Raw genomic sequence first — 80888 nt, forward strand, 5'->3', positions numbered from 1 at the left:
GTGCCGTGGATATTACGTAGATACAGTTGGAAAAAATAAGGCAAAGATACAAGATTACATTAGGCACCAACTTGAGCATGATAAGCTTGGTGATCAATTATCTCTTCCATATTCTGGAAACCCGTTTACGGGTCGCAAGTAACAGAGATGCAGATGCCAGACGAACGTGCGCCTGCTAGGGCGCTGCTAGTAAGAAAGCCTTATAGGCGCATATGAAGAACCCCCAGCTATGCTGGGGGGTACCTTTTTTGCATGTAAGGTGTATCAGGAACCTTCTTCAATCAGGCGTGAATACAGGTACTCGTCATCGGGGTATTTTATCCCGTTACCGTTAACAATTAAGCTGGGGGAAAGCTGGTCAGAGGCCGCGTCTGAAATTTCGGCAATTTCCCAGCGTCCGTCATCTTTTCCTACCACAAATTCTTTTTTTTCTTTTCTGGCCAGTTTAATGGCAAGAATCACAGTTTCCTTGAAAGTAATAACGGGCCTCCTGTGTGCTACGTATTTGTTGCGCTTGAAATAGCCTAGGCTGCGGCTTCGGGCAAGCGTATGATAGCTTTGAATGTACGCACTCTATTATCGTATAAGCAACTTGCCTGTTATGTGTTGTAATACTATATTCTATTGTAAGGACATAGTTTTCATCGGGCTTGCCCGAATTGTTTGGTCTGCAACAAAGAGAGGTCGCAAATGAAAAGCCTGCATTGTGTAGTTACCGGCAACGTCGATTCAGGGAGCTTTCTGGCTTGGGTTCATGATCAGGCTGCCGCACTTTCTCTGACCGGTTGGGTCCGCAAGTTGGAAACAGGCAAAGTTGAAGTTCTTGCGCAAGGCGATGAAGAAGGTGCTAATAAATTACGCACCCTGTTAAAGCAAGGCTCAGCGCTGTCCGGCATTCTTGAGATGAAGGCAGACTGGATAGACTATGAAAAGTCGTACGACAGGTTTGAAATGCGATAGCGCGCTTCCGGTTCGTTTTATTGAAAAGGCACTTAAGACAGCTTTAAATAACAATGCCCCACGCTATCCGTGGGGCATTGTTATTTAAAGCTATTGGACATTGTTCCGCCATGGCTGCCGATCATGGAAGGTGCCGGTTTGCAAGTGTTGTCATTGCCGTGCTGAGGATGCTCCGTACGGGTCAGGCAGTCAGCACATTCCCAGTATGATCGTGATGTAAACCTGTCTCTGAGGGCATCGTAAAAACGATGATATGTCTTTTTTCCACATGTATCACAGATTTTCAGTTGTAGTATGCTCATCTGTATTCCGGTCCGGTCAGAATAGGGTGAAAAAGAATACGAGAAACGAAAACAGATTAATTGGAACCTGCTAGCCTGATGCCAAAGCGTTTGCACGCCCCAGCGGAGCACTTGCCGAGCCGGGCCAGATGCGGACGATGCCGAAATAAGCACGGATGCTTGTCCACAAGCCTGTAATTCCCCAAACCCAGCACAACAGGCTATCTGGTTGTACATATTGAACTGTTAAGAGACTTGCAACAGAAATTACTGATGCAGTTACCATGGCGTTTCGAATGAATTTGAAATCTCCGGTACCCCAGTGAATTCCGTCAGTTGCAAAAGAGAGTGCGTTCAAAGGTTGAATGAGCGCAGCGATTATCCAGGCAGAGGTAAAGGTTGCCATTGTTTGTTGAGGCACCAGCAGCCAGCCTATGATGTCTTGCCCAAGCAGCATAGCCGCGGTCATTGCAACTCCCGCCCATAAGCTCCAGCGACATACAAAAGCCGCTATTTTTCGCGACTGGGTTATGTTGCGCCGGCCATAAAAAAGCCCGATCAGGCTTTGCCCTGTTATTGCAAACGTATCAAGGAATAACGCAGAAAAAATGAAGAACTGCCTGATTGCCTGATGGGCGGCTCCTGCATCTGTTCCTGCTTCTGTGGCTGCACGGGTTCCTAGGAGCAAGAACACAATGACCATGCCGGAGCGTACAAAAAGATCGCTCCCAATGGAGAAAAGCCTTTTAATGTCGTGCAGGCGTATATTCCACGAAGGCTTCAGCGCTCGCCATACAACGAGAAGTGTCCAAAGAGCTCCTGCCCACTGGCTGAGCGATGTGGCAAGTGCTGCACCCGTCACACCCAGTTCGGGAAAAGGGCCGATACCAAAAATAAGCACCCAGTCTAGCAGAATGTTGAGCAAATTGACGATGCATGCGACCCAGAAGGGGGTACGCATATCCTGTAATCCTCGCAAGGCACCAATTCCGGCAAGGGTGATAAGCAGGGCTGGTGCCCCGATAAGCCGGATACGGATATATTCCGCAGCAATCGGCGCCAGTTCTTTATCTGCCCCCATAAACGTTACAGCTGCGGGCAAAAAGGGAAGCGCAATAGCCGCAGTGACGACGCCCAGAAATAAGGAAAGCAGAAGAGCTGTGCCACAGATGTTTGAGGCTTGTTTGCGATTGTTTGCTCCGACAGCCTGCGCAACTTCGGTCTGGGCTCCGATGCTAAGAAAATTGAACGCCCAGAAAATAGCAGATAAAGTCATGGTTCCGACGCCCAGCGCAGCCAGCGGGGCTTCGCCAAGTCTTGCCACAAAAGCCGTATCTGCAAGGCCTGTCAGGGGCTCGGCGACCAGTGAAAATAATACAGGCACCGCCATGCTTAAAAAAGTACGGGCCGGATTGGTGATGAAAGGGTGCGTGGAACTATTCGGTGGAGTCTCAGTGGATGGCATGCTTCTCTCCTGCGTGAGTGCTCAATCTGGCGATTGCGCACTACTATGACATAGCCTACTTCCGGCAGGAACAAAAGCATCATTAACAATGACATAATGGTGCTTTGTTGCCATAAAAGCACACGTTACCTGATGCAGTCTGCCAGACTGTTGACTTGTCGGAAAACTGTAATAGGTCTTAACGAATACAACCGGCTGAATGCGGGATGTTGAAACTCCGTTTATGATCGAGGTTCTTAATGATACCGAATGCTTTTCACTATAGAAATACGTTACAGGTGGCGGTTCTTGTCGGCGGAATGCTGGGGATTCTGGCTTTGACAGGATGGATTTTGTTTGGTGATGGCGGCGCGATGTGGGCGCTTATTCTTGTTGGCGGAGCATTGATTTGGCTTCCATCTGCAGCGCCTGCATTGCTACTTAAACTTTACAGAGCCCGTCCGCTGAGTTCGCGGCAGGTTCCGGCTGTGTATCATGCTCTTGCAGAATTGTGCCGCAGGGCGGGAGTTCCGCATGTGCCTGTTCTGTATCATCTGCCAACAAACGTATTGAATGCGTTTACCGTCGGTAGCGGACGAAACGCTGTTATCGCGGTTTCTGATGCAATGCTGCGAAATCTGGATATGCGCGAACTCATTAACGTGCTGGCGCATGAAGTGGGGCATATTGCCGGTTCTGATGTGCGGGTAATGACGTTTGCGGACGTTATAAGCAGGATTACCGCATTGCTTTCAACTGCTGGTAACATATTGCTGCTGTTTAATATTCCTTTGTTGCTGCTTGGAGAAGTTACAATCTCGTGGTTTCTGGTGCCTATTCTTATTCTGGCACCTAACGCCGTAATGTTGCTGCAGCTGGCACTTTCGCGTACCAGAGAGTTTGACGCAGATGAATTTGCAGCGCGAATTGCCGGTGACCCGGAAGGGCTTGCTGTGACATTGCATAGACTGGAACGTTCCGGCGGGTCGGTATGGGAGCGCTTGTTTGCGCCCGGTAAGCGTGAAGAGCAACCTTCTTTTCTGCGTACACATCCGCCAACACGGGAAAGAGCGAGAAGGTTGCTGGAGATGGCAGCTCAGATGCAGACTGGTAGGTCTGGACGCTTCTGGGAACCTTTATACTTACAGTACCGTCAGCCTGTGAGCGTGCCCGCGCGCACTGTCCGCATACCAAGGTGGAGGTTGGCGGGATTATGGTACTGACAGCAGAATCGTCAGTTTGATAGCAGGATTAGTTCACGCAGCTCTTCAATGCGTTTACGGTTTACGCCGAAGTCATAATATCCTGTACGCGATGCCGAACGGACGTGGAGAACCTGTACCTTCTGATCCGGCATAACATGCACATCATCCTTGAAGCCGAAAATAGCACTGGTAAAAACAGCATGAATGACATTTTCCTGTATGGTTACTTCTCCTCCCATCAGCTGAAGAGCGGAAGCTGCCTTGCGGATTGCTTCTTTCTGGGAGCCTTGAAAAGAGATGGGTGCTATGGCGTGTCTTTTTTCATGCTGTAACGAGTTTACACAGTTCGGCGAATCAGGACAGATTGGAAATTTTGCACTGCTAACACGTTCTGCACAATGAGCTGCCTGAACAGTGATTGTTAACAGTGTGATTAGGATGCCCGTGGCTGTAACTTTCACGCGTATCTCTTTTTTTACTGAATTTTTGCTCTGACTGGCTGCTACCTGTAGCTAGTCTTCATATGTATCTAATTCCGGCAGTGCAGGGTGGGGGGCCTTAGTTTCAAATTTTTTTCCTGTCATGGGCTGCGAGCCGTTTGTTGTTTTGAAAAAAGAAATATGCTGTTGCAACTCTTCCGCGCTTGCTGCCAACTGTCGCGAGGTGCTGGCTACTTGCTCTGAAGTGCTGGCATTCATTTGTACTACGGCGTCAAGTTGCTGGATGGCTTTGTTAATCTGCTCCGCGCCCACATTCTGTTCTGCACAGGCGGCTGCAATTTCCTGTACAAGAGATGAAGTCTTCTGAATGTCAGGCGTGATCTTTTGCAGCATGGAAAGGGCAGAATCGGCAACTTCAAGGCTGTTGGCAGAAAGAGTGTTAATATCCGCGGCGGAGCTGCCGGAGCGCTCAGCCAGTTTTCTTACCTCCAGCGCCACGACGGCAAAGCCTTTGCCATGATCACCCGCGCGTGCTGCTTCAATTGCCGCATTAAGGGCCAACAAGTTTGTTTGTCTGGCAATGTCTTCTATTACTTTTATTTTTTGTACAATTTCACGCATAGCCTCTGCCGTTTGTTTGACTGCCCTCGCTCCTTGCTCTGTCTGCTGGGCAGCCTGCAGGGATAAGTTTTCTGTTTCGCGTGCATTCAGTGCAGTCTGTTTTATGTTTGAAGCCATTTCTTCGACAGAAGCTGATATTTCTTCCATGGAAGCCGCTTGAGTTACTGCTCCTTCGGACATGGATTTGCTTGATTCGGAAAGATGCCTTGCGCCGCCGGAAACCTGATTTGCTGTATTTTTGGCCTCATCAATTGTTTCAGAAACTTTGTCGCGCATTTTCATCAGAGATGTAGAAAGGTTGCCAAATTCGTCTCTGGCTTTCATTGTCAGCGTACTTGCAAATCGGCCCTTGGCCATTTCTTCGGTAGCGTGTTGCAGCTTGCTTAAAGGAGAGATTACCCTGCTACGTAACGAAAGCCATGCAACCCAAAGGACAAGAGCAAGGACTCCACCGGACCAGCCTGCCACTTCCAGTCGGGCACTGGCTATCTGGGCGTTTGCACTTTTAAGTGACGTAATGACTACAAACGCACCGTGCACTTCTCCTACTTTCCAACCTTCTTTTATGCCGCCTGTAACGTCCTTTTCACCTTTTGGATCTCCGTGACAGTACATGCATTCTTCCGTAAGGCGAATCGGGCGAAAGTACAGTAAACGGTCAGGCTCGCGGACGATATATTCGTTTATTCCTTCGGTTTTAAATTTTGTGAGAATTTTTAATTCCAGCGGAGTGGGTTCGTTAGCAGGGTTTCTGGGACTGACCTTGGGGACGCGCATGGTGTAATCAGAATTTTTTGCACTGATTTGAGCTATGCGCATGGCGGTTACAACAGGAACAGCACTTAACACTTTATCAGGAGGAAGCTGGTCAAGGGGCATGATCACGCCTTGAGCCAGTTTTTCAGACATTTTATTACGTGTGTCTTCCGCCAGTTGTACAACAGTACGGCTGCGGCTGAGCAGGCTTTCATATGCACCGTTTTCTATATCATCAATGTGCTGACCTGCCAGCAGAAGTGTTAGCAGTATCGGGCCGGTTAGTACGGTAATCAGGATGATGGTTTTAATGCTCAGGCGGGTAAGCATGACAAAATCCTCGCTTTGCATAAACTTTCTTTGTTGTATCCAGATTACTTTTAGCAACGGCTTTAAAATTGTGTCCTTTATAAGTTTGCAAGGTGGGGTATATTTGTAAGGGTGTACTATGAGCCTTGGCGCAACGGATTGCGGGGTGTATTTAGCGTAACGTTTGCAAAGGCAATGCGAGGAACTTTTGAGACTGCTTGGTGTTATATTAATATGTAATGTGCGGATATCGTATAGCGATATTGCAGTGTGTTTTGTGGATATATAGAACTGTAGATTTGTTCTATTCTTTAGAGTTGTTTGTATGTGAAATTAATATTTTCAGTGTGATGAGATGGTGTAAACTTTAGTTTGTTTTGTTTTTATAAGTGATGTGATAATATTGCAGGATTGAAAATATTAATTTTTAATTTATAGAAAGTTATGCTGTTGGCAGTTGATTGTTCTACGATGTATATAATGTTGTTGTATTGTAAATAGCATGAGATAAAATTGTTGAAGTCGTATTTTCATGTATGTATCTTTTAGTACATACATTGGCGCATATGGTACACTGCTAGCTGAACGACTATCTTGGTAACTGTTCGGTATAATTGGCAAGACATGCCACGTGGCGGGCATGGATCTGGCAGGCGCGAAGGTAATTAACTATAAAGGAGAGGCTCAAAGAGCCTCTCCTTTTTCAGGGCTGTTAGTTAGGAATGACTGTGCCGGAAAGTGGCTTCCCTTCATGTTCTCCTGTGAGAGTGCGCAGGAAGCTGACAATTCTGTCACGATCTCCCTGATGAATTTCCATACCAGACAGATAGATACCCATGATGCGCACTGCATCATCAAGGGTGGTTACTGTGCCGTCATGCATGTACGGGCCGGTCAGCTCGATATTTCGTAGGTTCGGAACTTTGAATCGGTGGAGATCTTCATCCTTGCCAGTGAAGGCTTTGAGACCTTCATCCGATCCCAGTTTGCCGCCTCGGTCGGCAAAGTAATCCTTTTTAAGATCCATGTATTCAAAGGATTGTCCGCCGACAGATTTACCTACGTGACAGCTTGAGCAACGATAAGCCTTGAAACGTTGGTATCCTGCCACTTCCGTTTCAGTGAGCGCTGTTGCATCTCCCTTAAGCCACTTGTCAAAACGGCTGTCAGGCGTAATCAGGGTCTTTTCGTATTCTGCAATGGCATTGGTAATGTTGTCGCCGCTCCAACCGTCAGGATAAACGGTGGTGAAGGTTGTGGTAAGGCCTTCATCCTGAGCAAGCTTGGCGATGATTTCTTCCCAGTTCTTACTATCCATTTCGATGGGGTTCATGGGAGGTCCGCCAGCTTGTTCCTGAAGGTCGGCAGCTCTGCCGTTCCAGAATTGTTTAACGTTAAAAGCCGCATTGAAAACAGTGGGGGCGTTGATGTCGCCAAGTTGTTTGCGGACACCTTCTGAGAATCGAAGGTTGTCTGTGCCGCCTTTTTCAGAAGCATGGCAACTGGCACAGGCTACGGTGTTGTCGCCGGAAAGGCGTTTGTCATTGAAGAGAAGTTCACCGACCGCAGCTTTTAAGCTGTCAACGGGAAGTGAGGCAGGCAGGGGCTGGATTGGCTCGTTGGCATGTGCCGGAGCAGCCAATCCCGTTGCATAATGTGCAGCGCGGGATGTTTTTACCCAGTCAAGAATGGCGATTTTGTCTGCGGGGGGAAGCTTGCTGCCCCAGTGAATGGCTGTAAATTTTGCGGGGGGCATTGTGTCGTTTTGAATAACCCATTCCATTTTAGCCAAGGTTGCTTCGCCAATGGGTTTGTCCTTTGCCGCCTCAACAAGTTCCAAGTTCAGGTCCATGGCTCTCAGGCCATCTTTGTAGTCCTTTTCAATGATCCCTTTAATTCCAGGAATCATAGCGTAAAAGGGCAGGTCGTACCCGCGGGAATGGCAGGCCATGCATTTTTCGACGACGATGTCTGATACTTTTGAAAATTTTGCTAGCGGAGTGCTGTTAGGTAAAACTGCTTTCTGCGATCCCACCGCAGTGTCGACTGCAGCTACTCCTACTGTCGCTACTAGCATACAGCTGGCAGCAAGGGCCGTAAAACGAGGTCTCATCATTTTTCTCCTGTTTATATGTTCATGAATATTTCTTCCTTGCCTCCTGTATTTTTGTTTTTCTTTTCTTAATATTTTATAAAAGTCAATAGTAACGATTATGATTAGCATGTAGATGCTACCTGCACACCGGCTTTGTTAAATCCTGAAGACTGACGGAAATAACGAGTGTAAAGTTTTTCGACTATTATGCTGTGTGTATAATTTCAATGTATTGTGTGCCTGTTCGTATCTGTTGAAGCACTAAAACGCGGACGCTGTCGGGAAAACATTCATGCAAGTTTTTATATGTCGGTAAACTTAACAGTCGTTAGGGTTTTTATATTGGTAGGCGTTATTGGTAACTGTCTGTTTTTGCCCGATTGTCTCGGACTGGCACGAAGCATGCTGTATTTGGGAGAATTGCAAGACTATTTAATAAGTGGGGTATATTATGATGAGGTATGCTTATCGCACTGTGCTTGGTTTTCTTTTAGCTGTTGCTATTGCATTTCCTGCTTCAGCTGCAGTGGTTACTTCCTGGGATTATAGTTATAATGCTGGTTTTTCCAGCTGGACTATGGAAACAGGCAAGGACTCAATCTTTCATGATGGTCTGACCACTGCAGGCTATAATAATGTAAACGGTGTGAGTACGTATTCTCAGCTCTGGTGGGGATCCGGCAACGCTTTATTCCAGACCAACCCCAGAAGCGGCATTGTGCTCGGGACTCCTGTAAACGGTATTGTGGATACCAATGGTGCTTCGGCAGGCGCCATGACTATGACCCACTTTAACAACCCCGTTTATGGTAATACCCTTCTTTCGGGCACCGTAACTGCTGCGTTGGAACTGTCAGCCCGTGATCCTTATAATGGTGCTGCCAACGTTCTTTCTACCCAGCTCGAGTTTGCTTTTTATGAAACTCCTAACGTGGGCGGGAATATTGCCGACGTATTTATTCTGACAAACCCCGGTGTGACTACTGAAGGGTTCGAGTATGACGGAGAGTGGTACACACTCGACTTCACCGGCAGCTTCGGCCTTATTCCGGAGAGCTATATCGCTTTGTTAAAACTTGATACTTCTATCAGCTACTATGGATGGGTGACGGAAGAGGGTGTTACTACTTCTGTAGATACCAGTTTTACAATCAGTCATGTTCAGCAGCCTACCCCTACACCTGAGCCGGCTACGTTTGTTCTGCTTGCTCTTGGATTGGGAACGCTTGTAGGTGCATCACGACTGAGACGCCGTGACGTTGCGTAACTGAATTACAGGCTTCTCGTATCTTTTAAAGCGGGCTCAGAATTCTGAGCCCGCTTTTTTGCGTGGATTTTCTGTTGGGTGATTTGTTGTGTTCTGAATACTATTGCTAAGTTTGAAGCTCGCTCTGACTAACATGCAAGCTGGTGAGTCTCCAGATTGAATTTGTATTTTGATGTCTATCTGATACTGTGGCTGCTTATGGGGCCAGCGGACTTATTTTAGACATGATTTAAGCTTTTTGTACGTATCATGAAACAATATATTAAATACTTGTTGTTGATTGTGGTTACTGCGATTGCAACCATTGTACTTTTGTCTGTCGCTGTTTTTAAAATTGAGCCTGTAAGCTCTACATCGCACCAGATTTTTGGAAAAATGCTTTGGGTGACAGCTCCTGACGGAGGAATGGGCTTTAGAATTGTTGATTCGGCGCACCCGCATTACACGCTGAAGATTACCTGCTACACACCGGACCAAGTATGCTATGAAGGGGAATTTATCTACACAGGAGATAAGCTGGACAAGGTAACCCTTTCGGACATCGGGTCATATCTGGGGGAGGATGTCTTGCTGATGAACGGTGAATCATTACGAAAAGTGGAATAAGGTGATTGGGCAAATGTTGACTAGCTCGGACCGAAGTAAGGACGGCTTTTCGGGATAGACCTCGATATACCTTTAAGTTATCCGGCTAGCGGGATGCTATGGGGTAATTTTGGCATACTTGTCTGCCATAGTTCTATATTTTGCTTGTTAACGTCCCCTCAGATAGCGTCATTTTTTCATTGTGGGGTTGTTGAAGTATAATAACCTGAGCACCAAGGCCGCCAGACCTTATAAGCAGAAGCCCGGCACAACCGTCGTGCTCTTTATGCAGATTAGCAGAAAGAGGCTTACCGGTTGTGTCGGGCTCTATTTTATCCAGCTGGTTGGAACGGGAAGGGTATGCCGAGACTACTGGCGATCTCTCACCTTATGGCAGCTTGCTTAATTGTTCCGCCTTGCGTTCTTTCCGGTCTTTTGCACTGTGAAGCAGGTCAACAAGCTCATCCATGTGGGCTGGTTTGGGCAGAAAGTAAAAGGCCCCCAGCTCCTGCCCCTGAATGCCGTTTTCAGGTGTAGGATTTCCCGTGTGCAGGATTGTCTGAACCAGAGGGAAGTTGCTGCGGATTGCAGCAAGAGTTTCCAGTCCGTTCCTTCCGGGCATGGTGATGTCCAGTACAACTACGTCTGTGTCAGGATGGCTGGATAGTGTTTGAAGGCAGTCTTCGCCGGAAGTTACCATCAGTACATCAATACCGCGACGCTTAAGGCGTTTGGTCATAACCTCAGCAAGTTTTTCCTGATCGTCAACGACAATGGCTCGAATATTTCTTTGCGTCATCATGATGCCGCACCTCCTACTGTAATGGTGTAAACGGGAAGACCATCGGAATTACGATGGTGCTGAACACAATTACCAGCAGCGTCATAGGCAGACCTACGCGCATAAAGTCCGAAAACTTATAGCCACCGGGGGCGTATACCAGCAGGTTGGTCTGGTAGCCGATGGGCGTGAGGTAGCAGGCTGATGCACCGAATGCTATACCGATGAGGAATGCCCGCGGGTCGACTCCCAGTTTCATGCCGATGGACACAGCGACAGGAGTCAGCAGGGCCGCGGCGGAGTTGTTGGAAAGGAAGTTGGTGACAAGCGCAGTCAACGTCACTACGGCAAGTAACACTATCTGGGCTGACACTCCTTCGAACGGTGCCAGAAACGCTTGGGCGTACACGTCGGCTGCACCGGTTTCTGAAAGCGCCTTACCCAGCGAAATGGTGGAAATGATAAGAAGCAGTACCTCTCCGTCCAGAGAATGGAAGCTTTCTTTCAAGTTTACGCAGCGGGTCAGAATCATAAGGAACGCAGCAATGGTAGCCGCAGGCAGAATGCCCATAATGCCCGTGGCTGCGCAGAAGACCATGCCGAGGAACAGCCCCAATGCAAGCGGAGCTTTGTTGGAGTAATGAATCTTCTGGCTGGCTTCTTCCATAATAATGAAGTCGCCGTCTGACGCCAGTGAGTCCATGGCGGAGCGAGTACCTTGCACCAGCAGTGTATCCCCTGTGGCAAGACGCAGCTGGCTTGTTTTTTGCCATGCGTAGTGCCCTTCCTTATGACGTACACCGATAATAGTGATGTTTTCATCACGACCTGCTGCAGTATTCCACAGCCTGCGTCCGCGCACACGTGAAGCAGGAGGCACTATCAATTCTGCGATGGGGCGGGCATCGCTGGGGCCGGAAAGGAAGAGGTCGCCGCCATGGCGAAGCGTAACGACTTTCTTGCCAAGCAGAGAGGTAAGATCATCAAGAGGGCTGCTGATAACCAGCAGGTCACCTGCGTGGATTGTCAGGTCTTCTCTGCCGGGAACGTAGAGCATTTCGCCTTGCCTGCTCAGTTCCGCAACCTCGCCTGAAGGTCCGAGAACAGAAGAAGCTTCACTCACTTTTACGCCGGTTAAGGGGCTGCCTTCAGGTACTACCACTTCAGAAAGATACAGGTTTCCCTGCTGATCTCCGCTGGATATGAATGTCGACTTGCGCTCGGGGAGCAGCTTGGGGGCTACAAAGATAAGGAACAAACCACCGATGACGGCCAAAGGGACACCCACTATGGACAGTTCGAACATGCCAAGGGGTTTTTGACCGTTAAGCACCATCATGTCGGACAGGATGATGTTTGTGGAAGTACCGATGAGTGTACACGTTCCACCAAGGATAGACGCAAACGACAGCGGAATCATGAACTTTGAGGGAACAAAGCGGAACCGTTCACACAGCATCAGAATGATAGAGATGAACAGGATAACCACCGGAGTGTTGTTCAGGAAGGCGGACAGCGCGATGACTGTGACCACCATGAAGATCATGAGACGCAACGGTTGGCCTTTGGTAAGCCTGGCGGCCAGATTGACCACAAAGGACAACGCCCCGGATCGTATCAGACCTCTGCTGACAATGAACAGCATTGCTACTGCCAGAGGACCACGGCTACCGAACGAGCCGAAAATCTTGCTGAACGAAAGGACTCCACCCAATAGTGCTTCAGACAGGGAAAGACCGACGATGATTCCAAGTGCGGTAAGTGGCAGCGGCCATTTTTCAGTAACAAGCAAGTAGAGTGCGATTACCAATATGGCCGTCACGGAGAGTACTTGCGGGGACATGAACGTAGCTTCCATATGAAACTCCTCGTTGTGACACGTGTCTCGGTCAGTTGGACTGGATGCGGTTTATGATGGATACTATTTCGTCAGCATTGCACGGCTTGGGTAAATACTGGCTTGCCCCATGCGCGAGACAGAAGTTGACGGTTTCTTGATCGGCATGTCCTGAAATCATGATGACAGGAACGTCAGGAACCATGCGTTTGAGTACATTCAGCACTTCAAGACCGCTGATGCCTGCCATTTTCAGATCAAGCAGCACAACGTCAAAGGCATTGCTCAGCAGCATCCGCAGTGCGGTGTCTCCGTCCAGCGCATGGGTAACCCTGATATTGCGGCGGCGCAGCCTGCGGGCTAGAACGTCGCCGAAAGCCGGTTCGTCATCCACCAGAAGAACATGAGGCGGTTTAGCTTCTGCCATGACTTGCTCCGGCAATGTTTTTCGGTGTTTTTGTGCTGTCGACCGGGTGCCGACGGCACAGCACGGTATAACCTGAGTCGGAGGATTGCGTTAGAGGTGCGGGCATCAAGGTGTCTCCGTGCTGCGCCTGTCGGCGGTTTGGTGCGTATGACGGGATATACGCACAGGTCGGGCCTGAGTGTTTCGGGTTCGTAAGGGCGTAAAAATTAGTCTCCGCGGCGAAGGATAATGTCTCCGGCTTTTGCAGCAGCCAGTTCGGCACAATAGGAGTCACGTCTTTCTTTGGCTGCTTTAAGCTTTTCGATGAGATCTTCAGTAGAACATGGCTTGCTGAGAAAATCGAAAGCACCTTGCTTCATGCCTTTTACAGCCATGGCAGTGGTTGAGTTACCGCTCAGCATGATTACTTCCACCAACGGAAATTCTTTTCGGATAATATCCTGAACTTTCAGACCGTCAGGGCCGGGCATGACCACGTCCAGTACTACTGCATCCACACCGGGATTGTTGCGCAGATAGTCAAGAGCTTGAGGGCCATTGTGCACAGTATGGACATTGATGTTTTTACGGGTGAGGCGCCGTGCAAGAGCTTCGGCAAAGGCCACTTCATCATCAACGAGCAAAACGTTCATAGTGTTCTCCTGTCCTTGTTACCGGTTGCTATGCCGAGCAGGGGATTATTGGCAGCTCGACGGTAAAGGTGGTGCCCTTGTGCAGTTCGCTCTGCACTCGGATGTCTCCACCTGCACGGGTTATCAGGCCGTGGCAGATGGAAAGGCCCAGGCCGTTGCCCTTTCCAACAGACTTGGTAGTAAAGAAAGGGTCGAAAATTTTATTTATCAGTGTGTCCGGAATTCCTTGACCCGTATCACTGATACTGATCATGGCAGTGTTGCCTTGCAGACGGGTGGTAATCGTAAGGTTGCCGTCGCGGCGGTCTTCCATGGCATCCAGAGCGTTGTTGATGAGGTTTATGAATACCTGCTGCAGTTCTGACGGGCTGGCTGTTAGTGTGGGCAGGGCAGGGTCCAGCCGCATGCGGGTGGTCACGTTCATATAGCGTGCACGTTGTTCGGCAAAGCCTGCGATCTCCTGCAGCAACATATTGACGTCCACACAGGCTTCTTCGCCTGTACTGCGTCTTGCAAACGATAAAAGTTTGTGTGTGATGTCTCTGCAGCGCATTGTTTGCGTGTTAATCTGTGTGACACTGCGACGTATTTCTGCTTCTACGGCTTCCAAGTTGTCGAAACCGTCTTCCATCACGTCTTCAATCCAGCCGCTTTCTTCACGGATAATGGCCAGCGGGTTGTTGATCTCGTGTGCAACTCCGGCTGCAAGCTCACCTAATGCGCCTAAACGGTTCGCTTCGACTACCTGTGTATTGAGTGACTCTTTTTCTGCGGCCAGCCTTTTGGTCTGTTTGGTTACGTAATGCACAAATACTGCGGCACCACCCACAAGCAGCAAAGCGAGCAGCATCAACTTGTTGAGCAGTTGCTTTTTAGGTGCAGCAAAAGGCTGCTGTATAGCATCGTTGGGAGTACGGGAGACTAAAAGCCAGCGCCCCTCGTTCAGGTCTGTAAAAACGTACAGATCCCCGTTCTGAGCATAGGAGGTTACTGCTGTGCGGGATTCTGCATGCAAGGTAAATAGCTTTTCAGCCATCAACCCGATGGCATTGGCTTCCTGATCACTGCTGCTTACACCGCTTTGAGACACTCCGGCACGGTTGATAATTGTTACTGTACCTTCTGTGTGCTGCGCAGCTGAGCGGACAAGTTCAGCTACAAGTTGCATGCGAAGCGTTGCGCTGATCAACCAGGGCTCTTTCGGGGTGCCCAGACGCAGAGTGACTACCAGTCTCGGGTCGCTGCCTGGCTGCGCTACGACATCACCCACATATGACGGATTTGCTATAGCTCGCTGGAACCAGCGGGATTCATAGATGTTTGTACCTAGCAGCCCTTCATGTCCGGCATAAGCCTTTATGTCTCCGTGAGGAGAAATAAGGCTGAGGTTTTCGAAAGCGTTTTCATATTGCCCGTTAAGGCGCCACAAAAGCCATTCAAGGTGCCCTGTTGACTGGAGTTCTTCCACAGTGCGGGATTTACCCAGAAAGGCCAGATTAGCCCTGCGTTCACGCAGGAAGCTGTCTATCTGCGTAGAATGCTGGCGGACTATGCTGGAAAGATACTGACTTGAACGCCTTTCATAGGCGGCCTCCAACCCGTGGGAGACTATTGTATATGTAAGTGCGAGTGTAAGTGACACAAAAAGCAGTACAAATGCGGAAACGCAGATTGCCAGTCGATGTCCCATGGTGTTTGTTTGCTGCATGGCTGTCCCGTAATTCTGGAGTGTTACAGTCAAAAACTGTCCACTCTTCTGCACGGGGTATGCCTGTGGCCCGATGGCTAGATATAACTGCCTTTCATCGCTTGAAATAAAAAATATTGAGTGCTTGCTTTTGTGGTGATATGTCTATTGTGAATTTTATGACAAGCTGCTGGTGTCCTGATTTTCAGCGAGGTAACGATGTTTTTGTCCAGAAAGCCCATTTCTCAGATTCTGTTGCTTTTTACAGGCCCTTTGTTGCTTCTGCTCGTGGGCCTGCAAGGCGGCGTAGCACTGTTTTTGTCGCTTGACGCACTGCAGCAGGCTCTTGGCCGTTCTGTACAGACCAAGACCATGGCAATTTCTTATGAGTTGTCATCGTATTTGCGAAAAGTCAGGTACAATACCTTGCTATTGGCGGATTTTGTTGATTCCGAACAGACGCTGGGCACCTACCTGAACAGGGTGGGGGGATTAGTCGACAAAGAGGCTTTGGCTTTAGTGGTGACAGCAGAAAATGGCACGCGTAGCGCTTATGTGCGCGAGCATACTGATGTCCGGAAATGGGTTAAGGCGGATGGCTCGATGTCTGGTATGGATATGACATCACCTGTTTTTGTGAGTAAAATTAAAATATTGAAAGTTGGCGAGGTTGCTGCTTCGCAAGTTTTTTCTGTCCGGTTGCCAGCACAGGGGGCTTTTGCAGATGAAACTACCAGCGTTCCGGTAATTCAGTTTGTTACTCCGCTTAAACAGGCAGACGGTAAAAAGGGGCGGCTGTTATCATTATATGTAGCGGCAGATCATATCGGTGAAATGCTGACGTATCTTCAGTCCCCTGCATCGCCGTTGCATGCGTTTCATAGGCGTCCGGCAAAGCGATTCAGTTACTTTGCTGATCCGAGAGGCTGGATTTTATACGAGTCAGCTCAGGAGCATAACGCGGCATTTATGCCGGTTCAGTCGCGGCAGGATTTACGCGGAACGTTAGGGCTGGCAGGAATGCCGGGCGCTTTTCTTCCTTCAGACGAGCATTCTGCCTTTTGGGACAGTGTGTCCAATGCCAGAAATATGCAGCCGACTTTAAATCAGGACTGGGAAAGTGAGAACGGCCTGACTTTTCCGACGATTATGATGGAAGCCGGAGCTCCTGTACTATACCGCACAAGCGATGATGCCGAGCCGGAAGTCTGGGGAGTAGCCTTCAGCGTCGACCGTAGTCTGTTGCCGCATGTACTTGGCACCAGGCAAGCATGGATTTTGTGTGGGGTAGGAGTTGTTGTTCTGGCAGTCAGTATTCTCGTTCTTTACCTTGTTGGCCGTTTTTGTGCGGCTCCGATGCTTCTTCTTGCCCGCAAGGTGGAGGCTGCGGCGACGGAACCTGCTCCAACACCTGTAGAAGGAGAACTGCGGGGGTACGAAGCAAATGTGTTGCAGCAGGCGATAAATCGTATGATCCGGACTCTGAACCTGCAGCTGGCGGAAATTAACGATAAAACCCAGCGATTGGCTCACTATGCAAGCTTGCAGCAGGTAGAGTTTACTGATTTTCGTGATCCGACCGAAGAACTGGATAATTCTGCACTAAGTGTGCTCAGAGGCTCCAGCAGCGTCATGCGCCAGCTTAAAGCAGAGATCAGCAAAGCTGCGCAAGTTGATGCAGATATTTTGATTGAAGGAGAAACAGGAACCGGAAAACAACTGGTCGCAGAAGCTGTTCATAAGGCAAGCAGGCGCTGCAATGGCCCGCTGGTTCCGATTAACTGCGGCGCACTGGACGAAAGTCTACTTCTGGATGCTCTTTTCGGGCATAAGAAGGGGGCTTTTTCCGGTGCGGAGAATGATCGTGACGGCGCTTTTGTCCATGCTCATGGCGGCACCTTGTTTTTGGATGAAATCCAGTCGGCTTCTCCTAAGGTTCAGCAATCATTACTCAGGGTAATCGCCAGCAGGCGAGTGCGTCCATTAGGTACGGACGCCGAATATCCTGTGGATGTGCGCGTAATCTGTGCAACCAACGTTAATCTGCTGGAAGAAATCGAAGCCGGCAAATTTCGTCAGGATTTATACTATCGCATCAAAGTACTCTCGTTGCATACGCCGCCTTTGCGAACACATACCGATAGCATTCCCGCTCTTACAGCGTATTTCCTTGAACAGGCGCGCGAAACTCTGGGACGTTCAGAGTTGGCCTTAACTCGCGGCGCAATGGAGGCACTGTTGAAGTACTCGTGGCCCGGTAATGTGCGTGAATTGGAAAATTGTATAATTCAAGCCGCAGTAACAGCTCGCGACGGTTTGATACACGTAGCGGATTTGCCATTCAGCAAAACATTTCAGCCGTTGTCAGATAGTGGTGTTTCCACCCGCAGCAGCGATGCAGGGGGCTTCACCAGTTACCGCGAATCTGAATCTAAAAAGACGTCTCCATTCCAAGCTTCAAAAGGTGCTGATAGCGTCGCAAGTTATACTGTACATAATATATCAGAAGAAACATCCGTTTCGGCTATTAGTGCGGAGGCTGCTAACAATGCCTTGAATGAGCGTCAGCAGCGTATTGTTGAATACCTTCAGCAGCAGGGAAGCATTACCCGCAGGCAGTATCTGGAGCTTTTTGACTATGACATTTCTGACAGAACTGCAGGGCGTGACCTTCAGGATCTTGTACAAAAAGGGATCATTCGGAAGAGTGGAGCGGGCCCATCCACATCGTATGTTTTTGTTAAATGATCTTTGGGTCTGTGGCGTAGCTGGCAGATTATTTCAGGTAGGATGTTTATATTTCTAGTTTTCTTGCTTGATCTATTTTTTGCAGAACACCTTGTTTGTTCAGTACGCCGGGCTTGTATCATTCTGGATGAGGTTGGCTGTACGTTTTTTTGGGGATGAGAGCGTAGATTATGCACCATGTTGTGGTTGTCTGATTGGACGATTGTACAGGCAGCAGCGACTGAGCACATCGGGTGAGATGCTCCTTATACTGACGGTCCTTGCTCTTAATGCTCTCTTTCAGGCGAGCATTTGACGGCGTATGATAAAGAATATGAGGGAGAGGGACTCATTGAGTGGTAATTCGGTAAGATAAGCTACCTCTTGCTTGTAAGTTGAAGTATACATGTCACTAGATCTTTGGGCTCTCTCCGGACAGTTTTTTTAGCTACTGAAAGTGCTACTTACTGTTTCATCGGGGAGTTTTTAGTATTTTACATTGCTTCTGTTTTTTGAAGTGCTGCTTTTTGATGCCAAAGGACTGTTGCTGCTACGGCCTGTCAATTTAGTACGGGCTGATGGCAGCTTTTTTATTTGTGAGCATTGCTTAGAGGATATTTGTTACAACCTTGCTGTCACTTTTGCAGGTAAAGTGAATATTTTTCATCTCTCTCTCCGATATAAAGTTAACAAATAAATAGTTTATTCCATTTTATGGAATGTTCATTTGTTATCAACTCAGAAAATGAAAACTATAAGCTATTGATAGGGGGAGCGATGCCGCCAAAGCTGGATGACGCAACATGTGGTGTTAAATTATTGAAAATGTTTAATATACTTGCTGTTTCAGGGCAGAAGTGTTTTCAAGTTGATCTTGCAGAGCGTTTACAATGTTCCCCTCAGACTGTGAAACGTTTGGCTGACACTATAGAGTCTGTAATTGGTGTAAATCTGGAGCGTGGAACAGAGGATCGCAGGCGTTGGTATAGAGTTCGGGGTGCATGGAGACACTCAACTGCATTAAATGATGAAGAAAAATATAACAACTTGAATAAGTCAGGGATAACAATAAATGCTCTGACAAACGCTATACGAAAACTTATTGAGGAAGTTGCATAGACAAATTTAGAATTGTGGATAGTCATAAATAAATCATAACGTATAGCTATGTGTAATGCATATATAGTGAATAAGTATGACAAATGGTATGTTTTTATATGAAGCTGGGATATCTTTTATGAATACTTTTAGAGAAGAATTGCTTGCCTCGCGTGCTGTAAAATTAGTGCGTACCGTGCCTGAACATTCTAATTTGCTAGTCTGGCATGGTCGTGCGGAAGAACATGTGCTGGTGATATGTACGTGGAGCATTGATAGTGAAGGAAGAACTCTGGAAGGACGAGCAATTCAGATCATCCCTTCGAGTCAATGTACATGTAGAGATCCATTGATCGAGATGTGGCGTAGAGTCGAACATAAATTAGAGAGCATGGGTTTTAGAGTAGCTTATGGAGGGCAGTGGGAGTGAACAAGCTAAAAGTGTTGCTTTGTACTCAACATGTCCATTTGCAGAGCCGGAGAAAAGAAGGCGGGAGTATCGATCATTGGTGTGCAACGGCGTATCAAAATTATATAAAGCTTAAAACGTGGACGTCTTCAGTAGAAACAGCAGGCTCTGATGAAACTGGAAATACTGTTTTCAAGGTTGCATCAGCCTGTATTGATGGCGATCCAGTGCAAGAACTTTGGCATCAGGCTCTTGTTAAAACAAAGCAGTATGATGAGTTCGTTTGTGGGGAATAGTGTAGTTGTTCCTTGCGTTATTTTTTTATAAAAAAAATAGTGTGTTATCGAGGTTGTGGATGGCGAATTGCGCCAAGTAAAATGTGATCAAACTATCTGAAAATGATCTAAAAATACGCGAAGTTTAGCACGGCATTGGTTGAACATAATAAAAAATCCACGCATAGCGTGGGGTTCTAACAAAGGCGAAGCCTGTCAACATCCGCCAAAGTCGCTCACTATGTTAAGCAAAGTTTCCCGACAGTTGCCCCAACCATGGAGAGTGACAAGGATAGACATGCAAAGCCTGGAATATACGCGCTGGAACTGCAAATATCATGTGGTATGGGCTCCTAGGTTCAGGCGTAAATAATTTATGGCAAGTATAAGACAGAGATAGGCAGTATATTACACAAGCTTTGCGAATGTAAAAAGATACAGATACTCGAGGCGCATGCCTGCGCGAATCACATCCATAAGTGTATAAAGATCCCGCCTAAGTATAGTGTTGCTCGGATCATTGGTTTATTTGAAAGGGGAAAGCCCCTTGATGATTTTTGAGCGTTCCTCAGCTCTCAAATGCAAATATGGCAACCGCCAGTTTTGGTGTAAAGGATACTTTGTGAGTAGGGTGGGAGTGAATGCAGCAACAATTGTAAAGTATATCTGTGAGCAAGAAGAACGGGATAAAATTTCCGATCAATATAAGTTGATAGAGCGAAAGGACCCGTTTGTGGGTAGTTAGGAATCAAAGCAGACGTCGGGACATGTCTTTTTTAGAGGGGGCTAGTATTAGGCCCTTACTGGGGCAAATCAGGACCGCCCCTTCAAGGGGCGGTCCTGATTTGCGTATAAAAAAAGCTCTTCGGGGACGAAGCGCCTTGAGTTAATTGTAGGACTGATCCTGCTACAGGGTTGTGGACCCTAAGTTAAGCCACTATCCTGACCCACAACCAGGAGCAGTGGATGAGTAAGAATCGTAGGACATACGACGCAGAATTCAAACGGGATGCCGTGCGGCTAGTTGAGGAGTCGGGGCGATCAGTTTCCGAAGTCGCCGAGAGCCTTGGGATTGGTGTGGACCTCATTTATCGCTGGCGGCGTGAACTGCGAAGGCAAGAGCATGTTGCATTTCCCGGACAGGGCAAGCAGGCTCTTACAGATGGGCAGCGCAGGCTCAGGGAGCTTGAGAAAAAGCTCAGGGATGCCGAACTGGACCGGGATATATTAAAAAAAGCGTTGGCCATCTTCAGCAAGGCACCGAAATGAAATTTCGTCTCATCAAGGACCACCGCTCACAATTTTCGGTGAAGAGGATGTGCCGCACACTCAAAGTTTCCAAGAGCGGATACTATGCGTGGAATAGCCGCCAGCCATCGCGACGGGCAATTGAGACCGCCAGCCTGCGGCAGAGAATTGTCCAGCTTTACGCGGAGCACTCCGGGGCCGCTGGCAGCCCCATGATCACAGCTGACCTGCGATCAGAAGCCGAATTCCGGTCCGTGAGTCGGCAACGGGTCGCCAGACATATGCGATGCCTTGGCCTGCGTTGTCGAACATCCCGCAGGTTCGTCGTGACGACGGACTCAGCCCACACCGAGCCCATCGCCCCCAACCTGCTCAACCGCGAATTTGCCGTTCCCGCTCCCGACACGGTATGGGTCTGACATCACCTACCTTAAAATCGGGCGAAAATGGCACTATCTCACGGTCTTTATCGACCTGTTTTCACGTATTGTCGTGGGGTGGGACCTCAGTGATTCGCTTGAAAGGTTCTCCGCGATCAGGGCCTTTCACAAGGCCCTTGTTCGGCGTCGACCTTCGAGGGGGCTGCTTGTTCACAGTGACAGAGGAATCCAGTTCGCCAGTTGTGATTTCTGGACGGAGCTAAAACGCCATGGCTGTATTCAGAGCATGAGTCGCAAAGGCAATTGCTGGGACAATGCCGTGGCGGAATCCTTTTTTCACACGCTCAAAACCCAATTGGTCAGGCACCGCAGGTTTACAGGGTTCCAGGAAGCCGAACTGGCTCTGTTTCAATACATTGAAGCCTATTATAATCGAAGGCGGCGACATTCCTCGAATGGTTGGATGAAGCCTGTTGAATTCGAAAACCGTCAGGCCTTGAAAAAAGCGGCTTAACTTGCTGTCCACTTTTTTGTGGCAGGATCACCATTCAACCTTACCCCAAACCCGCTTATCAATAAGACACGGCAAAGCGGCTTTTCCGTTCTGGGGAAGCTGTCTTAACTAGTGTCAAGTTACGCGTAACGAAATGCCAAATCACGCGACGCATTACAGCTACCCCAAATTGCAGCTTGGGTAGCAATAGGGTAGCAAAAGAATAAAAAAAGGGCTGCGACGGTGTCGCAACCTCTTGATTTTGTTGGTGGGCCCAGCAGGATTTGAACCTGCGACCTGCCGGTTATGAGCCGGAGGCTCTGCCAACTGAGCTATAGGCCCTGTAGAATAGCAATGAGCTGGACTAGATAGCACCAGCTACGAATGCTGTCAACTTGCAGGTGAGGTATATTTTACGACTTTTTCTGACAACCTTCTTTAATGTAGCTGATAGCAGAGCGGGCAGCAGTCGCGCCGTCACCAACTGCCACTGCGATTTGTAAAAATCCGCCTGTGCAGTCTCCTGCTGCAAAGACTCCCGGGATGTTCGTTTTTTGCTCTTTGTCAGCCACAAGAAATACCCCACTGCGTTCAAGACCCAGCGTGTAGGCGAAATCTAATGATGAGGCTTCTCCCATTGCAATGAAAAGCCCTTCCGCTTCCTGAGTAGAGCCATCAGCAAACGTGATGCTGGAGAGAGCAGGTGAGCCTGACAGGCTATCAATCTTTTGCTCCAGTACCGGGATTCCAGCTGTGCGCAGGCGCTCCTTGAAGGGGGTGGTCATGGTTAGTGTTTTACCCTGAGTGACAATGCTTACATCAGGCGTAAAGGCCAATAATTCCAGCCCCTGATTTGCGGCGTATACTCCTTCGCCAAGTACAATAACTTTTCTGCCTTTATAAAAAAAGCCATCGCAGCTGACGCAGTAGGACACACCCTTACCTTCAAATTCAGATAAGTTGGAAATACCGGGGCGAACTCGTCCCACACCGGTAGCTAAGATGATCGCACATGCGTCAAACTCTTCGTTTTCAGTTTTTATATGAAAACCACCTGAGTCGTTATGATGCAGAGAAAGAACTTTTTCTTCGGTAATTCTGGTGCCGAAACGTTTTGCCTGAGCTCGTCCTCTGGCAAGTAGTTCGCTACCGGAGATTGTATGTTCGAAGCCGAAGTAGTTGTCTATTTCATAGTCGCCAGCCACTTTGGGTTTAGTTCCGAATACTATGGTGTCTAAACCTGCTCTGCTGGTATAGATGGCGGCTGAAAGCCCAGCGGGGCCAGAGCCGATTATGACAAGGGGGCTATGCATAAGAGTAACCTCCGGTTGAAGGTGTTGAGAGAGATAGTCATCATCAAAATAAGATGAGAATCTAACACGGGGCTGGCAAGGGGGAAATAAAAAAAAAAGCGGGAAGATTTCCCGCTTTTTCAGAAAAGTTAGTCCAGACCCAATTGTGCCAGCATGTCGTCGATATCGCTTTGCGAGACATCTCTGGTAGGACCCTTGAGTTCGGACATTCTTTGCTTGGTTTCCTGCTCCAGCTCAGCAAGTTCTTTATCCGGAGATTCGTCGTGGGCTTTCATGATAAGCCCTGTAGACATATAGAGTTCGAAAACCGTACCTTCGATGCGTTGCAGGGCGGTGATAATTTTTTTGATGCGCTGTCCCGTAAGGTCCTGAAAACTGAGCGCAGTCATTATCGAGGAGAGGTTGTCTCCCAGCTCAGAGTTGAATGTGCGAAGCTTGGCAATGGTTTCAGGCGAAGCTTCCTTTTCAAGTTCATCCAGCAGGGCGGCAGCTTCTGCCTGACGCTCAAGCTGTTGCTCCACAACATCCATAATGTCATCGGTCGCTTGTTTTGTTGTGGTCAGAATTTCATCAAGCTGTTCAGAGGCTTCTGAAAAAAGTTTATCAGTTTGCTCTTCGCTTGGAGGAGCAGCGCTTTTGTCTTTGGCCGCGTGGGAAATTTCCTGGTAAATATTCTGGAGGCCGCTACGCATGTCGGAGTTGATCTTTTTATAGAACTCTCCTTCCAGAAGCGCCCTTGTAAGGTTCGCTGTTAATTCATTCTGGATGGTTTGTGCAATTGCATCCTTGATACTGTCAGCTACCTGAGCAGTTACATTCTGCATGACCTGTTCAAGAACTGCTTCCTGACTGCGCATGTACGTTCTCCCCGTGTTTATCAGATTCTGAATGTGATTATTCCCACTTATGCTGGCGGATGAGGCGCCTTTCCTGATCAAAAACAAAAGCGATAACCTGCTCAAGGTCATTATCGTGTATGGCGGTGAACTCCAGCGCGTATTCGCTTGTAGAGTTTTCAGAAGGGAGCTGGCTTTCCCTTGTGATGCGACCGATGGCAGAAGCTACTATCAGCGGATATTGCCGCAAAAAAAGAACTATTTCCACATAAGAGTTTTCAGAAATCTTATCTGATGCAGTAAAGCGGAGCCCCGCGCCGCTGATTTCCGTTCCGCGAAGCTTGTGGGGAAAGTCTTCCTGCAGAGTGTCCTTCTGCATCTGACCCAGAATTGCATCCAGCTTAGCATCCATGCTGGCCAGAAACTGCACCATAGCCTCCGGCAGCTTTGCTTGCTGCAGAGCTTGTTCTACATCTTTGATATTGGTGCGCGACCAGCCGGAGTACATCGGCTGGTCGTCACCGGAAGATAATATCCGGAAGCGGCCGGAAATACTGGCCGCTACGCGGGAATAAGCTCGTTTTTCCATGGGCGAAGTTACCAGGGGCCGTTTTCAACTTCAACATGCATGGCGCGCACAGGACAGACCTTGGTGCACAGGCCGCAAGCGGTACAGCGGTCAGTATCAAACGTTACATTGCGTTCCTGCCAGTTCATACGCAGAGCATCAACAGGACAGATTGCGGTGCACATTCCGCAATGCATACATGAGACTTCATCACGGGAGATACGCTGGTCAACCGGAGAAACAGCAATATCGTGTTCCTTCAGGTAGTCGATGGCCTTTTTGCAGTTGTCCTGCGAACCGACCAGCTCAAGTGTCAGGTAACCTTCCTTACGTGGAGTAATCTGAGCCTTCAGAATATTGAAGGTCAGGTCAAACAGGCGGGTCAGGTTACAGACGACAGGGTCTTTGGACACCTCCGGCGGAAATGTCAGGTGGATATTTTTTCTGTATTCTTTTTGTGCTTCGCTCATGGTTCTGTCCTTATAGAGACTCTCTGCTACTTTATCTCTTTGATAATCGTTTTTGCCCTCTTAGCTTCGGGCGAATCAGGATATTTTTTAATTATTTCTTCAAGTCTGGCTTTGCCTGTTTTGGTTTTGCCAAGCTTGATGAATGAAATTCCCTGCTTGAGGATAGCTGGCAGGTACTTGTTGCTTTTGGGAAACTTTGTCACCACATCCTGATAGGCCAGTGCCGCATTGGCGTAGTCTTCCATCTGATAATAGCATTCGCCTTGCCAGAAAACTGCATTGGGGACCATGTCATGTTTTGGAAAAGCTGTAGCAAACTCTTTCCATAAGCGCTGTGCAGTTTTGTAATTGCGCTCTTTAAAAGAGTCTAATGCCTGATCATACAGAAGCTCGGCAGGGTCGGCCTGAGGCGCGGGGACTGCAGTTTCGTTTGTCTGGCCGGGCTTTTCAAGCTTTGCAGCAGAGGCAGTTGTGTTACCGGGAGTGACTCCGCGCTCTGTAGCAACTGGCAATGTGGTCACAGCTGCCGCTACAGGGTCATTGGCGGGGATGGCAACGGTGCTGTTGCTCTGCGCCTTAGGCTTGGTTGCATTGGTTGCCGATGCATTTATAGCGGGCAGGGGGGATACAGGTGCTGCAGGCTTTTTAAGAACTTCAAGATCAAGGCCCAACTCAGATTCTATCTGGCGAAGAGCCAGCTCCATTCTGTCGGAGTCGGCACGAAGCTGTTTAATTTCCTGCACTGCCTCAGGCAGGCTATTTTCACTGCTGAGCAGGGTGTCCATCTGTCCCTGCAGAACAGCCAGTTCGCCGCGCATTGTTTGTACCTGCGACCACAGGTCAGCCTGATTGGGTTGAACTGTATCAATCTGGCGGGCTGCATTGTCCAGTTCTTTGGTCAGCGAGTCTACATGGCGCTCTTGCTGTGCAATGCGCATTTCCAGAAGGTCTAAGTCCTGTTGTTGAACGCAGCCGCCCAGAGCGAGAATTGTTGCGGTTGCGCAAAATGCTTTAGCAAAGTTTTTCATCTTTCATTCCTGATCAGAAGTAACGTTCATTTTAGATAGATTCGATGAATGTACTGTAGCTCATCGCTTTGGGGCAAGTAAGAATTGTTTGCGCGATGAAAAGCAGACTATTCAGGAGTGTCTGTTTCCGGCACGGTAGATGAAGTTGACAGAGCCGGAGGCGTTTCACTTTTTTCTTGTTGGATATCTACCTGTGAAAAGTCACCGGATGTGGCATGGGGCTCCAGCTTGCGCGACAAATTCAATGACAGTCTCTGGATATTAAGCTCAAGCTGTTCTTGTCTGAGCGCTAACTGTGCTGCCTGTTGATGCAGAGAAAGGCTTTGCTGCTTTGCTTTGCGGCGAACTCTTTCTACGGCCAGCTTTACTTTGCGCAATTGTTCCTGTTGTTCTTTCAGTTCAGCCTGCAAAGCCTGCCGGCTGTCTTCTTCCTGTTGAAGCATGCGCGAGATTGCTTCGTTCAAACGGGTGGCTTTGTGTGAGGCCACTTCGAGAGAAGCAGTGGTGGAGTCCATGTAAGACTGCAGATACTGTATATCGCGGTGCTTTACTACGGTGCATCCGCTTGAGAGTAATACAGCGAGACAGAGTACGGACAATGTTTTTTTATTGAACATCCTGAACAGCTCTTGGTTTTCTACTGCGACGCCAGCCAAAAATAAGGTACGCCAATCCGCCGATAACAGGAACAAAGACTCCGATACCCATCCATAGCAGACGTTCTGCCGGTGTGGGAAACTCATTGGAGTACGCATGCCATATGCACCAGAGGTTGGGCACAATAGGAAGTGCCAGCAGCAACATAGTCAGTGCCAGATTATCAGCTTGTTGGATCAGGTCAATAATGGGAAGCATCGCAGAGTTCTCCGTCCGGCTTTGCTATTTTTGTTTGTACACAGCAAGACAGACAAACATGGCGCCGAGGCATATGCCTATGTCTGCCACGTTGAACGCAGGCCAATGATAGTCGCCGATATAAAAATCCAGAAAATCGATGACGGCCCTGATGCGGATTCTGTCGATCAGGTTGCCGATTGCTCCACCCATGATCAAGCCAAAGCCTGTGAAAAGGTATTTATTACTCTTGGCGGAACGTGTCATCAGGATAATAGCAATTACTGCAGTGAGTGCTGCTGCAAAAAACAGCCAGAATTGCCATTCAATGTCGCTTCGGTTCAAGAAACCGAATGCAGCTCCCCGGTTACGCACGTTAACAAGGTCAAAAAAACCAGGAATGACGTTGTAGCCGATAAAGGGGGGAATGTTGGATGCCGCCCACAGTTTTGTCCACTGGTCAATGGCTATAACCAAGGCTGCGATGGAATACACTGCAAAAAAACGCGGACGCATGGGCTATCCTTTACTGGTAATGTTCGGGCCCGCTATGCGGGCCCGAACAATGATGTTTTAGGCGGTAAGGACTCCGGTGCAACGCGGGCACAGAGTCGGGTGTTCGGAGTTGGTGCCCAACTCCTCGCTCCAGATCCAGCAGCGTTCGCATTTGGCTCCCGGAGCTTTTGCAATGCTGATCCGCAGACCTTCGAGCTCTTCGGATGCATACGCATCTGCGGGCGCCTGTGCAAGTTCTGCAACACTGACTTTGGATACAATGAAGCAGGAACGCAGGTCTGCACCGCTGGCCTTCAGGCTGTCGGCAAGCTTTTCGTCAACATGCAGAGTTACATGGGCATCCAGAGGATGGCCGATTTCGCCGGACTTGCGCACAGGTTCCATGGCCTTGGTTACTTCTGCCCGTACTTCGAGGAACGTTGTCCAGTGTGCTCTTTGTTTGTCGCTCAGGCTCAGAGCCGGAATGTCCGCTTCGCGCAGAGCGAAAACCGTAGAAGCCTCGGGGCGAAGTGATTCAGGAATGTACGAAAACACTTCTTCAGCAGTGAAGCTGAGTACAGGTGCCATGTCGCGCACAAGCAACAGCAGAATGTGGTAAATCGCAGTCTGCGCGGAACGGCGTTCTCTGGAATCAGCTTTGGACGAGTAGAGTCTGTCCTTGAGAATATCAAGGTAGAATGCAGACAGGTCGCTGACGCAAAGGTTGTGCAGTGTGTGGTATACCTTATGGAACTCGTAATCCTTGTATGCTGCCTGAACACGGTTGTGAGCACGCATGGCGATGTCCAGAGCGAAACGGTCAAGCGGCTCAAGTTCTTCAACCGGTAACAGGTCGCCTGCGCTGATGTCTGATAGGTTGCCCAGAATGTAGCGGCAGGTGTTACGGATACGGCGGTATGCATCCACCAGACGGCTGAGAATTTCTTCAGAGATACGCACATCTTCGCGGTAGTCAGCAGAAGAAACCCACATACGCAGGATTTCTGCGCCGTACTTGTCGATGACTTCCTGCGGAGCGATGCCGTTACCGATGGATTTAGACATCTTGCGGCCTTCACCGTCCACAACATAACCGTGAGTCAGCACTGCTTTGTAAGGCGGAATGCCACGGGTACCCATGGAAGCCAGCAAAGAGCTGTGGAACCAGCCGCGATGCTGGTCCGAGCCTTCAAGGTACAGGTCTGCGGGGAATTCGCACTCTTCGCGCTGTTCGACCACGGCAGCAAAGCTGGTGCCGGAGTCAAACCACACGTCCAGAATATCCATGCCTTTTTTCCAGTGGTCGCCGCCGCACTTGGGGCACTTCAAACTGGAGGGCACAATCTCGCTGAGGTCTGCTTCAAACCAGTAGTCGCAGCCTGTGGGATGTTTTGCAAATTTATCTACAATGCCCATGCCCCATTCAGTATCGAACCATGCTTCGTCGCAGGATTCGCACAGCAGAGCAATGATCGGAACACCCCACAAGCGCTGACGCGAAATGCACCAGTCGGGGCGGTTTTCGATCATATTAAAGATACGCTCTTCACCCCATGCAGGAATCCAGTCCACGTCATTGCGGATGGCATTCAGCGACTTTTTGCGCAGGTCGTTAGCTTCCATGGAGATGAACCACTGCGTGGTTGCGCGGAAGATAACAGGCTGCTTGCAACGCCAGCAATGCGGGTAGGAGTGGCTGATTTTAGCTTGTGTCAGCAGATTGCCAAGCTCCTGCAGCTTTTCAATTACTTTGGGGTTGGCTTCAAAAATTGTCAGTCCGGCAAAGTGTTCTACTGAGTCGAGGAAACGGCCTTCGTCGTTCATCGGAGAGTAAATTTCCAGACCATAACGCAGACCCGTTTCATAGTCTTCGCGACCATGACCGGGAGCGGTGTGAACGCAGCCGGTACCGGAATCAAGGGTAACGTAGTCAGCAAGCACAACAGGGGATTCACGGTCGTAAATAGGGTGGCGGGCCACAAGGCCTTCCAGCTGTGCACCTTGAATGGTGCGCACTACTTCAACGTTTTCCCAGCCGAAAGTTTTTGCACTGCTTTCCACTAGTTCTGTAGCCAGCACAAAATGTTCGTCACCGTGTTTTACAACCGCGTATTCAAATTCGGGATGCACAGCGACAGCCATGTTGTCAGGAATGGTCCACGGAGTGGTGGTCCAGATGACAATGGAAGTGGAAACAGGGTCGGTACCCAGAACTTCTGTTACCTTCGCATCAGGCATGGGGAAGCGGACAAAAATGGAAGGAGAAGTGTGGTCGTGGTATTCCACTTCTGCTTCTGCCAGTGCGGTTTCACACGAGCAGCACCAGTAAATAGGTTTTTTGCTGCGTACGACTGAACCCTTATCCATGAAGCGGACCAGTTCGCGGGCCGTGGCGGCTTCATAGTCGGGAGTCATGGTGATGTACGGCTTATCCCATTCGCCAAGAACACCCAGCCTTTTAAATTCTTTGCGCTGAATATCAAGGTACTTGGTTGCGTACTTACGGCATTCTCGGCGTACGGCATGGGCGGGAATAGTCTTTTTCTTTTCGCCGAGCTGCTGTTCTACTTTGTGCTCGATAGGCAGGCCATGACAGTCCCAGCCGGGCACATACTGGGCAGAATGGCCCTGCATGTTGCGGGACTTGACGATAATGTCCTTGAGAATCTTATTGAGCGCGTGCCCCAGATGAATGTTGCCGTTGGCGTAGGGTGGACCATCGTGCAATACGTACGGCTCTTTGCTGGCACCGGTAGAGTACATGACGCGGTAGGCATCAGTTTCTTCCCAGAGTTTGAGCATCTCAGGCTCTTTCTGGGTCAGGTTTGCCTTCATTGGAAATTTTGTGACAGGCAAATGCAGGGTTTTTTTATAATCGCTCATATATAATATTCTCCTCCGAAGCATCGGATACGGGACGTTGCAAACTCAGAAACATGGTTCAAGCGGCGCGTAAAGTCAAGCACGTCAGGTGCCAACCAACGTATGCTGACGTGCTTTCAGTCGCGTTAATTGCTTTGGCTGTATGGTGTGGTTGTGTTGGCACGAAGGAGGGGGGGAGAAAGCTACTTCGAGCTTACGTGTTGCAAAAGGGAAAGGGCAGACGGCAACATGTTCTGTGCAATCCGCTTTATTCCTTTTTCATTCGGGTGGATGCCGTCAGGCAGATTAAAGGCAGGAACACCGAACACGTCTTGCAGAAAGTGCGGATAGAAAACTGTATTATGCTTTTGTGCCAGTGCGGCGAAAATAGCCTCGTAACTATCCTGATCTTCAACTGATGCAGGAAAGGGCAACTTCATGCCAGCCAGCAGTACCGGAATACCTTCGGATGTAAGTCTGCTCAGGATAGCATCAAGGTTGTCATGTATTTCTTCAAAATCGATTCCCATAAAGGCATCGTTAACGCCCAGCTCCACGATGGCAGCATCGGGAGCCGGGTGTCTTGAAAGCCAAGAGGTCATTCGTCGCAGCCCGCCTGCCGTGGTGTCGCCCGAAAGTCCCAGATTAACTATGTTCACATTATGCCCTTCGACTGTGAGCAGTTCTTCCAGAACATCGGGAAAAGCGCACCCTGACGGTAAGCCGTACCCTTCGGTCAGGCTGTCGCCAAGTGCCAGTATTGATGCGGGCCGGTACACGGTTAGAAGCCTCCGGGAGTACCTTCTTCTATGTTGGCCATCTGGCGCAGCAATCGCAGGCTTTCCTGCGCTTCAAGCGGGTCAAGTTTGCGCAGGGCAAAACCGGCGTGAACAATCAGAAAATCGCCTATGGCCGGAGGCTCTTCAAGCAGCATAGTGGAAACTGTTACAAAGGTATCACTTTTGCCGACCCGACATTTAGCCATGTCGCCGTCGAGCAGTTCTTCGATTTCTGCAGGAATTGCCAGACACATACAGTTTTGCCCCCTCTCGTTACAGTTTTGCAGCCCACTCACCGCCCAAGGCAGTGACTTCTTTCAGGACGATGTCACACATGGCAGGCAGTCGCTCTGCAACAGCCGGTGAAACATCAATGCCCATGGTCTGATAGTCATACGGCTCCATACCTATGACTACAGCTTCGGGCCTGTGACCGGCGATGTCGCAGTAGATCAGCGTGTCCACCAGATCTGTCTGGTGCATGGAATCGCTGAAACCAAGACTCTTGCGAAGGTCTTCACCGGTAAGACGGTATACTGAGCCGGGTTCATCTCCACCCAGTACGGCATCGACAACAATCAGTTGATCGCAGCTCATTATGGCATCCATAAGTTTGATGCCCAGTGTGCCGCCATCCATCAGGGTTATATTTTCTGCAAATTCATAGCGATCCATCAGGGATTCCACAGCGCGGACTCCCAACCCTTCGTCGGTATACAGAATGTTGCCGACGCCCAAAACGAGTATGCGATTTTTCTGATCCATACGGGTGCACTATAGGTAAAAAAGGGAGTCCAGCGCAAGGCCAGACTCCCTCTGTTTTGACAGGTTTGTCTGCAAAATTACAGAACCTTGAACTTATGTACTTCGTTGCTCTGCGAATCGATCACATGTACGCCGCAGGCGATACAGGGGTCGAATGAGTGGACGGTTCGCAGGATTTCAACCGGACGCTTGGGATCAGCAACCGGAGTTCCGATAAGGGACTCCTCTACAGGACTCATTTTGCCTTTCGCACAGCGCGGTCCAAGCGTCCATGTGGATGGAACCACAAGCTGGAAGTTTTCGATCTTGCCGTCCTTGATCTTAATCCAGTGCGAGAGACCACCACGAGGTGCGGTGACAAAACCGACGCCTTCAGCTTCGCTCGGCATTTCCCATGGCTCGTAGATTGTATTATCGCCGGAGGCGATGTTGTCTTTGAGTTCCATGATCATGTTGCCGGTCATCTCTGCAATGATGGCGGTTTCGATGCCGCGGGCAGCAGTACGGCCAAGAGTGGAGAAGAGCGCTTCGGGCCCGACACCGAGGTTGCCCAATACAGCATCAACCAGAGTTTTGGTTTCTTTGTGTCCTCGGGCGTATGCAGTGAGCACCTGTGCCAGCGGGCCGGTTTCCATGGGCTCGTCCATATAGCGGGGAGCCTTCATCCACGAGTATCTGTCGTTTTCACCGCGAAGGCCGGTGTAGTTGGGCTCGGTCACGCCGTTGTAGGGGTGGTGTGCCTGATCGCCTTCGTACCAGCTGTATCGTACGTGCTCTTTAATCAGATTGGGGTCAAAGTTTTTGACGTTGCCCAGATCTCGACCAAAGATAGCGCCTTGCGGGAAGAAGCGGCTGTTCAGATCGTATTCATCGGTGGGGAATTCGCCAAAGGTAAGGAAGTTGCTTGTTCCGCCGATAGCGGCCCAGTCCTTGTACGAGCCTGCAACGGCAAGCAGGTCGGGAATGTACACTTCGTCAATAAACGCTTTGGTTTCTTTCCAGAGGGCCGTGAATTCTGCAATACGCTCGGGGGTAAGCCCATCGTAGCAGGTTACGCCGCCGACATCAGTGTACTGGGTATGCGGGTTCTTTGCCCCGAATACAGCCATGGCCCGTGCAGCTTTCACCTGCAGGCGGAGAGCTTCAAGGTAGTGAGCCGTAGCGATGAGATCTACTTCAGGCTCAAGGTAGTACGACGGGTGTCCACCAAGGAAGTATGCATTGGTAAACGGCCCCAACTGGCCGCTTTCCACAAACTTGGCCAGGCGTTCCTGCACGGCTTTAAGATCGGCAGCCGTTGTTTTGCGAGGCGAAATGGTGCTTGCCAACTTGGCCGCTTTTGCCGGATCGGCTTTCAGCGCATTGGTAACATCGACCCAGTCCAGCGCGTGCAGATGGTAGAAATGAACAATGTGGTCGTGCATATACTGGGCAGCCAGCACCAGATTACGCATCAAGGTGGCGTTTTTCGGAATGCGTACGCCGACAGCGTTTTCTACACAGCGGGTAGAAGCCAGCGCATGGGTAGAGGTACATACGCCGCAGGTGCGCTGGGTAAAGTGCTGTGCGTCACGCGGGTCGCGGCCTTTAAGGATAATTTCCAGGCCGCGGAATAACTGGGAGCTGCTCCATGCGTTTTTAACGCGACCGTTCTCTACTTCAACCTCAATGCGCAGGTGCCCTTCAATGCGAGTGATCGGGTCAATCACAATGGGGCCGTTGAAGTTGCTTTGAGGTGTTACCGGAATACCGGCAGGGGCTGTTTTTGCTCTGCAACCGCTCATATTGATTCCTCTTATGAAGCTAGAATGCGTTCGTAGTTAGCTGAGACAGGCCGCTACATTTCGTAGAAGGGCGTCATCTCATCCCAGAAGTCAGGCTCGCTGCAACCGAGGCAGGGGTGCCCTGCATCAACAGGCCAGTTTGTCTGGTTGAACTTGATCTTGGGGCAGTTGTTCATGGTAACAGGGCCCTTGCAGCCCAACTCATAAAGACACCACCCTTTGCGTGCTTCTTCTGAATCAAAAGACGGAGCAAACTCGCCGGCTTCAAAGTGCTTAAGCCGCGGACACTGTTCGTGTACGGTTTTTTCGAAGAACATGAGCGGGCGGTTAAGGCTGTCCAGCTCCGGAATTGTTCCGTTCTGAAGGTAATGGACGATGGTTCCGACAAGGTTGTAGGGGTTGGGCGGGCAGCCGGAGATGTTGATTGCGTTTACACCCAGTCCACCCAAAGCGTCATTGATGCCCTTTGCTCCGGTGGGGTTGGGGGCTGCTGCCTGTACTCCGCCGTATGTGGCACAGGTACCGTATGAAATGACGGCGTTTGCCCGCGGTAAAATGTCTGAGCAGATTTCCAGCATGGTGCGACCGCCAATCATGCCGTAGATACCGTTGTCTTTTACAGGAATGGCTCCTTCAACGATAGCGATGAAACCGTCGGGTGAATGTACTGCCTGATGCAGGGCCTCTTCCGCGGCTTGACCTGCTGCGGCCATAAGGGTCTCGTGATAATCCAGAGAGATAGTATCAAGCAGCAGTTCGTCAATGTACGGGTTGAACGCGCGCAGTACAGATTCGGAGCAACCGGTGCACTCTGCATTGTGCAGATAGACGACAGAGGGGCGTTTGCCTGTTGTCAGTGCCCTGGCGACCTCCGGAGCGAAAGCCGGCCCCATTCCCATGGCAACCGCAACAGTGGAACAGAATTTCAGAAAGTCACGGCGAGAAACACCATGGCTTGCCAACCGTTCTTCTGCGCCCTCTTTACCGAGACCCACAGAAAACTTCATACGGAACCTCCTTACTGTAATGAAAGGACTGGCCTGCAGGAGCACAATTGCTCCAGTTGCCAAAGGCAACATGTGCAGTGCCGTTTTTTGACTCGTTTTTGCGCCTGCATTTGTTTTGCAAATAAGAGTCAAAAAACAGGCTCAAATCGTTTATACGGCGTATAAACCGATATTACGTATGGTTGTAGCATGGTTTCAGTTTTTATTTCAAATTGAATTTGCATATTTATGCAAACTGATTGTATCAGAAAACTTGATGGAAGGGGGGGCAGGCGTGTTACTACTCACTGACAGTACTGTTCGGCTGATGAATTTTGATAAGAAAAGGCTGCCTTGAAACAAGGCAGCCTTTGATATTGTGGTCCCGATTACGCCATTTCTTGAAGGATTTTATGTATATCCTCTCTGGCCACATCTAAAAACTTTTCAAACTTTTCCTGACACGGCTCTGACAATCCTATGTTCCATGTAGTGATGTCTTGCGGTTCCATACCCACAACCTGCAGGTAGGGGCGTTTGCCCCGCAGCTCCGCCATCTTAAGCGAATCAATGAGGTCAACATCATGAATGGACAGCCGTTGGTTGTCTTTTTGGATCAAGTCTTCTTCAGTCAGCCTGTAGATGGTTCCCGGAGCGTGACCCGCGTGGATTACGTCAAGTACCAGCAACCTGTCGTAGCCTTCAAAAAGATAGAAAATATCCTGTGTAAAAGTACCACCTTCCATAATGGTGACATTTTCGGGCCAGGTCTCTTTTTGGAGAGCTTCTGCGGCAAAAACACCGACACCGTCATCTGTAAGTAGACTGTTACCGATTCCAAGGACCAGCAAACGGGGCATGCGAGCTCCTTCGTCAAGTTGTTTCCGTCGGTTGTAGCTTTGTATTTTGTGGTTTGCAAGACCGGTCAGTCCGTTTGCAGTGCAAAATAAAAAGGGGCCCGAAGGCCCCTTAGCGAAGCAAGGTAGGTATTCGACTAGAATTCGACTACGGAAACCTTACCGGACTCTGCGTGCAGCACGTGCACAGCGCAGCCCAGTCACGGGTCAAACGCACGTATGAGGCGCGCGATATTGACGGGGTTTTCCAGATCGGGAACGGGAGTGCCGATCAGCGCTTCTTCTACAGGACCGCGGTTGCCCATGTCGTCACGGGGGTTGCAGTTCCACAGAGTTGCGGAAACGATCTGGTAGTTGCTGATAACCGAATCTTTGATGTCGATGTAGTGCAGCAGCGAACCGCGGGGGGCTTCGGTAAAGCCAGTGCCCTCGGATACTTCAGGAATCTCGGAAGGTACGTAGGTTTCTGCTCCGGGTATTACTTCTTTCAGCCAGCGGTCGATGAAGCCGAGGGTCAGCCAGGTTTCTTCCGCACGGGCAACGTGGCGGCCCATGAGGGAGAAAGCAAGGTCTTCACCAAGGTCACGGAAGTACTTGGCGTTGATCCCGTAGTTTTCTTTCAGCATCTTCTGGCCGATGGGGCTTAGTTCGGGGTTGGCAACCCACATACGGGCAAGCGGGCCAACTTCGCAGGCTTTGCCGTCGTAACGGGGGGCCTTAACAAAGCTGTATGCGCCGGGCTTGTTCGGATCGGGTACCGTCTGACCTTCGGTGTAGTGCAAGCCGGTGGTGTTATCGTCGAACCAGCTGTATTTGACGTATTCTTTGATAAGCTTGGCGTCAAAGGGCTTGTCCTGACCGTCTACGTATACACCGGGCTTGAGTGCAAACTCGGTTTCATCGTCGTTAAGCGGGAATACGCCGAACGATACACAGTTTTTGTAACCCTGACCGAAGGAGAAGAGATCTTTGTATACGCTGCCTACAAGGTAAACTACAGGAACGTATTTCTCTTCAATGAACTTACGTACTTTTTTCAGGCGGGCAGCGTATTCGACCAGAGCTTCCTTGGTGGGAATTTCGGTGGTGCCGCCAACTACCTGACCCTGAACGTGAGGCATTTTGCCGCCGAAAATGGCTACCATTTCGTGGCATATGCGACGTACTTCGAGGGCTTCAAGATACTGGTCTACCGCAACCTGGTTCACTGCAGAGGGCAGACGCAGATCAGGCTCTTTAAAGCGGGGTACGAAAGGTGCAGTTTCAGGACCCTTTACGAAGTCCAGCGCTGCAAGGTGGTAGAAATGCAGAATATGCGACTGCAGGTAGTTTGCACTCAGAATCAGGTTTCTGGTCAGGCGGCCGTTGGTGGTCACCTTGACTTTGAAAGCCTTATCCAGTGCCATAACAGAGGCAGTGGAGTGAGCTGTGGGGCAAACACCGCAGATACGTTGTACAATCTGCGAAGCATCACGGGGATCGCGGCCGCGCAGAATCTGCTCAAAGCCGCGGAACATGCCGCCGGAAAGGTGGGCATCAACTACTTTGCCACCTTCAACAACGACTTCGGCCTTCAAGTGGCCTTCAATTCTGGTAACCGGATCGATAGCGATTTTGGTTTTGCCGCTAACGCCACCGGCTGCCATTTTATTCGTGCAACCAGACATGTGGTCTCCTCCTGAATTTGATCAAACGCTGGATACTTATGCCTCGTAGAACGGAGACTTGCCGTCGGGGAAGTCTGGTTCTACGCAACCGATGCAGATAGCATTGTCGATGCACCAGTTAACGCCGTTGTTCCATTTGCGTTTATAGCAGTCTGCCATGGTGGAGGGGCCTTTACATCCGAGATCGTACCGGCAGCCTTCTTTCTGGGTGAAGGTTTCCGACATGATCATTTCGTCGAACTGAGGCAGGTAAGGACAGTTGTCGTGGATGTTTGTGCCGAAGAAGGGAGTGGGGCGGCCTTCGCTGTCGAGCAGTTTAACCACTTCGCCGAGACCGCCTTCGAGGCCATGCTTTTTGATGGCATCAAGGGCGACCACAACCGTGCCCACGATCCAGTCAGGATGGGGAGGACAGCCAGGGATGTTCACCACAGGAGTCTTGATGCCTTCCTGTTCAAAGTACTGCTGAACAGACATGGACTCTGTTACGTTGCCTTCTGCAGCGGGGATACCGCCGTAAGCGGCACAGGTGCCTACTGCGAGTACAGCGGCGGACTTTGCTGCGATGTCGCGCATGGCGTCGGCAATGGAGATTTCTTTATGGTTGATGTCACCGATGATGCAGTATTTGCCGTCGGCAGCCGTGGGAATGGAGCCTTCGACTACTACAAAGAACTTGCCTTCGTACTTCTCAACGATCTTCATCATGTGCTCAATAGCCTGTTCGCCTTCCCATGCCATGACGGTGGGGTGGAATTCCAGACTAATGACATCAAGAAGAACATCCTTGATGCTGGGGTGAACACTGTTAAGCAGCGAAACGGAACATCCGGTACAACCCTGACCCTGCAGCCAGAGTACCGGCGGACGCTCGCCTTTCAGCGTATCAGCCAGTGCGTCGCGAATCGCGGGATGGAACATTTGGGATACCCCAAAGCCCGCAACTGTGCCTGTGCACAGTTTTACAAAATTACGCCTGCTGAGACTCATCCCTGCCTCCTTCAACGTTGGGCGTTTATGAATCCGATGCTGTAACAAATAGCTTCGGTCAAATTTGATAGAAAAATACAATCCAGCCAAATCTTGTGTCAACGGAATGGTAAATAAGAATCGGGAAAATTATCAAGAATTCTGATATGTCAGTTTGTGTGTAATGGTTGTGCATTCAAACATGTCTAAAAGTGCTATCAAAATTAGAAAACGTAGCACTAATAGAAGGGGATGTGTCATGGCAGGAATCAGCAGAAAGAGAAATGTCGTGTTTTACATGATGGTTGAGTGTGCAAACATTGTGCAAAGAGTGCTGTTGCGGGCTTGCGAAGAGTGAGTAGAAAATGGAGGGCGGGGTATGGTCTGGCTTCCAACAAGATAAAATTGGAGAGAAAAAAGGCAGACTTCTGGAGGGAGGGTAATGAAAATAAAAAACCCTGCCTTATTAATGTATAAGGCAGGGTGATGGGGTTCGTGTGACCGTGGCTTATTTGTTCATACCGATGAGGAAGTCACGGTTGCTTTTTGTGCCACGCATTTTGTCCAGCAGGAATTCCATACTGTCGACAGAGTTCATGGGCGCAAGGATTTTACGCAGTATCCAGACTCTGTTCAGTACTTCATCAGAAAGGAGCAGGTCTTCCTTGCGGGTACCTGTTCTGTTGATGTCGATAGCAGGGAATACACGTTTTTCAGCAAGATGACGATCAAGGTAGATGTCGAGGTTGCCGGTGCCCTTGAACTCTTCAAAGATAACTTCATCCATGCGGGATCCGGTATCAATGAGGGCAGTGGCGATAATGGTCAAGCTGCCGCCTTCTTCAATATTACGTGCAGCACCGAAGAAGCGCTTGGGACGCTGCAGGGCATTTGCATCAAGACCGCCGGAGAGTACCCGGCCGGAGGAAGGCGTTACGGCGTTGTAGGCGCGTCCGAGTCTTGTGATGGAGTCTAACAGAATCACTACATCACGCTTGCGCTCGACAAGGCGTTTTGCCTTTTCAAGCACCATCTCACAGACCTGTACATGACGTTGCGGAGGTTCATCGAACGTTGAGCTGATGACTTCGGCATTCTTGACGGTGCGTTCCATGTCAGTCACTTCTTCAGGACGCTCGTCAATCAGCAGAACTATGAGGTAGACGTCGGGGTTATTTGCGTTGATAGAGTTGGCAAGATTCTGGAGAAGGATGGTTTTGCCTGTTCTGGGCGGGGCCACGATAAGTCCGCGTTGCCCGCATCCAATAGGAGCCATCAGGTCGATGACTCTGCCGGAGAAGTTTTTATCTCCGTTTTCCATGACAAGCTGTCTGTCAGGATAAATGGGGGTCAGGTTGTCAAACAGAACAAGGTTTTTTGCTTTCTCCGGAGGCTGGAGGCCAATCTCCGTAACTTTCAGCAGAGCAAAGTAACGTTCGCCTTCTTTAGGAGGCCGTATCTGCCCTGAAACAATGTCGCCTTTGCGTAGGGTGAAGCGTCGGATTTGAGAAGGAGAAACATAGATGTCGTCAGGGCCCGGCATGTAGCTATACATTGGCGAGCGCAAAAATCCGAAACCATCGGGAAGAATTTCCAGAACGCCTTCACCATAGATTGCACCGTTCTGAGAAGCACAGTTTTGCAGTAACGCGAAAATAAGCTCCTGCTTACGCAGGTTGCTGGGGTTTTCAACGTTATACTGGTCAGCCAGCTCCATCAGTTCAGCCATGCTTTTTGTTTTTAACTCCGAAAGGTACATATGACTATCGGGGTTTGCAGGGGGCTGATGATGAACGATGTTTTTCTTACGCGTGTACTTTCTTTTTGTGTTTTCTTGCTGTTCCATTGCAAGACGCAGGGGGGCTGAAGGTGAGAAAAGCACCAGATTACAAAGCTGCGCTATATAGAAGCGCTCAAGTAAGTCCTGACCCGCGAAAAATCGATGAAGTGTCGCGTGGTAAGCAAAATGAATCTGGTTATGACAGGAAAAAGGAGACTCGTAGCAGAGTCGGTGCAAGCACCACCTGAGTGGGTACTTGCGGATACCAAATACTTGGCTCAGTTAAAAAACCTTAGCCTAAAGCCAAAGTCTTGGCAAGAAGCTATTCTGCGCTTTCAACTGGTTTAAGAACATCTTCAAAGAAACTTTCAATCTGTTCTTTGATATCGTCTTGCGTAGTACCAAGTGCATGAGCAAGTTCAAGGGTTATAAGACCCATAGATTGCTCAAGAAGACGCCGCTCGCCAAAAGAAAGCTCTTTGTCTTTGCCGATGAGCAGCAGTTCTTTCAGGACATAGGCCACATCATCAAGGCTGCCGCTTTTAAGTTTTTCAGAGTATTCACGATATCTTCTGTTCCAGTTCTGACCGGTGTAGCCGGTAAAGTCAGAGCGGTCCTGAAGAGATTCGAGTATCTTGCGTCCCTCTTCTGCCGTGCACAGCGCGCGCAGCCCTACGTTTACCGCATTTTTTACGGGAACCATAAGGGTAACATTGTTACTTAAAATACGAACGATGTAAAATTCGGCTTCTGCGCCGCCTACACTCTGCTTCTCAAGACGTTCGACTTTACCAACGCCTTGAGCAGGGTAAACGACAAGTTGGTCGGGAACAAACACTTGGCACTCCTTGAGGGATTCTCTAGCCGCTGAAAGGACTTTGCATAATACCCTATCAAGCGGTGAGAGTCTATGGCTATTTCGTGCTCCAGCTACTGGATATTTTGAGAGTTTACAAACTGCACGGCGGCATCGGCACCTTGCTCAATGAAAAGGCGTAACCCTTCCATGCCGGCTTCAAGTATCTTCTCTACTACCGGCTGCTCCGTTTTACTGAATCGTCCCAGTACATGTCCAGTCGTCTGAACGCCCTGAGGCTTGCCGATTCCCAGACGCATTCTGTGGAATTCCTGACTTCCGATGAGTCCCGCAATGGACTTTAAGCCGTTATGTCCCGCAAGCCCGCCGCCTGTTTTGAACTTGAGCCGGCCAAGAGGCAGATCTAGTTCGTCATGCAGGACAACAATTCTTTCGGGGGGAATCCGATAGTAACCACAAATATGCGCTACAGCCTCGCCGCTCTTGTTCATGAACGTCATCGGCTTGGCTAAAAGCCATGTCGTGTTGGTGCCCAGAGGCGAGCACTTCCACAGGTCATATTTTTTTTTGCCGGTAGTTAACGCTGAAACAGAGTAGGGCGCTGACGCTCGGGCTTCATCAAGCAAGGCGTCGATAAGCATAAATCCCAGATTGTGCCTGGTGTTTTCATACTCTTTACCGGGATTACCTAGGCCGACAATAAGACCATCTAAGTTCATAATGCTTGTCCGGTGGGCTGGATAACGGAAGCGGGAGAGGTTCAGCTAAACGGGAATGCGGCCCCGTATATGGATACGAGGCCGCATAAAAGCATAATATATCCCGAAAGGGGAAGGCAGAAGCTGCTATTTTTCTTCAGCTTCGGCGCCCTTACCACCGCGGGGAGCGGACACGCGCACGATAACGTAGTTGCTATCGAACTTGCAGTGTCCGTCTTCAAGCTTGATGTCGGCAACGTAAACTGCATCGCCCATGTTCATGTCGGAGACATTAATAGCGATTTCGGTAGGAATTGTGCCAGGCTTTGCAACAACGTCAACAAAATCACGGTAAACTTCCATACGACCACCGATCTTGGTGCCCTTTGCAACGCCGGTAACCTTCAAAGGTACACGCACCTTGAGGGGCTTTTCCAGATCTACGCCGAAAAGGTCAACGTGGGTGAAGATAGGCTTGTAAGGATGACGTTCAATCTGCCAGATCAGGCAGGGGGAGCTTTCACCTTCGATGTCTACGTTGAAAATAGTGGTTTTGCCGGCTGCGGTAAACACTTTTTCCAGCTTGAGACCATCAATAGTAACGGGAATGTTTTTGCCGTTGCTATTGTAGAAAATGCCGGGAACCTGATTGGTGCTGCGCAGCCTGCGATTGGCACCTTTGCCCAGGTCTTCACGCTTCTGGACGCTCAGTGTCATCTGCTGAGACATAGTTCTCTCCTTTCAAAAAAACGTCGCGCTATTCTTGCGGCGCGTGTGATACGTGTTTGTGCCTACACAAAAAGCACGCTGACAGATGATTCCGTGTGGATGTTGTGGATGGCTTTTGCCAGCAATCCTGCAACGGAAAGAACTTTCAGCTTGCTGCATGCCTGCAGTTTGGGGCCGAGCGGAATTGTATCAGTAACGACAACCTGCGAGAAAGCAGACTCGCAGAGGCGTTCAATCGCCGGTCCGGACAGCACTGGATGTGTTGTGCAGGCCATCACTTCTTTGGCGCCTTTGGTCAGCAGCACTTTGCCTGCAGCAACCATGGTGCCGGCTGTGTCAATCATATCATCAACGACAATGGCGGTTTTGCCTTCTACGTCGCCGATAACGTTCATAGCTTCGGCCTGATTGGGCTTGTCGCGACGCTTGTCGATGATTGCAAGAGAGGCGCCCAGACGCTTTGCATAAGCGCGTGCGCGCTCTACGCCGCCAGCATCGGGCGATACGATAACAATGTCGTTGGAGACTGTCTGACGCAGGTAGTCAAGAATGACGGGTGCTGCGTAAAGGTTGTCTACCGGACAGTTGAAAAAACCCTGAATTTGCCCTGCGTGCAGGTCTACGGTGACCATGCGGTCCATGCCGGCAGTCTGGAGCAAGTCAGCGGTCAGCTTGGCGCTGATAGGTGCACGAGGGCTGACCTTACGGTCCTGTCGTGCATAACCATAATATGGGACAACAGCAGTAACGCGGCCCACGCTTGCTCTTTTAAGAGCATCGAGCATCAGGCCGAGTTGCATCAGGTTGTCGTTAACCGGAGCACAAGTCGGCTGTACGATGAATACATCATCACCGCGAACATTGTCGCCGATTTCGATTCTGATTTCACCGTCACTGAATGTTTCGCACAGCGTAGGAGTCAGTTGGCAGCCGAGGTGGTTGCAAATGGCGCTGGCTAATTCCGGATTGGCGGTGCCGGTAAGGATTTTTAAATCGCCATGCATTGTCATAAGATCCGGGACTTTTTTATGGTTCACACAAAAAAAATGGCAGGGGCGGAAGGACTCGAACCCTCGAATGACGGGACCAAAACCCGTTGCCTTACCGACTTGGCTACACCCCTGCATTATAACCGGTGGAAATATGTTGCCACACCGCTTTGTATAAAAAGCTGCGCCGCGCTCTCGGCCTCTGCTTTGTCCCTGAAAAAGCCGAACAGACTGGAACCGCTACCACTCATCAGAGCGGCTGAGGCGCCTTGCATAAGAAGCAAGTTCTTATACTGCCTAAGCTCGGAATGGACCGAGAATACCACCGTTTCAAAGCTGTTAAAGAGCCACAGGGCACGAGAGACAGGTTTACTATCGGCTTGTTCCTCAGTTGTCAAGTTGTCATTTGTATTTTTTTTCCATTCAGTCGGGCTGTGCCCGCTTGAAAGTTCCGTTGATGTTGCCAGGCCGCTCAGGGCTGCAACTTCTTCCGGATTATACATAATGACAGGTCCTTGCACTGCGTTGGCGGAATCGGGCTTATGGGATGAATCCCACTGACCGTACGCCCAAGCCGTCGGTACCTGTACACCGGGGCAGACTAGTACAAGGTACCACCCACAAAGGTCAAGAGGTAAAGGTAAAAGTTTTTCACCAATTCCGGTCGCAAGGCATGGTTTATTATGCAGAAAGAATGGCACATCGGCGCCTACTGAGGCCGCAACCGCATTCATTTGTTGTGCAGTTAACCCTTCTTCTCCTGCAATGGAATTAAGAAAAGTTAGTATCTTTGAAGCATTGGCGCTTCCGCCACCCAGTCCGGCTCCGTCAGGCACCCCTTTTTTAAGGTGCACCTTCATGGCAGGGGCCGGGCCTCCAGCTTTTTTATATGCTTCCCATGCCTTGCAGATAATGTTGTTTTCACCGCACAGGTCATTACGCTCGCATTCTATTGTTATACCATCGCTTGCCGGCGTAACGTGCATTTCGTCATAGGGTACTGCCAGAGGATAAAAGAGAGTTTCCAGCTCGTGATAGCCGTTGGGTAACTCTCCCTTGATTTGCAGGTGCAGGTTGATTTTGCAGCCTGAGCGTAATGTCTGCGCGGTGAACGATGGCATTGCTAGATTCTTTCTGCGTTTTCCACGGTGAGCTGATCATTTGTAAAGACACACAATTCGCCTGCAATGGCCATAGCCTTGCGGACAATTTCTTCTGCAGGAAGGGAAGTGTGGCGCTGAAGTGCTCTGGCTGCGGATAGCGCATATGGACCGCCGCTGCCGATAGCTGCTACTCCGTCGTCAGGCTCGATAACGTCGCCTGTACCGCTGAGCATCAGCAGGGTAGTTCCGTCAGAAACCAGTAACATTGCTTCTAGACGTCGTAGAAATTTGTCTTTGCGCCAGTCCTTTGCCATCTCCACGCTGGCACGAAGCAGGTTACCGCCAAATTCTTCCAGCTTTATTTCAAAGCGTTCAAACAGGGTGAACGCATCTGCAGTGGAGCCTGCAAAACCTGCTATGATTTTATCTTTATATATACGGCGGACTTTACGGGCTCCATGCTTCATCACGATAGCCTGCCCGAGCGTCACCTGCCCGTCGCCGGCCATGGAAACTCCGTGTTCATCTTTCACTGCCAGTATAGTAGTGCCTTTCAATTGCATATGTATCTCTCTTTTAAGACAGCTCGGATACGTCCCGGGCTGCGGTTAGCCATTTTTTGCAACTAGGCTTGTTGTACAGTACAAAGGAAATTTTGCTCGGAACACCGGCTTGTTGCAGATTGTCGATAGTACATTGTAACGCCAGAGGAGCTGCCTCCTCTACAGGAAAGCCATATACTCCGCAACTTATTGCCGGAAACGCTATATGGTGGATTTCATTTTGGTCGCATAGTGCCAGACAGGCATTGTAAGCATTGCGTAATGTTTTGTGCTCATTATTGTTTCCACCCTGCCAGATCGGGCCAACAGTATGAATGATGTACTTTGCAGGCAGGTTGAACGCGTCTGTTATCATAGCCTGACCCGCAGGAAGACTGCCATGTACTGCAATCCAGCGGGAGCAGGCTGCCGAAAGCTGTTTGCCTGCCGCTGCGTGAATGGCACCATCCACACCTCCGCCTCCAGCCAGTCTGCTGTTGGCTGCATTGACAATGGCACCGGCTTTGAAACGGGTAATGTCTCCCTGCACAAGCTCCAGCCGTTTTCCACCGACAGGCCATGAAGATATAATCTGCATGATTACCAGAACTCCGCACGTTCCGCATGGCGGGCATCAAACAACTCAAGGGCTTTCTGGTTTTCTTCGGTGCGGGCAAGTGTTTCAGCCTGCTTGCGGTGGAACTCAACCTTTCGTTTATCATTTTTATACAGAGCACTGTACGCAAGCTGTAAATGGCCTTCGAAAAGCCTGCTGTTTTCGCCCAGCATCCTGCCATAATAGTAATGGACTTCAGGATCTTCCGGAAGTTTTCTCAATACCTGCTCATAGTATTCCACCGCTTTGTCAATCTGACCGTTATCGGCCAGAAGCCGTGCAAAGAAAAAAAGCGCCATCAGGTCATCCGGGTTTGACATGACTGCACGTTGCAACAATGTGGCTGCTCGCTTCTGGTCTCCCTTATTGTAATGAAAGCGACCAGCTTCGCGTAAAACAAGAGCGTCAGAGGGCGCAGCTTTCAAGGCGCTGTCGAACATTTCGGTTGCCACTGCGATTTTGTTCTGACGGGCGTAGACAATTCCTTTGCCCATCTGGGCGAGAGCAGGCGCAATGGCGGTGGAAGTATTGAAGTAATGCAGCGCCGCTTCCTGATCGGCAAAGCGTGCCCTGATCAGAGTCTGGATACGGCGGAAGCGTGAGTTGTCATCTTTGCGGTCCCGGACATCCAGAGGGAGCAGCCTGACTTGGTTGCTCAGATATTGGATGCGTTGCTGCACGTCAGGGTGTGTGCTCAGATATTGGGGGACACCGCCACCGCTACGCCACTGTTGCTTCTGGATGTGGACAAAAGCATTTGGAAGTCCCCATGGAGAAAAGCCTGCTTTGATGAGGTACTGAATGCCTACCTGATCTGCCTCGCGCTCATCTGTACGGCTGTAATCAAGCATGGCGGCCTGTCCGGCAGCGGCAGAGCCCAAAATCAAAGCGTCCTTGCCTTCTCCTTTGCCGAGCAGGAGCCCTGCAAGCAGGCCGGCCATGGAGAGAAGGCTGATTTTTTGCGCAGCCTCAATACGCTTGGCAACATGGCGTTGTGTTACATGTGCCAATTCGTGTGCCAGCACACCGGCAACTTCGGATTCATTTTCAAGGTTAAGCAAAAGCCCTGTATAAACAAAAACATAACCACCAGGTGTTGCGAACGCATTCAGTTGGTTACTAAGGACTACGCTGGTCTCAAAAGGAAAAGGCTGTGGCGGGACGACAACCTGCAGACGTGCTACAAGGTCGCGTACATAGTTTGCTATTTCAGGGTCTTCAATAATAGGAAGACGGGATTTGACAAGTATCTTGAACTTTTTGCCCAGTTCAATCTCGTCTTTTACAGTAAATTCACCAAAGCTGAAGGCATAAGCCAATGAGGCTGCTACGGGGCTGAACACCAAGATGAAGCACAGGGCTACTACCAGCAAAATCGGGGTAGGGCGCCTTTTCAGGCGCCCGGATTCCGATCGGGTGAATATGGGTTGCAACATGACTATGCGATGTCCCAGACTGCTCCTGCAGGGGTATCCTGTACCTCAACGCCCATTTGCGCGAGTTCATCGCGGATGGCGTCGGAGCGGGCAAAGTCTTTAGCTTTTCTGGCTTCCTGCCGTTCTACGAGCAATTGCTCTACCTTTGCAGCTTCAATGTTTCTACGGGCTGCTTTGCAGTCGCGCAACTCACCGAGGAACGCTGCAGGAGATGCGCTGAACAGACCCAGAACACTACCCCAAAGGGCAATGACTTTCTGAATGCGGACAAACATATCGCGACCGCCTTCACTTTTGCGCATTGCTTTATCTTCGGTAACTCTGTTGGCAAGACGCACAAGGGTGAACAGGTGGCCGAGGGCGGCTGCAGTGTTCATATCGTCCTGCATGGCATTGTTCCATGCAGCCTCAATCTGATCAGCTTCCTCAACCAATTCCTGAGGCAAGGAGTTGGGCGTCCACTTGGATTTTTGCAACTCGGTATCGATGAGAGCAAGCGTCTGATAGATGCGCTTCAGGTTCTTTTCTGCTTCATCCATACCATTGAACGTGAAGTCGATTGGGCTCCTGTAGTGCTTAGTCAGCAGGAAGAATCGCAGAGTCTCGGGAAGGTAATTTTCAAGAATGTCACGAATGGTGCTGAAGTTGCCCAAAGATTTGGACATTTTTTCAGAATCCACCTGTACGAATCCGTTATGCACCCAGTAGCGTGCAAACTCCTTACCTGTGGCAGCCTCAGTCTGTGCTATTTCGTTTTCATGGTGAGGGAAAACAAGATCCTGACCGCCGCCGTGAATGTCCAGCGGTAACGGCAGGTGTTTTTCGCTCATTGCAGAGCATTCGATATGCCAGCCCGGCCGACCTTGCCCCCAGGGGCTTTTCCAGCTGGGTTCGTCCGGCTTGGCACTTTTCCACAGAGCAAAATCCAGCGGGTCTTCTTTTTCTTCACCGGGGGCAACACGGGCTCCGGAACGCATATCATCTACGTCTCTGCCGGAAAGCTTGCCGTATTCGTCAAACTTGCGGACGCGGAAATAGACATCGCCGGAAGGAGTTGCGTACGCTTTTTCCTTTTTGATCAGATCTTCGCAAAGAGCGATCATTTCGTCGATGTGCTCCGTGCACTTAGGCTCGATGTCTGCACGCAGGCAGCCCAGCTTGTCCATATCTTCGTGGAACGCGGCAATGTATTTTTCCGCTACCTGCTGGCTGGTCATGCCCACTTCATTGGCACGCTTGATGATTTTGTCGTCTACATCGGTAAAGTTGCGGACAAAGGTTACATCAAGACCGGTGTGCCTGAGATAACGGATAAGCACATCAAAAACGATAGAAGAACGAGCGTGACCCAGATGGCAGAGATCGTAAGCGGTGATACCGCATACGTAAACGTTGGCCTTGCCTTCATGCAGGGGAATAAATTCTTCTTTTTTTCTGGAAAGCGTATTGTAAATCAGCATTCAATGTCTCCGGTGCGGAGGCCAGAATTATGTATCTAGGCCTTGGAAGAGTCGAACAGGTCTATGCGGCGCTGATGGCGTCCGCCTTCAAATTTAGTTTCAAGGAACAGCTTGGCAAGCTCAATAGCTACACCGGGGCCGGTTACGCGCTCTCCAAGACACAATACGTTGGCGTTGTTGTGCTGACGGGTGGCCTTTGCATGGAACTCATTAGTGCAGAGTGCGGCGCGGATACCGGAAATACGGTTGGCAGCCATGGACATGCCGATTCCGGTGCCGCAGATAAGAATGCCCTGCACGTCGTCTTGCAGAACTTTTTCGCAGACTTTCTGAGCAAAAAGAGGGTAGTCGCAGCTTTCAGCAGTAGCGGGACCCATATCATGTACATCGTATCCGCCTTTGATCAGTTCGGCTACGATGAGCTCTTTGAGGCTGAAACCCGCATGGTCTGAGCCGATGATTACTTGCTTGGCCATTTTGTTTCCTTATTTGGTTTGCGTTCGCAACAGGAGTTTATTCCGCAGAATTTTCTTCAAGGCTGCTACGCTGCTTTTCAATAAAGCGGGTGCGCTGTTCCTGAAGTTCCTGTTCCAGTCGCTTGATTTCATCACGCAGAAAATCCACCTGTCTGAAAGCCAGGTCAATTTCCGGCGTTATTTCTATAGAAGCAGGTGAGTCCTTGGAGGTGGTGACGCTTTTTGCGGCTCTGATGGCCTCCTCACTCGTCCGTCCCAACAGTACCAGTTCCTGCGCTATACGTTTTTCAACCTGACGCACTTCATGAGCGTGGACTGTGCTGCGTACAAGCCAGCGCAACTCTCCGGAAAGAGTCCTTAACCCTATGGAGAGGTTCTGCAGCATAGCGGGGATTGATTCAGTCAGCAGCGTGGGAGCAGAAGGCATAGGTACGTCCTCCAGAAATGTTTACTAGAATAGAAGCCGGAAAGCGATCTTCTGTTAGTGCATGCGAATGGGCTGTATTTTGATTCCAGCCGGAAGTTCCAGAGCAAGCTCGGCTTCCGTGTACTGCGAATTGTGCCTGTTGCGTGATTTGATAAAAAGTGTTGCTGTTTTCTTATCTGTCATAATCACGTCAATCTTGTCAGGCAATGCTTGGGGCGCGTTTGAGTACCGTAAAAAATCGATCCGCCAGCCTTGGCGGCCCTGAGTTGTCCACTGTACAGGTCTTCCAAGCGGGTCCAGCAACAACAGGTCATCCTCAGTCCCTTTGTGCGAAGAGGGCAGACTGTATGCTATCACGCCGTTGCCGACAACTGTTGCAGATGTGAATTTTTCGGGGAAGAACTGTGTGTAGTGTCCCTGAACAAGAAGCACCATGTCTTTAATGGTAAAAGGGATCGGCAGTCCCAATGCGAGCGCCGGTTTTCCTTTACCGTTGTGGACAAGGGCTTTATCTTCCCTCGGGCTGAAAGCGACAAACTTTTGATGATCTTCACGGACCTGAGCTACCATTGCCCCGATACCTGCTTCCACATCCAGCCTTAAAGGGTAGCTCTCGTTTCCCCATATGCGCATGGTTACCCTGTGGCCGGAATCACCGTTTTGATATCGCAGGCTGGCAATAATGCTGAAAGGGCCGGAGTCGGCTTCCCTTTGGGAAGAACTCGCCAGAAATTGTGTCCAGCGTTCAAGCGCTTCTGCCGGATCAGCTTGAGGTTGCGTCTGTTTTCCGGCGCAGCCCCCGAACATGACAAGCAGCAGCACAGAAAGGCTGAACAAAAGCAGCTTCCGGGAGCTTGCTGAAACTCTGGCTATACCTTTCTGGCGATGGGCAGACGTTGACATTACTGAGCCTTTTCTATCTTGGATTTCAGTACATCAGGATTTTTAGCGCCCAGCTTGATTGCTTTGCGGTACGCTTTTATGGCTTTGTTTTTGTTGCCTGCTTTCAGTGCAATGTCTCCGTAATGTTCCCAGATAGTCGCATCGTCGCCGCCCTGCGTGGCAACTGCCTGTTCAATATGCTTCACTGCCTGTTCTGTATTGCCTAATTTAAAGTGAACCCACGCGAGGGAGTCGAGAATATAGGCGCTGCCGGGACTCAGTTTTATAGCATTTTCGATAAGCAGCAAGGCTCGTTGCAGGTCGCGGCCTTCATCGGCAAGCGTGTATCCCACATAGTTAAGAGCCTGATAGTGGTCAGAATCCGCAAGAATAACCTCCTCCATAAGGTTGTAAGCGTCTTTTTTACGACCAGCTGTGTCGTAAAGGCTGGCCAGCGCAAAAAGTAGGTCAACATCACCGGGCCAGTTGACCAAAGCGTCTTTAAGGATTGCTTCAGCCTGCTGGTAGTCTTTCTCATGCATGGCAGCACTGGCATCAAGCAACCAGAATTCACGGGCAGTAGGAAAGCGTTCTTTCCCTTCGGCGATTATTTCCTTTGCCTCTTTGGTATTGCCTGCCTCAAGCAACAGACTTGCCCTTAAGCGCATGGAACGATCATAAAACCGGTTGCTGGGAGGGATATTCGCAAGCAGGTCCAGCCCTTTTTCAATGTCATTTCTGCCTTCTACTGCAAGCACAGCAAGGTAAAACCATATTTCATCGGGGCGCCCGGGGCGGTCCTTTAGCGGAGTCAGAATTTCATCAGCCTCGTCGTAAAAACCTTCTTCCAGAAAGAGAGTTCCTGACTCAAGTAAAAAGCTGAGTTGATCAGGGCCTTGGCGGGTGTATTCCAGAGCTTTTTGAGGATGGTTCAACTTGAGGTTAAGCGCTACCAACCGCAGCCATATTTCCGGTCCTGCTTCGCCCAAAGTCAGGATGCGCGAGTAAAGTTCCTCTGCCGCGGGGTAGTCTTTCTTTAGTTCATACAGATATGCAAGCTCTGCCCACGCTTCTACAAAGGTTTCGGGGCGCAGCTCCAGGGCCTTTTTAAGAGCAGCTTCCGCTTCATCATATTTGTTCAGCCCGATGAGCGCCTTTGCATAATAATAGTAAGAATGTGCGTTCCGCTTGTCCGCAGGCACAGCCCGCATTGCATCCACAGCCTTGGCGTATTGCTTTGCATCAAGCAGGTAGAGCGAGAGTATCTGACGCGCTTCGTGGTTGTCAGGATGCTCAGTGACAAACTCATTCAGGACGGCAAGTGCATCGTCCGGCCTGTTTTCCTGCAGATAGGCTTCTACAAGGGCCAGCACGAGGTCTAAGTTGTCGGGGTACAGGGTCAGCCCTTTTTGCAGAATAGGGCGTGCAAATGCCGCTTCTCCACGCATTCTATAATAGCCTGCTGCGGCAAGGAATACTTGCGGAGACTGGTCCAGTTCCAACAGGCGTGAGATTGCATGTGAGGCTGTAGCATCATCCTGAGCGCGGACGGACTCATCAAGCAGCAGAAAATAGTAGGTTCTCTGGGCGTCTTCCGACAACTGCCAGTCTGTCGGCGCCGTCGCGGGAACTGTATTTACCTGTGAGAATGTGGCGCAGCCTGCAGAAAGGGTGGCACACATAAGTGTTGTCAGAGCCATGTGCCTGAAAAGCAACATTGCAATCTCTCTTATTGTTATTGATGCTAGCGATTGATCCAGTCAGAGGAAAAGTCTTTGATTTCCTTGAACAGATGGTCGCGGATTTTTTGTAAAAGGCGGGCCTCGATCTGGCGGACACGCTCTCTTGTTATGTCGTACTTTTCACCGATTTCACGCAAGGTTACCGGATCTTCCGACAGCAGGCGTGAATTGAGAATTTCCAGCTCTTTTTCGTTCAGGTGGGGAACAATATCGCTGATGCGTTCCTGAACCATGGCTGCAATTTCATTGTTTGCCAGTGTATCTTCAATCCCCGGTCCGAGAGCAGGCAAAAAGTCCAAGCGTGAGGCAGAACCGTTTTCATCGCCTACCTGCACATCCAACGACATGTCGGAGGCATCGAGGCGCTGCTCCATTTCGACAACCTGCTCGGGGGTAACGTCCAGCCTTTCGGAAAGCATGGCCGCATCGGGGTCGTAGCCCTGCGCAATAAGCTTCTGACGTTCTTTGTTCAGATTGTAAAATAGCTTGCGCTGGGCTTGAGTGGTGCCGATTTTTACCAGCCGCCAGTTATCCATGATGAATTTGAGGATGTACGCCTTGATCCAGAATGCAGCGTAATAGGAAAACTTGATGCCCTTGTCAGGATCAAACTTGTTTACGGCGCGCATAAGTCCCACGTTGCCTTCCTGAATGAGGTCAAGCACGTTCTGCATCCAACGGCGTTGAAAATCCATCGCAATTTTAACTACAAGGCGCAGGTGTGATGACACCAGCCGGAACGCGGCGTCGCTGTCGTTGTAAAGCTGAACCCTGCGTGCAAGTTCAAACTCTTCATCGGGCTTCAGCATGGGAAAGCGGCTGATTTCTCTCAGATACAGATGAAGCGAATCGCGGGTGGGCTTGTTGCCGGAAGGAATCGGAGCCGGCAGGTCTGAATCGCTGACATCAATGATGTCTCCTTCATCAAGATCCAGCGAGTCTTCACCTTCTTCATCAATATCAATATCAATATTGCCGTCATCTTCTTCCACTTCCACTTCAGCATCTGAAGTGTCGGCAAGTCGATCTTCCGTTTCTGCTGTTACAGAATTTTTTTTTACAGTACTTTTCGCTGGTGTCATAAGAATCGAATCAACTCTATATTTATTCGGCCAGAGCCGAGTCTGATCTGGTTAGGTTGGCCTGAAAACAGGTTTGGGCATTGAATGGTATAGTTTTAGTTTGTCCTTTTCAATGTTTTTCAGTAGACCGAATCGGTTCCTGCCATCATAAAACAAGAGTGCAGGGTGATATATTCAAATAAGTACCTGCAAGGAGAGTTCTGCTGTGTCCGATTTTAGACGAGCGCTTACTGGTAGTTCCCTGTTGTATTTTGACGGGGCCATGGGAACTATGTTGCAAGGACGCGGCCTGCCTGCGGGGATGAGCCCCGAAGTTTTCTGCCTTCAGAATCCGGATGTTTTGCAAGGCGTTCATCTGGATTATGCAAAAGCAGGTGCAGATGTTCTTACCACAAATACATTTGGTGGTACACGCCTGAAGCTTCCGGCCGATATGAACGTGGTTAACTTTAACCGCGAAATGGCCAAAGCTGCAAAAGCTGCTGCCAGTCAGGCCGGGAGACCTGTCTTTGTTGCCGGCAGTGTCGGGCCTACCGGTCATTTTGTAAAACCGCTTGGTGAACTGGAGTTTACCGAGCTTGTGGAAATTTTTCGGGAGCAGATTCAGGGGCTGGTAGAGGGCGGCGTTGACCTTATCCTTGCCGAAACCCATTTTGATCTTGCCGAAGTCCGCGCTGTAGTCCTTGCCGCAAGGCAGGTCTGCAGTCTGCCTGTGGGCGTATCCATGACTTTTGAAGATGGTGTCAGCCTGACAGGAACACGTCCGGAAGTTTTTGCGCATACAGTGCAGAACATGGGCGTTGATCTGGTGGCTACAAACTGCAGTGCAGGGCCGGAGCAGATGGCGGGAGTCGTGGCCGAACTGGTTTCTTCCTGCGGTGTGCCTGTGCTGGTCATGCCTAATGCAGGATTGCCCGAACTGGACGGAGACGGAAATACCGTGTTCCGTCTTGGACCGGAAGCTTTCGCACGGCAGACGGCAGAATTTGCTCGTCTGGGAGTAAAGTGCCTTGGCGGTTGCTGCGGAACTACGCCGGATCATATCACGGCTCTTGTCCGTGAAACAGAAGGCATAACGTGGGCGCAGGCCGAAAAGCGCAGCGCATCGGGGATTATTCTTACAACCCGAAGCCAGCTTGTGCGAGTTGCCTCCTCTGAACCCACAAGGATTATCGGTGAACGGATCAACCCGACCGGTAAAAAAGAGCTGATTGCTCAACTGCAGGCGGGGGAACTTTCTCTTGCAATGCAGTTTGCGCAAGAACAGATTGATGCTGGTGCTCCTATCCTTGATGTGAATGTTGGCGCTCCCATGGTGAATGAGAAAGAGCTGCTGCCCAGATTGCTGGCAGAAGTTGCCGCTGCTCATTCCGTACCGTTGTCCATTGACAGCTCGGATATGGATGCGGTTGAAGCCTCACTTGCCGTGTATGCGGGGTCCCCTCTGGTTAACTCTATCAGCGGCGAGCCCGGCCGTATGGAGCGCCTCGGGCCTTTATGTCGCGATTACGGCGCTCCTTTTATCCTGTTGCCGCTTAAAGGGCGCAAGTTACCTGTTACGGCCAAAGAGCGCATTGCTATTATCGACGAGCTTCTGCAGCAGGCAGATGAGCTTGGCATTCCGCGCAGACTGGTGATGGTGGATGTGCTTGCTCTGGCGGTTTCATCCAAGCCGGAGGCTGCAAGGCACTGTTTTGACACCATCCGGTACTGCAACGAAACGCTTGGGCTGCCGACTACCATCGGGCTTTCGAATATTTCTTTCGGACTTCCGGCACGAGAACTGCTTAACTCGACGTTTCTTTCCATGGCTATCGGGGCCGGGCTTACTTCCTGCATTGCGCATCCGGGAAATACGAGAATGCGCGAAGCACTAGCTGCAGCCGAAGTATTGATGGCGCGTGACAGCAATGCTGAAGGCTTTATCGCTGGTTATTCGGAGTGGACGTCGGGTGGCGGAAGTGCCGCCGGAGGCGTTTCCGGAGCCAAAGCGGAAAAGAAGGCCGCAGCAACTCTGGAGGAAGCCGTTATTAAAGGGGAGCGTGATCTTGTTCTTGATCTGGTGGAACAGGAACTTGCCAACGGTGCTGAACCTTACGAATTGGTTAATAATCGTCTGATTCCGGCTATCACTGAAGTAGGCGACAAGTACGAACGAAAAGAATATTATCTTCCTCAGTTACTTCGTTCTGCGGAAACTATGCAAAAGGCTTTTGGCAGACTGAAACCTCTGCTTGAAGAAGCCTCTGATGGCGGCTCCAAGCCCGTGATCATTATGGCCACAGTGGAAGGCGATATTCACGACATCGGAAAAAATATTGTCTGCCTGATGCTGGGGAACCATGGCTTTGATGTTGTGGACCTTGGAAAAGATGTTAAAGCTGAAGACATCGTAGATGCCGCAGTGAAGCATGACGCAAAGCTGATAGGGCTTTCTGCCCTGATGACAACAACTATGGTGCGGATGGAAGATACCATAGACCTGCTGCGCCAACGGGCACTTTCTATACCTGTTTTTGTCGGCGGTGCAGTTGTAACGCAGGCGTTTGCCGATGCTATCGGTGCTGCCGGCTATTCCCGCGATGCAGTTGAGGCTGTGCGGGTTGCCCAGAATCTGATTGCTGTATCGGCATGAGCGCGGAGGAGTAGTAATCATGAATAAATCACGTTTCAGCCTGATCAGGCTGATGGTTGTACTGTGTGTTGTACTGGCTCTGCCTGTACTGGCTTCGGCTGAGGGCGTAAAAGAGGGTGGCTCTTCAACGCTTTTGAAGGCCATTGCCGCAGAAAACGGCAAGCCTGTTCTGGTGAATTTTTTTGCCAGCTGGTGCCCTCCCTGCAAGGATGAAATTCCCGGCATTATCGCCATGCGCAGCAAGTACAGCACAGATCAGGTTGCCATAATCGGTGTGTCACTTGATGAAAGCCGTTCTGCGTTGGACAACATGATTAATGATCTGGGGATTAATTATCCTGTGATCAGAGGTAATCAGGAGCTTGCCCGTACATTCGGCATTACCGGAATTCCGCGTCTGCTTGTGTACTCTGCTGAAGGCAAGCTTGCTTCTGACCATATCGGTTACATGGCAGAAGACGAACTGCAGCAGCTTATTGAGAAAAATCTTGTAAAATAAAGGTTTGTTATGGCCTACTTGAGAAAGGCCCGTATTCAGGATGTTAAAGCCATTCACGGGCTGCTTATGCAGAATGCTGCAGGTGGCTTGCTGCTGCCGCGCTCTTTGAGTCAGCTTTATAACCATATCCGCGAATTTTATGTTGTGGATCCTGACGACGGCGGTCCGATTAAAGGGTGCTGTGCTCTTTCCATAATCTGGGAAGAGCTCGCTGAAGTTCGCTCGTTGGCCGTTGCTGATGACATGCAGGGTAACGGGTGGGGGCGCAAGCTTGTGGAAGCCTGCGTCAGCGAAGCGGTGACTTTGGGTATTTACAAGGTCTTCACTCTGACGTATCAGGCCGACTTTTTCCGCAAACAAGGTTTTGTGGAAGTCGGCAAGGAAGTTTTGCCGCAGAAAGTGTGGGCCGATTGTATTAACTGTCCGCGCTTTCCTGACTGCGACGAAATTGCTATGGTTCTGGAACTTTAAATATAAGGGCTGATCGATGACCGTAACCGGAATGGATGTTGTATATACCTCGGAGCAGGTGCAGGAACGTGTGCGCGAGCTGGCAGCTCAGGTTAATGCTGAGTACGAAGGCAAGCCTCTTGTCGTCGTGTGCGTGCTGAAGGGCGCTTTCATGTTTTTTTCCGACCTGCTCAAGCATTTGACTGTCCAGCCGGAAATTGATTTCATACGTGTAGCAAGTTACGGTAACGCAACTTCCCGCTCTAAAAACATATCTTTTACAAAAGACCTTGAAGTTTCCATCGATGGAAAGCACGTGCTGGTTGTAGAAGATATCGTTGATACGGGACATACTGTTGAGTTTTTGTACCGCCAGCTTGCTGCCCGTGGCGCAGCCAGTATTAAGCTGTGCGCTATTGTGGACAAGTCTGAACGCCGCGAAGTAGATGTTGCTGTCGACTTTGCAGGTTTTGCTTTGCAGAAAGGTTACATTATCGGTTATGGCATGGACTATGCCGAACGCTATAGGGAACTTGATGCAATCTACGACGCCAGAGTCGAAGACTAGCCATAGAACTTGCTACTTTTTTGATGGGATAAACAATGCGCGTTACCTGCCCGAACTGTAAGACTGTTTATGATCTTGCAGAAGAACTGGCCAGTCCCGGCGCCAAGTGCCGGTGCACGGTCTGCAAAGAGGTTTTTCCCCTTCCTGATTATTCACTGGAAGTGGATGAAGGGCCGGATATGACTGTGGAGGAGCCTCGAAGCGAGGAAAAGCTCTCCTTTGATCTGGACAGTGCAGACACTCCCCCAAAAAAGAAGAAAGGTGGCGCACTGGTTGGTGCACTGGCCGCCATCGTTCTGCTGATTTGCTCTGCAGGCGGAATTTATCTTTTTGCTCCCGAGCTGCTTTCTTTTATGGAAAGCAAAACAGAAGTGCAGGCTCCGCAGGTAGATCCTATCCCTACAGAGCAGGTAAAGAAAATAGCTCTTCGCAGTGTGCGCCAATACACTATCACCAATGAAAAAATCGGTCGGATTACAGTGATAGAAGGGAAGGTTCTGAATAACTTCAATTCACCCAAGGACCTGATAAAAGTAGAGGCTCTGCTGTTTGATGATTCCGGCCAGACCGTGATGAGCCGTCAACAACTGTGCGGTGTTACCGCATCCCTTTTCCAGTTGCAGGTTCTTTCTGAACAAGAACTGGAAACCACACTGACGAACAAAGTTGAAGTTCTTACAAACAACACCAATGTGCAGCCAGGTCATGAAGTGCCGTTTATGGTTGCTTTCTATAACCCGCCTCAGACTGTTCGTGAGTTTCTTGTGAAGGTTGTAGAGGCAAAGGACCCCCCGAAAGCGAACTAGCCATGGGGGGCTGGCACACTACGTGAAATTAAAAGAAACATACATTTGTTCCGCGTGCGGTGCGGGGGCGCCTCAGTGGCGCGGGCAGTGCCCGAAGTGTGGCGAATGGAACTCTCTTGAGGCTGTCGTTGTTGATAAACGCCAGTCTGTCGGGGGAAGTTCTGCTGCTAAAAAACATGGTGTGAACCGGCCCGTGCGGCTGAGTGACGTCAGTGAGCATAGCCACAAACCTTTCGGTACCGGCATCGGAGAACTTGACCGTATTCTTGGCAAGGGGCTGATGCCCGGTGCAGCTTTGCTTATCGGAGGCGAGCCCGGCATAGGTAAGTCCACTTTGTTGTTACAGGTGGCAGGGGCCGTGGCAGCTTCGGGCCGTACTGTACTGTACCTTTCGGGTGAAGAGTCGCTGGGGCAGCTTCGCGGCCGTGCAGAACGGCTGGGTATGATGCATGATTCCATGCTGGCGGTTGCTTCTTCCCGCATTGAAGATATTCTTCCTGTTCTGGAAGAGACTACCCCCCCGGATTTGCTGATTGTGGACTCTGTCCAGACGCTGACTTCTGTCAGGGCAGAAGGTTTGCCGGGCAGCGTCAGTCAGGTGCGTGCGGTTTCAACGGAATTGGCCGAACGATGCCGTGCCGCCGGAACATGCGTGCTTTTTGTCGGACATGTGACCAAAGATGGCCAGCTGGCAGGCCCGAAATTGCTGGAACATATGGTGGATACTGTTATTTCCCTAGAGGGCGACCGCCGTCAGCAGTACCGTATGTTGCGGATTTTAAAAAACAGATTTGGTCCCAATCAGGAACTGCTGGTGTTTCAGATGGTCCAGCAGGGCCTTTCCTTAGTCGATGATCCTTCGACATTTTTTCTTGATGCGCGTGATGTGACGCTGAGCGGAACATCAGTTGTTATGACGGTGGACGGTCAACGTCCTTTCGCTGTGGAAGTACAAGCGTTGGTTACGCGTAGTTATCTTTCCATTCCCAGACGTACCGGTCTTGGTTTCGATGTGAACAGGCTGCATCTTTTGCTGGCTGTTCTTGAAAAGCGGCTGCGCCTGAATTTCGGGCAGGTTGATATTTATGCGAAAGTCGGCGGAGGGGTGAAAGTGCAGGATCCGGGAATGGATCTGGCGCTTGTGGCCGCTATCCTGTCTTCTTTCTACGACCTGCCGTTACCGGCACGTAGTGTCTTTTGGGGCGAGGTCGACCTGAACGGTCAGATACGACCTGTTCCCGCGCATGATATCCGTATGACTCAGTCTAAGCGGCTTGGCTATTCACCAATTTTTTGTTCAGGCGAGAATGGCAGAGGATTAACAACTATTGCTGCCTTACAAGAGCAGCTCTTCAGAAAAAACGAATGAGTCCGATAACTGTTTCCAGTACGGTTCCAGACGCAAGATATTCTTGACCTCGTTGCGGCCTTGTCGCATCGTTATGCTGTATATCATGTATCTGTCGTCTGTTTTGATGCATAAGATTCGGTATATGGGCTGAAGTTCAATGGGTTGCGGCCTGCTTTTTATCTCACTCTTCTTTATCGAGAGGCCATCACATGTCGCAAATTGGCAAGCTGGTTACTGATAGTTTGCAACTGATCGACGGCGTTCGGCGTATGCTGAATAAGCTGGTCAGTAGCCGCGAGCATGAATTTCTATCACTTGGCGAAAGTTTGATGTCTTTGTCCGGTGCTATTTCTGATGTGCAGAAGCAGTCGGGAGAGCTGGTCAGTCTTGTATCTGGTGATAACCTTCACGGTGTGACCCAGCAGCTGGCCGCCGACATGGGCAAATTGCACGAACTCTGCAGTCTGGACAGTGATAACAACCTCGATGAGCTGGGGCGGGTTCGTAACTACTTGCTGGAGCTTATTCGTCTTATCAAGAGTTATTCAAGAGTTGTCCGCAGCCTTCAAATGCTGGGTATTTCTACCCGGATAGAAAGCGCCAGACTAGGTTCAGATGGCAAGGGCTTTAACACCTTGGCTGATGATGTCGAAAAGTTAGCTGGTAAGATCGTTGAATATTCAGGGCAGATTGTTCAGTACGCCCAAGATCTGGACAAACTGGCGGATGGCGCATCAGCGCGGTCACAGATGATGATTTCCGAGCAGCAGGCATGTGCTCTGGAAGCTGCAAGCGGTATGAACGAGCGGGTTGTTTTGCTTCAGCAGGCAGCTGAGGAAGCCAGAGAGCGTTCTGAACAGGTAGATGCTCTTATGGCGGATATTGCAGACAGTATGGGGCAGGTAGTGTCCTCCGTTCAGTTCCATGACATCGTCCGCCAGCAGGTGGAGCATGTTGATGAAACGCTTGACAGTTTGAGTGATCTTGTATCGGGAGGCCATGATGCGGGCTACTCTGATGCAGAGGAGCTTGCATGGATAGTGGAGGTCTGTCGCCTGCAGGTGATGCAGCTGGATCATTCCAGAGATAGTTTTTTGCAAGCCGTTTCAGAGCTTAAGCACAATCTGGAGGCCATAGCAGGGAGTGTTACCGGAGTTGCAAGACTTGCTGTTTCCGGTGACGGCGTGGGGGGATCGGCTCTGGATGCCATTTCTCAGACCATAACGGATACTTCTGTCCGTATGCGCGGCGTGGCCGCTCAGGGTGTGGAAATGGGCGAAACAATGACGGCCGTTGCCAGCACTGTTGCCGATATGGCCGGATTTTTGGAACATATCGAAGATGTCGGGGCGGAGATTGAGCTTATTGCCTTGAACGCCAGTATCAAAGCTGCGCACACAGGTGATAAGGGTAAAGCTCTCGGCGTCCTTGCCTCGTCAATTCAAAGCCTTTCCCAGGATGCGGGGAATCAGACTGTGGCCATTGCGGACAAACTGGGCACAATATCTTCTTCTGCCGACAACCTGAAGCAACAGGCGCAAAGTTTTCATGACGCTACGGTAATCAACAATACAATTGCACAGTTGGAAGAAGTTACCGGTTCGTTGCGGACAATAGGTGAACAGGCAGAAATGCTGGGTACCAGAGTCGGACAGGATGCGGACTCCATTGCTGCTGAAATTGAATCAGTTGTGCAGAATTTTTCATTTGAAGATACTATCGGCGAAGAACTGTCCGTTGCCCGTCGGAAACTGGAGGGGCTTATTGACCGGCTTCTGCAGCATGTCGACAGCAACGCCGCTGTCCGCAGGCCCGCTCAACTTGATGCAATTATGAACAGATATACGATGAAGCAGGAGCGCGACATCCATATGCGGGCTTTGGGCGGAGCAGTGAATACTGCGGATGATGGCGATGATAATATCGAGTTGTTTTAACTTGTTGAGAAAATGAGAACCTCAATAGGAGAGGGGGAGTTAAATATGGCACCGACAATTATGACTGTAGACGATTCTGCCAGCGTTCGTCAGATGGTTAGCTTTACGTTGCGCAAAGAAGGCTATGAAGTCATTGAGGCTTGCGATGGTAAAGATGCGCTGACGAAGATCAAGCCCGATGTAAAAATGGTTATCACCGACCTTAACATGCCGAATATGGATGGCATTGAGCTTATCCGGAATATCCGCTCAAAGGCGGGATTCAAGTTTATTCCCATCATCATGCTTACTACTGAATCTCAGGCATCGAAAAAACAGGACGGCAAGGCAGCCGGTGCTACAGGCTGGATTGTGAAGCCTTTCAAGCCGGAACAGCTGCTGACTGTAGTTAAAAAGGTTCTTCGGTAGTTTTTTATTAATCGCAGGAGGATGGTGTGCAGCTGGACGTGAACAGTCAGGCCTTCATGGAAGAGGCTCAGGATCTGCTTTCAGAGCTGGAATCAGCCTTGCTGGAACTAGAGGACCAGCCGGAAGATTCCGAGTTAGTGGACAGAGTGTTTCGTGCCATGCACACAATTAAAGGTTCGGGGGCGATGTTCGGTTTTGACGACATCGCCGCCTTTACCCATGATGTCGAAAACATGTTCGACAGAGTACGAAACAATGAGCTTAAGGTTACCAAAGAAATCTTAAGCGTTACTCTTTCCTGCCGTGATCATATCGCTTATTTGCTACAATGCGCTGCAAACAATATTGCAGTAGATCTGGCAAAGGGCAGCCTGCTGACAGACAGGGTCAAACAATTTCTTGGGGACGAAACGCCAGGCCCTGCGGCTCCTGCGGATTCAGATGAGTCTGATGAAGACTTGTTTGCATCATCAAGCGACAGACCCTCTACGTATCGCATTCGTTTCAAGCCTGTTTCTGAAATTTTTATGACAGGAAACAACCCCCTGCATCTTATCGAAGAACTCGGGGAGATGGGTTCTCTTACCACATATGTCCATACTGCGGCCTTGCCCGAACTGGCTTCGATGCAGCCGGAATCTTGCTATTTGTGGTGGGATATGTTGTTGCACACCACTGCCGACGAACAAGCCGTTCGTGATGTTTTCATGTTTGTGGAAGATGAATGTGATCTAGCTGTTCAGGTTATTGATAGAGGGGACAGAATTGACTCTGATGCCATGTATAAGCGCATCGGTGAAATTTTGATTGAAAGAGGCGACCTGAAGCCTGAAGACCTGCAGCGGGTTCTCAGCCAGCAGCGGCCTGTCGGAAAGATGTTGGAAGAGGCCGGTGTTGTAAGTGCAGACAATGTTGAGTCTGCTCTGCAAGAGCAGAAAGCCGTCAGAGATTTGCAGCAGAAGAGAGAACCTGCATCGGAAGCGGCTTCCAGTATTCGTGTGGCGGCTAATAAGCTGGACTACCTTGTGGATCTGGTCGGTGAGCTTGTTATCGTACAATCACAGATAGCCCAGATGGTGCACGAGCGTGAAGATGCAGACATGCTGTCGCTTAGCGAGAATCTGGAGCGTCTGAGTGATGAGCTGCGGGATGCCACGCTGGGCATACGTATGCTGCCGATCGGTACAACGTTCAGTAAATTCCGCAGGCTGGTACGCGACCTGTCCGGCGATCTGGGTAAAGAGGTTGAGCTGGTTACTTTCGGGGCTGAAACCGAACTTGATAAAACCGTTATTGAACGGTTGGGCGATCCTTTGGTTCATTGTCTGCGAAACAGCTTAGACCACGGTATTGAGTCGCCGGAGCTACGGGAGAGTATGGGGAAACCCAGAAAGGGTACTATCACGCTTGGCGCTGCGCATTCCGGCGGTGAAGTGCTCATCACGATTAAGGATGATGGCAAAGGGCTGGACAGAGACAAGCTGGTTGCCAAGGCTATTGAGCGTGGCGTTATTGCCCCCGACGCGGAGCTTTCCGACAAAGAAGCCTTCGGGCTTATTTTTGCCGCTGGTTTCTCTACTGCCGAGAAAGTCACCAGTGTCTCAGGCAGAGGCGTAGGTATGGATGTAGTCCGCCGCTCAATCGAAGAATTGCGCGGAACCATTGAGCTTGATTCTATCCCCGGGCAATCCACCGTTATTACTATTCGCCTCCCGCTTACTCTGGCTATTATCGACGGACTGCAGGTACAGGTCGGGGAAGAGAGCTATGTCATTCCTCTTGCCCCTGTTGAAGAGTGCGTTGAGCATTTCGCGAGTAATAATTCCGGTAAAAAACAGATTATCAACCTGCGGGAAGAGGTCGTACCATATATTTCCTTACGGTCACTTTTTGATATTACTGGTAATACACCGGAAATTGAGCAGATTGTCGTAGTGAACGCGTTAGGCAGCCGGTTTGGTATCGTTGTTGACCGTGTTGTGGGCGAGCACCAGACCGTTATTAAAAGCCTTGGAAAAGTATTTAAGAACGTAGAAGGGATTTCCGGTGCGACCATCAGAGGTGATGGAACCATGGCGTTGATTCTTGACCTGCCCAGACTTGTCCAGACTGCTATTTCTGCAAATTAATAGCACGCCCGAAGGCAGGTCATTGCACGTTTTTTAAAGACTAAAAAAGAGTGTTGCTGCTATGGCGGATTCAGTTCCGGGGCTTACTCGCCCCTCAACGATGTCAGCTAGATCGTTTACCCGTTTGAGTGAGTTTATTCATTCGCAAGTGGGTATCAAGCTGCCTCAGGGAAAGAAGATTATGCTTGAGGCGCGGTTGCAAAAGCGCTTACGGGCATTAAGCATGTCGTCATACGACAGTTATGTGGATTTTTTGTTTACTGAGCAGGGGCTTCACAGCGAGTTACGTTCACTCATTGATGTTGTAACGACCAATACTACAGAATTTTTTCGTGAGCCTAAGCATTTTGAGGTGCTTGAACAACACATTTTGCCTGAGTGGACAAGGCATTTGGGCGGGCAACGTGAACTAAGGCTCTGGAGTGCCGGATGCTCCTTCGGTATGGAGCCATATACGCTTTCCATGGTGATGCACGAGTTTGCGACCATCAACCCTTCATTTGCCTTCAGTATCCTTGCAACGGACATTTCCACCCGCGCGTTGCAGCATGCCTCAAAAGGTGTGTATGAAATGGATAAAATTGGCAACATACCTGAGATATTCAGGAAAAAATATTTATTGAGAAGCAAGGATCCCGCAAAATCGCTGGTTCGGATGGGACCTGAATTGCGGAATACAATTGCTTTTAAGCGGCTGAACTTTATGGAGGAATTTTCATTCAATAATCCTCTGGATATAATATTTTGCCGTAACGTTATAATTTATTTTGATAAACCGACGCAGGAGCGGCTTTTCCAGCGCTTTTGCAGATGCCTTGCCTCGGGTGGTCACTTGTTTATCGGCCACTCTGAAAGCCTTTCGGGTATGAATTTACCGCTGACTCAGGTTGCTCCCACAGTTTACAGAAAAGTGTAGTGTGCTGTTATGGCTAGAAAAATAAAGGTTCTGGTTGTTGATGATTCCGCGCTTGTCCGGCAGACGCTGACGGAGATATTTACAGCTGATCCAGAACTGGAAGTTGTTGGTACCGCTTCTGATCCCTACGTGGCAGTGAAGCGTATGGAAAGTGTCATTCCAGATGTCATTCTGCTTGATGTGGCCATGCCCCGTATGGATGGTATTACATTTCTTCGTAAAATTATGAGTCAGCACCCCATTCCTGTTGTGATTTGCTCCGCAGTTACTGAAGATGGCGCAGAGTCTTCTTTTAAGGCTATGGAATACGGTGCTGTTGAGATTATTCAAAAGCCAAAGGTCAGTACCAAGCAATTTTTGGAAGAATCAAGTATCAGAATTTGTGATGCTGTGAAGGCGGCGGCAAGAGCACAGTTGAAAAAGCTGAGCGCTAAACGGTTTGAAGTAACGCCTAAGCTTTCCGCTGATGCGGTTCTTCCGGCAAGTGTTGGCAAAACCATGGTACAGGACACGGAAAAGGTTGTCGTTGTCGGTGCTTCTACCGGAGGGACTGAAGCTTTACGCGTTCTGTTAGAGGCCATGCCGCCAGACTGTCCCCCCATTGCCATTGTACAGCATATGCCAGAACACTTCACCGCAGCTTTTGCAAACAGGCTGAACGTAACCTGCCGTATCACTGTGAAAGAGGCTGAAGATGGCGATACCATGCGCAGAGGGCAGGCGCTTATTGCACCGGGCAATAACCATCTGTTGTTAAAGCGCTCCGGTAGCCGTTACTATGTTGAAATTAAGGCCGGACCGCTGGTTCGCAGGCACAGACCGTCTGTTGATGTTCTTTTTCGTTCCGCATCGCGCTATGCAGGGCGAAATGCCGTGGCAGTCATAATGACCGGCATGGGAGACGACGGTGCTGCCGGAATGAAAGAACTTCATGATACAGGTGCCTTTACCATAGCGCAGGATGAAGCAACCTGTGTTGTGTATGGTATGCCGCATGAAGCTGTTAAGCTTGGTGGAGTGGATTCGATTCTTCCCCTTGGCGGGCTTGCTTCTGCAATCGTAAAAGCCTGCAGTAAATAAAAAAAGTAAGCAACACCCTGTACACTTGTGTCTCGGCCTTCCTGCGATTATACCGTTCGCGGACAGTAATTCTGTCTGCGAACTTTTTTTGTACATTTTCAAGTTACTCTGACGGAGATTTTAATGACCGCAACACCTGACGGTGCGATTCTGCAACGTGATAAAGAAACTTATGCCATTGTCCCCCGTACTCCTGCGGGCCTCATGACGCCGGATCAGCTTGATGCGATTTCCCGCGTGGCTCGTAAGTACTCCATTCCGATTCTTAAGATCACTTCGGGACAGCGTTTTGCCCTTGTCGGCATGAAGGCAGAAGATGTTGAGCCGATCTGGGATGAGTTGAGTATGGACATCGGACGTGCCACCGAGCTGTGCGTGCATTACGTGCAGGCGTGTCCCGGTAATTCCGTATGTAAGCTTGGCGTGGATGATTCGCTGGGGCTGGGCCTTGAAATTGAAAAAATGTTTCAGGAAGAGCCGTTCCCCGCAAAAGTTAAGTTTGGCGTTTCCGGCTGCCCGTTGTGCTGTGCAGAAAGTCTGGTGCGGGATATCGGCCTTATTGCGACCAAGAAAGGCTGGACTGTTGCAGTGGGAGGAAACTCCGGCAGCAAACCCAGAGTTGCTGATGTTATCGCTACAGAATTGAGCAAAGATGAGACGCTTGATCTTATTCGCCGCTTTGCAGAATATTATCGTGGAAACTCCGGCAAGCGCCTTCGGGTGTCGAAATTTGTAGAAAAAGTCGGCATCGACGAAATTAAAGCCGCTTTGAATCTGTAATAAAAAGGTCGCGGTTGTTTTTTACCGCGACCTTTTTTATTTGTTCTTTTTACCTTCATTATGGCGGTAGCAAATTACCTGCACAGGTTCCAGCGTAACCAGTCCTTCGGAAAGTATTGCATCGATTTCCGGTAAAAAAGCATCAATTTTTTCCGGATCGTCGATAATTTCGATGGTCAGCGGAAGGTCTTCTGAAAGGCGCAGCAATTTAAGGGTGTGCACTCGGCTGTTGGCCCCGAAACCGGCAACCCCCCGCAGCACCGTGCCTCCGGCCAGTCCGTTTTGTTTTGCTTTTTCCAGTATCAGTTCATATATCGGACGCCCGTCAAATTTATCATTTTCACCTGTGTATATGCACAGTCTGGCGGCTTCTTTAGGGGGAATATGCATAAAGCCTCCCGCTTGGTTAAAATTAATTGTATTACAAAAGCTTGCCCAGAGCGAGACCGGCTGCCAGCAGCACGATGCCTATGACGATCTGCCCGGCAATGTTTAACAGCGTATAAAACCATTGTGATGCACTGATCAGGTTGACACTTTCAAAGATGAAGGTGGAGAATGTTGTGAATGCCCCCATAAAGCCTGTCAGAATAATAACACGTGTTGTCGGGCTGATACTTAATCTGTCTTCAAGAAAACCCCACACAAAACCGAATAAAAAACAACCCAGAACGTTTACTACAAACGTGCCGGCCGGAAATGACGCACCGCAGAAACGTTGAACGATGCCAGCCAGAGTATAACGGCTGAGGCTGCCCAGACCGCCTGCCAATGCGATAAGTAAAAGTTTTTGCAAAATATCCCTCCGGACATGACTGAAACGGTGAAATTCAGGAGCCAGAATGTTGTATGAAGTCGAGCTGAAATATACAGGTATTGATTTTGCCGGATTGCGGGCATTGTTGCAGTATTGTAGTGCGCAATTTAGCCAGCGTCATTGGGAGCGTAATATCGTTTTTGATACGCCGCAATGTGATATGAGGCAAAAAGGGCAGTTGCTGCGCTTGCGGTCGAAGGAGTGGGCGCAGACGAGCGGACGCAGCCCGCAAAATGTTCTTACGCTGAAACTGCCGCCGCAGGTGGAGGTTCCGGACGATGTGAAAGTCTGGGACGAAAGAGAAACTCTTGTGAGTGATTTTGATTCTATGCGTAGCATTCTGGAAGGGCTTGGATACCAGCCTGCATTCCGCTACGATAAAATCCGTGAAGAGTGGTTTTGTGAGGGCGTAACAATTTGTCTGGACTCGCTTGTTTTTGGCGATGTGGTTGAACTGGAAGGAGAACGGGAAGCGATTTTCAAGGTTGCAGCTTTGCTTAAGCTGCCTTCTGATAAGGCCAGCACGGCGACATACTATGACCTGAATCGTGAATTCCGGAAGTCGGCAGGATTGCCGGAAGATGATAATTTTTATTTTTCTGATGAAAAAACAGCCCGTTCTTTGCTTGAACCGCATGGCGATGACTCTCGACATATATAATTGCGACACTATACTGCTGAGTAGGGAGGCGCCGTACAGCGTATGAGTGACCATGATTTTTCCACCCGTGAAGAAGGTGACGTTCTTCTTGAAGAGGAAATAAAAGAGCCGCGCCGGTATAAGGTGCTGCTTCATAACGATGACTACACGTCTATGGATTTTGTTGTGTCTGTTTTGATGGAGATTTTTCGTAAGAATCGTGAACAGGCCATGACCATTATGCTGAGCGTTCATGAAAAAGGCGTAGGCGTGTGCGGCATATACACAGCAGAAGTGGCGGAAACAAAAGTGGCCAGAGTGCATGCCCGTGCCCGTACCAAAGGTTTTCCGCTGCGATGCAGCATGGAAGAGGTGTAATTATGATCGGCAAAAGACTCGAAGCCGTTTTATCTGTGGCTGTTAGCGAAGTAACAGCTCGTAATCATGAATATCTGACCCTTGAACATGTGCTGTATGCAATGACCCTTGAACCTCAGGGGATTTATATTCTTGAAGGCTGCGGAGCAGATGCGGATAATCTGCGTAAGCGGCTGGAAACGTTTTTTGATTCGCATCTGGAATCGTTGCCCGAAGAGACGCCTACTGAAGTTGTACAGACCTTGGGCGTGCAGCGCGTTTTGCAGCGGGCTGTTATGCAGATGCAATCATCCGGCAAAGACTCTGTGGAACTTGGCGATGTTCTGGCAGCCATGTTTGAAGAAGAAGACTCGTATGCATTGTACTTCCTGCGTGCTCAAGGCGTTGCCCGTCTGGATGTGCTGGAGTTTATTTCGCACGGCATGGGGGACTGGACGGAAGGCGAAGAAGAATTACTCGAAGAACCTGCCGCAGCGGGTGAAAAGTCCGGCAAAAGTTCTGCGCTGGAACAATTTACAGTAAATCTGACTGCACGTGCCCGCGAAGGGCATATTGATCCTCTGATTGGTCGTGCGCATGAGCTTGAACGTACTGTTCAGGTTCTTGCCCGCCGCAGAAAAAATAATCCGCTCTATGTCGGCGAGCCCGGTGTCGGCAAAACCGCCATTGCAGAAGGCCTCGCTTTGGGGATTGCCAATGGTGAAGTGCCGGATGCGTTTCTTGATGCAGAAATTTTTGCTCTTGATATGGGAACGCTGCTTGCTGGCACCAAATACAGAGGTGATTTTGAAGCCCGCCTCAAAGCGGTTATTCGTGATGTGGGTAAAATTTCCGGTGCGATTCTGTTCATCGATGAAATTCATACCATCGTGGGAGCCGGAGCAACCAGCGGCGGCTCAATGGATGCTTCCAACATCCTGAAGCCTGTGCTTGCGTCGGGCGGTATCCGTTGCATCGGCTCTACAACCTATGAAGAGTATCGTAATCATTTTGAAAAAGACCGTGCGCTTTCACGGCGTTTTCAAAAGATCGATGTACAGGAACCCACGCAGGACGAGTGTCTGGAAATTCTTAAAGGGTTGCGGCCGTACTACGAAGATTACCATGAAGTGCGCTATACACTGCCTGCCCTCAAGTCCGCAGTGGAGCTTTCTACCCGTTACCTGCAGGACAGGTTTTTACCGGATAAAGCCATAGATGTGATTGATGAAGCTGGTGCCGTATACAAGCTGAAAGGGCATGGTAGAAAGCGGAATTCAATCACTGTCAGCGATATTGAGAGAGTAATTTCCCGTATGGCCCAGATTCCCGCACAGCGCGTGAACGCCACAGACAGAGGGCGTCTGGCTATGCTGGAAGAGGACCTGCGTTCGGTGGTGTTCGGGCAGGATGAAGCAGTGGATTGCGTGTCCAAAGCTATTCTTCGCTCCCGTGCCGGATTGTCCAAGCCTGAGCGGCCAACTGGCAGCTTCCTTTTCTACGGGCCTACAGGTGTGGGTAAGACTGAACTTGCAAAGCGTCTGGCAGAGACTCTTGGCGTTAACTTTATTCGCTTTGACATGAGCGAATACATGGAAAAGCACGCAGTGGCCCGCCTTATCGGTGCACCTCCCGGCTATGTCGGGTTTGATCAGGGCGGCTTGCTGACCGAAGCCATCCGCAAGACCCCGCATGCGGTGGTTTTGCTGGATGAAGTTGAAAAAGCTCATCCTGACATGTTCAACATCCTGCTGCAGGTGATGGACTACGCCAAGCTGACAGACAATACAGGTCGAAAAGCAGACTTCAGAAACGTTGTTCTAATTATGACATCCAACGCCGGTGCCCAGGAGATGGCTGCCAAGTCAATCGGATTCGGGGATGCTGACGTTCCTGATATGGCTGCCAAGGGTTTGAAGGCTGTGGAAAAACTGTTCAGTCCTGAATTCAGAAACCGGCTGGATGCACTTGTCCCGTTCCATAACTTATCGCGTGACGTGATGCTGCAGATTGTGGATAAGTTTGTGGGCGAACTGCAGCAGCAGATGAAAGACAGACGGGTGACTGTACGCCTTTCCGACAAGGCGCGGGAGCGTCTGGCTGAAAAGGGGTATGACCCTGCTTTCGGGGCGCGGCCTATGGGGCGCGTAATCCGCTCGGGAATTGAAGATGTTCTGGCGCGTGAGGTTCTCTTCGGCAGCTTGCAGAAAGGCGGGGCCGTTAGAATCGGAGTACGCAAGCTATCTGCTTCTGATGCGCCGGATGAGCTTGGGCTTACTTTCCGGTATGAACCGCAGGCAGTTGCAAAATGATTGTAACAATGCCGGCGGGCGTCCGCTCGCCGGCAGGAAGTAATAATGCACGTATTTGCGCTTTCAGATGAAATTGAATTTCCCGACCCGCATAGAGCCTCGGCAGAAGGGCTGCTTGCTATCGGGGGTGACCTTAGCCTTGAGCGGCTGGTCGCCGCGTATGCGAACGGCATTTTTCCGTGGTACGATGACGACACGCCTATTCTCTGGTGGTCGCCGGATCCGAGGTGTGTTCTCTACCCTTCAAAATTGCATATCCCTGCAAGCCTTCGCAGGCGTATAAATTCCGGCTGTTTTACGGTTAGCCTTGATACCGCATTTGAAAGCGTTATTGCCGCTTGTGCCACCAGTCCCAGACCGGGCCAGCAGGGTACATGGATAGTGGACGAGATGATTGACGCCTACGTTAGTCTGCATGAGGCCGGAATTGCGCACTCGCTTGAGGTCTGGAGTTTTGATGATAAAGGAAGGCGGGAGTTGGCGGGCGGACTGTACGGTGTTTCTCTGGGGGGTGTTTTTTATGGCGAATCCATGTTTTTTCACCAGCCGGATGCTTCAAAAGTTGGCATGGTATGGTTGGTAAGCCTTCTGAAGAGGTGGGGCTTTCATATTATTGATTGTCAGCAGACCACAGACCACCTGATGCGGTTCGGGGCAGAAGAGTTACCTAGAGCGGCTTTTTTGCAGGAATTGACGATTGCCTTGCGTATGCCCTTGCGTGCTGGCAAATGGACTTTTCCTGAAGGATTCTGGCCTCTGTGAGAAAAAGCAGACTGACTTTCTATTAAATGTATCCGGTTGAAAGTGCATAACGCCCGCTTACGTTTTTAATTCGTAAGCGGGCGTTTTTCATTTGGATCAGCTATTGTCCGCGGCAAGCGGCGGATGCTGTGCAAGATCGTAAAAGCCTTTGATGCCAAAGGGCAGGCTGTAGTTTTGCACATTTTCAAAATGTATAAAGCCGAGGGTCTTGCCTTCCGGAATGTCCGATAGCGCGGTTACTCCTTGCGGAACAGGCAGGGACAGCGGGCAGGCAGTGATGCACGTAAGGCGGCTGCCATAGCGTTCCTGCAGGTATTCTACAACGATATCTCTTTCCTGCGGGGTAAAAGCTTCAGCCACCATGCGTTTTACACCTTCGGCAGCGCCGGGGTTTTCCGGATCAAGAGGGGCACCTATCAGCTTGTCCCACGGATAATCAGCTGTTTCAGACGGTTCGGGGCAGCTTTTGAAAAGATGCGCCTCTACGTCGCGGCGGCCTTTAAAGGTCCGGATAGTAATACTGACTACGTGGATGCGGTCTATGGGTTCGTTTCCCTCTGCGGGGACGATTTGTACTTCCATAAAAAAGCTCCCTGTATGGTAACCTTGGTATCCAGTAATATTTTACTTCATCTGGTCACGATACTAGGCTATTTCCCCATGGCTGTGAAGTGCAGGCAGTTGTTTACTGATCGGCTGTGAAAGGCTAAGTATATGCGATTGCTTTGTTTCAAGATGTCTTACGCGTTCAGACGGCACAATAGTCAATATAGTTTGTGATTTCAGGATAACTGCATGCAGAAAAATACGTTTCGTATTGAGTCGGAATACCAGCCCAAAGGCGACCAGCCGGAGGCCATTGCACAGCTGAGTGCCAATATTACTTCCGGTGTCGAGCATCAGGTGTTGCTGGGCGTTACCGGATCGGGCAAAACGTTTACCATGGCGCACACCATTGAACAGTGCCAGCGGCCCGCCCTTATTCTGGCACCCAACAAAACGCTGGCGGCGCAGCTGTACAACGAGTTCCGCGAGCTTTTTCCGCATAATGCTGTTGAATACTTTGTCAGTTATTATGACTATTATCAGCCCGAAGCCTACGTTCCCACATCCGATACCTACATCGAAAAAGATTCTTCCATAAACGATAACATAGACAAACTGCGTCATGCTGCCACACACGCATTGCTGACCAGAAAAGATGTTATCATCATCGCTTCTGTTTCATGCATTTATGGCCTCGGTTCGCCGGAATATTACGCGAAGATGGTTATTCCTGTGGAAGCCGGACAGACCATGTCCATGGACTCCTTGACGGGACGCCTTGTGGATATTCAGTACGAGCGCAATGACTACGACTTTCACCGTGGTACTTTTCGTGTTCGGGGCGATGTGCTGGAAATCATACCTGCCTACCATCATGAGCGTGCTTTGCGGCTGGAATTTTTCGGGGATGAAATTGATTCCATCAAGGATATTGACCCGCTGACAGGGAATATCCTTGGCGACATAGGCAAGACCGTGATTTATCCCGCAAGTCACTACGTTTCCGACAGAGACAACCTGAACAGAGCTGTATCCGATATCCGTGACGAATTGCAGAAGCGCCTTGCGGAGTTTAAACAGGGGAACAGGCTGGTTGAGGCGCAACGTCTGGAACAACGCACCATGCTTGATCTCGAAATGATTGAAGAGATGGGCTACTGCACGGGTATTGAAAACTACTCCCGCCATCTGGACGGACGTAAAGAGGGCGATCCGCCTTCCTGTCTGCTCGATTACTTTCCTGACGACTTTATTCTTTTTGTAGATGAATCCCACATTACCGTTTCGCAGGTGGGCGCTATGTACAAAGGCGACCGTTCGCGAAAACAGACTCTTGTTGATTTCGGTTTTCGTCTTCCTTCTGCTCTGGATAACAGGCCGCTGGAATTTCGCGAGTTTGAAGAGCGCCTTAATCAGGTGGTGTACGTTTCCGCAACTCCCGGCAAGTGGGAGCTTGACCGCTCGGAAGGCATTGTTGTCGAGCAGATCATCAGACCTACTGGTTTGATTGACCCTGTCATCGAAGTGCGCCCTACAAAGGGGCAGATGGAAGACCTGATGACGGAATGCCGCGCCTGCATTGCCCGTGAAGAAAGAGTTCTTGTTACCACGCTGACCAAGCGTATGGCAGAGGATTTAACGGAATACCTGAACTCCATGGGAGTGAAATCCCGCTACCTGCATTCCGACATCGACACCATGGAGCGCATGGCCATTATTCAGGCTTTGAGGCGTAATGAATTTGACGTGCTTGTGGGAATTAACTTGCTTCGTGAAGGGCTTGATATTCCTGAAGTGTCACTCGTGGCTATTCTGGATGCGGATAAAGAAGGCTTTTTGCGGTCTGTCGGGTCGCTTATTCAGACATTCGGCCGCGCGGCACGTAACGCTGACGGTCGTGTTATCATGTATGCAGACGCTGTTACCCGTTCAATGGCTGCAGCTATGCAGGAAACAGAACGCAGGCGCGAAAAGCAGTCTCAATATAATGAAGAGCACGGCATTACTCCGGTAACAATCCGCAAGTCTCTGGATACACCTTTTGACTCGCTGTACTCGGATTCGCAATCTTCCGGCAAAGGCAAAGGGAAAGGCCGCGGCAGGCAGGCAGCAGGTTCCCGTGTTGCAGAAACGCCAGAAGATAGTGCAAGTTACGGCATCAGCGCAGAGGAGTTGGGTAAACTTATTCAGCGCATTGAACGAGAGATGCGCGAAGCTGCCCGTGACCTTGAATTTGAAAAAGCTGCAGACCTGCGTGATCGGATCAAACTGCTTCGAGAACGGCTGATCCAGCAAGGTTGATCAGAACTATTCCACCGGAACATATATGGAAAATACAAAACTGCGAGCGCGTATAATCAGGATGCGCAATAAAGTCGGCACGTTCTGGCCTCTGGTTATCAGCCAGCTCAGCATGTTTGTGGTCTTTTTTGTTGCTGTATTTGCGTACATGCATATCGAAGGCTGGGACTTTTGGGATAGCTGCTACATGGTGGTTATCACACTGTCCACGGTGGGCTTTCAGGAAGTGCATCCCATGTCTACGCAGGGGCGTATCCTTACAACTGTTCTGATATTAACCGGCGTTGGAAACTTTGCTTTTATTCTGGGTGCATTTTCGCAGATGCTGGTGGAAGGGAAATTTTTTAAAGCTTTCGGGAGGCGCAGGGTGCTTAAGTCCATTGCCAAATTAAGAGGGCATAGCATCGTTTGCGGCTATGGCCGCATCGGGCGGGTTGTTGCAGAGGAAATAATGCATGAGGGCGGTTCGGTAGTCGTTATCGAACAGGATATTGAAAGCGTGAAGTTGCTTGATGAACAGGGGATTTTGCACCTTTGCGGCGACGCTACCTCTGATCAGGTTCTGGAAGAAGCCAATATACGCCATGCAAGCAATCTGATCGCTGCTCTGGAGCTTGATTCCGCCAATGTGTATGTAGTTCTTAGCGCCCGCCAGTTTAATCCTGACCTGCATATTGTTGCCAGAGCAGGTGCCGAATCGCATATCAGCAAGCTTCAGCATGCCGGAGCCGATAAGGTTCTGTTGCCGCATCGCATTGGTGGCCTGCGCATGGCCCAGTCTGTCCTGCGCCCCACAGTAACAAGCTTTGTGGAACTTACGCAGCGCGGGGGCGGGATGGATATTCAAATGGAAGAACTGCTGATTAATTCTGACTCTGAACTGACGGGTAAGGCGTTAATGGATTCCGGTATACGCGCCCGTTTCAATCTGATTGTCATTGCTGTGAAGGATAGTGAAGGCAATATGCATTTCAATCCGGCATCGGATTTTGTCATTAAGGCAGGGCATACTCTTATTGTGGTTGGTTCTACAGATAACCTTGCAGCATTTCAGAGCGTACTGTAGCCGCATATGCGCACTGCGATTGTCATTTTACATTATGGCAGCCCGCAATTGACAGGGCGTTTGTATGCGCAGCTGCTGGGTGCGGACCCCAAGCGGGCTGATGATATTCTGGTTCTTGATAATCATGCCCCGCAGCCTTTTGAAGGGGCGTGGCATCGGACTGACCGGAATCTATACTGGGCCGGAGCACTGGAATATGCTCTTGCTTCGGTTCAGCGGCTCGGATACACGCACCTGTGGTTTTTGAATAATGACATTCTTTTTGAGACACCGCCGCCTGTTCTTGACAGAGCAGAAGTCCGCATAAAGCGGATGCAGAAACGCATAGCTTCTGTCGGCGTATATGCACCCGCCGTGGTGCGCAGCCCGTATCATGAACATATGATAGCCGATGCACGCTACCAGTTCCGGCGTGTGCCCTTTGTGGACGGCATTGCCCCGTTGATTAATATAGACTGCTGGCAGGCGCTTGGCGGTGTGGACTACGAAGGCAACGCTTATGGCTATGGCGTGGATATGTGGTTTTCACTGCAGGCGCATCGGGCAGGGTGGTCTGTTATTGTTGATCACGGTGTTGTTGTCAGGCACACATACCATTCTACAGCCGGAAAGATTGAAGGTTTTTTACTTAAAGCGGCTGCGGCGGAGCATGACTATCTTACTGCTCGTCTGGGGCCTGACTATAAAAATACGCTTGCCGCATACAAGCGGCAGTTTATTGATGAGGAGTTCCTGTGAGTCAGGATCTGGTAAGTGTTGCAAAGCGCATGGAAGAGTTGCGTAAGCTTGTTGAGTACCACGGGCATCGTTATTACGTGCTGGATGCCCCTGAAGTGACTGATGCTGAATATGATGTTCTGTTCAAGGAGTTGCAGCAGCTTGAAACAGAACATCCGGAGTTGGCCGACCCGGCATCTCCCACCCGTAAGGTGGGCGGCGAGATTTTGGACGGCTTGCAGCCGCGGACACACTCCATGCGTATGTACAGCCTTGATAATGCGTTCGGAGTTGAGGAGTTTCGTGAATTTGTTGATCGGGTAAAGCGGCTGGAACCTGATGCTCCGCTTGAGTTCTGGGTAGACCCCAAGATGGATGGTCTTGCCATGGAGCTGATTTACGAAGACGGTGTCTTTACTGCGGCTATCACCCGAGGGGACGGTACCACTGGTGAAGATGTGACTCATACCATGCGAACTGTGCGCAATGTGCGCCAGCGGTTGAACAGTGACGAGGCTGTTCCCGCCCGCCTTGAAGTCCGCGGCGAAGTGATCATCACCCGTAAGGAATTTGAAACGCTTAATGCCCGCCAGCAGCAGCGGAGAGAGAAGGTTTTTGCTAATCCGCGCAATGCGGCAGCGGGTTCTGTGCGGCAGCTGGATTCTTCTGTTGCGGCGGGGCGCCCCTTGCGTTTTATGGCGTACGGCATCGGACAGGTTGTCTGGCCTGATGGTGCTGTCCGCTGGCGTTCGCAACAGGCGATTATGCAGGGACTCAAAAATCTGGGCTTTGCTATTCCGCAGCAAGGGCGTATGTGCTCCACCCCTGCAGAAGTGGAAGCTGCTTTTGACGAACTTGCCGCTGCCCGAAATGAACTGCCGTATGAAATTGACGGAGTTGTCGCTAAGCTGGATGACCTTGATCTGCAGGAAGCCTTAGGCTTTACAGCCAGAGCGCCGCGTTGGGCCATTGCGCTTAAATTTCCTGCGCATCAGGCCCGTACGAAATTGAAAGACATCCGTATTCAGGTCGGACGTACAGGCGTTTTGACTCCTGTGGCAGAGCTTGAGCCTGTAACCGTGGGCGGCGTGACTGTATCAAGTGCCACTCTGCATAACGAAGATGAAATTCGCGCCAAGCAGCTGATGCTTGGTGATACGGTAATCGTGCAGCGTGCGGGGGATGTTATTCCCGAAGTTGTGCGAGCTGTTGTGGAAGAACGAACCGGAACGGAAACAGAATATGTATTTCCCGCGGTGTGCCCTGTATGCAGCAGCGATGCAGCGCGGGGCGAGGGGGAAGCTGCTTGGCGGTGTACCAACATTAATTGTCCTGCGGTTCGCAAACAGGCGATTATTCACTTTGTGTCCAAAGCCGGACTTGATATCGGAGGCGTGGGGCGCAAGTGGATTGAGCAGCTTGTTGATACCGGTAAAGTCACTTCGCCGGTTGACCTGTTCCGCATCAGCCGCGACGAACTGCTTGGTATGGAACGTATGGGCGAAAAACTGGCTTCTAATTTTCTCGAAGCTTTTGAAACGGCCCGTAATGAATCAACCTTGCAGCGCTTTATTTGCGCGCTGGGCATTCGTCACGTTGGTGAACAGACAGCCAGAACGCTTGCCGAGTATTTTGGCTCCATGGACGCTTTGATGCAGGCAGAGGCAGAAACTCTGCAATCGCTGAATGATATTGGCGGTGAAGTTGCAAACTCTATCAAGGCGTTTTTTGCCAACGACAGCAACAGAGCTTTGCTTCTGGAATTCAAGCAGATGGGCTTGTGGCCGAAGGTGGAAAAGCGTGAAGCTTCTGAGGCTGTCAGCACTGCGCTGACGGGCAAAAAGGTGTTGTTTACAGGTTCGCTTGCCCGCATGACCAGAGGTGAGGCAAAAAGCAAGGCTGAAGCCGCCGGTGCCGTTGTGGTAAGCAGTGTGTCTGCAAAGCTTGACGTGCTGATAGTGGGTGAGAAGCCCGGAAGTAAGCTTGAAAAGGCACGCGGACTAGGTATAACCGTGCTTACTGAAGATGAATTTCTGGACATGACTACCGTAAAAGATACGACTGTTGAAAAAACGAACAATAGCTATGAACATAGTCTGCTTAACTTGTAGCAGACGATAGACCGGAGGAGGACAGCATGAGTGTTTCCGTTATTGTGATGGGAGCCAGCGGGCGAATGGGAGCAACCATAGCGGGTCTGGTTCGGGCTGATGAAGATTGCGAACTTGTGGCTGTTGTTGAGCGTAAAGGCCACTGCGAAGGGCTTGCACATTGGAATTGCAAGGTTGCTGACTCCCTTGACGCGGTACTGCCCGAGTTTCCCGGGGCTGTGGTTATTGATTTTACTGCTCCGGAGGCCAGCGTTGCCAATGCTGCCGCATGCGCAAAGCATGGTAACGGAATTATCATAGGCACAACCGGCCTTACTGAAGAGCAGAAAGCAGAATTGGCAAAAAGCGCTGAAAAAGCTCCTGTGTTCTGGGCTCCCAATATGAGCCTCGGGGTGAACGTTCTGCTTAAGATTCTGCCCCAACTGGTGACGTTGCTTGGCGAACAGTACGATCTTGAAATGGTCGAACTGCACCACAACAAGAAAAAAGATTCTCCCAGCGGTACAGCCTTGCGCCTTGCTGAATGTCTTGCCGAAGCCAGAAAGTGGGATCTTGGCGAAGTTGCCAACTATCACCGTGAAGGAATTATCGGTGAGCGTCCGCAAAAGGAAATCGGCATTCAGACCATTCGCGGCGGCGATGTGGTTGGTGTGCATACTGTGTATGCCATGGGGCCGGGTGAGCGGATTGAGATTACCCATCAGGCGCATTCGCGTGAAATGTTTGCATCCGGTGCCATCAGGGCTGCCAAGTGGATTACAGGCTGCGAGCCCGGAAAACTCTATACCATGTCGGATATGCTGTAGATGCGTATCGCGCTGTTGCAACTGAACTCTGTTGTCGGTGATATCGCAGGCAACGCCAAGGCTATCGCAGAGGCTGTGATGGATGCCTCTGGCAGCGGGGCGGAACTGTGTGTGACGCCGGAACTCGCTGTGTGCGGGTACCCGCCGCGTGATCTTCTGTTGATGGAAGATTTCGTGGAGGCCTGCTGGAGCCGACTGGAAGCTTTGGCTCAGGCTCTGAAACCCTGCTGTCCGGTATTGGTCGGCGCACCTGTTGTTGTGCCCGGCGACTGCAGCGGTACTGTGCGTAACGGCGCGGTGCTGCTGGAAGACGGAAAAGCCTGTGTGGTCGGCACTAAGGTTCTTCTTCCTACGTATGATGTGTTTGACGAACGCCGGTACTTTTCGCCTTCGGAAGAATGCGGGCATATAGTTGTTGGCGATAAGCGCATCGGCGTAACCATTTGCGAAGATATCTGGAACGACAAAGATTACTGGGGTGACAGCAGGCGTTATGCCGAAGACCCCGTTGCTGCTTTGATAGCTGGCGGCGTCGATATCATTGTCAATTTGTCCGCCTCTCCCTTTACTCTCGGCAAGCAGGTAAAGCGCGAAGCCATGCTTGGTGCCGTTGCAGCTCGTGCCGGGGCGCCGGTTGTTTACGTGAATCAGGTCGGCGGAAATGACGACCTGATCTTTGCCGGTAAAAGTATGGTGCTGAATGCACAAGGCAAACTTGCCGCACGGGCAGCCGGATTTGCAGAGCAGATTCTGATTGCGGATGTTTTTGCAGCAGACGGGAGTATTGCTCCGGATGCACCGGAGCCTGAAGCCCAGATATGGCAGGCACTGGTGCTGGGCACGCGGGACTACGCAGCAAAGTGCGGATTTCGCGGTGCGATTCTCGGGCTGTCAGGCGGTATTGATTCCGCACTCGTGGCCTGCATTGCCGCAGAGGCATTGGGGCCGGAAAACGTTCTTGGCGTTTTGATGCCTTCACCGTATTCCAGCCGTGGCAGTGTAGAAGATTCAGAGCAGTTGGTTCGCAACCTTGGCATTGCATCGTACACCGTCCCAATTGAACAGCTGATGCAGCAATTTGATGCCGCTCTGGCTGAGCCGTTTTCCGGATACGTTCAGGATGTGACAGAAGAAAATATCCAGTCGCGTATCAGGGGTAACCTTGTCATGGCCATGTCCAACAAGTTCGGTAAGGTTCTTTTAACTACCGGCAATAAGTCTGAACTGGCAGTAGGGTATTGCACCATATACGGTGACATGGCGGGCGGTCTGGGCGTTATTGCCGATTTGCCCAAAACCATGGTGTATGCAGTCTGCCGTTGGCTTAATGCCAGAGAAGGCAGAGACGTTGTACCTGTTGAAATTCTGGAAAAAGCACCCTCTGCGGAATTACGTCCTGATCAGAAGGATGTGGACTCCCTGCCGGAGTATGACGTGCTGGATGATATTCTTGAGCGGCATATCGTCGGCAAGCAGGGTGTGGACAGTATCGTCGCATCAGGACATGAACGGACTACTGTGGAGCGGATTATCGGCCTTGTCCGCCGTGCGGAGTTTAAAAGACGTCAGGCTCCGCCAGGTCTGAAGGTCACAGACAGGGCATTCGGCTCCGGCTGGAGAATGCCTGTAGCTGCGCGCTTTTCACTGTAGTTGTCATTCTCGAATCAAGTAAGCCCGCGCCATTTTGGCGCGGGCTTTTTGTATGCAGAAAACCCCCCGCTAGGCGGGGGGTTCCGTAAAGCTTAAAGCTATAGAGATATTAGTAAAACTCCTTTTGATTTGCTAACTAATCCCTGCGGTCTGGCAACTGCAGGTGGCAAATCAAAAGGAGGCCACAATGGGTGACACTAAGAGTTTAGCCCACACAAAATGGAACTGCAAATACCACGTAGTGTTTGCGCCAAAGTATCGGCGGCAAGTTTTTTACGGAGAGAAGAAGCGCGCA

At 50.2% G+C, this 80888-nt stretch carries 75 protein-coding genes, 2 tRNA genes and 3 pseudogenes; 33 read left to right on the top strand and 47 right to left on the bottom strand.

The window, feature by feature from the left end; translation table 11 throughout:
* Window positions 1–142, top strand: a pseudogene (locus tag ACK5LI_RS00690) (IS200/IS605 family transposase); the annotation flags it as partial.
* 122 nt (window positions 143–264) lie between these two features.
* On the opposite strand, the gene ACK5LI_RS00695 reads toward ACK5LI_RS00690, so the two are convergent.
* The gene (locus ACK5LI_RS00695) at window positions 265–462 is read right to left on the bottom strand and encodes a hypothetical protein (protein WP_416945707.1); all 198 of its coding nucleotides are present in this window, start codon (window positions 460–462) and stop codon (window positions 265–267) included.
* 228 nt (window positions 463–690) lie between these two features.
* Here ACK5LI_RS00695 and ACK5LI_RS00700 point away from each other — a divergent pair, with 228 nt between their 5' ends.
* A complete protein-coding gene (locus ACK5LI_RS00700) occupies window positions 691–960 on the top strand; it encodes an acylphosphatase (protein ID WP_416945708.1) in 270 nt (89 codons plus the stop codon).
* 372 nt (window positions 961–1332) lie between these two features.
* Here the strand turns inward: ACK5LI_RS00700 and ACK5LI_RS00705 are convergent, their stop codons facing one another.
* Window positions 1333–2706: an MATE family efflux transporter gene (locus tag ACK5LI_RS00705; protein WP_416945709.1), complete on the bottom strand. Its 1374-nt coding sequence runs from the start codon at window positions 2704–2706 to the stop codon at window positions 1333–1335.
* Window positions 2707–2945: 239 nt separating this feature from the next.
* Between ACK5LI_RS00705 and ACK5LI_RS00710 the strand changes: the two genes are divergently transcribed.
* On the top strand, window positions 2946–3908 hold the full coding sequence (locus tag ACK5LI_RS00710) for a zinc metalloprotease HtpX (protein WP_416945710.1): 963 nt from the start codon (window positions 2946–2948) through the stop codon (window positions 3906–3908).
* A gap of 11 nt (window positions 3909–3919) precedes the next feature.
* Here the strand turns inward: ACK5LI_RS00710 and ACK5LI_RS00715 are convergent, their stop codons facing one another.
* The 3 genes from ACK5LI_RS00715 to ACK5LI_RS00725 all read right to left on the bottom strand — a co-directional run bounded on the left by ACK5LI_RS00715 (window position 3920) and on the right by ACK5LI_RS00725 (window position 8132).
* Entirely contained in the window at window positions 3920–4351 is a 432-nt protein-coding gene (locus tag ACK5LI_RS00715) for a DUF1499 domain-containing protein (RefSeq protein WP_416945711.1), read from the bottom strand.
* Between the two features lie 51 nt (window positions 4352–4402).
* A complete protein-coding gene (locus ACK5LI_RS00720; protein WP_416945712.1) occupies window positions 4403–6058 on the bottom strand; it encodes a methyl-accepting chemotaxis protein in 1656 nt (551 codons plus the stop codon).
* Window positions 6059–6728: 670 nt separating this feature from the next.
* Entirely contained in the window at window positions 6729–8132 is a 1404-nt protein-coding gene (locus ACK5LI_RS00725; RefSeq protein ID WP_416945713.1) for a cytochrome c peroxidase, read from the bottom strand.
* Between the two features lie 430 nt (window positions 8133–8562).
* On the opposite strand from ACK5LI_RS00725, the gene ACK5LI_RS00730 reads away from it, so the two are divergent.
* Together ACK5LI_RS00730 and ACK5LI_RS00735 are read left to right on the top strand one after the other, a co-directional pair.
* Window positions 8563–9378 carry a THxN family PEP-CTERM protein gene (locus ACK5LI_RS00730; RefSeq protein ID WP_416945714.1) on the top strand — a complete coding sequence of 272 codons (816 nt, stop codon included), beginning with the start codon at window positions 8563–8565 and terminating at the stop codon, window positions 9376–9378.
* A gap of 249 nt (window positions 9379–9627) precedes the next feature.
* Window positions 9628–9984: a hypothetical protein gene (locus ACK5LI_RS00735; RefSeq protein WP_416945715.1), complete on the top strand. Its 357-nt coding sequence runs from the start codon at window positions 9628–9630 to the stop codon at window positions 9982–9984.
* Between the two features lie 367 nt (window positions 9985–10351).
* On the opposite strand, the gene ACK5LI_RS00740 is transcribed toward ACK5LI_RS00735, so the two are convergent.
* The 5 genes from ACK5LI_RS00740 to ACK5LI_RS00760 form a co-directional block, all read right to left on the bottom strand.
* Window positions 10352–10765, bottom strand: coding sequence for a response regulator (locus ACK5LI_RS00740; RefSeq protein WP_416945716.1), 414 nt, complete (start codon window positions 10763–10765; stop codon window positions 10352–10354).
* 13 nt (window positions 10766–10778) lie between these two features.
* A complete protein-coding gene (locus ACK5LI_RS00745; protein WP_416945717.1) occupies window positions 10779–12602 on the bottom strand; it encodes an SLC13 family permease in 1824 nt (607 codons plus the stop codon).
* A 31-nt stretch (window positions 12603–12633) separates the two neighbouring features.
* Complete coding sequence (locus ACK5LI_RS00750; RefSeq protein WP_416945718.1) at window positions 12634–13008, bottom strand: response regulator; 375 nt, start codon at window positions 13006–13008, stop codon at window positions 12634–12636.
* Window positions 13009–13214: 206 nt separating this feature from the next.
* Entirely contained in the window at window positions 13215–13640 is a 426-nt protein-coding gene (locus ACK5LI_RS00755) for a response regulator (RefSeq protein ID WP_416945719.1), read from the bottom strand.
* A 28-nt stretch (window positions 13641–13668) separates the two neighbouring features.
* Window positions 13669–15348, bottom strand: coding sequence for a sensor histidine kinase (locus tag ACK5LI_RS00760; protein ID WP_416945720.1), 1680 nt, complete (start codon window positions 15346–15348; stop codon window positions 13669–13671).
* A 198-nt stretch (window positions 15349–15546) separates the two neighbouring features.
* Between ACK5LI_RS00760 and ACK5LI_RS00765 the strand changes: the two genes are divergently transcribed.
* The 5 genes and pseudogenes from ACK5LI_RS00765 to ACK5LI_RS00785 all read left to right on the top strand — a co-directional run bounded on the left by ACK5LI_RS00765 (window position 15547) and on the right by ACK5LI_RS00785 (window position 21978).
* Window positions 15547–18075 (top strand): sigma 54-interacting transcriptional regulator, encoded by a 2529-nt coding sequence (locus ACK5LI_RS00765; RefSeq protein WP_416945721.1) that lies wholly within the window; start codon window positions 15547–15549, stop codon window positions 18073–18075.
* Between the two features lie 756 nt (window positions 18076–18831).
* Window positions 18832–19173, top strand: a complete 342-nt coding sequence (locus tag ACK5LI_RS00770; protein WP_416945722.1) for a hypothetical protein — start codon at window positions 18832–18834, stop codon at window positions 19171–19173.
* Window positions 19174–19578: 405 nt separating this feature from the next.
* Window positions 19579–19857 (top strand): hypothetical protein, encoded by a 279-nt coding sequence (locus ACK5LI_RS00775; protein ID WP_416945723.1) that lies wholly within the window; start codon window positions 19579–19581, stop codon window positions 19855–19857.
* 220 nt (window positions 19858–20077) lie between these two features.
* Window positions 20078–20581, top strand: a pseudogene (tnpA, locus tag ACK5LI_RS00780) (IS200/IS605 family transposase).
* A gap of 221 nt (window positions 20582–20802) precedes the next feature.
* A pseudogene (locus ACK5LI_RS00785) lies at window positions 20803–21978 on the top strand (IS3 family transposase).
* A gap of 245 nt (window positions 21979–22223) precedes the next feature.
* On the opposite strand, the gene ACK5LI_RS00790 reads toward ACK5LI_RS00785, so the two are convergent.
* The 34 genes from ACK5LI_RS00790 to ACK5LI_RS00955 form a co-directional block, all read right to left on the bottom strand.
* Window positions 22224–22299, bottom strand: a tRNA-Ile gene (locus tag ACK5LI_RS00790).
* A 71-nt stretch (window positions 22300–22370) separates the two neighbouring features.
* Window positions 22371–23270 carry an NAD(P)/FAD-dependent oxidoreductase gene (locus ACK5LI_RS00795; protein WP_416945724.1) on the bottom strand — a complete coding sequence of 300 codons (900 nt, stop codon included), beginning with the start codon at window positions 23268–23270 and terminating at the stop codon, window positions 22371–22373.
* Between the two features lie 128 nt (window positions 23271–23398).
* Window positions 23399–24127, bottom strand: coding sequence for a protein phosphatase CheZ (locus tag ACK5LI_RS00800; protein WP_416945725.1), 729 nt, complete (start codon window positions 24125–24127; stop codon window positions 23399–23401).
* Window positions 24128–24164: 37 nt separating this feature from the next.
* Complete coding sequence (locus ACK5LI_RS00805; RefSeq protein ID WP_416945726.1) at window positions 24165–24695, bottom strand: hypothetical protein; 531 nt, start codon at window positions 24693–24695, stop codon at window positions 24165–24167.
* Between the two features lie 8 nt (window positions 24696–24703).
* Window positions 24704–25144, bottom strand: a complete 441-nt coding sequence (locus tag ACK5LI_RS00810; RefSeq protein ID WP_416945727.1) for an NIL domain-containing protein — start codon at window positions 25142–25144, stop codon at window positions 24704–24706.
* Window positions 25145–25170: 26 nt separating this feature from the next.
* Window positions 25171–26172, bottom strand: a complete 1002-nt coding sequence (gene ybgF / locus ACK5LI_RS00815) for a tol-pal system protein YbgF (protein WP_416945728.1) — start codon at window positions 26170–26172, stop codon at window positions 25171–25173.
* 107 nt (window positions 26173–26279) lie between these two features.
* The gene (locus ACK5LI_RS00820) at window positions 26280–26687 is read right to left on the bottom strand and encodes a hypothetical protein (protein WP_416945729.1); all 408 of its coding nucleotides are present in this window, start codon (window positions 26685–26687) and stop codon (window positions 26280–26282) included.
* 91 nt (window positions 26688–26778) lie between these two features.
* The gene (locus ACK5LI_RS00825; RefSeq protein WP_416945730.1) at window positions 26779–27027 is read right to left on the bottom strand and encodes a PLDc N-terminal domain-containing protein; all 249 of its coding nucleotides are present in this window, start codon (window positions 27025–27027) and stop codon (window positions 26779–26781) included.
* A 24-nt stretch (window positions 27028–27051) separates the two neighbouring features.
* A complete protein-coding gene (gene lspA / locus ACK5LI_RS00830) occupies window positions 27052–27522 on the bottom strand; it encodes a signal peptidase II (RefSeq protein ID WP_416945731.1) in 471 nt (156 codons plus the stop codon).
* Between the two features lie 57 nt (window positions 27523–27579).
* A complete protein-coding gene (gene ileS, locus ACK5LI_RS00835) occupies window positions 27580–30384 on the bottom strand; it encodes an isoleucine--tRNA ligase (RefSeq protein ID WP_416945732.1) in 2805 nt (934 codons plus the stop codon).
* A gap of 182 nt (window positions 30385–30566) precedes the next feature.
* Entirely contained in the window at window positions 30567–31142 is a 576-nt protein-coding gene (locus ACK5LI_RS00840) for an arylesterase (RefSeq protein WP_416945733.1), read from the bottom strand.
* 2 nt (window positions 31143–31144) lie between these two features.
* Window positions 31145–31396 carry a HypC/HybG/HupF family hydrogenase formation chaperone gene (locus ACK5LI_RS00845; protein WP_416945734.1) on the bottom strand — a complete coding sequence of 84 codons (252 nt, stop codon included), beginning with the start codon at window positions 31394–31396 and terminating at the stop codon, window positions 31145–31147.
* Between the two features lie 19 nt (window positions 31397–31415).
* The gene (locus tag ACK5LI_RS00850) at window positions 31416–31907 is read right to left on the bottom strand and encodes a HyaD/HybD family hydrogenase maturation endopeptidase (protein ID WP_416945735.1); all 492 of its coding nucleotides are present in this window, start codon (window positions 31905–31907) and stop codon (window positions 31416–31418) included.
* A gap of 77 nt (window positions 31908–31984) precedes the next feature.
* A complete protein-coding gene (locus ACK5LI_RS00855; protein ID WP_416945736.1) occupies window positions 31985–33691 on the bottom strand; it encodes a nickel-dependent hydrogenase large subunit in 1707 nt (568 codons plus the stop codon).
* 53 nt (window positions 33692–33744) lie between these two features.
* The gene (locus tag ACK5LI_RS00860) at window positions 33745–34698 is read right to left on the bottom strand and encodes a hydrogenase small subunit (RefSeq protein ID WP_416945737.1); all 954 of its coding nucleotides are present in this window, start codon (window positions 34696–34698) and stop codon (window positions 33745–33747) included.
* Between the two features lie 368 nt (window positions 34699–35066).
* Window positions 35067–35537, bottom strand: coding sequence for a NiFeSe hydrogenase maturation protease (gene hysD, locus ACK5LI_RS00865; RefSeq protein WP_416945738.1), 471 nt, complete (start codon window positions 35535–35537; stop codon window positions 35067–35069).
* 197 nt (window positions 35538–35734) lie between these two features.
* Window positions 35735–37201, bottom strand: a complete 1467-nt coding sequence (gene hysA / locus ACK5LI_RS00870; RefSeq protein WP_416945739.1) for a NiFeSe hydrogenase large subunit HysA — start codon at window positions 37199–37201, stop codon at window positions 35735–35737.
* A gap of 36 nt (window positions 37202–37237) precedes the next feature.
* Window positions 37238–38191: a NiFeSe hydrogenase small subunit gene (gene hysB, locus ACK5LI_RS00875; protein ID WP_416945740.1), complete on the bottom strand. Its 954-nt coding sequence runs from the start codon at window positions 38189–38191 to the stop codon at window positions 37238–37240.
* 487 nt (window positions 38192–38678) lie between these two features.
* Window positions 38679–39929 carry a transcription termination factor Rho gene (rho, locus tag ACK5LI_RS00880; protein WP_416945778.1) on the bottom strand — a complete coding sequence of 417 codons (1251 nt, stop codon included), beginning with the start codon at window positions 39927–39929 and terminating at the stop codon, window positions 38679–38681.
* A gap of 343 nt (window positions 39930–40272) precedes the next feature.
* Complete coding sequence (locus ACK5LI_RS00885) at window positions 40273–40788, bottom strand: CarD family transcriptional regulator (RefSeq protein WP_416945741.1); 516 nt, start codon at window positions 40786–40788, stop codon at window positions 40273–40275.
* A gap of 92 nt (window positions 40789–40880) precedes the next feature.
* Complete coding sequence (gene pth, locus ACK5LI_RS00890; protein ID WP_416945742.1) at window positions 40881–41486, bottom strand: aminoacyl-tRNA hydrolase; 606 nt, start codon at window positions 41484–41486, stop codon at window positions 40881–40883.
* A 126-nt stretch (window positions 41487–41612) separates the two neighbouring features.
* On the bottom strand, window positions 41613–42194 hold the full coding sequence (locus ACK5LI_RS00895; RefSeq protein ID WP_416945743.1) for a 50S ribosomal protein L25/general stress protein Ctc: 582 nt from the start codon (window positions 42192–42194) through the stop codon (window positions 41613–41615).
* 62 nt (window positions 42195–42256) lie between these two features.
* Entirely contained in the window at window positions 42257–43198 is a 942-nt protein-coding gene (locus ACK5LI_RS00900) for a ribose-phosphate diphosphokinase (protein WP_416945744.1), read from the bottom strand.
* Window positions 43199–43241: 43 nt separating this feature from the next.
* A tRNA-Gln gene (locus tag ACK5LI_RS00905) sits at window positions 43242–43317 on the bottom strand.
* A gap of 3 nt (window positions 43318–43320) precedes the next feature.
* A complete protein-coding gene (locus ACK5LI_RS00910; RefSeq protein ID WP_416945745.1) occupies window positions 43321–44304 on the bottom strand; it encodes a 4-(cytidine 5'-diphospho)-2-C-methyl-D-erythritol kinase in 984 nt (327 codons plus the stop codon).
* A 2-nt stretch (window positions 44305–44306) separates the two neighbouring features.
* Window positions 44307–44849 (bottom strand): ATP-dependent protease subunit HslV, encoded by a 543-nt coding sequence (gene hslV / locus ACK5LI_RS00915; RefSeq protein WP_416945746.1) that lies wholly within the window; start codon window positions 44847–44849, stop codon window positions 44307–44309.
* A gap of 13 nt (window positions 44850–44862) precedes the next feature.
* On the bottom strand, window positions 44863–45426 hold the full coding sequence (locus tag ACK5LI_RS00920; RefSeq protein ID WP_416945747.1) for a macro domain-containing protein: 564 nt from the start codon (window positions 45424–45426) through the stop codon (window positions 44863–44865).
* 2 nt (window positions 45427–45428) lie between these two features.
* Window positions 45429–46880, bottom strand: coding sequence for a M48 family metalloprotease (locus ACK5LI_RS00925; RefSeq protein WP_416945748.1), 1452 nt, complete (start codon window positions 46878–46880; stop codon window positions 45429–45431).
* Window positions 46881–46882: 2 nt separating this feature from the next.
* Entirely contained in the window at window positions 46883–48340 is a 1458-nt protein-coding gene (gene cysS, locus ACK5LI_RS00930) for a cysteine--tRNA ligase (protein WP_416945749.1), read from the bottom strand.
* Between the two features lie 35 nt (window positions 48341–48375).
* A complete protein-coding gene (rpiB, locus tag ACK5LI_RS00935; RefSeq protein ID WP_416945750.1) occupies window positions 48376–48816 on the bottom strand; it encodes a ribose 5-phosphate isomerase B in 441 nt (146 codons plus the stop codon).
* Window positions 48817–48853: 37 nt separating this feature from the next.
* A complete protein-coding gene (locus tag ACK5LI_RS00940) occupies window positions 48854–49243 on the bottom strand; it encodes a hypothetical protein (protein ID WP_416945751.1) in 390 nt (129 codons plus the stop codon).
* Between the two features lie 54 nt (window positions 49244–49297).
* Window positions 49298–50080: a hypothetical protein gene (locus ACK5LI_RS00945; protein WP_416945752.1), complete on the bottom strand. Its 783-nt coding sequence runs from the start codon at window positions 50078–50080 to the stop codon at window positions 49298–49300.
* 65 nt (window positions 50081–50145) lie between these two features.
* Window positions 50146–51843, bottom strand: coding sequence for a tetratricopeptide repeat protein (locus tag ACK5LI_RS00950; protein WP_416945753.1), 1698 nt, complete (start codon window positions 51841–51843; stop codon window positions 50146–50148).
* Between the two features lie 26 nt (window positions 51844–51869).
* Entirely contained in the window at window positions 51870–52949 is a 1080-nt protein-coding gene (locus tag ACK5LI_RS00955; RefSeq protein WP_416945754.1) for a sigma-70 family RNA polymerase sigma factor, read from the bottom strand.
* Window positions 52950–53154: 205 nt separating this feature from the next.
* On the opposite strand from ACK5LI_RS00955, the gene ACK5LI_RS00960 reads away from it, so the two are divergent.
* From ACK5LI_RS00960 to ACK5LI_RS01015, 12 genes are all read left to right on the top strand, one after another.
* On the top strand, window positions 53155–55584 hold the full coding sequence (locus tag ACK5LI_RS00960; RefSeq protein ID WP_416945755.1) for a homocysteine S-methyltransferase family protein: 2430 nt from the start codon (window positions 53155–53157) through the stop codon (window positions 55582–55584).
* Window positions 55585–55603: 19 nt separating this feature from the next.
* Window positions 55604–56083 (top strand): TlpA family protein disulfide reductase, encoded by a 480-nt coding sequence (locus tag ACK5LI_RS00965; RefSeq protein ID WP_416945756.1) that lies wholly within the window; start codon window positions 55604–55606, stop codon window positions 56081–56083.
* A 9-nt stretch (window positions 56084–56092) separates the two neighbouring features.
* Window positions 56093–56554 carry an N-acetyltransferase gene (locus ACK5LI_RS00970; RefSeq protein ID WP_416945757.1) on the top strand — a complete coding sequence of 154 codons (462 nt, stop codon included), beginning with the start codon at window positions 56093–56095 and terminating at the stop codon, window positions 56552–56554.
* Between the two features lie 16 nt (window positions 56555–56570).
* A complete protein-coding gene (gene hpt, locus ACK5LI_RS00975; protein WP_416945758.1) occupies window positions 56571–57101 on the top strand; it encodes a hypoxanthine phosphoribosyltransferase in 531 nt (176 codons plus the stop codon).
* A 35-nt stretch (window positions 57102–57136) separates the two neighbouring features.
* On the top strand, window positions 57137–57907 hold the full coding sequence (locus tag ACK5LI_RS00980; RefSeq protein WP_416945759.1) for a DUF3426 domain-containing protein: 771 nt from the start codon (window positions 57137–57139) through the stop codon (window positions 57905–57907).
* A 22-nt stretch (window positions 57908–57929) separates the two neighbouring features.
* The gene (radA, locus tag ACK5LI_RS00985; RefSeq protein ID WP_416945760.1) at window positions 57930–59276 is read left to right on the top strand and encodes a DNA repair protein RadA; all 1347 of its coding nucleotides are present in this window, start codon (window positions 57930–57932) and stop codon (window positions 59274–59276) included.
* Window positions 59277–59467: 191 nt separating this feature from the next.
* Window positions 59468–61195 (top strand): methyl-accepting chemotaxis protein, encoded by a 1728-nt coding sequence (locus tag ACK5LI_RS00990; RefSeq protein ID WP_416945761.1) that lies wholly within the window; start codon window positions 59468–59470, stop codon window positions 61193–61195.
* Window positions 61196–61240: 45 nt separating this feature from the next.
* The gene (locus tag ACK5LI_RS00995; protein WP_416945762.1) at window positions 61241–61603 is read left to right on the top strand and encodes a response regulator; all 363 of its coding nucleotides are present in this window, start codon (window positions 61241–61243) and stop codon (window positions 61601–61603) included.
* A gap of 56 nt (window positions 61604–61659) precedes the next feature.
* Window positions 61660–63732, top strand: coding sequence for a chemotaxis protein CheW (locus ACK5LI_RS01000; RefSeq protein WP_416945779.1), 2073 nt, complete (start codon window positions 61660–61662; stop codon window positions 63730–63732).
* Between the two features lie 61 nt (window positions 63733–63793).
* On the top strand, window positions 63794–64648 hold the full coding sequence (locus tag ACK5LI_RS01005; protein ID WP_416945763.1) for a CheR family methyltransferase: 855 nt from the start codon (window positions 63794–63796) through the stop codon (window positions 64646–64648).
* A gap of 9 nt (window positions 64649–64657) precedes the next feature.
* Complete coding sequence (locus ACK5LI_RS01010) at window positions 64658–65728, top strand: protein-glutamate methylesterase/protein-glutamine glutaminase (protein ID WP_416945764.1); 1071 nt, start codon at window positions 64658–64660, stop codon at window positions 65726–65728.
* Between the two features lie 123 nt (window positions 65729–65851).
* Complete coding sequence (locus ACK5LI_RS01015) at window positions 65852–66508, top strand: NAD(P)/FAD-dependent oxidoreductase (protein WP_416945765.1); 657 nt, start codon at window positions 65852–65854, stop codon at window positions 66506–66508.
* A gap of 36 nt (window positions 66509–66544) precedes the next feature.
* Here the strand turns inward: ACK5LI_RS01015 and ACK5LI_RS01020 are convergent, their stop codons facing one another.
* Both ACK5LI_RS01020 and crcB read right to left on the bottom strand, forming a co-directional pair.
* Window positions 66545–66898, bottom strand: coding sequence for a DUF190 domain-containing protein (locus tag ACK5LI_RS01020; protein ID WP_416945766.1), 354 nt, complete (start codon window positions 66896–66898; stop codon window positions 66545–66547).
* 31 nt (window positions 66899–66929) lie between these two features.
* The gene (gene crcB, locus ACK5LI_RS01025; protein WP_416945767.1) at window positions 66930–67304 is read right to left on the bottom strand and encodes a fluoride efflux transporter CrcB; all 375 of its coding nucleotides are present in this window, start codon (window positions 67302–67304) and stop codon (window positions 66930–66932) included.
* Between the two features lie 46 nt (window positions 67305–67350).
* Here crcB and ACK5LI_RS01030 point away from each other — a divergent pair, with 46 nt between their 5' ends.
* From ACK5LI_RS01030 to aat, 4 genes are read left to right on the top strand one after another with little or no spacing between them, the layout of a single operon-like run.
* On the top strand, window positions 67351–67986 hold the full coding sequence (locus ACK5LI_RS01030) for a class IV adenylate cyclase (protein WP_416945768.1): 636 nt from the start codon (window positions 67351–67353) through the stop codon (window positions 67984–67986).
* A 42-nt stretch (window positions 67987–68028) separates the two neighbouring features.
* Window positions 68029–68343, top strand: a complete 315-nt coding sequence (gene clpS, locus ACK5LI_RS01035; RefSeq protein WP_416945769.1) for an ATP-dependent Clp protease adapter ClpS — start codon at window positions 68029–68031, stop codon at window positions 68341–68343.
* Between the two features lie 2 nt (window positions 68344–68345).
* On the top strand, window positions 68346–70634 hold the full coding sequence (gene clpA, locus ACK5LI_RS01040) for an ATP-dependent Clp protease ATP-binding subunit ClpA (protein ID WP_416945770.1): 2289 nt from the start codon (window positions 68346–68348) through the stop codon (window positions 70632–70634).
* 45 nt (window positions 70635–70679) lie between these two features.
* A complete protein-coding gene (gene aat, locus ACK5LI_RS01045) occupies window positions 70680–71396 on the top strand; it encodes a leucyl/phenylalanyl-tRNA--protein transferase (protein ID WP_416945771.1) in 717 nt (238 codons plus the stop codon).
* 96 nt (window positions 71397–71492) lie between these two features.
* Here the strand turns inward: aat and ACK5LI_RS01050 are convergent, their stop codons facing one another.
* Window positions 71493–71978 carry a hypothetical protein gene (locus ACK5LI_RS01050; protein WP_416945772.1) on the bottom strand — a complete coding sequence of 162 codons (486 nt, stop codon included), beginning with the start codon at window positions 71976–71978 and terminating at the stop codon, window positions 71493–71495.
* A 213-nt stretch (window positions 71979–72191) separates the two neighbouring features.
* On the opposite strand from ACK5LI_RS01050, the gene uvrB reads away from it, so the two are divergent.
* The 7 genes from uvrB to ACK5LI_RS01085 form a co-directional block, all read left to right on the top strand.
* The gene (uvrB, locus tag ACK5LI_RS01055; RefSeq protein ID WP_416945773.1) at window positions 72192–74243 is read left to right on the top strand and encodes an excinuclease ABC subunit UvrB; all 2052 of its coding nucleotides are present in this window, start codon (window positions 72192–72194) and stop codon (window positions 74241–74243) included.
* A 25-nt stretch (window positions 74244–74268) separates the two neighbouring features.
* On the top strand, window positions 74269–75309 hold the full coding sequence (locus ACK5LI_RS01060) for a potassium channel family protein (protein WP_416945774.1): 1041 nt from the start codon (window positions 74269–74271) through the stop codon (window positions 75307–75309).
* A gap of 6 nt (window positions 75310–75315) precedes the next feature.
* The gene (locus ACK5LI_RS01065) at window positions 75316–76047 is read left to right on the top strand and encodes a hypothetical protein (protein WP_416945775.1); all 732 of its coding nucleotides are present in this window, start codon (window positions 75316–75318) and stop codon (window positions 76045–76047) included.
* Between the two features lie 29 nt (window positions 76048–76076).
* Window positions 76077–78137, top strand: a complete 2061-nt coding sequence (gene ligA / locus ACK5LI_RS01070) for an NAD-dependent DNA ligase LigA (RefSeq protein ID WP_416945780.1) — start codon at window positions 76077–76079, stop codon at window positions 78135–78137.
* A gap of 26 nt (window positions 78138–78163) precedes the next feature.
* Window positions 78164–78943: a 4-hydroxy-tetrahydrodipicolinate reductase gene (gene dapB, locus ACK5LI_RS01075; protein WP_416945776.1), complete on the top strand. Its 780-nt coding sequence runs from the start codon at window positions 78164–78166 to the stop codon at window positions 78941–78943.
* Window positions 78944–80593: an NAD+ synthase gene (locus ACK5LI_RS01080; protein ID WP_416945777.1), complete on the top strand. Its 1650-nt coding sequence runs from the start codon at window positions 78944–78946 to the stop codon at window positions 80591–80593.
* A gap of 187 nt (window positions 80594–80780) precedes the next feature.
* A partial coding sequence (locus ACK5LI_RS01085) for a transposase (protein ID WP_416945781.1) occupies window positions 80781–80888 on the top strand: 108 nt, incomplete at its 3' end.

Origin of the sequence: Oleidesulfovibrio sp. (assembly GCF_047973035.1) — a bacterium.
Classification (GTDB): Bacteria; Desulfobacterota; Desulfovibrionia; order Desulfovibrionales; family Desulfovibrionaceae; genus Oleidesulfovibrio.

What these genes read in the sequence shown, in the direction of transcription:
- ACK5LI_RS00745 (WP_416945717.1), bottom strand. Translation starts at nt 12,602, where the DNA reads ATGGAAGCTACGTTCATGTCCCCGCAAGTACTCTCCGTGACGGCCATA.
- ACK5LI_RS00925 (WP_416945748.1), bottom strand. Translation starts at nt 46,880, where the DNA reads ATGTTGCAACCCATATTCACCCGATCGGAATCCGGGCGCCTGAAAAGG.
- ACK5LI_RS00720 (WP_416945712.1), bottom strand. Translation starts at nt 6,058, where the DNA reads ATGCAAAGCGAGGATTTTGTCATGCTTACCCGCCTGAGCATTAAAACC.
- ACK5LI_RS00895 (WP_416945743.1), bottom strand. Translation starts at nt 42,194, where the DNA reads ATGTCTCAGCAGATGACACTGAGCGTCCAGAAGCGTGAAGACCTGGGC.
- ACK5LI_RS00860 (WP_416945737.1), bottom strand. Translation starts at nt 34,698, where the DNA reads ATGAAGTTTTCTGTGGGTCTCGGTAAAGAGGGCGCAGAAGAACGGTTG.
- ACK5LI_RS00920 (WP_416945747.1), bottom strand. Translation starts at nt 45,426, where the DNA reads ATGCAGATTATATCTTCATGGCCTGTCGGTGGAAAACGGCTGGAGCTT.
- ACK5LI_RS01020 (WP_416945766.1), bottom strand. Translation starts at nt 66,898, where the DNA reads ATGCATATTCCCCCTAAAGAAGCCGCCAGACTGTGCATATACACAGGT.
- clpA (WP_416945770.1), top strand. Translation starts at nt 68,346, where the DNA reads ATGATCGGCAAAAGACTCGAAGCCGTTTTATCTGTGGCTGTTAGCGAA.
- lspA (WP_416945731.1), bottom strand. Translation starts at nt 27,522, where the DNA reads ATGCGTCCGCGTTTTTTTGCAGTGTATTCCATCGCAGCCTTGGTTATA.
- hysA (WP_416945739.1), bottom strand. Translation starts at nt 37,201, where the DNA reads ATGTCTGGTTGCACGAATAAAATGGCAGCCGGTGGCGTTAGCGGCAAA.
- ACK5LI_RS00825 (WP_416945730.1), bottom strand. Translation starts at nt 27,027, where the DNA reads ATGCTTCCCATTATTGACCTGATCCAACAAGCTGATAATCTGGCACTG.
- ACK5LI_RS00800 (WP_416945725.1), bottom strand. Translation starts at nt 24,127, where the DNA reads ATGCGCAGTCAGGAAGCAGTTCTTGAACAGGTCATGCAGAATGTAACT.
- ACK5LI_RS01060 (WP_416945774.1), top strand. Translation starts at nt 74,269, where the DNA reads ATGGAAAATACAAAACTGCGAGCGCGTATAATCAGGATGCGCAATAAA.
- ACK5LI_RS00990 (WP_416945761.1), top strand. Translation starts at nt 59,468, where the DNA reads ATGTCGCAAATTGGCAAGCTGGTTACTGATAGTTTGCAACTGATCGAC.
- cysS (WP_416945749.1), bottom strand. Translation starts at nt 48,340, where the DNA reads ATGCTGATTTACAATACGCTTTCCAGAAAAAAAGAAGAATTTATTCCC.
- ACK5LI_RS00700 (WP_416945708.1), top strand. Translation starts at nt 691, where the DNA reads ATGAAAAGCCTGCATTGTGTAGTTACCGGCAACGTCGATTCAGGGAGC.
- ACK5LI_RS00770 (WP_416945722.1), top strand. Translation starts at nt 18,832, where the DNA reads ATGCCGCCAAAGCTGGATGACGCAACATGTGGTGTTAAATTATTGAAA.
- ACK5LI_RS00955 (WP_416945754.1), bottom strand. Translation starts at nt 52,949, where the DNA reads ATGACACCAGCGAAAAGTACTGTAAAAAAAAATTCTGTAACAGCAGAA.
- aat (WP_416945771.1), top strand. Translation starts at nt 70,680, where the DNA reads ATGCACGTATTTGCGCTTTCAGATGAAATTGAATTTCCCGACCCGCAT.
- ACK5LI_RS01005 (WP_416945763.1), top strand. Translation starts at nt 63,794, where the DNA reads ATGGCGGATTCAGTTCCGGGGCTTACTCGCCCCTCAACGATGTCAGCT.
- uvrB (WP_416945773.1), top strand. Translation starts at nt 72,192, where the DNA reads ATGCAGAAAAATACGTTTCGTATTGAGTCGGAATACCAGCCCAAAGGC.
- ACK5LI_RS01065 (WP_416945775.1), top strand. Translation starts at nt 75,316, where the DNA reads ATGCGCACTGCGATTGTCATTTTACATTATGGCAGCCCGCAATTGACA.
- rpiB (WP_416945750.1), bottom strand. Translation starts at nt 48,816, where the DNA reads ATGGCCAAGCAAGTAATCATCGGCTCAGACCATGCGGGTTTCAGCCTC.
- ACK5LI_RS00950 (WP_416945753.1), bottom strand. Translation starts at nt 51,843, where the DNA reads ATGTTGCTTTTCAGGCACATGGCTCTGACAACACTTATGTGTGCCACC.
- ACK5LI_RS01050 (WP_416945772.1), bottom strand. Translation starts at nt 71,978, where the DNA reads ATGGAAGTACAAATCGTCCCCGCAGAGGGAAACGAACCCATAGACCGC.
- ACK5LI_RS00710 (WP_416945710.1), top strand. Translation starts at nt 2,946, where the DNA reads ATGATACCGAATGCTTTTCACTATAGAAATACGTTACAGGTGGCGGTT.
- ACK5LI_RS00940 (WP_416945751.1), bottom strand. Translation starts at nt 49,243, where the DNA reads ATGCCTTCTGCTCCCACGCTGCTGACTGAATCAATCCCCGCTATGCTG.
- ACK5LI_RS01000 (WP_416945779.1), top strand. Translation starts at nt 61,660, where the DNA reads ATGGAAGAGGCTCAGGATCTGCTTTCAGAGCTGGAATCAGCCTTGCTG.
- ACK5LI_RS01030 (WP_416945768.1), top strand. Translation starts at nt 67,351, where the DNA reads ATGTTGTATGAAGTCGAGCTGAAATATACAGGTATTGATTTTGCCGGA.
- ACK5LI_RS00760 (WP_416945720.1), bottom strand. Translation starts at nt 15,348, where the DNA reads ATGCAGCAAACAAACACCATGGGACATCGACTGGCAATCTGCGTTTCC.
- ACK5LI_RS00705 (WP_416945709.1), bottom strand. Translation starts at nt 2,706, where the DNA reads ATGCCATCCACTGAGACTCCACCGAATAGTTCCACGCACCCTTTCATC.
- ACK5LI_RS00735 (WP_416945715.1), top strand. Translation starts at nt 9,628, where the DNA reads ATGAAACAATATATTAAATACTTGTTGTTGATTGTGGTTACTGCGATT.
- ACK5LI_RS00765 (WP_416945721.1), top strand. Translation starts at nt 15,547, where the DNA reads ATGTTTTTGTCCAGAAAGCCCATTTCTCAGATTCTGTTGCTTTTTACA.
- ACK5LI_RS00820 (WP_416945729.1), bottom strand. Translation starts at nt 26,687, where the DNA reads ATGGACTCCACCACTGCTTCTCTCGAAGTGGCCTCACACAAAGCCACC.
- ACK5LI_RS00740 (WP_416945716.1), bottom strand. Translation starts at nt 10,765, where the DNA reads ATGATGACGCAAAGAAATATTCGAGCCATTGTCGTTGACGATCAGGAA.
- ACK5LI_RS00845 (WP_416945734.1), bottom strand. Translation starts at nt 31,396, where the DNA reads ATGTGTCTGGCAATTCCTGCAGAAATCGAAGAACTGCTCGACGGCGAC.
- ACK5LI_RS00730 (WP_416945714.1), top strand. Translation starts at nt 8,563, where the DNA reads ATGATGAGGTATGCTTATCGCACTGTGCTTGGTTTTCTTTTAGCTGTT.
- ACK5LI_RS00910 (WP_416945745.1), bottom strand. Translation starts at nt 44,304, where the DNA reads ATGCCATCGTTCACCGCGCAGACATTACGCTCAGGCTGCAAAATCAAC.
- ACK5LI_RS00795 (WP_416945724.1), bottom strand. Translation starts at nt 23,270, where the DNA reads ATGCATAGCCCCCTTGTCATAATCGGCTCTGGCCCCGCTGGGCTTTCA.
- ACK5LI_RS00805 (WP_416945726.1), bottom strand. Translation starts at nt 24,695, where the DNA reads ATGGAAAAACGAGCTTATTCCCGCGTAGCGGCCAGTATTTCCGGCCGC.
- ACK5LI_RS00850 (WP_416945735.1), bottom strand. Translation starts at nt 31,907, where the DNA reads ATGGATCAGAAAAATCGCATACTCGTTTTGGGCGTCGGCAACATTCTG.
- pth (WP_416945742.1), bottom strand. Translation starts at nt 41,486, where the DNA reads ATGAACTTAGATGGTCTTATTGTCGGCCTAGGTAATCCCGGTAAAGAG.
- hslV (WP_416945746.1), bottom strand. Translation starts at nt 44,849, where the DNA reads ATGCAATTGAAAGGCACTACTATACTGGCAGTGAAAGATGAACACGGA.
- ybgF (WP_416945728.1), bottom strand. Translation starts at nt 26,172, where the DNA reads ATGAAAAACTTTGCTAAAGCATTTTGCGCAACCGCAACAATTCTCGCT.
- ACK5LI_RS01010 (WP_416945764.1), top strand. Translation starts at nt 64,658, where the DNA reads ATGGCTAGAAAAATAAAGGTTCTGGTTGTTGATGATTCCGCGCTTGTC.
- ACK5LI_RS01080 (WP_416945777.1), top strand. Translation starts at nt 78,944, where the DNA reads ATGCGTATCGCGCTGTTGCAACTGAACTCTGTTGTCGGTGATATCGCA.
- ligA (WP_416945780.1), top strand. Translation starts at nt 76,077, where the DNA reads ATGGAAGAGTTGCGTAAGCTTGTTGAGTACCACGGGCATCGTTATTAC.
- ACK5LI_RS00900 (WP_416945744.1), bottom strand. Translation starts at nt 43,198, where the DNA reads ATGCATGGCGATTTAAAAATCCTTACCGGCACCGCCAATCCGGAATTA.
- hysD (WP_416945738.1), bottom strand. Translation starts at nt 35,537, where the DNA reads ATGCCCCGTTTGCTGGTCCTTGGAATCGGTAACAGTCTACTTACAGAT.
- ACK5LI_RS00965 (WP_416945756.1), top strand. Translation starts at nt 55,604, where the DNA reads ATGAATAAATCACGTTTCAGCCTGATCAGGCTGATGGTTGTACTGTGT.
- hysB (WP_416945740.1), bottom strand. Translation starts at nt 38,191, where the DNA reads ATGAGTCTCAGCAGGCGTAATTTTGTAAAACTGTGCACAGGCACAGTT.
- rho (WP_416945778.1), bottom strand. Translation starts at nt 39,929, where the DNA reads ATGTACCTTTCGGAGTTAAAAACAAAAAGCATGGCTGAACTGATGGAG.
- hpt (WP_416945758.1), top strand. Translation starts at nt 56,571, where the DNA reads ATGACCGTAACCGGAATGGATGTTGTATATACCTCGGAGCAGGTGCAG.
- ACK5LI_RS00725 (WP_416945713.1), bottom strand. Translation starts at nt 8,132, where the DNA reads ATGATGAGACCTCGTTTTACGGCCCTTGCTGCCAGCTGTATGCTAGTA.
- ACK5LI_RS00750 (WP_416945718.1), bottom strand. Translation starts at nt 13,008, where the DNA reads ATGGCAGAAGCTAAACCGCCTCATGTTCTTCTGGTGGATGACGAACCG.
- clpS (WP_416945769.1), top strand. Translation starts at nt 68,029, where the DNA reads ATGAGTGACCATGATTTTTCCACCCGTGAAGAAGGTGACGTTCTTCTT.
- ACK5LI_RS00980 (WP_416945759.1), top strand. Translation starts at nt 57,137, where the DNA reads ATGCGCGTTACCTGCCCGAACTGTAAGACTGTTTATGATCTTGCAGAA.
- dapB (WP_416945776.1), top strand. Translation starts at nt 78,164, where the DNA reads ATGAGTGTTTCCGTTATTGTGATGGGAGCCAGCGGGCGAATGGGAGCA.
- ileS (WP_416945732.1), bottom strand. Translation starts at nt 30,384, where the DNA reads ATGAGCGATTATAAAAAAACCCTGCATTTGCCTGTCACAAAATTTCCA.
- ACK5LI_RS00810 (WP_416945727.1), bottom strand. Translation starts at nt 25,144, where the DNA reads ATGAGCGAAGCACAAAAAGAATACAGAAAAAATATCCACCTGACATTT.
- ACK5LI_RS00755 (WP_416945719.1), bottom strand. Translation starts at nt 13,640, where the DNA reads ATGAACGTTTTGCTCGTTGATGATGAAGTGGCCTTTGCCGAAGCTCTT.
- ACK5LI_RS00855 (WP_416945736.1), bottom strand. Translation starts at nt 33,691, where the DNA reads ATGAGCGGTTGCAGAGCAAAAACAGCCCCTGCCGGTATTCCGGTAACA.
- ACK5LI_RS00995 (WP_416945762.1), top strand. Translation starts at nt 61,241, where the DNA reads ATGGCACCGACAATTATGACTGTAGACGATTCTGCCAGCGTTCGTCAG.
- ACK5LI_RS00970 (WP_416945757.1), top strand. Translation starts at nt 56,093, where the DNA reads ATGGCCTACTTGAGAAAGGCCCGTATTCAGGATGTTAAAGCCATTCAC.
- ACK5LI_RS01015 (WP_416945765.1), top strand. Translation starts at nt 65,852, where the DNA reads ATGACCGCAACACCTGACGGTGCGATTCTGCAACGTGATAAAGAAACT.